Here is an 87172-nt window from a genome sequence, read left to right as displayed (position 1 = left end):
GTCTGGCGGCCATAGCGGTGTGGCACCACCTGAATCCTTTCCGAACTCAGAAGTGAAACACACCAGCGCCGATGGTAGTGTGGGGTCTCCCCATGCGAGAGTAGGTCACCGCCAGACTATTAATAAAACAGCCCTCAGCTTACGCTGGGGGCTTTTTTTATGTCCGTCACAAAATACCTCACTTCAGCATCACGCTATTATAACTTTTGCTTATATCTAAGGTTTTTCCAGACTGAACCAAATCACTGATCTCCTGCTATATTCATTGTATAACCACAGGGGGAGAGCAGTATGAAACGTTTTAATGCGATAACACTTGCGTTGGCAAGTTCATTCTTCATAGCGCCAATTGCGTCTGCGCAACAAGGCTCTGAAGCTGAGAGTGTGGAAGAAGTCATTCAGGTGGTGGGTTCCCGATTGTCCATGCGCACAGCGACAGATGGTTCGGCGCCGGTAGATATTATTAGTGGCGAAGATTTAGCTGCAACAGGTATTACGGAAACAGCAAAGGCGCTTCAATACGCCGTACCAAGTTTCAATTACCCTTCATCATCTGTTACTGATGGTACGGACGCCGTTCGACCAGCTTCATTAAGAGGGCTGTCACCTGATCATACGCTGGTACTTATTAACGGTAAGCGACGCCATAGCTCAGCTTTGGTGCATCTAAACGGCACGACCGGACGCGGCAGTTCGAATGTAGACTTAAATGCGATTCCTATTGCGGCAATTAAGCGCATTGAGGTTTTAAGAGACGGAGCGGCAGCCCTTTATGGTTCTGATGCCATAGCGGGTGTGATTAATATCGTATTAAAAGACAATGACAGTGGCGGCAGTGCAAACTTTCAGGCCGGCCAGACGCATAAAGGCGATGGTGAGCAATGGAAACTGTCTGCAAGCTCCGGCTTTTCTATAGGCGATGACGGCGCTTTTACGTTATCAGGAGAGCTGCACCATAAGAACAGAACAAATCGAGCTGGCAATGATCCGCGTCAACAATACCCTGAACTGCCAAGCGGTGGGCTTGATCCCCGCGAAGAGACTTTTGATAGACAAAGCTTTCACGTCGGTGATGCGGAATATGAAAATGCAGCCTTGTTTGCCAATCTTGACATCGGCATAGGTGACGGAAGCTTTTACGCTTTTGGTGGTATTAGCGATCGCACGTCAGAGTCTGGCGCCTTCTACCGTCGTGCATTACAAAGCAATACATTAACCGAAATTTATCCTGACGGATTCTTGCCAATTTTAGCTCCCGACGTAAATGACTATTCTGCTTATGCCGGATACGAATGGGCTGCAGGCGAGTGGACACTAGATTTCAGCGGTGGTTATGGTTTCAGCAAGTTCCAGTACAACGTTGAAAACTCTTTGAACGCGTCTTTGGGCCCAGACTTAACACCAACGTCGTTTGAGGCCGGAACACTGGAAAACAGTGAAACGAACCTGACATTTGATGCTCAGCGCTTCATTCCTTTTGCCAATAACTCCGAGCTTTCTCTTGCTATGGGTATTAGCTACCGTGAGAATTCTTATGAAGTCATTGCCGGCGATGAAGCCTCTTACATCAATGGTGGTTACCAGGATCGCCCAGGCGGAAGTCAGGGCTTCACAGGGTTCACGCCTGAGTCGGCGGTTGATGAATCGCGTGATAACCTTGGTGTATATGTAGAAGCTGAAAATCAACTCACTACTGACTTTATGTGGGGTGCAGCAATTCGTCATGAAGATTACTCCGACTTTGGTAACAACACGAGTTGGAAGCTTTCCGGAAGATACGATTTGACGGACAGAGTTGCGGTTCGTGGCGCCATTAATACAGGTTTCCGGGCACCGAGTGTTCAGCAACTTTACTTTACTAATATTTCTACGCTGTTTGTTGATCGTGGTGATGGCCTGGAGCCAGAGCAGTCAGGAACATTCAATAACATTAGCCCGGTGACTCAGGCGCTAGGAATTGGCGACTTGCAACCTGAGGAATCTGAAAGCGTGAGTCTGGGAATGGTCTGGAACGGTTATGATGGTCTTGCTATTACCGTCGATGCGTTCCAAATAGAAATTGAAGATCGCATTATTCTGTCAGGCGATGTTTCACCGGTTGATTCACCTGCGGTTGAAGAAGCATTAGCGACCACATCTGCTGAAAACGCCCGGTTCTTTTTGAATGCTGTTGATACAACGACTAAGGGTCTGGATATTGTTGCCAGTAAAACTTTTGGTGTCGGTGCTTATGGCGATCTGAAAGCACAGTTGGCGTATGGTTATAATAATACGGAAATAGACTCTATTAACTTACCACAATTGCTGGATGGTCTGGACGACGTTCTGTTTGATAGTGATGAGCAAATTAGAATGACCCGATCGACACCTGATCATTCAGGATCAATAGGTTTAACTCATACGAAAGGGAAGTGGACCAGTAATGTACAGTTTAGTTACTTTGGGAATTACTCTATAGGTTACACGAGTGGAACTGAAACCTACGGCCCAAATTGGATAACAGACGTTACTGTTAATTATCAATGGAACGATGCGCTAGCCCTAAGGGTAGGAGCTCAGAACCTATTCAGTGAGTACCCTGATGAACGTGCAGAGGGCAATCAGTTTAATGGTATTTTTAAATACCCATTAACCAACTCGCCTATTGGTTTTAACGGTGGGTATTTTTACTCAGAAGTTGAGTATAAGTTCTAGCTTCTTGATAAAAACGAATATTAGTAAAAACCGCCAAATAGTGGCGGTTTTTTTATACCCGCTCTCCAAGTATATTTTTAACTAATTGAAAACATTAAATTAAATAGTTGGCATGGTAGTTGTAACTGTATCAATAAATCTTTTTAAATCGTTCGTTACTGAGGTCATGGTCATGTCAAATCGAAGCTTTGGTTGGTTATTGGTTCTATCTATTGTTGGGCTGCTATTTTTTGCAGAGGAAATATTTTCTGTTTTTGGAATGGCAATTGGATCTGTAATTGAAATATCGGTTTCATTATTGGTGAGCTTATTTTTTGTTGGTCTGGTGTTTTTTATCGTTGCAACCGTATTTGGTAGCGTGCTTCTGGGTATTGGAGCAGCACTTGTTGCGCTGTTACTCAGTGGCATAGGCTTATTCTGGCCTCTTATACTTTGCGTTTTGGTTCTTTACTTTATTTTTCGTAAACCAAAGGTTTCTAGAACAGGCTAATCACGTGTACTATAAGCCCTTAGTTACATTAAGAGGCTAAGGCAATGCTAAAAATAATCGCAGCCGCGGCGTGCTGTCTACCTGTTCTGGCTTTTGCAGATTCTTTAACGGTTACCGATGCATGGGCTCGTGCCAGCATTCCGGGAACTGAAAACGGAGCCGCTTATGCAACTTTTAAAAACGCAGGGAATGAAACCGTAAAAATAACTCACATCAGCTCGGATGTTAGCCGCGTGGCAGAAATACACCGGCATGTTATGTCTGCTGATGTGATGAAAATGGAAGCGGTCGAATCCCTATCTCTTGATCCTAATGAAGTTATCAAGTTCCAGCCTGGTGGTTACCACTTTATGTTGTTTGGACTTAATGCGCCTTTAAAAGCAGAAGAGCGCTTTTCTCTGACGTTAAATTTTGAATCAGGCTCAAGCCAAGAAATAGAAATTTTAGTTAAATAACCAAAGCTTCAAATTTTATAGGAATGGATATGTACAAAAGAACCTTAGTGTTGGCAGTTGCATTAGCAGCTCCGGGTAGTGTATTAGCTGACACCGTTTTCGGTGTTTATGCCGGTGGTCAAATTTGGAATGCTGACAACGAAGGGCAATATGCCGTTGGTTCTAATTTGATAGAACCTAATTTCGAAAATGATAATCACAGCAGCTATTACATTGCACTTGAGCATCCAGTCCCATTAATTCCTAATATAAAAATCAGAGAAAACTCTATAGAAGTTAATGGTGGTTACGGAGAAAACGACTTTAGTCATAGAGATTACATTTTATACTACGAAATTTTCGATAATGATTTAGTGTCTTTCGATATTGGTATAAACGCAATGGACTTTGACGGTACTTTGCGGACCGAAATAAGTAATACCTTTGGTCGTCAGGATTTTTCTGTTGTCGTGCCAACAGCCTACGTTGCAGCAAGAGTGGGGGTGCCCGCTACCGACTGGACGTTCTTTGCTGATGCCAGTGCGCTTAGCGTGAAAGACAGTAAAGTTCAGGATGCTCAAATTGGTGTGGAATATCGTTTGGTAGAAAATTTAGCGGTCGATATAAATCTTAATGCGGGCTACCGTCATTCAGTTGTTGAACTGGATGATGTTGATGAAATTTATTCAGATGTCACCTTTAAAGGTCCATTTTTTGGGGTAGAAGTACATTTTTAATCGATTAATTAGACTATTCTAAGCTTGCAGGCCATCCGTTATATAAGCTAGATTGTTATATGTTTGTAATTTCTTATTAATGGATGGCCTCGGATGGTCAGTAGTCAAGACGAACCTCTATTTCTTCACGATGATGACGAAATAATTCAGTCGGAATACAGTAAAGGTTTTTGGAAAATCCTGATTGTCGATGATGATCAGGAAATTCATGCAGTGACTAAGATGGCTTTAGCCGATGTTGTTATTTGTGGCCGCCAGCTTGAGTTCCATCATGCTTACAGTGGAAATGAAGCGCTGGACCGCTTAGTCGAGCATGATGACATTGCGATGGTGCTGCTTGATGTCGTCATGGAAACCGATAACGCTGGCTTGAAAGTGGCACAAGCCATTAGAGAGCAACTTGGCAATGATGAGATTCGGATTGTTTTGCGTACTGGTCAACCGGGTTATGCACCGGAAGAAAGTGTCGTAAAGAATTATGATATTAATGATTACAAAACTAAAACGGAATTAACCCGAAGCCGGTTATTAACGACTGTATTTTCCGCTGTCCGTTCCTATCAGCAACTCTGCACAATTAATGAAAACCGCCGTGGTTTGAGAAAAATTATTCATTCAGCGTCAAACCTGATGGAAAAGCATTCCATTGTGAATTTTTCTGAAGGTGTTGTTACGCAAATTGCGTCTTTGCTGGGATTGAGTGCAGAAGGCATTGTCGGTGCCAGAGCCCCCCATAAAGATAACGAAATTTTAGTGTTAGGAGCCGCAGGACACTTTGCAGATAGTATTAATAAGAGCTTATCAACGCTGAACTCAAGCGAAATTGAGAAAAGCGTCAGGCAGTGTCTGAATGAACAACGTCATATTCATACTGAGGATGCTACCGTTTTCTTCATTGATGGACAGGTGCATCAAGCCGCAGCCTATATAGAAACAAAAAACATTGTAGCGGAATACGATCAAGAGTTACTGGAAGTCTTCCTCGCTAATATCGCTGTTGGCTTTGAAAATGCCAACTTGTTTGAAGAGTTACAAACTGCCGCGTACCTTGATCCGCTAACGGGTATTCCTAATCGGGCTGAGTTTACAAGAAGCCTTCAGGCTTTGTCGGAGAAACCCGACAAAGATAAAATGGTCGCAGTTATCGATATTGACCACTTTTCTGACGTAAATGATGGCTTGGGCCAGGATGTAGGAAATTTGCTTCTTCGCTCAGTAGCTTTACGCCTTACTGATCAACTCGGCAGTAATGTATTCGTTTCCCGTATTGCCGCCGATGTATTTGGTATTTTTGGTCCGACAGATATTGTCACACCTAACGCTTTTAATGAGCTTTTTTCTTTACCTTTTAGAGCTGGCGAGCATTACATCCCACTGCGCGTTACCTGTGGCTTTGCATCGGGAGCTAACCCGGAAAGAGTTAATGGCAAAGGGCTATTGAAGCAAGTTTATATCGCCTTAAAAAATGCGAAGAATAACTCTTTTGACCGTTATAACTACTACCAACCCTCGATGGAGCAAGATACCCAACGCAGGCTTCATCTGGTACGCCGATTACGTGCGGATTTTGCTAACAGAAAACTGGAAGTTTGGTATCAGCCCCAGGTGGAGTTAACAACCCAAAAAGTCATAGGGGTGGAAGCGCTATTACGCTGGCCTCAAAGTGACGGCTCGTTTATTTCGCCGGCTGAGTTTATTCCTCTTGCTGAATATTCTGGGCTTATTGTAGAAATTGGCTCCTGGGTTATTGAAGAGGCTTGCCGGCAAATTAATGCATTTGATGAAATTGGTCTGCCACAGTTAAGAGTTGCTGTTAACGTATCGGTACCTCAGTTTCGTAAACGCGACTTCCCAGAGCTTGTTGAAAAACAAATTGAACAATGGGGAATTAATCCGGAACGAATTGAATTAGAAATTACTGAAAGTATCGTTATGGAAGATCCTGATCTGGTAGCTGATATTTTAAGACGATTAAAGCAGCAAGGTATAAAAGTTGCCATTGACGACTTCGGCGTTGGCTTTTCGTCGCTAAGCTACCTTCAGAAACTGCCGCTTGACCGAATTAAGATAGATAAAACCTTTGTAAACAACTCCGATCAGGCGAGTGGACAAATCATCATCGAAACTATTGTCGATATGGCCGGTCGTTTGGGCTTGAATGTTTTAGCTGAAGGAATTGAAGAACAGAGTCAGCTCGATTACTTTTTAGGATTAGAATGCGCCGAGGGGCAAGGTTATTTCTTTGCCAAACCTATGCCCGCGGATCAATTAATAAGCTTGCTGCAAAAGCAAATGAGTTACTCTTAGTTGTAAACTTCAACGCTATCGGCATCCATTTGATAGCCGACAACAGCAAGATCACCTTCTTTGCGTTCAACCTTTATGGTGCCTTCTATCCAGACGGCATCATAAGTGTTCTCATACGGAACACCTTCTTCATACTCAACATGGATAATTTGATTGGGAGGTGGTGGTGGCACATGAATGCAGGCACCAAAATAAGGAACCAACAGAAACTCAGTGACCTTATCAGCATCCCCTTCTAGTTGAACAACATACCCGGGAATACGGACTTTCTTTCCGTTAAGTGACTCGACTACCGGGGCGTCCAGGTTAGTCTGCCGATCTTCTTCAGGGTTAGCATCATAATATGATTGAGGCTTAACCGGAGGCGGTGTAAAACCTTCGGGAATTAAATCTTTCCAGCCAATTTTTTCCGCAGCCGCAAATGCGGGAAAAGTTAGCATTAATAATACAACCGCTAATAACTTCTTCATATTTTCACCGTAAGTCCGTCTGCAAGAGATTGGCGATAAGCTCGCCAGGCCGGAATTAAACTTAACATAAAGCCGACAATAATCACGAGTGCCATACGCCACCATTCACTAGCGCCAGGCCAGGTGGTGCTGAGTATTAGTCCTGTCTGAGACTGAATAACGCCGGCTAATGACCACTGCAGACCATATAGCAGAAGTAAGCCGGAAAAAGCACCAACTACAGTTAATAGCAGAGCCTCACTGAGCAACAGGCCGAATATGGTTCCAGGACCAGCTCCAACTGCTCTTAGGACAGCCATTTCGCGTCGGCGTTCCCTTAAGCTGGCCAACATAATTGTCAGCATGCCCAATAAACCTATGAGTACAACCATTGCCGATATTGCTGTTAAAGCCTGCTCAAAGACTCGCAGCGTTTTCCATAGCTCCTGCAAGGTCATACCCGGTAAAAGAGCGGTTAAGGGCTCTTTCTCATAAGTATTTATCTGACGCTGCAAGCGCAAAGCCAGTGGTTTTGCCTTTAAGCCAAGCAGGGCCGCGCTGATGCTGTCTGCCGGGGCTTCATTGTGATGATCGTGACCAGAATGCTCATGCTCACCGCTGTGAATCATTTCAAGGCTGTGTAATGTAACGAACACAGCCTGATCAACCGGAGTTCCTGTTCGTTGCAGGACACCAGTGACAGTAAGCGGATGCTGGTCATGTTCGCTGAAGCTAATGCCACCGCTGCCATGAGCAATAATAATGTCGTCACCCATGGTTTTAGAGAGCTTCTCGGCGGCATCGGCTCCTAGTACGACTTCTTCATCTGAAGCAAAAGCACTACCTTGAGAAAACTCCAGAGCCTGCTTGTTGCCGTACTTAAAATACTCAAAGTAGGCATTGGTTGTTGCGACAACGGGCAGGCCCTGAACGCTGTCACCTAATGACATGGGTATTGCCCAACTGACTTCGGGGCGTTCACGAATATCTTCAAAGCTTTCCCAGCTCATATTGTTGGTCATGCTGCCAATGTGGAAGACTGAAGACAGTAGTAATTGTGTCTGTCCGGTTCGGGCGCCAATTATTAAGTCAGTGCCAGAAACCGTATTAGCAAAATGACTTTGCACCTGTTCGCGAACCCGTTCTACAGCTAGCAGTAAGGTAACGCTGACGGCAATAGCGATAACAGTCAGCAGAACACTCGCTCGTCTGTTCATTAAGCTTTTTATGGCCAGGCGGATCATGGTTGAGCTCCTGCCTGATTGAGCTCATTAAGCTCAACATGCTTATCAAAGTAGGATGACAATGCAGCGTCATGAGTGACAAAAATAACTGTGGTGTTATTTTGGCTACTGAGCTCAAGCAACAATTGAATAAACGTATCCCGATGCTCGGCATCGAGTGCTGAGGTTGGTTCATCCGCTATAAGAAGCTTAGGAGCACCCAACAAGGCGCGTGCCGCGGCAACACGTTGCTGCTGACCAACACTCAGAGTATGAGCCGGTTGCTCAATTTGTGCGGAATTTAACCCTAAGCGCTGCAGCATCTCATTTGCTGTCGCTTCAGCAGAGCTGCCTTGTTCTGCGATACGTTGCCGCCTTTTTTTGGAAAATTGACAGGCGAGCAGCGCATTATCTAGAGCCGATAAATAGGGCAGCAAATTGAATTGCTGAAAAATATAGCCAATGTTGTCGGCACGATAACGGTCACGCTGTCTGCCGGACAAATTGGAAAAAGCGGTTTCAAATAGATTTAAAGAGCCACTTTGTGGGGTATTAATGCCGGCCAACAGCGATAGCAGTGTTGATTTACCACTACCGCTGGGGCCGCGCAGCAGCACCGTCTCACCTTGTTTTATCTGCCAGGCAGGAATATCCAGGGTGGGCTGTTGTCCAGACCATGAAAAGAGTAACTTTTCTATGCTGACAGCATGCATTATGTCGGTGCTATAGTTCACTCTAAATTAAGATTTTTTTGCGCGCTCAAAAGAAGACACAATTTCTTCTTTTGCGGCAGCTGCGTCAGCCCAACCGTCAACTTTAACCCACTTGCCTTTTTCAAGCTCTTTGTAACGCTCAAAGAAGTGAGTAATTTGTGCTTTGAGTAGCTCTGGCAAGTCATCAATGTCGTTGATGTGGTCGTATTCTTTGGTCAGTTTACTCACCGGAACAGCAATGACTTTTGCGTCTTCACCAGACTCGTCCGTCATTTTCAATACGCCAACTGGACGGCATTTGATGACAGAACCTGCCTGCAGAGGGTATGGAGTAGGCACTAACACATCAACCGGGTCGCCATCTAATGACAAGGTTTCGTTAACGAAACCGTAGTTCGCCGGATAGAACATGGGTGTCGACATAAAGCGGTCAACCCAAAGTGTACCAGTGTCTTTATCGACTTCGTATTTGATCGGGTCAGCGTTTGCCGGGATCTCGATAATAACGTTAACTTCTTCAGGCATATTGGCGCCTGCGGTGACGTTTCCTAAGCTCATAGTACTTCCTGCTGTATGTATAAAATAAAAGTTACTGCGCGATTATAACGGTTGGACCTTTTCACGCAATATCGATATCAGTCTAATAAGGTTTTGGGTGCTTACTGTGGTACTCCATACACATATCCACTTCGTTTGCGGACCCCATAACCACGGATACCCGTTGGTGAATATGTTCCGGCACAATCTCCATTAAACGACGATAACCGTCAGTCGCTTTACCGCCGGCTTTTTCAACCAGCATAGACATTGGCGCAACTTCATATAAAAGGCGCAGTTTAAAAGGTTTGTCGGGGTTACGGGCATCCCAGGGGTAAGTGAACAATCCGCCGCGTGAAATCACACGGTGTACGTCGGAGACCATAGCGGCGTTCCAGCGCATATTAAAATTCTTGCCGCGAGGACCTTCTTCACCGTCGAGTAAATCAGTAATATAGGCGCGAATAGGGTCGGCCCAGTGACGGCGGTTCGACATATTAATCGCGAACTCTTTGGTGTCTTTCGGAATTTCTGCTTTTTCGTGGGTCAATAAAAACTCACCAACGGTTTGATCCAGAGTGTAAATGCGCACTGCTTTGCCTGTGGTCATAACCAACATGGTCGCCGGTCCATACAAAACATAGCCTGCTGCTACCTGAGCTTTGCCGGGCTGCAAAAACATGTTCTCGCTGGTTTCTTCGCCTTCGGGCTTGCGCAGAATAGAAAAAATGGTACCAACACCACCATTTATATCGATGTTAGAACTGCCATCCAACGGGTCAAAGGCAACCAAATAATGTCCTGAATTTGGGCTTTCGACAATGGAGTCTTCTTCTTCAGAAGCAATGGCATGTACGTTAGGTGATTCCAGCAACAGAGTTTTTAACAGCTGATTTGCAACAACATCGAGTTTTTTCTGTGTCTCGCCCTGAATGTTTTCATCCAGTGTTGAGCCTAATACACCGGCTAATGCGCCCTGGTGCAGACGGAAAGAGATTTCCTTGGCCGCAATTTGAATGGTGTTAATAACAGAGATAAGCGACTCGCTGGTTTGATCCGCTCTCAGTGTTGGTAATAAACGTTTCATGAAAGTTCCTGCAGCTCTGGTTGTTGGATGCTTACAAATGTATGTTCAGAGAGCGCAAATGATACCTTATTTTTTGGTAAAAATCCTGCTTGTCAGCGACGACGGTGGTACACTTTCGATATTTTTTAAACGAACGGGTTTGGATAACGCATGCACATTCATATCGTCGGGATTTGCGGTACTTTCATGGGGGGCGTCGCCGCTATAGCGCAGCAATTGGGACACCGTGTTACCGGGTCTGACGCTCAAGTCTATCCGCCAATGAGTACGCAACTGGAAAACCTCGGCATTGAATTAATGCAGGGGTATTCGCAGAACAACTTAAAGCCGCGCCCCGATATGGTGATTATTGGTAACGCGCTAAGCCGCGGTAACGATGAAGTAGAAGCAGTCCTACGCGAGCGCATTCCCTACGTTTCTGGCGCGCAGTGGCTGCACGATAATGTGTTGACTCAACGCTGGGTGCTGGCGGTTGCCGGCACCCATGGAAAAACGACGACAGCCAGTATGCTGAGCTGGATTTTACAAGATAGCGGTTTTGAACCCGGTTTTATGATTGGTGGCGTACCGGGCAATTTCCCTGTGAGTGCACGCCTAACCGATTCCAACTTTTTTGTCATTGAAGCGGATGAGTACGATACGGCCTTCTTCGATAAGCGTTCTAAATTTGTGCATTACGCTCCGGATACTTTGATTCTGAATAACCTTGAGTTCGATCATGCGGATATCTTCCCTGACTTAGCTTCTATTCAGCGACAATTTGCGCATTTACTGCGGGTGGTTCCCGATACCGGACAGGTGATTTTACCCAGCGATGATGCCGCTCTGGAAGCGGTCATTGAGCAAGGTTGCTGGAGCCCGGTCGTACGTGTCGGAGAGCAAGGCGAATGGCAGGCTAAACTGCTTAAAGCTGATGGGACTGAGTTTGAAGTACATTATCAGGGCAAGTGTATCGCACGGGTTAATTGGAACATCCTGGGGACCCATAATGTAAATAACGCCATGATGGCTATTATTGCTGCAGCTCATGTTGGTATTAAAGCAGAGCAAAGCGCACAGGCTCTTACCTTATTTAAAAGCCCGAAACGGCGCATGGAGTTATTGGGTGAATACGGCGGTATAAAGGTTTTTGATGATTTTGCCCATCACCCCAGTGCAATCAAAACAACCGTATCTGGCTTGCGACAGCATCAACCAAAGAGCCGCATTATTGCCGTACTGGAGCCCAGATCAAATACCATGAAAATGGGGGTTCACAGCGATACTCTGGCTGATTCGTTAGCCGATGCCGACGACATATTTGTACTGCAGCCAGAAGGGCTGAAGTGGCGCTTAGCTGAAAAAATGCCGAATGCTCATGTGTTTGAATCTACAGATGATTTGCTGGCAGGGTTGTTGACCGAAGCGCAAGCGGGGGACTCTGTACTGATTATGAGTAACGGCAGTTTCGATGGCTTGCATCAACGTTTTCTTAAAGCGCTGCAAGAACTGGATGACACAGGAGCCTAGTCATGAAAAACGACAATAGAATCACTGTTGCGATAACCGGTGCCTCGGGTGCCCCTTATGCCCTGCGTTTGCTACAATGCCTGCTTGATCAAGATCAACAGGTACTGTTGTTGATCTCAAGTGCCGCGCGAGTAGTGCTGGCCACAGAGCAGAATATGCAAATTCCGGCAGCCCCTGAGAAAGCAGCGGCTATGCTGTGTGAGCACTTTTCGGTAGATGCTGAAAAGCTCAAAGTCTACGGCAAAGAAGAGTGGTTTTCGCCGGTCGCATCTGGTTCAGCGGCGCCTGCTAAAATGGTGGTTTGTCCCTGTTCAACCAGTACTTTGTCAGCCATTGCCCATGGCAGTAGCAATACGCTGATCGAGCGAGCTGCCGATGTCGTAATGAAAGAGCGCGGGCAACTTATTTTGGTGCCGAGAGAGTCGCCGCTTTCAACTATTCATTTACAGAATATGCTGCAACTCAGTCAGCAGGGCGTGACCATAATGCCGGCAGCGCCTGGCTTTTATCATCAACCCGAAAGTATTGATGATTTAATTGATTTTATGGTGGCCAGAATTTTAGACCACCTGGGCCTTGAGCAGCGTTTAGTTAGCCGCTGGGGCTATGGAAAGGAGTCATAAAGAGGTTTATGAAAGCTTTAGAAATTGAAGACTTACGCAAAACATACCGCGGTGGCTTTGAAGCCCTGAAAGGTATTAATTTGGTGGTCGAAGAGGGCGATTTCTATGCTCTGCTAGGTCCTAATGGTGCTGGCAAGTCGACCACTATTGGTATTATTTCGTCGCTGGTTAATAAGACGTCAGGCAAGGTAAAGGTATTTGGTTATGACCTGGATACACAACTTACTGACTTAAAACGTCAAATTGGCCTGGTACCTCAGGAGTTTAACTTCAACCAATTTGAAACAGTGCATCAGATAGTGGTGAATCAAGCGGGCTATTACGGTGTGCCTCGTTCGCTAGCGAAAGAACGCTCAGAGAAATACCTTAAACAACTTGGGTTGTGGGATAAGCGTAATGAACCATCGCGGTCGCTTTCCGGTGGTATGAAGCGACGCCTTATGATTGCCCGGGCGTTATTGCATGAGCCGAAACTGTTGATTCTTGATGAGCCGACAGCGGGTGTCGATATTGAGCTTAGACGTTCAATGTGGGATTACCTGACAAAAATAAATCAACAAGGCATTACCATCATTTTGACCACGCATTATTTAGAAGAGGCGGAAACTCTGTGTCGTAATATAGGCATCATTGATAGTGGTCGTATTATTGAAGACACCTCAATGAAGCGTTTGCTGGCGCAGTTAAGTCGGGAGACCTTTGTGCTGGACCTGGCCCCTGGCCATAACGGCGCTGAGATTAAAGACTTCAACCATCTCTGGAAAGACGAACATACGTTAGAAGTTGAGGTAGATAAGGATGCCGGACTGAATGCGGTATTCGAGCAGCTTTCAGCACAAAAGGTAAAAGTCTTATCGATGCGTAATAAAGCGAACCGTTTAGAGGAGCTGTTTGTGTCTATGGTAGAACAAGGGCGTCAGCAGGAGGCCGCGAAATGAGTCATTCCGCCGCTAACTTTATCGCGTTAAAAACCATCTGGATTAAAGAGTGCACCCGTTTTCTCCGTATTTGGATACAAACTCTGGTACCGCCTGCTATCACTATGACTCTGTATTTTGTCATTTTCGGTAGCATTGTGGGTGAACGAATTGGTGACATGAGTGGCGTGGGTTATATGGAGTTTATTGTGCCCGGGCTTATCATGATGTCAGTCATTACTAACTCCTATTCTAATGTTGCATCGTCATTCTTTAGTGCTAAATTTCAGCGCAACATTGAAGAAATGCTGGTGTCGCCGGTACCTACTGCCGTTATTATTGCCGGTTATGTCGGTGGTGGTATGGCAAGGGCGATGATTGTTGCCGTTATTGTCACCTGCGTATCCTTCTTATTTGCCGATATCCAGATTGCCCATATTGGTTATGTCATCTTAACCGTGGTCTTAACCTCGACCTTATTCTGTCTGGGCGGACTAATTAATGCGGTTTACGGTAAGACTTTTGACGATATTTCTATTGTGCCAACGTTCGTTTTAACGCCTCTTACCTATTTAGGCGGGGTGTTTTACTCAGTCAGCTTGTTACCTGAGTTTTGGCAAAAGGTTTCTATGGCAAACCCTGTTCTTTATATGGTTAACGGTTTTCGTTACGGCTTTTTAGGACAGTCTGATGTAAGCATTGGCCTGGCTATAGGAGTCTTAGTTGGTTTTAATATTCTGTTTTTCGCGGCGGCTTATTATATTCTGGATAAAGGCATAGGAATTCGCTCCTGATGCAGCAGGCAAGACCAGTTACGACGAATCAAAACGGGCCGCACGAAGATACCGAAGCGGTGGTTCGTCGTCATTTGCAAAGCGAGTTTCTGAAGCCGATTCAGGAGCATAACCAGCAGGCGTTTGATGAAATTAACGCACAAGTTGAAAGCTGGGGCGGGCCAATTATTCTCGACTCCTGCTGTGGTGTTGGAGAAAGCACCGCGAAACTGGCAGAGCTTAATCCTCACGCAATGGTTATTGGTGTCGATAAATCGGCGCACCGGGTAGAACGGCACAGTCACTACCAGAGCGGCGAGAATGGTCAGCGCTACTGGGTTGTGCGGGCTGACTTGAATGACTTCTGGCGACTGGCTAACCAGGCAAATTGGCAGCCACAGCAGCATTGCATTTTATATCCCAACCCCTGGCCTAAATCTGCTCACTTATCGCGTCGCTGGCACGGTAGTCCAGTATGGAAAGACGTTGTTGCGCTGGGTGGTCAACTGCAGATGCGTTCAAACTGGAGCCTATACTTGCTTGAAGTGGCTCAGGCCCTTAAGGTGAGCGGATACCATGCCGATATTTCGTTATTGGCAGACAACGCAGACCCGATAACACCGTTTGAACGTAAATATAAAAACAGCGGCCAGGCGTTATGGCAACTGCATGCGAACCTATCTAAGGAGTCTTGATTGAGCCCCAAAAATGACATAGCGGAAGTCAGCCAGGAATCTCTGTATCGTATATTTACCATACCAGAGGCACCGGACTCGACGCTGGGTAAAATCGAAAAGCACCTTTCAGAAAACCTGATGGGGTTTCTGGGTGAGCACATTGTCGCCCGTGAGAAGCCGTTGCAGGAAATTGAAAGGGACTTCGATAAATCACAGATCCCGGAAGAGCCTCAGTTTGTTTCTGACCATACCGAGTTTCTGCTGGATAAGTTGGTTGCACATTCTGTGCATACAGCATCGCCTCGCTTTATTGGTCACATGACATCGGCCCTGCCGTATTTCCTTTTGCCATTGGCCAAACTGATGGTCGGGCTCAATCAGAACCTGGTAAAAATTGAAACCTCCAAGGCCTTTACGCCTTTAGAGCGTAACGTTATCGGCATGCTGCATCATTTGGTGTATCAACAGGATGCACCGTTCTATAACCGCTGGATGCACAGTGCTCAGCATTCTTTGGGGGCGTTTTGTTCGGGTGGAACCATCGCCAATATGACGGCGCTTTGGGTAGCCCGTAACCGCTTATTGCAGGCTGACGGTGACTTTGCCGGTATTGCAGCCGATGGCCTGGCTGCCGGTCTTCAGCATTATGGCTACTCTAAGCTAACGGTGGTGGTGTCTGAGCGAGGGCACTATTCGCTGAGCAAAGCAGCTGATGTACTGGGTATTGGTCGTAAGAATTTAGTCTCAGTGGCGACAGACAGTGATAACCGCATTCGTATAGATGAGTTGCGAAAGACCTGTGAACAGATTGCAAAAGAGGGCGGCAAGGTGCTGGCGCTGGTTGGTGTTGCAGGTACAACGGAAACGGGGCACATTGATCCGCTGGACGATATGGCAACAGTTGCGGAAGAAGTGGATGCTCACTTTCATGTTGATGCTGCCTGGGGCGGGGCAACGTTATTGTCTGAACAGCATCGTCCATTACTGGCGGGTATTGAACGGGCCGACAGTGTCACTATTGATGCTCACAAACAAATGTATGTGCCTATGGGTGCGGGTTTGGTGTTGTTTAAGAATCCGTCTTTGGTCAAATCTATAGAACACCATGCGGAATACATTATTCGTCAGGGCTCTAAGGATTTGGGTTCGCATTCAATGGAAGGTTCGCGAGCGGGTATGGCCATGATGGTATTTTCGGCTATGCACGTTATTGGGCGCCGGGGTTATGAATTACTGATTAATAACAGCATTGATAAAGCGCGTTACTTCTCAAAGCTCATTGCAGAGCAGGACGATTTTGAAGTGATTACAGAGCCGGAGCTTTGTATTTTAACGTACCGTTTTGTTCCGGCTAAAGTGAAAGCGGCTCTGGAAAAAGCAACGCCTGAGCAGTTGGCGCGGCTGACTCCTCATTTGAATGCCCTGACCCGCTATATTCAAAAACGTCAGCGGGAAAGTGGCCAATCTTTTGTGTCGCGTACAAAGCTAACGCCAGGCCAATATCATCATGAGCCAACCGTGGTGTTTCGTGTGGTGCTGGCTAACCCATTAACAACGGATGAAATGCTGCAGGAAGTTTTGAATGAGCAGCGTCAAATTGCCTCAAAAGCGACCAGTTTGCGGGGCGCACTGCATACCGAAATGCGTGAACTCGGTATGCTTACCTAGCGCTGGTGTTGGAAACCCTTAGGTTGTCAATCAGGCGCGTTTTCCCCATAAAGGCGGCTGCCAGGATCACCCACTCAGGGTCTTCTGCTGTCGCTTCCTGCAAGTCTTTTGCATTACGAATACTGAAGTAGTCAGGTACAAAGCCTGCTTGACTTAAATCTTCTTCGGCTGCTTTTTCCAGTTCAGAAAAGTTAGTGCTTACACCCAGTTCAACTTTGGTCTTTTGAAGAGTCCGGTAAAGTGCGGCCGCTTGTTGCTTCTGTTCAGGCGATAAATAACCGTTGCGCGAGCTCATCGCTAAGCCACTGGTTTCGCGCTGAGTTGGTGCGCCCAGAACTTCAACGGGTAAGCTTAAGTCCTGTGTCATTAAACGAATGACCTGTAACTGCTGATAGTCTTTTTCGCCAAATACGGCTAACTGCGGCTGTACCATATTAAAGAGTTTGCAGACAATGGTCGCAACTCCGGTGAAATGCCCAGGCCGACTGGCTCCGCATAAAATGTCACTAATACCCGGCACTTCAATACGGGTCTGTTTGTCCAGGCCTCTGGGGTAAACGTCACTGACCTGTGGCGTAAATACGGCAGAAACACCAAGGGCATCCAATGCCTGGCAGTCGGCTTCTAAAGTGCGCGGATAGCTGTCGAGATCTTCGTTTGCTCCAAATTGCATAGGGTTCACAAAAATACTAACGACAACGTTATCGCAACGCTCCAGCGCTGTTTTTACCAGATGCAGGTGTCCATCGTGTAAATTACCCATGGTCGGTACCAGAGCAACTTCTGATTGTTGCTGGCGCCACTTCCGAAGCTCAGCCAGTGACTTTAGTACCCTCATTTATAGCTGTGCTCTGAAGTTGGGAATTCGCCTGACCGTACCTGCTCTGCAAATGAGCGAAAGGCATCGGCAAGAGAGCCGCCCTGGCCTAAGAAGTCTTTAGCGAACTTAGGCAAATAGTCGCTGTTCATGCCCAGCATATCGTGCATAACCAGAATTTGTCCGTCGGTATCGGCACCTGCGCCAATACCAATGGTTGGAATGGATAGCTGCTCTGTAATGCGCTTACCAAGTGAAGCCGGAACGCACTCCAGAACAAGCAACTGAGCCCCCGCTTTTTCAAGCAATAGTGCCTGATTGAGCGTGTCGTCAGCTTGCTGTTGCTCTTTACCCTGCACTTTATAGCCACCCAGAACATTCACCGACTGTGGCAATAGTCCCAGATGTGCGCAGACGGGAATGCCGCGAGTTTTTAAGCCTTCAATGGTCTCGACTAACCACTGTCCGCCTTCTAACTTAACCATATTTGCGCCGGCCTGCATTAAGCGGCCGGCAACCTCGTAGGCTTGCTCGGGGGTGCTGTAAGTCATGAAAGGCATATCGGCTATAACAAAGGCGTCGCTGGCGCCACGACGAACGCACTGCGTATGGTAGACCATATCGTCGGTGGTAACCGGTACAGTTGAATCCCGGCCCTGTACGACATTACCCAGGGAGTCACCGACCAGAATAAAGTCCACGCCCTGTTCGGTCATAAGTTTGGCAAAGCTTGAATCGTATGCAGTCAGGGAGCTTATTTTGGTCCCTTCTTTTTTCATTTTCTGTAACGTTGCAATGCTGGTTTTGGTTGTTGCCATAACGCACCTTCAGCAGTATTAGATTATTATGTCAGACGAACAGATTATCACGTCTAAGCCGTCTTCGGTAAGTGCCTCTGCCTGTTGCTTAACGGTATTTCCGTTCGGAAGAATCCTGTCCGGCGCTATTTCGGCTAAAGGGAAAAGAACAAAGTTACGTTCGTATAAGCCTGGGTGGGGCACTTTCAATTGCTCGGAATGATGCTGTTGCTCACCAAACAGAAGCAAATCAAGATCCAGCGTGCGTTCTCCCCAATGTCTCACTCGTTTGCGACCAAATGCATCTTCAATATCGTGTAAGGCCTGAAGAAGTTCGGCTGCTGTTAATTCTGTCGCCACCGAGCAAACGGCATTAACGTAGTCTGGCTGATCCTGAGGGCCCATTGGCTTGCTACCGTAAAGAGACGAGTAAGCTAATAACTGCCAGCGCGAGTCCTCGTTCAGAGCCTGTAATGCCGACAGAAGGTTGTCTGTCGGCTGGCCCAGATTACTCCCTAGTGCAATAAAGGCCTTATGTGGCGTCATTGCCTTTATTTTCCTGAGGTTTACGGCGCGGTCCACGGCGTCTGCGTGGTTTGCGGCGGCCGCTTCCGGGACCTGGCTTTGAAGCTTTTAGTTGAGCCGGGTTGTCCTGTGCTTTGCTCCAGTGGGCCGCAAGTTCAGACAGTTTTTTGTCACCGCTTTCGGCAAATGAACGCAGTAAAAGAAAGTCGTAAGCAGCACGGAAGCGCTTGTGCTCCAGCACCTTCATGGCACGAACGCCTTTAGTTACATTCAGCCGGCGCTGTAACTGCCAGATATCTCGCGCTGGCAGGCTAAAACGCTTAGGCAGTGATACGCGCTGTGACTGTCTGTGAATAACGTCAGCCGCTGCAACATTGAGGGCATCCATTGGCGGCAGACCGCCTTCGTTTTCAAGTTGTTCACGACGAGCCTGCAGCGGCCACCATAAGAGCACCGCAATTAAATATGCGGGCGTTACGCGCTGCTCTTCGGCAATACGCTTGTCGGTGTCTCTAAAGGCTTTCAGCATCATTTGGTAAGGTGCGGCCTGCTCATCGGCTAAATAATCTTTCAGCATTGGGAAGAGCTGTTGGAACAGGCCAAACTCTACCATCATAAGAAAGTTTGCTTCCGCCTTACCCGACATGAACATCTTCAGAAATTCGTCAAATAAACGAGCCGGAGGAATGTTAATCAACAAGGGGGCAAGCTCTTTTAGCGGACCGCTGACCGAGTTATCCATCTGCATATTGAGCTTGGTGGCAAAGCGCACCGCACGAAGCATTCGTACCGGGTCTTCCCGGTAACGTACTTCCGGGTCGCCAATCATGCGTAATATACCGGCATTAATGTCACTAACGCCGTTAGCAAAATCGTAAATTGCGAAATCGGCAATATTGTAATAGAGCGCGTTGGCAGTAAAATCACGACGTTCCGCGTCTTCTTCTATAGTGCCGTAAACGTTGTCGCGCACCAACTGACCGTGCTCATCTTGATCTGCTGTCCGGTTCTTTTTATTTTCTTCCTGGGGGCTGTCGCCATGATGGCCGCGAAAAGTTGCAACTTCTATGACCTCACGCCCGAACACCACATGAGCCAGACGAAACCGACGCCCAATTAAGCGACAGTTGCGAAACAAAGACTTTATCTGCTCAGGTGTGGCATTAGTGGTAACGTCAAAATCTTTTGGCTCCAGGCCGAGCAGAATGTCGCGGATACAGCCGCCAACAAGATAGGCTTCAAAACCGCTGTTGTGCAGGCGGTAAAGAACCTTTATGGCGTTCTTACTGATATCGTTACGAGATACGGGGTGTTTATCCCTGGAGATAACTTGTAATTTGGGTAAACGGCTGGAGTCCTGCTCCGCCGCTTTACTGGAAAAGGCGCGCTTTGCCAGTGCTTTAATTCGCTTAATAATGGTGGTTCTCCCTTACCATTTTTTTATTCAGAGTTAGTAGCTGTTTGGATATTGTACCGTTAACAACCCAGGATATGCCACTTTTTGCGCCAACTTTGCAGCGCCTCCTGCAAAATGTCGTTCACTGAGCCTGTATGCAACTCTGGCTCAAGCTGAATCCCCAAATAGTCGAGCGCCGTCAGCAGGTTATTGCTGGCATAGCGTGAATCGATTGAGGGCGCATGATTTTGCTTACTCAGCTTCAGACCCTTGTCATTAGTTACCAGAGGCAAATGCATCATTCTGGGTTGCTTACCGGTAAAGTACTGCCATAAAGTGAGCTGCCAATAGCTGGGTGTGATTAAGTCACTCCCCCTGACAATGTCGGTAACCCCTTGCTCAATATCATCAACCACAACGGCCAGCTGGTAAGCATACAAACCGTCCCGACGTTTCAACACGAAATCTTCGCTAACAGAAGGCGAGTGGTCAGAAAGTAAGCCTTGGGCTCGGTCATTAAACTCAGTTATGGGGGCGTTATTTACAAAGCGCAGAGCATAAGGCGGTGTACGTGGTTGACGGTTTCGGCAGTATCCGTCGTAATGGTCATTACGAGCCCGAATAGCCTGGCGACTGCAGTCACACTGGTAGAGAAGTTCAGCTTTTTGTAACTGATCTAACTGAGATTGATAAGTTGAGTCACGCTGGCTTTGGTACAAAACGGAGCCGTCCCATTCTAAACCATGGGACTCCAGCTGCGTTAAAATGGTATCGGCCGCTCCGGGAATCGCTCTTGGTTTATCGACATCTTCGATACGAACCAACCATTCTCCCTGGTGGGCTTTGGCATCTAAGTAACTACCAACGGCAGCAACTAATGAACCCAGATGCAAAGGCCCTGAAGGTGTCGGCGCAAAACGGCCACGATACATGAGCCGTTAGGCTCCGGTCATTTGTTTCTCTTTGATTTCAGCCAGCGTCTTACAGTCAACACATTGGTCAGCTGTAGGGCGAGCTTCTAAACGGCGAATACCAATTTCAATGCCGCAAGAGTCGCAAAAGCCAAAGTCGTCTTCTTCAATTTTCTGTAACGTTTTTTCAATCTTCTTGATCAATTTACGTTCGCGGTCACGAGTACGTAACTCGATACTGAATTCTTCTTCCTGAGCAGCACGGTCTACCGGATCAGGAAAGTTCGCCGCTTCATCTTTCATGTGATGCACGGTGCGATCAACTTCCTGACGTAATTGACGACGCCATTCTTCCAGAATACGACGAAAATGCGAGCGCTGCGCATCGTTCATGTATTCTTCGCCCTGTTTCTCCTGATACGGCTCTAAGCCGGCCATCGCCAGGATGCCATGGGTTTTCTTATCCTTGCCTTGAGGCATCATGGATCTCCTACATTCTCTATTAAAGAGTGCTTTAAAAGCGTGCGTTTAAAAAAAGGACGCTACGTATACCAGAAAGGATTGGTATTGGCAACGTTATTAGCATCAATTTTATTGCTTAAAATCCCCACTGTGCTGAGTTTCAAAGGGTTACGGGAACTGGTCTCTCCAGTTTAATTTCCTGTGGCGTGATAACACATTTCACGGCGTAGAACTCGACGCCTTCAGACTCTGCTTGTTTACAGAGTTCAGCGTACTTAGGATCAATATGTTTTGCTGGTGTAACCGATTCGATTCCCTGGTGCATCACCATATAAAGTTGTATGGCGCGATGACCGTCTCTGGTCATTTGCATGAGTTCATTGAGGTGTTTGTGAGCCCTTTGGCTAACGGCGTCCGGGAAGTAACCGCACTTATCATCGGCTAAGGTGACGCTTTTCACTTCAATAAAACATTCCTGGCGGTTTGCATCTATTCCCCACCAGTCGATACGACTTTTTTCCCTGCCATAGCGCAGTTCGGGCTTCAGCTCCTGCCACTGACTAAGTTCAGGCACAAGGTTCGCCTGCAATAATTCGCCGGCCATACGATTGGCGTGTTGCGTATTGACCACAATCATCTCGGCTTTGCTGTTTTGAGCCAGTTCCCAGGTGAGTGAGTATTTACGTTTAGGGTTTTCGGAAACACTACACCAGGCTTTAAAGCCTGGCTGGGCACAACCCGTCATAGCACCAGTGTTAGGACAATGCGCTGTGATGATATCACCCTGACCAAAATCGATGTCAGCCAGAAAGCGCTTGTACCTTTTTTGCAAAACTCCCTGGCGCAGGGGCTTGTTAAATTGCATCAGAGGCCTCATAACTCTAAAGTATAAACAGACAGCAAATTATCGGGAGAGGTACAGAATGTCCAGCGCACTCGCAATCTATTTAACTCAGGAAGCCCCCGCAAGTTATTGGAACCCAAAATCGAATTTAGTGTTTGGTGAAAACAAAGCACAAATCGTCTTAGTTGATGATGAAGCTGAAAACTTGCGACGTATCCAGAAAGCAGGCCGGACTCTGGACAATACCGGAGCCGTTACCATTGAAGCTGCCGGCGGTGACTGGAACCTGGAGCGTCAGTGGGCGTTGTCACAAGGTTTCACCTCAACTTTGTCAACCAATCAGGTTATCTGGAATAAAACCGATGAGCCCGCTGCAAAAGAGCTTAATGCCATGCGTGAAGCGACTCGCTTCAGTCGCGAACTGACCAATTTGTCAGCCGAAGAAATTTACCCTGAAAGCTTAGCGAAGCGGGTAACCGATCACTTTAAAGCCTTGGCACCGGATGCAGTCAGTGCGGAATTTATAAAAGGTGAAGCACTGAAAGATGCCGGCTGGATGGGAATTTACACGGTAGGTCGTGCCAGTCAGCACGCACCGGGGTTACTGGTGTTGGATTACAACCCAACCGGTGATGACAACGCGCCGGTTGAAACAGCTCTTATTGGTAAAGGTATTACCTACGACAGTGGTGGTTACAGCATTAAGCCCAGCGAAGGCATGTTGTCTATGAAGTGCGACATGGGTGGCGCCGCCACAGTATCCGGCGCATTGTCACTGGCAATACGTCGCGGCCTGAATAAGCGCGTGAAGCTGCTGCTCTGCTGCGCTGAAAACATGATTGATGGCCGTGCTTACAAGTTGGGCGACATTATTCGCTATAAAAACGGCCTGACCGTTGAAGTTGTGAATACCGATGCAGAAGGTCGACTGGTGCTGGCCGATGGCTTACAAGCAGCAGGGGAGTTTGGTGCGAAGCAGATCATTGATGCAGCAACTCTGACCGGCGCTGCGCAAATGGCGGTCGGTAATGAGTACAATGCGTTATTTAGTGTAGATGAGCCTGCTGCCACTAAAGCTCTGGCCAACGCCGATAAAGAAAACGAGCTGTTGTGGCGTTTGCCTCTGGCTCCGTGGCACAGTGAAAACTGCCCGTCGCCTTTTGCTGATACGGCAAACAGCCGTCCACAAAAAGGTGGTGGTGCCGGTGGTGCAAGTAACGCTGCAGGCTTTTTACTGCGTTTTGCCCCGAACAAAGGCAAGGGTTGGCTGCACTTTGACTTAGCGGGTGCTTACCAAAAATCGGCGACCTCTATGTGGGCGACAGGTGCAACCGCTGCCGGTGTGCGTACCATAGCAGCAACCGTACAAGGTGATTAATTTGGCATGACCTTGCCAATTGAAAGCGTACTGCCGGAGCTGGCAAAAGCCTTTCCGGCAGCACGTGTCGTTATTGAGGCACCGCCCGGTGCCGGTAAATCCACACAACTTCCGCTATTTCTGTTGCAGCAGGGTGTTGCCGATGACGGTCTTATTGTCATGCTGCAGCCCCGGCGTGTTGCTGCGCTGAATATTGCTCATTATTTGGCTAAGCAGTTGGGCGAGTCGGTGGGGGAGCAGGTCGGTTATACGGTGCGCGGCGACAGCAAGCGCAGTAAGGCAACTCAGTTACTTATTATTACCGAAGGCGTGTTGGTGCGGTGGTTACAGGATGACCCTGAACTTAGCGGCATTGGCACTCTGATTTTCGATGAATTTCACGAACGCAATTTGCACAGTGACTTGAGCCTGGCGCTGGTTATTGATGCCCTGCCACTGCGTCCGGACTTAAACCTGCTGATTATGTCAGCCACCTTACCGGCAGAAAGTCTTAAGGTCTGGTTAGAAAACTACTGCGATAAAGTTCAGGTTCTGCGCAGCGAAGGCCGCAGTTATCCGGTTGAATACCATTACCGTCCTCCGTCTCATGTCACCCAGTGGCTGACTGAATTGCCCAAAGTGGTTGTTGAGGCCTTTGCTGTCGCTGAAAAAGGCGTTTTGGTGTTCTTGCCCGGTGTCTATGAAATACAAAAAGTGGCAGGCGAACTAAGCCAACGACTCCGGCCGGCAACACTCATTTTACCCCTGCATGGCCGTATCCCGCTGCAGCAACAGCGGCAGGTATTAAAGGCGACGGACGAGAAGCGCATTATTCTGGCAACCAATATTGCTGAAACCAGCTTAACGCTGGATGGTATTGATGTGGTTGTTGACAGTGGCCGCGAGCGTCGGGCTCAATATCTGCCTCAGTACGGTTTAAGTCAGTTGGTGACTCAACGTATTGCCAAAGCATCGGCGACACAACGTGCTGGCCGTGCGGGGCGTCAGCAGGCAGGGCAATGTTTTCGTTTGTGGTCGCGCTCCGATGAGCATGGTTTTGCAGAGTACGCCCCGCCGGATGTCGCGACACAGGATTTATCGGCCTTAATGCTGGACGTTCTGCGCTGGGGCTCTCAGGTGAAGCAGCTGGCCTGGTTTTCTCAGCCTGAACCGGGACATTGCGCTGCAGCTATCGACTTTTTAACCAGTACTGGCCTATTGGAGCATGGGCAGTTAACGAGCAAAGCCCGGCAACTGGAACTCGGTGGCTCAGATCCCAGAGTCTTACTTGTGGCTAGTGCCGCGAAACAGTTGTCTGAAAAACAGCAGGCGGCTATGGCCTGCATTCTGGCAACCATTGAAGAGCCTCAAAGCAGTATTAAATCGGTTGATTTGGCGGAGCGAACCCGGGCGCATTTCCAGCAGCGTAATCAGTTTGCTTTGTGGCAGCAGCGCTGGCGCTATTGGCTTAATTACTTTGGGATAACGGATTGGTCCGGGAGTCATGACAAGATTGGTGATGACGGGCTTAGCGAAGCATTACTGCAGGGTTATCCCGATCGGTTGGCAAAGTTTGATGCCACCCGAGGTGACTTTCAACTAGCCTGTGGCGGACGGGTCACTGGCGACAGTAGCCGCCTTAAACAACCGTCCTGGGCCGTTATTTTTGACGTGACCTTCAATGAGCAAAGTAACTTGGGGCGCAGTCGCTGCCTGTTACCGGTTGATGACATCATGCCACTTTTAAAAAAGGCAGGGATTGCACCGCAAGTTAGCCAGACAAGCGAGTGGTTCGGTGAAAAGCAACAGCTGCGGCAGATAACTCGTGAAAAGTTAGGCGCTATAGTGCTGAGCGAGAAAGTCAGTAATGCCCCTGTAAATGACGAGCAAAGGGCTCAAGCTTTCTGTTTGTGGCTGCGAGAGAATGGCCTGGACAGGCTGAACTGGAGCAGGCGGTCACAGCAGCTACAGCGACGAATACACTGGCTACAACAAGTTGGTGGAGAACTGCTCTCTTATGACATGACGACAGAGGGCTTACTGAGCACCCTGGAGCAATGGGCTGTACCTTACTGGACGAGCGTTCGGTCTTTGAAACAGCTGCAACAGTGGGACCCTTATGAGGCTTTATGCTATTTTCTCGACTACTCAGAACTGCAACGTCTGAATTCGGCTTGTCCTGAATGGTGGCACACTCCGACAGAACGTAAAGTGTTTATAAATTATCTGGACGACACCCCCCGGGTTGAGGTCAAATTGCAGGAAATGTTTGGTGTTTCTGAGTCACCCAAAATTATCGATAATCGACAAGTTGTAACCGTTGATCTTCTTTCGCCGGCTGGCCGGTTGTTGCAGCGCACCAATGACCTTTCCAGCTTTTGGCAGAACGCTTACGCCGATGTGCGTAAAGAAATGCGTGGGCGTTACCCTAAGCACCCATGGCCTGAAGACCCATTGAATGCAACCGCAACGTTTAAAACCAAAAGGCAGCAGCAGTGATTAAAAGTCGGTGGTTTCAATACCTGTTATGGACAAGTTTTAAGATAGGGCTGGTACTTATCGCTGTAATTGGTCTTTATGCGATTTACCTCGATGCCAGCTTATCCCGTCATTTTAGTAATGAGCGCTATCAGGCACCGGCATTGGTTTATGCTGGTGAGGTGACACTAGAAAAAAATCACCCTATGCGGTTACAAAGGTTAGTCGATATTCTGGAGCGGGTGGGTTACCAGCGTAACAGCAACACTGAACAATCGGGGTATTATTCGGTCGGCGAAAGCAATGTCATGGTGCACCGTCGGCCTTTTGATTTTTCTGACGGGCCGCAAATGGCTCAACGAGTGCAGGTAAACTTCCGGGGCGAGCGCATTGAGTCGTTGAAAAGCTGGCCTAGTGGTCGGGAGTTAGAAAGCTTACGACTGGAACCTGAGTTGATAGGGCGTATTAGCACGTTGAGTAAAGAAGACCGTTTGTTAGTTGGTCTGGAGGTGGTTCCTAACTTACTCATTGAAACTTTGCTGAAAGTTGAAGACCAGGAGTTTTATCATCACCAGGGAGTGTCCCCCTGGTCTATTCTGCGGGCACTGGTTGCTAACCTTAAAGCAGGCAGAACGGTACAGGGCGGCTCAACGCTTACTCAGCAACTGGTTAAGAATATCTATCTGACCAGAGAACAAACACTGTGGCGTAAGTTTCATGAAGCCATGATGTCGCTGGTGATTGATTACCGCTTTGATAAAAACACAATTTTAGAGACCTATCTGAACGAGGTTTATTTTGGTCAGGATGGCAGCAACGCCATTCATGGCATTGGACTTGCCAGTCAATTTTATTTTGGTAAACAGGTTCAGGAGCTTAGTCCGAGCGAGATTGCGTTAATGGTGGGGATGATAAAGGGACCTTCCTATTACGACCCCAGGCGCTTCCCTGAGCGCGCTCGCGAGCGCCGTGACACGGTGCTTAAGGTCATGTTTGAGAATGACTTAGTCGGTAAAGACAACTTTGTTGCTGCTGTTGAACAAAAGCTCGATGTTAAAGAGAGTCGACGTTTGGTCGAGCACCCATACCCACATTATATGGATCTGGTGCGGCGTGAAATGAAACGCATTGTTTTACCGGAAGACTGGCAGGACACCGGATTAAAGATCTTTACTCACCTTCAGGTAGACACCCAAAACGCAGTGCAACGTTCCTTGGCAAAAAAGCTGATGGCAGATGGCGAGGATGAGAAATTAGAAGGCGCTATGGTGGTAGCTGACTATCGTCGTGGGACGGTTACTGCGCTGGCCGGGGGACGTTTGAGTCAGGCAATAGGTTATAACCGCGCGTTGTTAGCCTTAAGGCCCATTGGCTCCTTAATGAAACCAGTTATTTATGCTGCAGCTATGCAGGACTCCAACATAGGTTTAAATACGCCGGTGGCTGACGAGCCTGTTACCCTGTCCGATAAGAACGGCAAAGAATGGCAGCCGCTAAATTATGATGAAGAATTTAGTGGCAGCTTACTGCTTTATGATGCGCTTGTTCAGTCGCGGAACTTGCCCGCGGTCAGGGTTGGTATGGAAGTGGGTATAGACCAGTTAGTGCGGTACTTACGTGAGTTAGGCGTGACAACACCGTTACAGGCCTACCCATCATTGACGCTGGGCTCTGCTTCGCTATCTCCCATGGCGGTCGCGCGAATATACAGCGCGTTAATGAACGATGGCCATTACCAGCCTTTAACAGCGGTCTCCTCAATTACCACTCATCAGGGAGAGGTCTTATACCGTCGTCAGACACCTGAACAGAAGAAGGTATTTGACCAAAGCGTTTCCTATTTGACGCGTTATGGCTTGCACGGCGTGGTCGCTGAAGGCACCGCCAGCCGGCTTCAAAGTGCACTGGCCGGACAGATTGTTGGTGGCAAAACAGGCACCACGAATGACTACCGTGACAGTTGGTTTGTGGCTGTTGATGGAGAGCAAGTTGTGACTGTCTGGTTAGGGCGGGACGATAACCAACCCGTTGGTTTAACGGGAAGCAGCGGAGCACTGAAAGTTGCCGCCGACTTCTATGGGTATCTGCCTCCGTTGAGCATGGCGCTGGACGTACCCGAACCTTTGCTTATGCAGAATTTTCACCCAACTACGGGACAGAGAATTCCGGAGGATTGTAATAATGGTCGTAAATTACCGGCAGAGGAAGTCAGACTCCCCGAGGATATTACCTGTGACGGTAATATCCGCGAGAAAAACTGGTGGGAACGTTTGTTCGGTGGCTAATCAGCTGATACTAAAGCAATTTAGCGAAAGCTTTTTCAGCGGCATCCAGGGTCTGCTGAATATCTTCTTCACTGTGTGCCGCAGACATAAAGCCGCCTTCGAAGGCTGACGGTGCCAAATACACTCCTTGCTCTAACATGGCGTGATAGAAAGTTTTGAAGTGTTCCATGTTGCACTGGGTAGCCTGAGCAAAGGTTGTGACTTCAGGTTCTTCGGTAAAGAAGAAACCAAACATGGAGCCGGCACGGCTGGTGGTCATTGGAACTCCGGCACGGTCAGCACGTTCCTGTAGTCCGTTGAGTAAAGTGTCAACTCGCTGATAAAGCTGGTCGTATAACCCTGGTGTTGATAATTGTTGTAAAGCCGCTAAGCCTGCAGCCATAGCAACAGGGTTACCCGATAACGTACCGGCCTGATAAACAGGGCCGACCGGGGCAATGTAGTCCATCACTTCCTTTTTGCCGCCAAAGGCACCAACCGGCATACCGCCGCCAATAACTTTACCCAAAGTAGTCAGGTCAGGCTTTATGTTGTAACGCTCCTGGGCCCCGCCAGGTGCTACACGGAAACCGGTCATAACTTCGTCAAAAATTAATACCGAACCGTGATCGTCGCAAATGCTGCGTAAACCTTCCAGAAAGCCTTCAACCGGAGGAATGCAGTTCATGTTTCCGGCGACAGGTTCAACAATAATACAGGCAATTTCGTCACCCATTTCAGCAAAAACTTTTTTCACTGATTCAATATCGTTGTAATTCACAGTTAGGGTGTGTTTGGCAAGGTCTTCCGGGATGCCGGGCGAATTAGGTACACCCAGAGTCAAAGCACCTGAACCGGCTTTAACCAGCAATGAATCAGCGTGACCATGGTAGTTACCTTCAAACTTCAGAATTTTATCCCGGCCGGTATAGCCTCGGGCCAGGCGAATAGCGGTCATGGTTGCTTCTGTACCAGAATTCACCATACGCACTTTTTCAATTGAAGGCACAATTTTGCGGATAGTTTCCGCCATAGTGATTTCAACTTCTGTCGGCGTTCCGAAGCTTAAGCCTCGCTTGGCCGCTTGCAGAGTCGCCTCTAAAACTGCCGGATGGTTGTGGCCCAGAATCATAGGTCCCCAGGAGCCAACGTAGTCTATGTAACGTTTGCCGTCAGCATCGAACATATAAGCGCCTTCAGCGCGCTCAAAGAAGATGGGTGTACCACCAACGCCATTAAAAGCCCGAACCGGCGAGTTAACGCCGCCAGGAATACTGATTTGTGCTTGAGTGTATAATTCTTCTGAGCGACTCATGTCGTAACTACCTCTTTACTGTTGGCTTTTCTCGCTGTACCAGTTGACCTCACATTGGTGTTTATCAACTTGATCAACGACCCCAAGTGTTAATGCAAACAGAGCCATACGAATTAATACGCCGTTGTCTGCCTGGCGGAAAATAGCCAGGTTGGGGTTTTGGTTTAAGTCATTATCCAGTTCATTTGCCTCGGCGCGGGAATCTCGCGGCAGAGGGTGCATGATGACGGTGTTGGGTTTGTAGTGCTTAGTATATATATCCTGGTTTAAACGAAACTTACCGCGATACTGATCAGCGTCTTCCGGGCTGGCAAAACGCTCTTGCTGAATGCGAGTCTGATAGACAATATCAGCGTCGACAATACCGTCGACCTTTTCTGTGACAGTGACACGGTGACCTGCGTTTTCCAGCGTATCTAATACGGAGCCCGGCATAGAAAGTTCACGTGGAGAAATTAAAGTGAACTTAATATTTTTGTACATGGATAGCAGCGTCGACAGCGAGTGAACTGTACGTCCGTATTTTAAATCGCCAATCATGCAAATGTGCATGTTATCAATGCTTTGTTGATGATATGCCAGCTCTTTTTGAATGGTGTAAAGATCCAGTAGTGCCTGCGTGGGGTGCTCGTTTGCTCCGTCACCGCCGTTAATGACAGGCACCCGGCTGCCTTCGGCAAACTCTCTCACTGAGCCAGACTTTGGGTGGCGCATAGCAATAACGTCACTGTAACTGCTTAGCACACGGGCGGTGTCGTAAAGCGACTCACCTTTGGCTATGGCAGAACTTTCCATTCCGGTGGTTTCGCGTACTTCGCCCCCTAGCAGGTTGAACGCAGTACCAAAACTGACCCGGGTACGGGTAGATGGTTCAAAGAACAGGTTGCCGAGAATAGCGCCGTCGAGAACGCGGGTGCGTGTTTTGCGCCTTGCATAAGGTTGCATCTTGTCAGCAACGGAGAAAATATAATCAATACTGTCGCGATCGAACTGGTTTACAGAAAGAATATTGGAGCCGGTGAAATTCATCTTTAGGTGCGCCTCTGCCGCAGAATGTCACTGGGCGCACACTATAGCAAATCATGTGGCACAAGAGAATCTAATAAGGCTTAACCACGGCCAAAATTATGATCGCGAACAGCGCCAGTACCGGGAGCTCGTTAAAAACACGATAAAATCGATGGCTACGGCGGTTATTACCGGTTTTAAAGTCTTTAAGCAGCTTAAAGCAGTAGCCGTGATAGATATAAAGCAACAGTACCAACACCAGCTTAGTGTGCATCCAGCCACTGGCGGCAAACCAGGCCGAACCATAAGCAAAAATCAGCACAACGCCGAAAATGAGGGTAAGAATAGCGAAAGGCGTGACAAAATACAGCAGTCGCCTTTCCATGACGCAGAGCTGCTCGTCGACAGCTGGTTTTGCATTCATTGCGTGATAAACAAACAAGCGTGGCAAATAAAAAATGCCAGCGAACCAGGCAACCATAAAGGCAATGTGCAGGGCTTTAACCCATAGTATCCACGTCATGAGAGCTCTCTCTGTAAGGCTTTACGGACTATTTCCCAGGTGACAATTCCACAAGGTTGTCCGTCATCTGTTTCATAAACAAATACGGCGCCTCGTCTTTGCTGGCCTATTTCATCATAAACTTCAGCCAAAGTAGAGGTTACCCGAATTCCTTTAATTGGGGTATAGCTCAGGCTTGGGCTGTCACCGGCATTGATATCATAGGATACGAGTCGGTAAAGGGCCTGGTTCTCTTCATCGACCGACATTACGATAACGGTTTTTGCCTGTGCTGATTCTAATGCGTCAACCAGTTCATTTTGAGTCGGTTCAAGCAGGAGTTTAAAGTCGGTTTCCATAACATTTTCAACCCCCGTTTTTTGCAGAGCAACATGCACTGGCGCAAGTTGATAGGGCAAGTTCTGAAGGTCAAGTTGGGCAATAAAAATCGACTTGGATTTGAGTAACTGGCTGGATATCAGGTAAGCGGGCACAATAACCAGCATAGCCGGAATAATAATCTCAACGCTACGGGACAATTCAACGATAGCCAGAAGAGCAGCCATGGGGGCATGAATACAGGCTGCCAAAATGCCTGCCATACCCAACAAGATGAAGCTGTCAAAAGAGAGATCCTGCTGAATACCGAGACCATTGACAGCCCCTACGAATACTGCCGCAATAATAGCGCCTATTCCAAATACAGCACCGATTAACCCACCAGGTATGCCCATACCTAATGCAATCGCAGAAGCAAAGAGTTTGGCAATCAGTAAGGTGACCAGTAATGACATTTGACCTTGATGATTCAGCACCTGCTCAATGGCGGTAAGCCCCGGGCCTAAACTGGTGGGTATAATGACAGCAAGCATGGCGGTGATAAGCCCGGCAAATAATAAACGGGTAAACAACGACATGTCCTTGACCGTTTCCATGACATCCAGCATCAGTTTTTTAAACATTACGCCGACTAATCCAAGAACGACACCAAGCAATACGACCCAGGGCAGTTGCGTGGTCGGAATATCCTGTGCAGACAAAACGGCTAATTCGGAGGCAACACCAAAAATCTCTTCAGTTATCAGCGAGCCGGCAACCGCCGAGAGCATAACCGGGATGAAAACATGAACCTTATATTCCCGCAGAACCACTTCCATAACCAGAATCATAGCGGCCAAAGGGGTATTGAAGGATGCAGCTATTGCAGCTGCAATACCACAGGCCGCCAGGGTGCGAACGGCATTTTTTGGTGCATCAAAATGAAAGCCCAGCCAGGTTGCAGCCGCAGCGCCTAAATGAACGGCGGGACCTTCTCGGCCAACACTAAATCCCGCAACCAGTGCAATAATACCGCCGAAGAACTGATTCACCGTGCTGCGCCAGGGCAGCATACCGTAATGCTGCTTCATGCGGTGAATAACGTAAGGTATGCCCATTCGAACATGCTTTGACCCTGAAAGCCTGAACAGAATATAAATCATGACAGCCGCAACAACCGGGAGTAAAAAGCGGTAAGTAGTTGGTAAAGGCTGTTGCCAATAACTGTCATTACCGACAAGATAGGCGCCTTGCTCTATAGCGAACCGAAAACCGGCAATCATGAGTGCTGCCAGAATACCGCCGGCCAGGCCCATTAAACAAATTGCGATAGTCGTAGAGGGCGTCGCCAGTTGTTTTCGCAGTTGTTGCCGGAGTACGGAGCTAGTGGCCATTTGAAATACGATCCTTACCTTAAACCGTGGGATGACGCTTGCATATTTATCAATAACATATCAGCATAAACGCTTGATGGAAATGAGCTGGAAGTTATGAAGCCCTATTTTAACCTGAAATACTGGCAACAGCGCTGGGGAGCCTTCCCGGTATTTTTAGTAATGATCCTGGCTGCCGTTCTGGTCGTCTACCTGGCGTATTTGGCTGGTGTATGGCACGCACAGGCGTTAAAGGAAGAAGTTGCAGAACAGGAAGAGCAGTTAGATCAGCTGTATCAACGACTAGAGCAAATGGAATATCAGAGACATGTGCTGCAGGTTGAATTGGACATTGAACGTTCAGCGAACCAAAGCCTGCAGGACGAGCTGTCCGCACTGCAAAACGATAATTATGGGCTGCGACGCGACTTAGCTTTCTATCAGAAAATTATGGCGCCGGAGTTGCAGGAAAGCGGGGTTACTATTGACTCGCTGACTGTCACCGCGAACCGTTCTGAGAATCACTTTCACTTCTCTCTCGCGTTATTGCAGATAGAACAACGCCGTAATTTCGTTCAGGGTAATGTGACAGTCGAGCTTATAGGTCGCATCGACGGAGAAAAAAAGCGTTACGACTTATTAGATCTGGCGAACATTGGCGACGACGACCGCAGCTTTTCAATGCGCTACTTTTCGCTGTATGAGGGAGACTTTTTTATGCCGGAGGGCCTGGCCCCTGAGCGGGTTGAAGTTAGGGTTCGGTTAACCAAAGGTGGCAAAGGAACCCTGGACAGAGCTTTTTTCTGGAAAGAAATTAGCCGTAATGAAACAACCCCTGGTGTGCGGAGCGATGGCGATACTTGACCAAAATACTCAGGTAAGAGAAAATAGCCGTAGAGTTCAACGAAGGTAGAGAAATCATGAGCAGTGCAGCAGAACAGGCGATGCCGATTGAGTTTACTGAGCAAGCGGCAAGCAAAGTGGGTAAGCTGATTGCTGAAGAAGAAAACCCAAATTTGAAGTTGCGTGTTTACGTAACCGGAGGCGGATGCTCTGGCTTCCAGTACGGTTTTACCTTTGATGAAAAGAAAAACCCGGGTGACATGGAAATAGAGAAAAATGGCGTTACGCTATTGGTTGACCCTATGAGTTTACAATATCTGATGGGCGGTGTGGTCAGTTACGAAGAAGGGCTGCAGGGCTCTCGCTTTTTCGTTGACAACCCCAATGCAACCACGACCTGCGGTTGTGGGTCCAGCTTTTCGATTTAACGCCTGCCCCAATAGACTTGAGCGGCTGAAAGTTTGCGCTTTTTCCGCTAGAATAACCTCACAATTTTTTGTGAGGTTTTTTTATGGGCGCGTACGCAGAACACATCAAGACAGTTTGTAGCCGCTTTGATAAAGCGTTAGAGGACAATCAATTTGAATCCGTATTGGTTTACTCGGGGCAACCCCGGGTTGATTTTCTTGATGATAATGCGCCGCCTTATCGGGTAAACCCTTTATTCAAGTATTGGGTACCGGTTACAGAAAGCCCTAAAAGTGCGATCTTTTATCGCAAAGGCAGTCAGCGTCCTACTGTGTACTTATTTCAGGCACGTGACTTCTGGCACGCTCCGGTTAACGTTCCGGAAGAAGAGTGGCAGCAGTATGTCGATTTAAAAATTATCGACGACTTAAGCATGCTGACCGAAGATTTAGGCAGTGACCTGGAACAGGCAGCCTTTATTGGAGAAGACTTTGCTCAACCAGTCAGTGACTGGAAAGTAAAAGCTCGTAACCCACAGGCACTGATTGATCACCTGCATTTCCACCGCTCGATAAAAACCGAGTGGGAAGTGGAAAATCTGCGCGAAGCCAACCGTTTAGCAGCAAAAGCTCATGTTGCAGCCAAAGAAGCATTTTTTGCGGGTAAAAGTGAGCTGGAAATACACCATGCCTACTTGGGGGCTATCGACTTTCGCGAGTCACAAGTGCCGTATAACAGCATTGTTGCTCTGAACAGCCACTCAGCAATTTTGCACTATGATGTTTACGACACGGTCCCGCCTAAGCAAATTCGCTCGTTCTTGATTGATGCTGGCGCACGATATCGCGGTTATTGCTCTGATATAACCCGTTCTTACGCTTATGAAGAAGGTTTCTACGCAGACTTAGTTGAAGCCATGGATAAGGCTCAGCAGGAGCTATTAAGCGAAATTAAGCCAGGCGTGAATTATTACGACCTGCATGTGTCAATGCATTTGAAAGTTGCGCAAATTTTAAGTGACTTTGAGTTTATTAAAGGTGATGCACAAAGCATTTACGACAAAGGTTACACCAGCGCCTTTATGCCGCACGGACTGGGCCACTTTATTGGTTTACAGGTGCACGATGTTGGTGGCTTCCTGAAAGACGATAAAGGTGACAGCTACGAGCGTAGCGAACGTCATCCATTCTTGCGTTTACTGCGCGACATTGAAGTGGGTCAGGTCTTTACTATTGAGCCGGGCTTATACGTGGTCGATCAGTTGCTGGAAGAGCACAAAGACAGTGCTGATATCAACTGGGATAAGGTGGATGAATTGCGTCCATACGGCGGTGTGCGTATTGAAGACAGTATCGTGGTTGGAGCCGATAGTAATGAGAATCTGACCCGCGATGCGTTTAAAGAATTGGGCGCTGAATAATACGTCTATTGATGTAGAACTTTAGAACCTAAAACAACCGGGTGGCTGGCTCCTGTAACTTCAGGTTGGTTACCCGGTTTTTTATGCTCATAGCACCAGCCTAGCCAGGCAAAGGCCATGGCTTCAACCCATTGCGGATCCACTCCCAGGTTCTCCGTGGTATTGCATTTAGCCGGCGTCAGTAGCTCTGCAAAGCGCTCCATGAGTAACGGGTTGTTCGTGCCGCCGCCGCAAAAATAAACCGCGTCGGGTTGTTGTGGTAGTGTTTTCAGAGCATCTTTGACCGTTATAGCCGTAAGTTCAACTAAGGTGCGCTGAACATTTTGAAAAGAAAGCTGCTTTTTCTCTAATAGGGGCTTAAGCCAGTCTAAGTTGAACTCTTCCCGACCCGTGCTTTTTGGGGCAGGTTTTGAAAAGAAGGGGTGCTGAAGTAACTGTTCTAACAGTGGAGTCTGAACCTCACCTGCGCGAGCAAACTGTGCGTCTTTGTCGAAACTTTCATTCGGGTAATGCTGCTGAACCCATTGGTCCAGCAAGGTATTGGCAGGGCCTGTATCAAAGCCGAGCACCTGGCCTTCTGGACCTAACCAGGTGACATTGGCTATACCGCCTAAATTAATGACAGCAATACTTTGCTTCTGATGCGCAAATACTTGCTTGTGAAAAGCCGGAACCAGTGGAGCTCCCTGACCACCGGCGGCGATGTCTTTGCGCCGGAAATCATAAATGACATCGATACCTGTGCTAACTGCCAAGCGGGCCGGGTCGCCAATCTGGCAGGTATAAGGGATTTTAAAGTTGGGTTTATGGCGTACCGTTTGACCGTGACTGGCAATTGCGGTGATGCTTTCGGGTGTAAGCCGTGCCTTCACTAAAAGCGCTTTAACGGCTTGAGTGCAGTGTTCAGAAAACGCGACGTCCAGAGCTGCCAGCTCATCGGCTATCCAATTGTCGGTATGACTTATTTTAAGTAAACGAGAGCGGAGGTTTTGGGGTATTGCCAGAGAGTAGCAGGCTTCCAGTTTAACCTGACCTTGAGCGTTTATCTGGACTAATGCCGCGTCAACAGCATCCATACTGGTGCCCGACATGAGTCCGATAAAACGCTGAGGCATTATCGCATCGCCAAATAAACGCGCTTGTTGTCGTTGAGTATTGCCATCACCTGATCCGCATGCTGGCGGAAAGACGGAAGTTCTGACTCAGCCAATGACTTGGCTTTGGGCAGCTCAACGGTACGCGGATTACGGTGCACGCCGTCGACAAGAAATTCATAGTGTAAATGAGCGCCGGTAACTCGACCTGTTGCTCCGACACGTCCAATGACCTGACCCTGCTTAACTCTGTCGCCATTTCTTACGTGTTTGCGACTAAGGTGCAGGTATTTGGTAACGTAGCGCTCACCGTGTTGAACAAAAATATAATTCCCGTTTAACGAGGTATAACCTGCAGCTACAACTTTTCCATCGCCGGAAGACATCACCGGTGTTCCTGTCGAAGCTGCGTAATCAATGCCATTATGCGGTCGTACTCTACCGGTAACCGGGTGTAAGCGTCGAGGGTTAAAGCTCGAGCTGATATAGGTGAAGTTTACCGGCGAGCGCAAGAAAGTTTTGCGCATGGCACGTCCATTCGGTGTGTAATATTGACCGTTGTCGTGCAAAATCGCCTGGAAGTTTTCATCCCGGTTAACAAATTCTGCGGCTAAAATTTTGCCGTAACCGACAAATTCGCCGTCGACATAGTGAGTTTCGTAAAGCACGCTAAACTCATCGTTCTTGCGTAAATCTAAAGCAAAGTCGATATCCCAACCAAAGATATTAGCAATGCGCATAATTTGATTGTCAGTCAGTCCTGAATCTATGCCTGCGTTCCAGAAGCTTGAATCAATAACGGCGTGAGTAAACTCGGTACGAATCTCGACTTCTTTGGTTTCTACCTCTGCTACAAAGTTGTCGCTTTGACGAGTAATGATGAGAGTCTCGGTATCATTGATTTGATGTGCCAGCTGAACCAGCTCGCCTTCACCGTCAGTTGCGAAGCGCAATAAGTCGCCCGGGTGAACTTTACGCAAGTACTTAGCTTCGTCACCCGACTCGGTAACGCGATACAGCTGTTGAGCGCTAAAGCCCACTTTACTGAATATTTTGGCCAGGCTGTCGCCGGACTTAACTTGATAAGTTTGCCAGGTAAGCTCGGAGCTCTCAGAATTTTCATTCGAGTTTGATTGCTCAAACGCCAGCTCCAATTGGTAGCGTTTGCCTGGCATTAACTGTTCCGCTGGCGTACTGTTCTTAGAAGCAGTTGCCGGTTCTGACGGAATGATCAGTAATAGCAGGAGAGCAACGCTGATCGCACTGATCAGAATTTTATGAGAATGCGGAAGTTGCAGGAACATCCGCTGAATTTGGGTGACAGATTTCAATGTCATATTTTAGCGCACTTCACTTTCTTTATTGTGATTATCCAGTAAACATTTGTCAGCAAACACGGGGTTTACCGCACCTGTTTACGACCACGGAATAACCTTATGGTTTCGAGGATAATACGAAAAAAAGAAGAATACCAGATTATTAAGCTTAAAACAGTGTTAATAATCGCGTAAAATGGCTGGTTTATCAGTTTTTACAGTTGGAGATGAGGATGAAAACCGAAGTGGCGGAAGCTATTGCCGAGATTACTCGCGGTGCCGAAGAAGTTTTACTCGAGCAGGAACTGGCTGAGAAATTAGCGAGTGGTAAGCCACTAATAGTGAAAGCTGGCTTTGATCCAACTGCCCCGGATCTGCACTTAGGCCACACGGTCTTAATTAACAAATTGAGAGTGTTTCAGGACTTTGGTCACAAAGTTGTGTTCCTGATAGGGGACTTTACCGGCATGATAGGCGATCCCACAGGCAAAAATGTCACCCGAAAGCCGCTGACCACTGAACAGGTTATTGCAAACGCTGAAACTTATAAAGAACAGGTTTTTAAGATTCTGGACCCCGCTAAAACGGAAATTCGCTTCAACTCTGAGTGGATGTCGAAAATGGGGGCTGCCGATATGATTAAGCTAGCTGCCCGTCAGACGGTCGCGCGTATGTTAGAACGTGATGACTTTAAAAAGCGTTACCAGAACAATCAGTCTATTGCGATTCATGAGTTTCTGTACCCGTTAGTACAAGGTTGGGACTCTGTTGAGCTAAAGGCGGATGTTGAGCTTGGCGGTACCGATCAGCGTTTTAACCTGCTAATGGGGCGCGAGCTGCAAAAAGAAGAAGGGCAGCGTCCACAAACTGTCATTATGACGCCGTTACTGGAAGGCCTCGATGGCGTTCAGAAAATGTCGAAGTCATTAAACAACTATATTGGCATTACCGAATCCGCTAATGACATGTTTGGTAAAATTATGTCGGTATCTGATGAGCTTATGTGGCGTTACTTCCAGCTGCTCAGCTTCCGCTCCATAACGGAAATTGATGAATTGAAGGCAGCGGTAGCCGACGGTAAAAACCCACGCGATGTCAAAGTACTGTTAGCAAAAGAAATTATTGCACGCTTCCATTCTGAAGAAGACGCAGAGAAAGCGGAACAGGATTTTATTCAGCGCTTCCAAAAGAATGCATTACCGGATGATATTCCGGAAAAGACGGTGCAAGTTGGAACCGAGGGAATGGCGATAGGTAATGTGCTAAAGGAAGCCGGTTTAGTTCAGTCAACCTCTGAAGCGTTGCGGATGATAAAGCAAAATGCCGTTAAAGTAGATGGTGAAAAGTTCAGTGATGCGCGTTATGTGTGCACTGAGAAGGACTCAGGGGTCTATCAGGTAGGCAAGCGCCGCTTCGCAAAACTTAACTTAACGGCTTAACCGTTCAAGGTTTCAGACAATAAAAAAGGTGCCAGTTGGCACCTTTTTTTGTTTCCGTGCTTTTAGACTCTAAAGCTCTTGATTGAGTCCTGCAGCTCATCGGCCAGTTTCGCTACTTCGTTAGACGCCTGAGCGGTTTGTTTCGAACCAGAAGCGGTTTGTTCTGCAATAGAAACAATAGCTTCAAGACGTTCGCTGATATCGTGTGCGGTACTGCTCTGTTCTTTCGCAGCGTTCGCAATATGGTTACTGCTGTCCGAGGCCTGGTGGACTGACTCAGTGATTGACTGCAGTGCCTGAGCGGCTTCATCCGACTGTTGAACACTGAGTTCGGCTTGTTCGCGGCCCTTATTCATTACACTAACAGCGCGTTGAGAGTCGTTCTGCAAGCTTTCAATCATATCCTGAATTTCTTCGGTCGACTCCTGAGTACGGCTGGCCAGGGTACGAACTTCATCGGCAACAACAGCGAAGCCACGACCTTGTTCACCAGCCCGAGCAGCCTCAATAGCAGCGTTCAGGGCAAGCAAGTTGGTCTGATCCGCAATACCGCGAATAACATCTAAAATACCGCCAATGTTTTTGCTGTTCTCTGATAACTGATCGATAACCTCGGAGGCACTCTGAATTTCGCGAGCCAGGCCTTCGATAGTGGTACGGTTTTTATCTGAAATTTCCCGTACGCGCTTGGCTTCGTCATCGGAGTGCTGAATTTCCTGAAGAGCCTGATCAGCGCCATCAGCCATTTCACTCGCTGTATTATTCATTTCTTGGGTGGCTGTTGCCACTTGCTCTATTTGACGGCGCTGCTCATCAATCGCGTTCGTTGTTTCGTCAGAGACATTAGAGGACTCTTCCGCCGCTGTCGCTAATTGAGTCGCGCGGTTAGCGATACCTTCAATAAGTTTACGCAAATTGCCGGTCAGCTTGTTCGTGTTTGATGCCAGTTCACCAAACTCATCCTGAGCGTTGTAGTCGACTCGCTCAGTCAGGTTACCGTCGGCCATAATATTCAGCATATGGTTAACACGAGACAATGGCTGACTGATACTGCGTACGGTATACCAGGAAATTAAAATGGCCAGTGCAATTGAAACAACCGTAATAATGCTGTTTATCCAGCTGCTGGTTGAAATTGAATCTGTCACAGAAACTCGTGTGTCTTCAGCAATGCCACGAACCGCATTCTGCAACTCATCAGTTTCTGTCATTAACTTGTTCAACTGGGTTTGTGAACTATTCAGTGAGTTTTCCGCGTCTACGCGAAGTTGTTGACGGCGAATGACATTTGCGGGATAGGAACCATTACCCTGCAGACTGTCGATGGCATTACGAACGGTCGTGATAGCGTCACTAACCATTGTCTCAGTTCTGCCGGTTGCCTCGTTCTCTAAAACTTCTAAGCGGGGGCGGATACTGTCAATATTAATATCGATTTCACTGCGAATAACTTCGGCACTGTCTAGTTTGTTGGCTTTGTTTAAGTCGTACATCAAAGTGATAAGGCTCGACAGCGAGGACTCAACATTACTGGCTTCGCGTGAAATAACTTCGTTGTTAGACATATCCATGGTGTCTAGCAGCATTATAGCAGCGTCATCGATATTGAATGCAATTTCATCCAACTGAGAAGCTGTTGTGGTTTGAAGTTCCAGGTATTCGCGTTGCTGATTGAATAAGCGGTCGATTAAGTCGACATACTTCTGAGAGTCCTTTTCAATAGCATCAATTCTGTCGCCTTGACCGGCGCCCTGAATTAATCGGTTGAGTTCGTTTAACGAAGAAAAAAGCGAACTACGGGATGCTTCAAATTCTTTTCTGTGAGCATCGACCTCGCCAACTTTTTCATCATAGAAAGTTTCTAATTGCACGCTGCCCAATTCAAGAATATCCACTTTGACGGCAGCTACTTCATTGAGCGCGGGCACGGCCTGGTCGTTGAGATTATCAACCGATGAGCCAATGCTGTTGATATTAAACAACGAGCTTAAGCTAATGATGAGTAACAGCAATGTAATGATGGCAAAACCACCAATGACTCGCATGGCAACAGTAATTTTCATGAAACTTTCCTCAGCACTGCATGATTATTATCACTTCCCGGACAAAGCCGGTTGATGAAAGAATGTCTTACTTTCAACGTTATATAACGTCATATGCTGACCCCAGACACAGCCAGTATCGAGCGCTATTACATCTTGACGTCGGGTCTCACCCATTAACGCAGCCCAGTGTCCAAATATTACGCGATTATCGGATTCAGGCCAAAAGTTAAACCACGGCTTAAACGAATCCTGCGATGAACTTTGATACGGATTATCTTTTTTAGAAAATTCGAGTTCACCATCCGGGCTGCAGTAACGCATTCTGGTAAATGCGTTCACTATAAAACGGTATCGGTCGAATTCTTGCAGACTTGAGTCCCATTTTTCAGGAGTGTTGCCAAATAGTTCGCGCATGAAGCTCTCAAATTGAGTGCTGACAAGAACATTTTCGACTTCGTTAGCGTATTGAGCTGCTTCTTCCAGCTTCCACCAAGGGTAAATTCCTGCATGGGCTATAACCGTTTCATGACTTTTTAGCTGCTGCAGCAAGGGCTGCTGACGCAGCCAGTCTAGCCAACGGAAACGTTCGCTATCAGCAAGTAAGGTGTCGAGTTTATCCTTCGGGTTTGGCTTGCGGTAGCCGAGTAATACGGCCATTAAGTTTAAGTCGTGGTTGCCCAATACAGTATGCACTGAACGGCTGTTTTGATAGAAGAACCTGAGTGCATCACGAGAGTCCGGACCGCGCGCAACAATATCCCCAACGCACCATAGAGTATCGTTTTCTGGGTTAAAACTGACTTTGGTTAGCAGAGCTTCAAGTTCGCGGAAGCAGCCTTGAATATCTCCAACAATGTAATGGCTCATAGTTAATGAATAATATTAGGAATAGCCAACCGGAATGAGGGAATCGGTGTTTTAAACTGCTCGCCCTGGGCATCTATCATCAAATAATGACCTTCCATAGTACCAATAGGTGTTGCCAGGACCGTACCGCTCGTATAGCTAAAAGACTCTCCTGCCTCAAGCTTCGGTTGTTGACCGACAACACCGTCACCAGCTACCCGGGTTATTTTACTGTCTGCATCAGTAATTCGCCATTCACGGGCAAGCAATTGTACCAACTGACTGGATTCATTGGTTATGGTTATCGTATAAGAAAACACGTACTGGCCGGCATCAGGGTTCGACTGCGCCGCTAAATATTGCGTTTTTACATCAATTTCAATTTTACTGACTGTCATTCTTTTCCGCTTGTTCTGTGAGCCAGTCCGATATTCTGCAGTAGTCATCCACCGATAACGTCTCTGGTCTGGCGCCAGGATTAATGCCAAGCGCTTCGAGTTGCTCTGCAGGAACCAGCTGTTTTAAGTTGTTACGTATTGTTTTACGGCGTTGATTGAATGCTGTCAAACATAAGCTGTGTAGCTGAGCTTTGTCTTTCACCGGGTGGGGGCTGTCTTTGTATGGCTCTAAACGAACGACGGAAGACTCAACTTTAGGTGGCGGTGTAAAGGCTGACGGTGGAACCGAAACTACAGGTGTTACTCTGCAGGCTTGTTGTACGCCGACGCTAATTCGACCATAGCTTTTTGAGCCTGGTTCTGCAGCCAGACGATCCACAACCTCTTTTTGCAGCATAAAGTGCATGTCCTGTATGTGCTCTGCAAATTTTAGCAGGTGGAAAATCAAAGGCGTCGAAATATTGTAAGGTAAATTACCGAATACTCTTGCCTGCGCTTTCTCTGCAAACTGGCTAAAGTCGATGCTTAATGCATCTCCCTGTATTACTTCGAGTTTCGCACTTAAAAAAGGGTGGTGCTGAAGACGCTCAACCAGGTCTCGGTCAATTTCAATGACCTTCAGATGGCCGGCGCGATCCACTGTGGGTTCGGTTAACGCTGCTAGCCCCGGACCAATTTCAATGAGGTTTTCACCAGCTTGAGGGTTAATGGCATCAACTATCTGTTCAATAATGTGCTCATCGTTCAGAAAGTTCTGACCAAACCGCTTCCGTGCACGGTGCCCCAGATGGGTTTTGCTCCCGCCTGAGTGTTTACTCCCATTTTGGTTTTTACTCATAGTACGCTGCTCTTGCCATATCGATAGCGGTTTTCATTGCCAGTCGACAACTACCGTCATTTATTTTACCTGTTCCAGCCAGTTCAAGGGCTGTACCGTGGTCCACAGAGGTTCGTATATAAGGTAGACCCAGAGTGATATTTACCGCTTGACCGAAGCCCTTATATTTTAGCACGGGGAGCCCCTGGTCATGATACATAGCAACTACTGCACTGGCGTCTTCCAGGTATTTGGGCTGAAAGATAGTGTCCGCCGGGTAGGGGCCATGTAGGTTCATACCCTGTTGCTTCAGATGCTCTATGACTGGAGATATAGTCTCAATCTCTTCACGGCCCAAGTGTCCGGACTCTCCGGCATGAGGGTTTAAACCACAAACCAGAATTTTGGGGTAGGACTCACCAAATTTCTTGCTCAGGTCGTTATGCAGAATCGTTAAAATGTTGGTCAGGCGCTCTTTGGTCACTGCTTTTGCAACATAGGCTAAAGGGATATGAGTCGTTACCAAAGCAACGCGTAAGCCTTCGGTGGCCAGCATCATCACAACATCATTGCAGTTGGCTTCGTGGGCTAAAAACTCTGTGTGTCCCGAGAAAGCAACGCCTGCCTGGTTAATCACGCCTTTATGCACCGGACCTGTGACGATTGCATCGAACTCGCCTGCAAGGTTGCCATCGGAGGCTCGCTTTAAACAGTCCACTACGTAATGACCGTTAGATACAGATAGCTGACCGGCAGTGACTTCTTCGCATACAGGGATGTGCTCAACCCATAAATGGCCAGGCTGGTGTTCTGGCACGTCCTCACCTTTACGATAGCGATGCAAAGTAATGGGCAGGTTGAGTTGCTCAGCGCGCTGTTTTAATAAGTTTTTGTCGGCACAGACAATCACAGCAGCCGGCCAGGGCTGCTGTGCAATTTTTATAATCAGATCCGGGCCTATACCTGCCGGCTCACCCGGTGTAAAAACTAGTGTCGGTAGACTCACTCGGCAACTCTTCTGACATAGGCCTGATCACGTTTTTCCTGTAGCCAGTTATCTAACTCTTCGCGGAACTTCCGACTGAAAAGCATTTGATAAGCTCGTTCTTGTTTACTTTCTTCAGTGGCGTCCTGAGTTCTGCGTTCAGTAACTTCCACGATGTGCCAGCCAAACTGAGTACGGAAAGGCTCGCTTATGGTGTTTGCTTCAATGGTTTCAACTTTTTGCTTGAATTCTGGTGCATATTTGTCAGGGCGTGCCCAGCCTAAATCACCGCCGCGTGAAGCTGAGCCTGGATCCGCTGAGTGCTCTCGGGCAAGTTCGGCAAAAGTTTTTTCGCCATTGGCAATTTGCTCACGATAGTTGTTGAGCATTTCTTTCGCTTTATTGTCCGACAAGATAACTGATGGTTTTACTAAAATATGTCGAGCTTTGACTTCCTGGACTTCTACCGTTTGTTCGCCACGTTTGTCCTGAACTTTTAGAATGTGAAAGCCAATACCGCTACGAATAGGACCAACAACTTCACCAACGGGTTTTCCGTCGACGGCTTCAGCAAATAGTGTCGGCATACTGTTCGCTGTCATCCAGCCCATATCACCACCTTCTAAAGCAGCAGAGCCTGATGAAGAACGTACCGCCAGGTCAGAAAAGTCCCGCCCTTTTTCAAGAAGGCTTAAAACGGCATCAGCACGTTCTTTGGCTTTTTCAAGTTCAGCTTGCGAAGCATCGGAATCCGCGGCGATTAATATTTGAGCCAAGCGGTATTCTTCCTGAACTTCCTGATTATTATCAATGAGTTTTACCAGGTTATTTATTTCCTGAGGCGTAATTGCAACTCGTTGTCGCACGGCAGCTCTCTGAACTTGCTGAATAACAATTTCATTACGGACATTTTCCCGGTACGAAGCCCAGGTCATGCCATTATTGACCATCTCTTCGCGCAGCTCAGCAACAGTGATGTTTTGATTGTTGGCGATGTCGCTAATGGCTTGCTCAAGTTGACCGTCATCGACTTCTATGCCCATGCGGTCAGCCATCTGAAGCTGAATTTCCTGTAATATTAAGCGTTCAATTGCCTGAGTTTCCAAAACCTCATCGGAAGGGGCATTACCATTATTAAAGTTTTGACTGTTTTTTACTTGCCGAACCAGATGATCAATTTGGCTTTGCAGAACCACGCCTTCGTCAACAATAACGACGACACGATCCAGAATCTGTTGAGCCTGAACGCTATTATTCAGCAAAAGGGACGATGCTATCAGCACTGCTGCTGAACAAAACATTGCAATTTTTTTCATTATACCTACCACTAGTTACTGAGATAAAAAGGACGGCGGTAGCCGTACGTACTTTTCTCAAGCATGTTAATTAGACCACTGTTATCAGAAGCTAATCCACTGATAATAAATTGTATACTAATGCCGTTGTCAAACTGTGTGTCGCCGTTTATCTGGTTCGCACTAAATGCTGGCTCGAGATCACGGTTTATACGTCGGTAAGCACTAACTCGTAATGCCCAGCAACAACTGCTGTATTGGACGCCCACCATAGCATCATTTAAACGGTCATGTGTGAGATCGTAAAAGACATTTGCAGCTACTTGCCAACGTGAACTAGCCGACCAAACTGCTTGTGTTCCAACCTGCTCTATATCGTTATTCAAAATATTTGTTGCTGTGCGGTGACTCACTTGTACCAGGTTCGAATTGTCTTTGCGAAACTCTATCGCGGTCTGACTCTTACGGGTGCTGTTAAGTTCCGTATCGTACTGAATTGAGCTGCGCAACGACCAGTTCTCATCAACCGCCCAGTTTATGTCAGCCACCCACTCACTGTTACTGGAAGTCGTGGTTTCTTCATTAGCGGCGAATAGCTGCGTGCGACTGTCTTCAATGTTGTATATTTGACCAAGACTGGCGCGTAGCATTTCACGTTCATTCTGAGTGAACAAGCTGCTACTGATTCCGTAAGTTACCTGGTTGGCCTCTGCTATACGGTCCAGACCTGAAAACCGACGGCTACGGAATAGACCATGATAGTCGTCCTGTAACAGCGAAGTGTCGTAAATACCGATGTCTTGTTGGTTTTCATAGGGCACGTAAAGGTATTGAATTTGCGGCGATAACGTTTGACGGTATTGATCATTGCCAATTTCAACAGACCTTTCCAGGTGCATACGAGCTCTGACCCGCGCTCTTGGCAACGTCCGTGTGACACTTTCCGCAATTGCACTGTCCGGACTTTCCTGCCAGTAGCGTGTATAAAGATAAGACAGCTCCGCTTCGGTATCGAAGGCCGGCTTTTCATAACGATATCTTAGGCTCGGTTCAATATGGGCGCGGGTAGCGTATTCGCGTGATTGGTCCTGATTCTGAAAATAAGTCAGTTCGTTATAAATACCTGCACTGAAACCATGAAGAGTCTTTGCGCTATAGTCCACGCTCAATTGCGGAAGTGTCCGGTAGGGGCTTCGGTAATCACCTATCAGCTCATAGTCTTCAGTCCGCAGTTGAGCGGTCCAGTTATCGTTATCGTAGTCCAGCTGTGCGACACGGTATAAATGAGTATCGGCTCTGCCAGCGAAGTCACTGCCAAAGTCGTTTAAATAATTGTCGTCGCTAATTTCGGTGGCATCCAGGTAAAAGCTTAGGTCCGGATTAATCTGCGCTGCATGCTGAACATGCCAAAGGTAACGCTTTTTATTTTCGATGCGGGTATCGTCATTACCTAAATACTCTAAATTGAATTGTCCGGCATTTTGCCCAAATAGATAGCGATACTCGCTTTTCAACATAGTGCCGCGTTCGGACATATAGACTGGCGCTATAGTGGCATCCATATTGGGTGCAATATTAAAGTAATAAGGGATTTCTACTTCAAAGCCACTGTTAGATGATGAGTCAAAAGTAGGGTAAAGCAGCCCGGTCTTTCTCGCGTCACTTATAGGAAAGTTAAAGTAAGGCAAATAAAGAATGGGCACGTCGAATAGCTCGAAACGGGCATGCCAGGCTTCCCCGAAATCACTGGTTTCATTAATTTGAATACGCTGCGCGCGTAATTGCCAGGCTGGTGAATCTCCGGGGCAAGTGGTAAAGCTTGAGTCCTGCAATAGCACCTCTTGTCGAGATAAAGACAGACGTTCAGCATGACCCCGGGCATTATGATCCTGCAGACGATAATCGCTATTATAAAGCTCTGCTCTGTCTTCATTCAGGTCGAGAAATAAAGAATCGCCTGTGACGTTAAGGTAGCCGTCACTAAAGGTAATACCGTCAGAGGCAATAATTTCTCCTTTTTGCTGGTCGACTGTCGCTTTTGATGTGGATAGCCATTGCCCATCACGGTGAATAATAACGTTACCGGTAAAGTACGCCTTCTCATCTGCAAAAATTTCGGCGCTGCGCGATTCAACGCCAATAGTGCCTGCTTCAGTTTGCTGCAGTTGCACTGAACCAATTACATTTTCTGCGGGCCGGGAAGCCTCACAAGCCATGCCTTGTTGCACGTTTTGATTTTGTAAAGCCGCTAGCGCATCGCCAGTAAACGACAGTAGCATCAGCGGAGTAATAAACCTTAGCAGCAATTGAATCTTCCGTTCGTTGTTATTAAATGCATTTATTCTGTTTTGCAGCGCGAGGGTATAATAAAGCAATTTTGTTTGTTTCGCTATTTGGTACACTGCTAGTTTTAAGGCTTTGCGACAAAATTTGGTGGAGGATAATTTGGAAGACAAACGAGAAGTGGCTCTGCAGGCTTGGTGCGAAGCCCAGACCGGGGTTCCCCAGCCGACTTTAGAGGTTGTATCCGGCGATGCCAGTTTCCGTCGTTATTTTCGGGCAACTAACGGAAAAGAAAGCCTGATAGCGGTTGACTGTCCACCGGGAAAGGAACCTATGGAACCTTTTTTGGCGGTTGCACAAGCGTACGCTGATGCTGGCGTTACTGTGCCTGAAATTATCGCAGCAGATACCGAGCAAGGTTTTATGTTGCAGTCAGATTTCGGTCAGATTTTGTTGCTCAGTAAGCTGCACCCTCGTAATGCCCGGCAGTATTACCAGCAAGCTTTAGCGGCTTTGCCGAATATTATGTCAGTACGCAGTACCGAGTTAGGTGAATTGCCTGCGTTCGACACGGCTTTGCTCAAACGCGAGTTGTCGTTGTTTAAAGACTGGCTGCTCCAGACTCACTTAAACCTTAACTGGAATAATGAAGACCAGGAAATTTGGCAGCAATTCAGCCAGCAACTTATTGATAATGCACTGGAACAGCCTCAGGTTGGGGTGCACAGAGATTACCACTCACGTAATTTAATGCTGTTGGATGACGACAGCATTGGGGTTATTGATTTTCAGGATGCGGTGCTGGGACCGGTCACCTACGATGCGGTATCGCTGTTACGAGACTGCTATATTGAGTGGCCCGATGAATGGGTGGCTGAACTGGGTGAGGGCTTGCGGCAAAGGCTCGTTCAGTCAAACCATTTGGCAGCTCAGATCGAGCCTGAACAATGGCAGCATTGGTTCGACTGGATGGGCTTACAGCGTCATACTAAGGCCGCTGGTATCTTCGCCCGCCTGGCTCATCGTGACCACAAGCCGGGCTACTTGCAAGACGTGCCCAGAACTTTAGGTTATTTACAGCGAGTAAGCGCTAACTATTCACAGTTGTCAGATTACAACCAATGGCTGGAAAAACGCGTCATACCGGCCTGGAAGGAAGCAAAGTGAGAGCAATGATCTTAGCCGCTGGCCGAGGCAGTCGCATGCGGCCGTTAACCGATAATCAGCCTAAACCTTTACTACCCATAGCGGGTAAACCGTTGTTGGCTTATCACTTAGAAAAGCTGGCGCAGGCCCGCGTGAATGAGGTTGTTATTAATCATGCCTGGCACGGGGAGCAAATTGAGAGCTTTGTTGGTGACGGCAGTCGGTGGGGGTTACAGGTATCTTTTTCCGCAGAACCGGAAGGTGGGTTGGAAACTGCCGGTGGTATTATTAAAGCCTTGCCCCTATTAGGTGACGAACCTTTCTGGGTCATTAACGGAGATATTTGGACCGACTGGGACTACCGTGAGCTGCCGACTCAACTGGAAACGGAACAGTTGGCGCATTTGATCATGGTTAAAAATCCTGCTCATCATCCTGAGGGCGACTTTGCTTTAGAAAATGGCCTGTTGGTTAATGACGGAAGTGAGCGCAAGACGTTTTCCGGTATTGGCTTATACCGAAAAGAGCTGCTGGAACCATACCCTCAGGGCAAGCAGCCACTTAAAACCTTCTTTGACCGGGCAATAAATCAAAGCAGGTTAGCAGCAAGCTATTGGGAAGGGCACTGGACCGACGTAGGGACCCCTGAGCGGCTGCATCAACTTAACCAGCAGTTGGAGAAATAACATGGTTTGGGGAAAAGTAGTAGGAGCCTTGGCGGGTTTTGCATTTATGAAATGGCCGGGCGCTATTTTAGGCGTTCTGATTGGCCATTGGTTTGATCGGGGAATGGCTCAGGACTTTTCCCAAAAAGGCGCCTGGGGACGCTTTTTATACGGTGCAGAGAAGGCTGCCGGGGATGCCAACTTCATTTACACCTTGTTTGCTGTAATGGGTCATGTTGCCAAGGCAAAAGGAAAAGTAACAACCAATGACATTGCGCAGGCGCAGGAGCTTATGCGGCGCCTGAACTTAAGTTCTGATGCAACCCGTGAAGCGCAGGAAGCGTTCAGAGAAGGTAAAGAACCGACATTTCCTTTGCAGCAGGTCATGAAAGATTTTAGTGCGTCCTTTTACGGCAACCGGGATGTCTTGCAGCTTTTCATGGAGCAGTTAATTGGTCTGGCATTGAATGACGGAATTCTGGAAAAGTCAGAGCATGAAGTGCTGGTTAACGTTGCTAAGTCTCTGGGCTTTACGCGCTTTCAGTTAGACCAATGGTTAATGATGGAAAAAGCGGCTTTTCGTTTTCATCAGCATCGCCGTCAGCAGCATCAACAACAGCGTAAAACCACCAGTCAGGATGAAATTAACAACGCCTATGAAGTGCTTGGCGTGACCGCCCAGAACAGTAACGCTGAAATTAAAAAAGCTTATCGTAAACTTATGGCCCGACATCATCCGGACAAGCTGGCATCGAAAGGCCTACCTGAAGAAGTCATGAAGCAGGCTCAGCAACGGGCGCAGGATATTCAGGCGGCTTATGAAAAAATCAAAGAAAAGCGGGATATTCGTTAAAAGATTGCTGCTAAAAGCCGTGAAACTCAAGCCAGCCTTTTATGGTTGAGATTAACTCACGCTGCCCGGCATTCCCTGAGTTGATAAGTTGTCGCTGCCGGTAAGCCGGGTGCTGATATTTACTCGCCAGCTTTTTGCGCAGTTGCCAGTGCTTGCTTATCCATTGATTACTCTCAGCACTGCGAATATCCAGAACCGGCAGTTGTGACTGACTAATACGGTCGGCAAGAGCGCGGTTATACTGAAATTGCGGAACATAAGCATTAATCAGGACGATAGCATCCGGCATTATCGACGGATCACTTTCTAACAGTCGCAAAGTAATATCCGCTGTAATACCTTCAACCACCCACACTGAGAAGCCCGGCCGGCTTAAGGTCTCGTCCAGAAGCAGTGTCATGCGTTGTTGCAAGGCGCCAACCAGAGGCTCGAAGACCTCTTCATCAGCTGCTTCAGGAAAGTGTGTGGCACTGGCGGGGGTCTGCAGATTGTCCGTGCGTATGTCATTTTCCGGCGGAGTGAGCGCCCAGGTGGTCCAGCCAAAATCCGGTGCGTTTTCATACACCGGGCGAATATAAAAAGACTGCAATGGATGATAGTGCCAGTCGGGTATAAGCACGATTTGACCGCGCTCAAAAGCCTGTAGGTATTCTTTCTTTAAAACCAAATAGCGTTGGTCGTCATTACCGGACAACCAGTGTAGCTGGTCTTGCGGTAAATAACGTTGTAAGTCGTCCTGGCTGACTGCGGGACTGATACACAGTGCCGCGAGTAGCAATAATGAATAACGCTTCATGCAGCTTATATCGGCCACAGCGGCGTCAGCTTGAGTGCAAAGTGTTAAAACGGAACCGGGCTATGAAAGGCTATAGGTTGTTCAGTTTGTGGGTGTGTTACGCAAAGGTTCTCAGCGTGCAGCAATAAGCGTTCAGCGGCAGAAAACGCCTCACTGTGCGCATAGAATTTATCGCCTAATATCGGGCAGCCAATGGCCTGCATATGAACTCTAAGCTGGTGCGAGCGGCCAGTGTATGGGGTCAGTTCAACACGACTACACTTGCCGTCAAATTCACTCACCCGGTAGAAGGTCGTACTTGGTTTGCCGGTGAAAAAATCCATATGCTGGCGCGGGCGATTCGGCCAGTCGCAGGAAAGCGGGAGCTCAACTTCGCCCTGTGAAGCAGGTAGTTCCCCCCATACCTTGGCAATGTATTTTTTGTGGGTTGTGCGGTCCTGAAATTGTTTGTTCAGGTGGCTTTGTGCAGCTTTGGTTTTTGCCAGTAACAAGATACCGGAGGTGGCCATATCCAACCGATGAACCACTCTAATTTCCGGGTGTACCCGCTGCACTCGAGTATAAGTAGAATCTTTATGCTCTGGCCGCTTGCCCGGAACACTCAATAGTCCGCTGGGTTTATCAACCACCAACAACTGAGCGTCTTCATAAATAACTTGAAGAAATGGCGTTGTTGGTGGCTCATAGTGAAGCAGCGTCATTAATGGTTGTTCACCAAAATGCGAACAGCCTGTAGCGACAACTGCGGACTTTCCAGTGCCGCTGTAATCTGCTCTTCGCGCCAGTTTATAGCTTCTATTTCACTGCTGCGTACCGACGGGTTTTTCTTCTGCAAGTCGAGCAGTCGTTGGCGTTCATGTTGCAGTGCCGCTGTAGCCTCTTGTCTTACCTGCTCCAGTTGCTCTTGCTGCCATTTGCGTGCTTGTTGTTGGCCTGACTGGATAAGCTTTTGCGCTGCATCTCTTAGCTGGCGCAATACCTGACGGGCGGTTTTCTTATCAATGAAGTTAGACTGCTGATCCAGTAGCTCGCGCGATACTTTGGCAGAGAGCTCCTGACCCTGACCGTTAAACAGAAGCCGCAGGCTTTGCAGTGGGCAAAACTCCTGTAGGGCCGCGGCTTTAGGCGCAGGAACTATGCTGGCAAAGTCTAATTCAAGGAACCAGCTGCCCGCCGGAATTGCCGGGTTTTTTAACTCGGCCACACAAGTGCTGCCAAAGTCATCAGCAGTCAGCAACTCGAGCGCCGCTTGTACCATCGGGTGATCCCAGCTCAGAAAGTCGGTATCTTCAAAGTTCAGCGCGGTAATCCTGTCAAAGGTTATGGTAATACCGTCGTCAGGCAAACCAGGCAGACTGCCAACACGCATGTGTTCTCCCGGGCGAATAAACCAGCGTTCCTCATCCAGAACTTCGTTATTAACACCAAAACGGTCAAAGAAGGCAATCATGAAATCGGCGAGCGTATCGGTATCGCTGTCGCTATGAATTTGCTCTATGATTTTTTCTGCGGTTTCCGGGCGACAAGCATTGAGTGCCTGCAGCTTGTCCTGACCTTCCCTGTTGTGCTCCAGCCAGGTTTTGTGCAGCTCTTTTGTCTGCTCTAATAGTTCAGAACTTAAAGGCTGCTGTTCAGTAATAGCCTGCTCAATTTCAGCGCCGAAAGCGTCGTACAGTTTACGGCCTATCGCATTACACTGAGTGAAGGCATTCATTCCCTGCTCGTACCATGGCAGCAATATAGCTTCGGCAGAGCCTCTACAATAAGGCAGGTAAATATCAATGTCCTGCTGCTGGCCAATACGGTCTAAACGACCAATACGCTGTTCCAGCAAGTCGGGGTTGGCTGGTAAGTCGAATAAGATCAGTTGATGCACGAACTGAAAATTGCGGCCTTCACTGCCAATTTCTGAGCACAGTAGGATAGGGCTGCCATCTTCTTCGCTCGCAAAAAAGGCGGCGGAACGGTCTCGTTCGGTCAGCGTCATTCCTTCATGAAAGGTGGCCGCGTGCACACCTGCGAGTACGCGCAGAGCTTCAGACAAATCCAGCACTTGCTCCGCAGTTTTACAGATTAGCAGCGCTTTTTCTGAGCGGTTTTGCTTAATGTGCTCCAATAACCAGTCAATACGCGGATCTTCCATCCACCAGGGCATGTCTTCATCGGGTTCGCACTCATCCAGTTCTACCGGATGAAAATGACGCTCAGGGAAGCCGCCGATATCGGCCCGACGGTTACGAAACATGACGCGCCCTGTGCCGTGTTTATCGAGCAAGTCATCAAGTTCGGCCGGGTCAGTCACTGACTCCGCCTGTTCCGCTAACTCTTTGTAGTGCGCCTGTTCTTGCTGAAAACTGGCGAAATCGGAGAACCTGTCCGGGTCCAGCAACTGTAATCGCTGGAAATGTCCCTCAGCACCTTCTTGTTCTGGTGTTGCCGTTAGCAGCAGCAAACTGGGCACAGCTTCGCAAAGGTCTTTTACGGCGCTGAATTCAGGAGCATCCGGTTGCAGGTGGTGGGCTTCATCAATAATCAGCAGATCAAATTCCGCATCGAGTAAGGCCTCATTCCAGCGCGACTCATGCATAAACCGACTACTGATAATAATGTGTTGTTCGGTCAGAAAAGGATTTTCACTGTCGGCTTCCGCTTGCTCACAACGTTCATCATCAAACAGGGTAAAGTTCAGTGCAAAGCGGCGACGTAGCTCCACTAACCATTGGTGCATAAGAGACTCAGGCACAACAATGAGTGCGCGTTGAGAGCGTCCGGTGGTTAGTCGACGCTTAATGATCATGCCGGCTTCAATGGTTTTTCCTAAGCCCACTTCGTCGGCCAAAAGCACGCGTGGGTGATAGCGATCAGCGACCGTCTTAGCAATATACAGCTGATGCGGCAGCAAATGGGTACGAACGCCTAATAAGCCGGCCACCTCGCTTGCCTGGTGATGCGCCAAATGTTCACCAGCCTCACAGCGCAATTGATACATATCGAGTCGGTCGGCCTGACCAGCAAGCAAACGAGTTAATGCCGGATTACTGTCAACTTGATGCGAGAGTTGAGTTTCAGGAACAACAACTGACTCCTGGTTGTCATCACGCAGTCCGTGGTAAGTCACAATACCCTGTGATTCAGTCAGCTCCTGAATAGTGAAGCTCCAGCCGTCGGCGTGCTTACCTTGCTGTTGAACTTGCAACTGATATCGAGCCAGAGGCGCATCCTGAGCAGAGTACAGTCGCACTTCACCGGAGGCAGGGAACATCACGGTTAAGTGACGACCTTCGGCCTGAGTTATCATACCCAGCCCTAATTCGGTTTCAGTTTCACTGAGGTAACGTTGTCCAACTCTAAACTCGCTCACTACACACTCCCGCATGCCATTTTCTAAGGCCGCAATGGTACTTAATTCAGTCACCAATTCCGAGGAAAAATTTATTTCTGTAACCGTTATGTCATGAATTTTAGGCTAAGCTGTAAGAAAAGAATAATCACAGCAAAGGTATGCGCTAATGACTAAACACACCGGCAAGTTCTTTATCCTGGATACCAATATTCTTCTGCACGACCCGCTAGCCTTCCTCAATTTCGATGAACACAACGTTATTATTCCCATGGTGGTTCTGGAGGAACTCGACAAAATCAAAGATCGGAATAAGGACGTCAGCCGGGAAGCCCGGGTGGCTATTCGCTCTTTAGAAGAAGTGTTAAAAGAAGCAACACCAGAGGAAATTGTTGCTGGAGTGCCCTTAAGCAGAATGCATGGTGAGCATACCGCGAACGGAACCTTGGCTATTTTCCCGGATTATCAGCTTGAGCAAACCGAGTCGGTACTTTCGTTAGCGGAAAATGACCACCGGATTATTCAGGCCGCTCTGGAAATTCAGCGCGAGCGAGCCCCCGCGGGTGTGGTGCTGGTAACCAAAGACATCAATATGCGTCTGAAAGCCAAAGGCGCGGGCATGAAATTTGTTGAAGATTATCGTACCGACCAGCTTATTGATGACATTCGATTGTTGACCAAAGGCTTCTATAAATTTGAAGGGGATTTCTGGTCGCAGGTAGGTGAAGTGAAAACTCAACAGGAAGGTCGCGATGCGTATCACACTGTAAGCCGGGACTTACTGCCGCAAATTTTTGCCAATGAATACATTATTGACTCAACAGACAGCTTTGCTGCCCGGGTAGAGGAGTACGACAACCAAACCGTTACTTTAATGGACTTGAGCGTCGAGCGCATGATGTCTTACGGCGCCTGGGGTGTTCACCCTAAGAACATCTATCAGGCCATGGCGTTGCATGCATTGCTTGATACCAGCATGGATATGGTCATTCTGACTGGTCCTGCTGGCAGTGGTAAGACTTTCCTGGCTTTGTCAGCGGCCTTGCAAATGGTGGTAGAGCAGGGAATTTATGAGAAAGTTATCGTGACCCGCAATACCCCGGAAATTGCCGAGTCAATTGGCTATTTGCCGGGCACGGAAGAGGAAAAAATGGCGCCCTGGTTATCGGCAATAACAGATTCCCTGGAGGCTTTGCATAAACACGATGAGAGTATGGAGTCGAGCCTGAACTATATTATGAAAAAAGCCAATATTCAGTTTAAGTCACTCAACTTTATGCGCGGACGCAGCATACAGAACGCTATAGTCATTCTGGATGAAGCGCAGAACTTAACGGCGTCTCAGTTGAAAACCCTAATAACGCGTTGTGGTGAAAATACTAAGCTGGTGGTATCGGGTAATTTGGCACAAATTGACAGTTATTACTTAACGGCTGTGACTTCAGGTTTAACTTATATTGTTGAGCGCTTTAAAGACTACCCCGGTAGTGCAACAGTTAACTTGAATGGGGTGGTGCGCAGTCCGTTAGCTAAGTTCGCAGAAGAGCATCTTTAATCAGTTAATGGGCACAACCGTGTATTGCTCAGTGTTGACCTGAAACTCGGTTTCTCCTCCAACCTGGCCCAGAGGCATTGCCGCCGGGCCAGTAACATCTACTAGTATGTAATTCACGCCATTGTGTTTCACGCTAATGTCATCGCTTCTGCTACTAATAGATATACCGAAAACCGCATGGTTGGGCAGGTAAATGATTGCCATTTTTGGGGTCTCAATAATTTCTTTAATTACCGAGCTCATTAACGTGACTTTGCTGTCGCAGTCGCCCTGATTATAGTAGAGCAGCTGGTTAGGGGGTACGAAGCCATCTCCACGGCTATCAAGCTTACTGCTCAAGTCGTTATAAGGGATCTGCTGAATAAAGCTGGCGATGTAATTGATGTAATTGCGCTGTGTGTTGTTACCTAGCTGCTCTCCAATAGCTTGTATTAACGGGCGTAATACAGCCGTCATTTCGCTGGCAATAGCGGGGTGGTCGGGAATAATGCCCTGTTCACCCGGAGGCAGAGTGAGCTGACGATAAAAGTTGGCTTCTAAATAATCATTCCAGCGTTCATTGTAGTATTCGCGTAAAAGCCTTTTGTATTCAGTCAGCTGTGCTTGTTTTTCCTGAGTTCTGCTATTGGCGGTGACCAGCTCTACTGACTGTTGACGGGGTGTAAGGCGAGCCTGAATACCCTGCCATTGTTGCTGCCGGATGTAGCGATTCAACTGGTGAGTAAGCTCGCGTTGACTGCGCTCCAGATTAAATCCGCGATAACGCTTTAAAGGTTGCAGGAACTCTCTTTTATCGACCTGGAAGTCAAAGGATTGCTGACTGTCGTTAAAGTCACGCCATTGATAAGAAAAGGTTAACTGGCCGTCTTGGGTTTCGTTAAGGTTAAAAAAGTTTTGGCCATTTGCTGTTAGAGGAAGAGTAAAGAGTAACCAGATAACAGCACAGATTTTATGTGTCACTCTGATTACTCCTGTTGCCCCTTAAAACTTCATTTCAGTAATAGGGCTGTCTTCGAATTTAAGGTCTACTTGATACTCAATGCCGCCGGCGCGAACGAAAAAATAAGTCTTTTCTTTCTTAAAGACTTCTTGCAGGGAAACAAGCCTTAAGCCTGGGCGACGCTCAGCAGGTAAGTCTGTAAATTCAACTGAACCTCGCGAAACCAGTATGTTTTGGTAACGAGGACCAGTAATTAAAAGCAGTTTCTTATTTTCGTCTTTCAGTAGAATGGTATTACCCGTTACTGAATAGGGTTCTTCATTACCAAACAAAGCCAGCTCCTGTCGTGTCAACTTATTACTGACGACACTATAACGAATTATCGGTTTTTGGCAAATAACCGTTCAGAAAATCTTCAACAATTATTAACGCCGCTTGACTGTCGACAAGTCCTTTTTCCAATTTTCGAAAGCCGCCTTCGGCAAACAGGCTTTCGCGTGCGGCGGTTGAAGTCAGTCTTTCGTCCTGAAAAGTGACAGGTAAGCCGAAACGCCCATGAAGTCGGTTACCAAACTTTTTGGCCCGCTGCGTCAAGGGTTGTTCGGTGCCGTCCATATTCAGAGGCAGGCCAACGACCAGTTGCTCTGGTTGCCATTCGGCAAACAGCTTTTCAATAAGCTGCCAGTCGGGTATACCTTCCTTTGCTTTTAGCGCGGTTAATGGCGAAGCTGTTGCGGTAACGGTTTGACCAACCGCAACACCAATGCTTTTGGTACCAAAGTCAAAGCCAATAACTGTACTCATGCGTGGCCGACATCCGGTCCCAGTTGCCACACATCAAAACCAAGCTGCTCTGTGGCTTTTTGCCAGCGCTCACTTGCTGGTGTATTAAATAACAGCTCAGGGTCTGCCGGAATCGCTAACCAGGAATTCTCACCCAGTTCTTCCTCTAACTGCCCGGCTTCCCAGCCTGCGTAACCCAGGGTCAGTAAAAACTGAGGCGGGGCCGCTGATGAACCTAAGGCTTCCAGAATATCCCGAGAGGTGGTCACCATGATGTCATCGCTCAGCTTCTGACTGGCACGCCAGTTATCCTGAGGCGGGTGAATCACAAAGCCCCGTTCACGACCCACGGGACCACCCTGGTAGACATTACCCTGCAAGTGCTGGTTATTTTCCGGGTAAACAATTTCCAGTTTATCCAGCAGCGAGGTAACGCTTAAATCTGCAGGCTGATTAATTACCAGCCCCATCGCACCTTCTTCATTATGCTCACAGATATAGGTGACGGTCCGTTTAAACATCGGATCGTTCAGCATAGGTGTTGCTATCAAAAAGTGATTCTGCAAATTGTTCATCGATTCACCGACTCCTTAACGATAATCTCTAACAAGGATATGGGGGCGTCTCATAGAAATTCAATTCAGCTTCTCTTCAATTGCCTGAAAGACCATTTCTGCAATATTGATGTCGTAGGCGTTTTCAATTTCACGCATACAGGTTGGGCTGGTGACATTAATTTCGGTAATGCGGTCGCCAATCACGTCCAGCCCAACGATAATGAGCCCTCGTTTTTTCAGTTCAGGTGCGACCTTACGAGCCAGAGCCCAGTCACTGTCGGATAAAGGTTGAGCCCGTCCGCTGCCCCCGGCGGCAAGGTTTCCGCGAGTTTCCCCGGCGCTGGGAATTCGCGCTAAAGAGTAAGGTACAGGTTCGCCATTTATGATCAGAATACGTTTGTCGCCGTCTTTAATTTCAGGCAGGTACTTTTGCACCATGGCGTAGCGCTGACCTTTTTCGGTCAGGGTTTCAATAATAACGCCCAGGTTACTGCCGTCTGCCCCTACTTTAAATATCGAAGCTCCGCCCATGCCATCCAGCGGTTTTAAAATCACATCACCGTGCTTTTTATGAAAAGCTTTAATTACGTCAGCCCGGGAACTGACCAATGTGTCGGCGATGGAGTCGGCAAACCAGGAGGTAAAGAGCTTCTCGTTGCAGTCACGCAGGCTCTGCGGTTTATTCAACACCAGGCTACCGCGTTGCTCGGCCAGTTCCAGAATTTGTGTCGCGTATAAGAACTCGCTGTCAAAGGGCGGATCTTTACGCATCATAATGACATCAAAATCTTCAAGCGGGCGGTACTGGCTGTCACTTAAATTGTAAAAGTCGCTTTTTTGATCCTGAACACGAACTTCCCGAGCAAAGGCCATTGGTTGACCGTTATCAATAACTAAGTCGCCCATTTCCAGATAAAAACATTGATAGCCGCGAGCCTGCGCTTCCAGCAGTAAGCGGAAACTGGTGTCTTTTTCGGTTTTTACAGCGGCGATTGGGTCCATCACCATAGCTAACTTTTTCATGTAAACTCCTTTAACCTAAGTCGCCAAACTGATATTGCACGGTGGTCAGCGCTGATAGCGCGGCGGTTTCTGTTCTTAATACACGAGGACCTAAACGCATTGGATTAAACCCTTGCTGTTCAGCAGCACTGACTTCATCGTCAGTAAACCCACCTTCGGGCCCAATGAGCAATTGTATCCCCTTTTCGGCGTGTTGAAACGATGAAAGCGGTTTTGTCGCAGTCGGGTCTAAAGTCAGACGAAGCCCGGCAAATGTGCTTTCAATAAAGTCGCTGAATTGCTGGGCTGGTTTAACCTCAGGAACCACACTGCGACCACATTGTTCACAAGCTGAGCGTACAATTTTTTGCCACTGCTGCTGCTTTTTCTCCAGCCTGTCACCACTGAGTTTAACGCCGCAACGTTCACTGAACAGCGGCGTAATTTCGGTAACGCCCAGTTCGACTGACTTTTGCAGAACAAAGTCCATGCGGTCACCGCGTGAAATGACCTGAGCAAGATGCACGCTGACAGGCGACTCTGAATCATTTACCTTGCTGCCGGTTGCAAGAAAATACGCAGACTTTTTTTGAACCGAGGTTATGGTCGCCTCGTAGTCTTGTCCGTCACCGTTAAATAAAGCAATGTTATCACCTACGTTCAAGCGCAATACTTTGATCAGGTGCTGGAATGCATCCGAGCTCAGTTCGGTTTCAGTTTGTAAATTTATAGAGGCGGGGTGATAAATCCGCGGTACTCGCATGTCGTCAGCCTTATTCGGACTTTTAGACGTCCAGAAGTAGAAAAAAACAGAGTGATCGGTTACATTATGCAACCAGTATTGAGTGATTTCATCAAAATAAAGGAATAGTGGGCATATGTCACGTCACCTGTTTACCTCAGAGTCAGTGTCCGAAGGGCATCCGGACAAAATTGCCGACCAGATATCCGATGCGGTTTTAGACGCAATTTTAGCAAAAGACCCGAAAGCCCGTGTTGCCTGTGAAACCTATGTAAAAACCGGTATGGTGCTGGTTGGCGGCGAAATCTCAACAAATGCCTGGGTGGATGTTGAAGACCTGGCCCGCGAGACCGTCAAAGATATCGGTTACCGACATTCTGATATGGGTTTTGACGGCGCATCGTGTGCGGTATTGAACGCCATTGGTAAACAAAGTGGCGATATCAACCAGGGTGTTGATCGCGCTCATCCCGAAGAGCAGGGCGCTGGTGATCAGGGCCTGATGTTCGGCTATGCTTCTAATGAAACCTCTGTTTTAATGCCTGCGCCAATTACTTATGCGCACCGCGTTATGCAGCGTCAGTCGGAAGTGCGTAACAATGGCACCCTTGACTGGCTGCGTCCTGACGCCAAAAGCCAGCTAACCTTCGTTTACGAGAACGGCAAGCCGGTCGCTATTGATACCGTGGTTCTGTCAACTCAACACCGAGAAGACATTACTCAGGAAACGCTGCGCGAAGCGGTTATGGAAGAAATCATTAAACCTGTATTGCCGGAGCAGTGGATTTCCAAAGATACGCAATTCCATATTAACCCAACCGGACGTTTCGTTGTTGGTGGGCCTATGGGCGACTGCGGTTTGACGGGTCGTAAGATCATTGTCGATACCTATGGCGGTATGGCGCGTCACGGTGGTGGTGCTTTCTCAGGTAAAGACCCGTCAAAAGTTGACCGTAGTGCGGCTTATGCGGCGCGTTATGTTGCTAAGAACCTGGTTGCAGCCGGTTTAGCAGAGCGTTGCGAACTGCAAATTTCTTACGCTATTGGTGTTGCTGAACCAACCTCTATTAGCATTGATACCTTCGGAACGTCTAAGCACTCAGAAGAGCAGTTAATTGCGCTGGTGCGCCGTCATTTTGACTTACGTCCTTACGGATTAATCAAAATGCTTGACCTGGAACGCCCAATTTATAAGCAGACAGCGGCATACGGGCACTTTGGCCGTGATAACCTGCCGTGGGAGCAAACGGACAAAGCCGCCGATTTACAGGCTGATATTTAAACAAAATTTTGCCTATAAATTTGCTTGTACCCCCTGAAATGTGGAGAATACGCGCATCGCAAGTTGCTCTTCATCTTCCAGGGGGTTTTTCATGTCAGATCGTCAATATCTCGCCAATGCTATCCGCGCGCTTAGTATGGATGCAGTTCAAAAAGCTAAGTCCGGCCACCCGGGAGCGCCCATGGGTATGGCAGATATCGCCGAAGTGCTATGGCGTGACTACCTGAAACATAACCCTAATAACCCGAGCTGGGCTGACCGCGACCGTTTTGTTTTATCAAACGGGCACGGCTCAATGCTGATCTACTCGCTGTTACACCTCTCATGTTATGACCTGAGTATTGATGATTTAAAGCAATTCCGTCAGTTAGACTCAAAAACCCCGGGTCACCCTGAATATGGTTATACCCCTGGTGTGGAAACTACCACCGGGCCGTTGGGGCAAGGGCTTGCAAATGCGGTAGGTATGGCACTGGCCGAGAAAGTATTAGCCGCGCAGTTTAATCGTGAAAACCACGAAATTGTTGACCACCACACCTACACTTTCCTGGGTGATGGCTGTTTAATGGAAGGCATCTCTCACGAAGCTTGTTCACTGGCGGGTACCTTAGGCTTAGGTAAGCTCATCGCGTTTTACGATGACAACGGCATTTCCATTGATGGCGAAGTTGAAGGCTGGTTTACCGACGATACTGCGAAGCGCTTTGAGTCTTATGGCTGGCACGTAGTCAATAAAGTCGACGGACACGACTCAGCAGCCATCACCCGGGCTATTGATGAAGCCCGTGCTAACGAAGATAAACCGACTCTGATCATTTGCAAAACGGTGATTGGCTATGGCGCACCGAACAAACAAGGCTCTGAAAGCTGCCACGGTGCACCTTTGGGCGATGACGAGATTGCAGCAGCGCGCAAACAGTTGAACTGGCCACACGAAGCCTTTGAAGTGCCGGCCGATGTTTACCAAAAATGGTCTGCGGTCGATAAAGGCGCAGCGGTTGAGTCTTCGTGGAACAAACGCTGGGTGGCTTATGAACAAGAACACCCGCAACTGGCAAAAGAATTGAAGCGCCGTTTGAATGGAGAGCTTCCGGAAAACTTCGAAAACACGGTACACAACTATGCTAAGCAACTGCAAAGTAGCCCAGAAGCTATAGCTACGCGCAAGGCGTCTTTGAATGTACTGAATGAGTTTGGTCCTAAATTACCTGAACTGTTAGGTGGCTCGGCTGACCTGGCCGGCTCCAATCTAACCTTATGGAAGGACGCAAAAGGCATTACGGCGGATGACGCCAGTGGCAACTACGTGTTTTATGGCGTTCGTGAGTTTGGTATGTCTGCCATTATGAACGGCGTAACCCTGCATGGCGGGTTTAAAGCCTATGGCGCAACCTTCCTGATGTTTATGGAGTACGCCCGCAATGCTGTGCGTATGTCAGCGCTTATGAAACAGCCCAGCATCTTTGTTTATACCCACGACTCTATTGGTTTGGGTGAAGACGGGCCGACTCACCAGGCGGTAGAGCAGCTGGCTAATTTACGACAAACCCCTAATTTGCAGTGCTGGCGCCCGTGTGACCCGGTTGAAACCGCCGTTGCCTGGGGTGCGGCAATACAAAGCAGCAAAACGCCTACTGCGCTGGTTTTCAGCCGTCAGGGCATGCAACAGCAGGAGCGCAATGAAGATCAGCTCACTAATATTGCCCGTGGTGGTTATGTGCTGAAAGACTGCGACGGTGAGCCCGAAGTCATCTTAATAGCTACTGGCTCTGAAGTTGATTTAGCGGTTGAAGCTTATGAGCAACTTTCAGAACAAGGTCATAAGGTACGTGTTGTTTCTATGCCATCGACCAACGTGTTTGATATTCAGGATTCTGAGTACAAAGAGTCTGTGCTGCCATCAAAGGTTACTCGTCGCGTTGCAATTGAAGCCGGTATTGCGGACTTCTGGTACAAGTACATTGGCCTTAACGGCGAAATAGTCGGCATGACCACCTTTGGTGAATCTGCTCCGGCCGGCGACTTATATAAACACTTTGGTATTACCGCAGAAAATACTGTGGCTGCCGCTAAACGTTTGCTGGGAGCATAAATGAGCAAACCGGCTCGTATTGCAATTAATGGTTTTGGCCGAATTGGCCGCAGCTTTTTGCGTGCTTTGTATGAAAATGGCTATCGCGACAGCGTGCAGGTGGTTCTGATTAACGAACCTGCAGCGTCGGAAGCAATAGCTCATTTACTGAAATACGACTCAAGCCACGGCCGGTTTGGAGAAAAAGTGACGCACTCTGGTGACACTTTAACAGTCGCTGGTGACGCCATTGCTTTAACGCATCAAACCGAGATTGAAGCTGTTGACTGGCGCGCTAATGACGTTGACTTTGTGGTTGATTGTACCGGGGTATTTGGCAGCCAGGCTGACGGCCAGCTTTACCTGCAGCAAGGGGTGAAGCGGGTACTGTACTCTCATCCCGGCAAACCGGATGTTGATTTCACTGCAATTTATGGCGTGAATGAAAAAGAGTTAACGGTCGAGCATAAAGTGGTGTCTAACGGCTCCTGCACAACTAACTGTATTGTGCCGGTGATAAAAGTGCTGGATGACACCTTTGGTATTGATTCAGGTGCTATTACTACCATTCATTCCGCGATGCACGACCAACAGGTTATTGATGCCTACCACCCTGATTTAAGGCGTACCCGTGCCGCCGGGCGTTCTATTATTCCGGTGGATACGCGGCTGGCGCGAGGCATTGAACGTATACTGCCGCATTTAGAAGGGCGTTTTGAGGCTATTGCGGTGCGAGTGCCTACCACAAACGTCACCGCCATGGACTTAAGTGTTACGTTAAACAGTGATGCCACAATAGAGCAGATAAACCATGTGCTGCGTGAGCAAAGTGAGCATCAACTGGCGGGTATACTGGACTATACTGAAGAACCTTTAGTTTCAATAGATTTTAACCATGATCCACATTCTTCGATTGTCGATGGCACGCAAACCCGGGTCAGCCACAAGCGGCTGGTTAAGTTGTTGTGCTGGTGTGATAACGAGTGGGGCTTCGCTAATCGTTTGCTGGATACAGCAAAGACGATGGCTGAACAAATAGAACACTAAGTTTAGAGAGGATACCGCATGTCTGTCATTGCTATGACTGATTTGGATTTAAGTAATAAACGCGTACTTATCCGGGAAGATTTAAACGTTCCGGTAAAAAATGGCAAAGTTACCTCCGATGCGCGTTTAAAAGCGGCAATGCCAAGTATTCAACAAGCGTTAAAGGCTGGCGCTAAAGTTATGGTGATGTCTCACCTTGGTCGCCCGACCGAAGGTGAGTATGACGAGCAGTTCTCTATGCAGCCGGTTGTTGATTACCTAAAAGAGGCACTGGATTGCCCTGTCCGCCTGTGTAAAGACTACCTGGATGGTGTTGAAGTTAGTGCCGGGGAGCTGGTAGTTTTTGAAAACGTTCGCTTTAATGTGGGCGAAAAGAAAAATGACGACGAGCTTGCCAAAAAGTTAGCCGGCTTGTGTGATGTTTATGTGATGGATGCTTTTGGCACCGCGCACCGGGCTCAGGCATCTACTCATGGTGTCGCTAAATATGCGCCAGTCGCCTGTGCCGGACCTCTGCTGGCTGGTGAACTAGAAGCTTTAGGCAAAGCACTGGAAAACCCTAAGCGGCCATTAGTGGCCATTGTTGGTGGTTCAAAGGTTTCGACCAAACTCACGGTACTGGAGTCATTGTCCGGCGTTGTTGACCAGTTAATTGTGGGCGGCGGTATTGCGAACACTTTTGTTGCGGCTGCAGGCCATAAGGTTGGTAAGTCATTATACGAAGCCGATTTAACCGACGAAGCTACCCGTTTAATGGCGCAGGCGAAAGCCAAAGGCGGTGACATTCCATTACCCGTTGATGTGGTGACAGGTAAGGAATTCAGCGCAGAAGCAACAGCTGAAACTAAAGCCGTTAACGCCGTTGCAGATGACGACATGATTTTTGATATTGGCCCGGAAACAGCACAGCAGCTAGCCGCTATGCTGAAAAATGCAGGCACCATAGTCTGGAACGGGCCAGTGGGTGTTTTTGAATTTGAGCAGTTTGGGCATGGTACAAAAACCATCGCCGAAGCCATTGCACAAAGTGACGCGTTTTCAATTGCAGGCGGTGGCGACACCCTGGCGGCAATTGATCAATACGCTATCGCTGATAAGATAAGCTATATTTCAACAGGTGGCGGAGCGTTCCTGGAATTCCTGGAAGGTAAAACATTACCAGCCGTTGCGATTTTACAAGAACGGGCTAAAGACGCCTGAACATAAGTTTTAAATAAGGAGTATTTTTATGGCCCTGGTGTCATTACGACAGTTACTTGACCATGCTGCAGAGCATGACTACGGTGTCCCGGCGTTTAACGTCAATAACCTCGAGCAGATGCGTGCAATTATGCAGGCTGCTGATGCAACCGACAGCCCGGTTATCGTGCAGGCTTCTGCTGGCGCTCGTAAATACGCCGGTGCTCCTTTCCTGCGCCACTTAATTCAGGCCGCTGTTGAAGAATGGCCACATATTCCTGTGGTTGTGCATCAGGACCATGGTACCTCTCCGGCGGTATGTCAGCGTTCTATTCAACTGGGTTTTAGCTCTGTGATGATGGACGGTTCTTTGCTGGAAGACGGAAAAACACCAGCAGAGTACGACTACAACGTAAAAGTTACCAAGCAAACTGTTGAAATGGCGCACGCCTGTGGCGTTTCTGTTGAAGGTGAGCTGGGTTGTCTTGGTTCACTGGAAACTGGTGAAGCGGGTGAAGAAGACGGTGTTGGTGCCGAGGGTAAACTGTCGCATGAACAACTGCTGACAGACCCTGAAGAAGCGGCTGAATTTGTTAAAGCTACAAATGTGGATGCACTGGCTATTGCTTGTGGTACGTCACATGGTGCCTACAAATTCACTCGTCCACCAACTGGTGATATTTTGGCCATTGATCGCATTAAAGAGATTCATCGTCGCATTCCGGGTACACACTTGGTTATGCATGGTTCATCATCTGTACCGCAAGAGTGGCTGAAAATTATTAATGAATTTGGTGGCGAAATTCCGGAAACTTACGGTGTGCCGGTAGAGCAAATTCAGGAAGGTATTAAGCACGGTGTTCGCAAAGTAAACATTGATACCGATTTACGCTTGGCTTCAACCGGTGCTATTCGCCGGCACTTGGCGGAAAACCCGTCAAACTTTGACCCGCGTAAATTCTTTGCGGCAGCGACAACGGCAATGGAAGATATTTGCCGTGCACGCTATGAAGCCTTTGGTTGTGCTGGTATGGCGAGTAAAATTAAGCCAATTAACTTAGAATCAATGTTTCAGCGCTATGAAAATGGCGAATTAGACGCCATTGTTAAGTAACGAAGTACTTTATAAAAGACACAAATAACGAGGTTAGTGTGCGATTTTCTTTATTATTCGCTAGTTTGTTTTTACCTGTTGTAGCGAGTGCTCAAACATTTATGTTTGACGATGCTGATGACATTGATACAGAAACGGTTGAAGAGTGGGAGGCGAGTGCAGAGTTTGGCTTGCTTTACACTTCTGGTAATACCGAAACAGAAAGCCTGAAAGGTAAATTTAATGCATCGCGCGATATTCAAAATTGGCGCCATAAAGGTGTCTTTGATTATTACACCGCCGAACAGGAAGATCAGGAAACTGGTGAGAGTGTAGAAACTGCAGACCGGATGTTCGTATCCGCTCAGAGTAACTACAAGTTTGATCCTGATAGCCGCGACTCGCTGTTTGTTTTCGGTTCTTATGAAGAAGATGAGTTTAGTGGCTTTGAATATCAGGCAACCGTAGCAACCGGTTACGGTGCTCGCTATCGCTACGACGAAGACATCTATGCCGACTATGAAATTGGTCCTGGTTATTCACGAACCAAACCGGTTCAGGTTGAAGGTGAACCACCAGTGGAGTCTGATGGCTCTATGATTTTGCGTCTGGCTGGCGGTTTGAACTGGAAAATCAGTGAAAACTCGCGCTTTAACGCATTGTTGTCATCGGAGATTGGTGAAGACAATACCAAGAGCAAAGCTGAACTCTCTGTATCTGCTAACATTAATAGCTCTCTGGCTATGAAGTTTTCGGTTGGTGCAAATCACAACTCTCAGGTTGCTGATGAAAGCATCGAAAAACTGGATACAGAAACCGCTGTGACTTTAGTTTACTCTTTCTAAAGTTTTTAGCTGTTATTTAAAGGCCGCACTTCATAATGAAGCGCGGCTTTTTTTCATTAAGCTGTCATAAAACCGTCTTAAACTGACGCAGTATCCTCAACTGGGCTGGTTTATGCGCGTTTCAACTTTTAGTCGTGTCTCTTCCTTTTCTTTGCTAGGTCTGTCGCTCTTATTTTTGTCAGTGCTGATTTGGGCTAGTAATCAGTTACAGCAATTTGAACAGCAACAGAATGTTTATTCATCTATAAAAGAAAAGTTAATGGTTGAGGTGGTAACTGAGCTCAGTGGTTATTTGCAATCTGGCAATGCGCTTTTATTGAATGAGGCAGAGACATCAGTTAATGAGGTTAATGCTCAGCTCGACACACTGGATTTAGCATCTATTTCGGTTATGCAGGAGCAACTGGATATAATCCGAAGTCGAATTTCTGAAGATTACCGAGCCATAGGCAAATTGTCTGGTCAGGAGTCTGCCTTGTTAGTTAATGCAGAGCGGTCATTATTTAACGAGTTATCACGCTTATTTGATTACGTACAAAAAGGCAGTAGCAATAATGCGGCAGCTGCAGAACGTTACCAAAGTATCGGCAGTGACTTAGTGTTATTAATTGCTGACCTGGTGCATACGCGGGAACGTTTATCGAGCGGTGAGGCGGAAGAGCAGACGCTTAACCAGGTACTTAATGCCATACAAAAAGAAATAGGGCGATTGCAACAGCTACCCAAACTGGGTGTAAAAGAAGAACTTCCCGACCAGTCAATGATGCTGGTGGCAAGGGAGGCGAAAGAGTTGGGTCCGAAGATCGTCGCGGAAATGAATAGCTTGATTAAGCGTTACCCGCAGGAGCTGTCTTCAACGTTAGAGCTGATTCAATCACGCCGGAAAGCTTTTGCTTCAATATCGGATGATATCGCCAATATTCAATCCTTAGCAGTAGAAGTAGAACAAGAGCTTTTACAGCACCAGCAAGCTAACTTGATGCAGATAAAACTGCTGCTCATGGCATTAGTCGCTGTGCTATTAGTATTTTCAGTACTGAATTTTGTGTTATTAAAACGTATGGTTCTGACGCCTTTAAGAAGCTTGCGTGATGCGATGGAAACTTTGCTGGTCAAGCAAGAGCTTAATTATTTGCCCAATGCTGATCGCGATACTGAGATGGCTGAAATTGCGCAATTTTTTAACGGCATACTGAAGCAGACCCAACGTCGCGATGAAGAAAAATCTGAGCAAATGACGGTAGTCAATGAAGCACTAAAGCGAGTCATACAGGAGTTACAGCAAATTGTTCAGTCATCTGCCAGTACACAGACCTCAGCGTCTACGACTATCGATGGGATAGCCGAGCTAAGCAAGTTAACCGAAGAATTAAATCAGTGTACCAACACGCTGGAAAAGAATGCGCTGGATACGCAAGACTCAATGAAGCTGAGCCGTCAGCATACTCTTAAGTTAAGAGATGCCTCAGAACGTAATGAAAAGGCAATAAAAGCTGCAGAGCAGTCGGCTGCGGAGCTCGATATTTCGGTCAAAGAGGTTAAAGACGCGCTATCAATTATTTCGAGTATAGCTGACCAGACTAACTTACTGGCATTGAATGCAGCTATTGAAGCTGCCAGAGCGGGAGAACAAGGCCGTGGCTTTGCTGTGGTTGCTGATGAAGTTAGGCAATTAGCGCAAAAAACTCAGTCCTCACTTGGGGGAATAAAGGACTCTTTAAGTCAATTAACTGAAGCGTCGTTGTCGATTGAAGATGGCTATCGGGAAATTGCTGAGGCCAGTGCATCTCAGCAACAATTCGTGGAGCATTTAGTGAAAACGTCAAATGCGGTGTCTGCTCAGGCTGAGGCTTCGACAGAAGAAGCGAAAAAATCTTTCAGGCTAGCAGAGCAACAAACAGAAAAGGTAGACGGATTTTCAAGTCAGTTAAAGTTTTTGGTGGATGAAATGGATAATGCTTACCAGCTATTAAGGCAAGTAGAGGTTCAAGTTGATACTCAAAGAACCGAAATAGAACGGGCGTTCAATTCATGAGTAATTAATTAAATCTTACGGTTCCTTTTATCTTTAGATTTCGCTAACATTCGCCGCAGCTAACATCGGCTGAAAAAAATCGGATAATGTTATGTCAGTGAACTCATTTCTTGGCGTATTTGCGAAGTCGCCAATCAAACCGATGATTGAGCACATGGATGAAGTGCACCGCTGCGCCTATGCGTTGAAAGATTTCTTTAAAGCGGTTTATTCAAAGGACTGGCAGAGTGCAGAAGTCGCTCGCGCAACCATCGTAAAACACGAATCCACCGCGGATGACATGAAGCGTAAAATCCGCCTGAACCTTCCCAGTGGCTTATTTATGCCTGTAGAACGAGCTGACTTACTTGAGCTTGTTTCACAGCAGGACAAAATTGCTAATAAAGCCAAAGACATCTCCGGTCTGGTTACGGGACGTGAATTGAGCATTCCTGAGTCATTAGTTAAAGACTTTGATGCGTATTTAAGTCGTTGCCTGGATGCTACAGACAAGGCTCGTGAAACCATTGGTGAATTTGACGACTTGCTGGAGACGGGCTTTAAAGGCCGCGAACGTGATCTTGTCGACAATTTCATTGCCGAGCTTGACGCAATTGAAGCCGATACTGATCAACTTCAAATTAAACTACGTCAGGACTTGCGTGGAATTGAGCTCGAAATGAACCCGGTAGATGTGATGTTCTTATATCGTATTCTGGATTGGGTGGGCGACTTGGCTGACTTGGCCGAGCGAGTCGGTGCACGTTTCGAACTGATGCTAGCACGCGTTTAAGCGGAGTCTGATTTATGGATATTATTTCTAGCTACAGCCTCCTGCTTATCGGGATGGCAGCGGTTTTTGGTTTCTTCATGGCCTGGGGTATTGGCGCAAATGACGTCGCAAATGCCATGGGTACGTCGGTTGGTTCCAAGGCGCTAACAATAAAACAGGCAATTCTTATTGCTATGGTTTTTGAGTTTGCCGGTGCTTACCTGGCAGGTGGAGAAGTCACTTCAACCATCCGCAAAGGCATTATTGACTCGGGCTACTTCGTTGATCAACCCGAACTACTTGTATTTGGTATGATTTCAGCGCTATTAGCCGCCGGATTTTGGTTGCTGATAGCTTCCTACCTTGGCTGGCCGGTATCAACGACTCACTCCATTATTGGTGCCATTGTTGGCTTCTCTGCCGTTGGCGTTAGTATGGAGTCGGTTCAGTGGATGAAAGTGGGAGGTGTCGTTGGAAGCTGGGTTGTCACCCCCGCCATATCCGGGTTTATTGCCTATCTCATATTTATGAGTGCACAAAAGCTCATTTTTGACCGCTCTAATCCTTTAGCAATGGCTAAGCGCTATGTGCCTTACTATATGGGGTTAGCCGGCTTCGTACTGTCGTTGGTCACCATCAAAAAAGGCCTTAAGCACGTTGGACTGAACCTTGGTAGCATTGAAGGTTATTTATGGGCTCTGGGTATTGCTGTATTGGTCTTTGCTATTGGCAAAATGGCCATTGGTCGTCTTAAGTTTAACCCTTCAGACGACAAAGACATGCACTACACCAATGTGGAAAAAGTCTTTGCGATATTAATGGTGGTAACCGCCTGTGCTATGGCTTTTGCTCACGGTTCAAACGACGTTGCTAACGCTATCGGCCCACTGGCCGCTGTGGTGAGCGTGGTTACCAGCGGTGGTGATATTGGCAGTACGGCAAAGCTAGCCTGGTGGGTACTGCCTTTAGGCGCTGTAGGTATTGTGGCTGGTCTTGCTATGTTGGGTAAACGCGTTATTGCCACCATTGGTAATGGCATTACGCATTTAACCCCAAGTCGCGGTTTTGCGGCGGAACTTGCCGCTGCTTCAACCGTGGTTCTGGCGTCAGGTACCGGGTTGCCAATATCAACCACACAAACGCTGGTTGGTGCAGTATTGGGTGTTGGTATGGCGCGTGGTATCGCGGCCCTGAATCTTGGTGTTGTTCGCAATATCGTTATTTCATGGGTTGTTACCTTGCCGGCAGGTGCCATTATGTCCATCATCTTCTTCTACATTCTGAAAGCAATTTTCGGTGTAGCTTAAGCTTGCGATAAACGGACAGCCTGTAACAGTGACAGGCTGTCCACTTTCCAGTAAAATCCGCGCTTCATTACATCTCGCAATTGCAGCACGGACATGTCAGATACCAATCATTCTTCTTTAAAAGTCAGTGACTTTTCATTCGAACTACCCGATGAGCTTATAGCCCGCTATCCGCAGGAGCAGCGCAGTGCAAGCCGGCTATTGTCGGTGAATGCGAATGAAAACAGCATTGCTCACAAACAGTTCAGGAATATCGTTGATGAGTTAAACGCGGGTGATTTACTGGTGTTTAACGATACTCGGGTTATTCCGGCCCGGTTACTGGGTGAAAAAGTCTCTGGCGGTAAAGTAGAGGTGTTAGTTGAACGTTTGCTGGACGACCATCGTGTACTGGCTCATGTTCGCGCTAATCGTGCGCCAAAGGCAGGTGCTGAGCTGCTGTTAGAAGGCCACGTAAAAGTCACTATGCTGGCCCGGCATGATGCGCTTTTTGAACTGAAATTTGAACACGAAGAAACGGTACTGGAACTGCTGGAACAATACGGGCACATGCCATTGCCGCCTTATATCGACCGGCCCGATGAAAGCTCTGACAAAGAGCGCTACCAAACCGTTTATAACCGCGAACCCGGTGCCGTTGCAGCACCTACCGCAGGCCTGCACTTTGACGACGAAATTTTGCAGCAGTTGCGGGATAAAGGCGTGAACTTTGCCTATGTCACCCTGCATGTAGGCGCCGGAACCTTTCAGCCAGTGCGTGTTGAAGACATTAACGACCATGTAATGCACAGCGAATACGCCAAAGTCAGTGCCGAAACCTGTCATGCTATTAAGCAAGCTAAAGCTTCGGGCGGCCGGGTGGTGGCGGTTGGTACTACCTCTGTTCGCTCGCTGGAGTCAGCTGCTCAGGCTTCAGCGTCAGAAGACATTGAACCGTTTTTTGATGACACCGATATTTTTATCTTTCCGGGGTATGAATTTAAAGTTGTCGACAGTTTGATAACCAACTTTCATTTACCTGAGTCCACGCTCATTATGCTGGTGTCAGCATTTGCGGGTCGTGATTTGATTATGAAGGCTTATAATGAAGCCATTAAAGAGCGCTATCGATTCTTTAGCTACGGCGATGCCATGCTGTTACAGCGCTAAATTTAATACACTGAAGTGAATACTTATGACAATGAAATTTGAATTAGATAAAACCAGTGGTCGCGCGCGTCGCGGACGTATGGTGTTTGAACGCGGAACCGTAGAAACGCCGGCATTTATGCCTGTTGGGACTTTAGGTACGGTAAAAGGCATGACACCAGAGGAAGTGAAAGAAACCGGCGCACAAATTTGCCTGGGCAATACCTTTCATTTAATGCTGCGTCCGGGGACACAAATTATCCAGCAGCACGGTGACCTGCACGACTTCATGAACTGGGACAAGCCTATTTTGACCGACTCAGGTGGCTTTCAGGTTTTTAGTCTGGGTGAGCTCCGTAAAATTACCGAAGAGGGCGTGACTTTCCGCTCGCCAATTAACGGTGAGAAAATTCTGTTAACGCCTGAAAAGTCTATGCAGGTTCAGCGTGAGCTGGGCTCCGATATTGTCATGATATTTGATGAATGCACACCGTTCCCTGCGACGCAGGCAGAAGCCCGCAGTTCAATGGAGCTTTCGCTGCGTTGGGCCGAACGTTCTAAGCAGGAGCACGGCGACAACAAGGCCGCGCTTTTCGGCATTATTCAGGGCGGCATGTACGAAGAGTTGCGTGATATTTCTCTGAAAGGCCTGACCGATATCGGGTTCGATGGCTATGCTATTGGTGGCTTGTCGGTTGGCGAGCCTAAAGAAGACATGATGCGCATTTTAGAGCACACTGCACCGCAAATGCCTGAGCAAAAACCTCGCTACTTAATGGGTGTGGGTAAACCAGAAGACTTAGTTGAAGCGGTGCGTCGTGGTATCGATATGTTCGACTGTGTTATGCCAACCCGTAATGCGCGTAACGGCCATTTGTTTATTAGCTCGGGCGTGGTAAAAATTCGTAACGCTGTGCACCGCACAGATACCTCACCGTTAGACGAAAACTGTGACTGCTACACTTGTAAAAACTATTCCCGTGCGTATCTGCATCATTTGGATCGCACTAACGAGATGCTGGGCTCGCGCCTGAACACCATCCATAACTTACGCTTTTATCAAAAAGTGATGAGTGACATGCGTGACGCTTTAGATGCGGGAACCTTTGATGAGTTCGTAGAAGAGTTCTATCGATTAAGAGATCAGTCAGTACCACCACTGGACTGATACTGACTTATTTGACGGTGTAATTTTTGGTAGCGATCGACATTCGGTTGACTGTTGATCGCTGCTTTAGCGGATTGCGATGCCGAGTCCGCCCACTGCTTTACCAGGTGAGGCTGTTCACTATTAAGCTTGGCTAAGCCTAAATACATTCTGGCTCTCAAATAAAAAGCTCCCGGTTTATCTTCATAATGTTCAGGTTCACCCAATTCATTAACAGCGTTAAGTAACATAGTGGTGATTTGGGCCTGACTAAAAATACGCTCCGAGTTTAAGATGAAGTTTGCGCGCTCAACATGATATTGAAGCTTGTCAGGGTTATTACTGACAGCGTCGTCAAAGTGCGTCAAAGCTAGCTCAGCCTGTTCTGTTGCCTGCTGAATATAACCATCGTTAACTAAGTGTATGGAATAATGTGCAAAAACAACTGCGTGCGCATACTGATTTTTGTCGGTTGAATAATTTTTAAAAAGAAAGGCATTGGTTGGTTCGCGCAAAAACGCGAACATAACCAGTACGATAATCAGAGCGGCAGCATTGGCGGCACCAAGTTTCAAGAAACGTTGCTTCAATTTATAACGATGGAACCAGGTGTTCAGAGCCTTTTGAAAATCTCGACAGTTGCGAAAATTGGAATTCGGCTCCAGCGAAAGTGCACGTTTTATAATTTCTCCCAGCCCCGATGGAAGCCGGTTGCGCTGTACGACTGAATTTTGAAAAAATGGTTCGGGCTTCATTCCCGTTAACAAAAACAGCAGCAACGCACTTAACTGATAAATATCTCGTTGAATGGTTAGTGGAGAGCTTGGAGCGGCAATGCTTAAGTCAACTAATGCAACGTTATTGTGGTATTCCTTGGCAGCCTCCGCCGATGAGCGGATCATAATATTATGAGGATGAATGTCGTTGTGTGCGTAACCAGCTTCGTGCATACGGCAAACCGCATCCACTAAAGAGCTCGTAACACTTATAGCTTCGTTAGTCGACATACTGGCCTTAGCTTTACTAAGGGGCTCACCATCAATGTACTCTAAGACCATAAACAATGACGATGAGGAAACGTCAGGCTCACCAATGTCGAACACCCGGCACAATGCAGGGTGGTTAACGCTGGATAAAAGGCGCGCTTCATTGACTAATCTATGGCGACTGACAATAGACGGGGAGCGCGCAAACTTAATTGCGACCTCACGTTTTAAGCGCTGGTCGTAAGCTTTGTAGACCAGACCACTGCCACCATGCCCCAATAACTTTATGCACTGGTATCGTGCCGGTATTGGATAAGGAAATGTTTTGTCCGGATGTGCTTCAGCCAAATTCGTATCCTTACTGGTTAAGCTCAAATCCAGTCTAACTATGACTATGATCAAACAACAGGTTTTGAGTGGCTAGTCATCATTAACTTTGGGGTTGACGTCAATTGACATCAATTAAAAATAATCGAGCCAGTGCTTAAAAAGTAGCAGATATAAGCTATGATGAGCTTCATAAAAAAATAATAAAGCAGGGGTTAGCACTGATGCAGGAAGACAGTGATGTTTTAGCAAACAGTGGATTCAGGCAATTTGTTGAAGTCCAGATTAAGAACAATGACAGCTATACGCGTTTGAATATGACGCTAGTGGGGCAGCAACATCCAGACTACCTTATTCTGGAACTGTCCCGGCAGTACTGTTGGCAGGATACTTTACCGCTTTTGGTTGCTGATAAAACCATTGGATTAAAGACCGTCTCTCCAAATGGCGAACAGATAACAGGCGTTGTCGATGTGCTTCATATGACACAATACCCACAAAAGCTGTTGTTTGTCAGCTATCCAAGACAGGCTGACGTACAAGTGTTACGTTCGTCTCCACGAATAGCGGTAAACTGCGACGCGACACTGCAATTCAATCTGAATAATAAATTTGGCGATCCTCTGCCTGGTAAGGTGGTTGATATTTCAGATAAGGGAATAGCTTTTAACTACCGCGGAACGTCCCCTGTTAATGCAGCTGAAATGAACCAGCTGAAGGCTGAAGTGAAGGTTAAAACCACCCCGCAGGCAGTCGTTTTTTCGGAGCTTTTGGTGAGAAGCGTTAAGTCTGTCGGTCCACAGCTTTGGCAATTAGGGCTGGCGTATAAAGAAAAACCAAATAATTTACAGGATTTAGTCAGTACACTCTTACTCGATTCCACGCCAGTCCGCGAGCTGCTTAGCGATAATGACTCTGGTTGGGATGCATCGGATAACACTTTACAAGGCGATTCTGAGTCGGTACAATTCAGCACCAATTGAACCCGTAGTGGTTAATTTTTAACCGAAACAGATAATTTATCCGAGGTGATTTTTTAATGCCAGTCGTTAAAGTGAAAGAAAACGAGCCGTTTGACGTAGCTTTGCGTCGCTTTAAGCGCTCTTGTGAAAAAGCAGGTGTTCTGTCTGAAGTCCGTCGTCGCGAGCACTACGAAAAGCCGACTTCAGAGCGTAAGCGCAAGAAAGCTGCTGCGGTAAAGCGTCACGCGAAAAAACTGTCTCGTGAAAACGCTCGTCGTACTCGTCTTTACTAAGACATTACTTACGACAATTTGAGTGTTCACTTTTTCGTAAAGTGCTGAAAGCCGTGACTGTATTGTCGCGGCTTTCGTGTTTCTGCTACTTTATTGTTTTCCAAATTCACGCTTTTAAAATTTTAATATTGAGACAATATGGCAGGCTTGATCCCCAAAAGCTTTATTCATGATTTGCTTGAACGAGCAGACATTGTCGAGATAGTAGATAGCCGCGTGCCGCTGAAAAAAGCCGGCAAAAACCATCAGGCCTGTTGCCCTTTTCATAACGAGAAGACCCCCTCATTTACGGTTAGCCAGGACAAGCAGTTTTACCATTGCTTTGGTTGTGGCCAGCATGGCAATGCCATTGATTTTCTGATGGAGTTCGACGGCTTAAACTTTCCTGATGCAGTGGAAGAGCTGGCGGGAATCATGGGGGTTGAAGTGCCGCGCGAACAGGCGGAAAACCCTGAGCTGGCTCAAAAGAAACAACAGCAAGTGCGGGACGATGCCGAGCTGATGAGCAAAACAGCCCGCTTTTTTCAGCATCAGCTGAAACACCATGAAAACTCTGAACGGGTTATTGATTACCTAAAAGGTCGCGGTTTAAGCGGTGAAACGGTAAAGCGTTTTCAAATTGGCTATGCGCCGGACGCCTGGGACAGCTTGCTGAGTACGTTTGGTAGTTCAGCGCCGCAAAGGCAACAGTTATTAGAGTTAAAGCTCATTAATCGTAATGAAAAAGGGCGGCATTACGACTTTTTCCGTGACCGGGTCATGTTTCCTATTCATGACAGACGCGGTCGGGTTGTTGGTTTTGGCGGGCGGATTATTGATGGCGACGGACCTAAATACCTGAACTCGCCGGAAACGCGCTTATTTCATAAAGGCAGTGAACTCTACGGATACTGGCATATGCAACAGGCGGTGCGTAAGCCTGAACAGGTCTGCATTGTCGAGGGTTACATGGACGTTGTTGCCCTGTCGCAGGCCGGTATTGATTATGCGGTGGCATCACTTGGAACGGCAACAACAAGTGAACAATTACAGCGTTTATTCCGTACGAGTCCAAGAGTGGTTTGCTGTTATGACGGTGACCGAGCAGGTCGGGACGCAGCCTGGCGTGCATTAGAAAATGCACTACCCTTATTGCGTGACGGACTGGATATGGCGTTCTTGTTTTTACCGGAAGGTGAAGACCCGGACTCTGTCGTTCGGGAACATGGTGCAGAAGCTTTTGAACAGCAATTAAAACGAGCGACACCTTTCACTGAGTATTTCTTTGAGCATTTACAGGCGGATATTGATGTTACTTCTGACGCCGGACGCTCACAATTGCTGAGTATTGCAAAACCATTAATAGAGAAAGTCGCGAGTGACTACTACCGCGATACCCTAATGCAACGGTTGGCAGAGAAACTGCGTCGTGAAACCTCACAACTGGAACGTCATTTTGATAAGCCTCAGCGTCAGTCCCGGCCAAAAGACAGCGTTAAAATGACTCCGTTACGTAAAGCGATAGCTTTGCTGGTTCAATACCCTCAGCTAGCGCAGTCAATTCCGGTTAGAGAGGAACTGCGGGAGTTGCAAGTCAATGGTATCGATTTACTCATAGCGTTGCATAAACAATGCGCAGAACGAGCTATGACGACAGCGCAGGTTTTGGAAGGGTGGCGCGATACCGAGTATTACCAGCCTTTACAGAAGCTGGCTTTATGGCAGCATCAGCTCGACGAAGACAATGTTGAGCAAGAATTTAACGATATATTTATTTATCTTATTGACCAATATGTGGAACAGCGTGCAAACGCACTTTTAAAGAAAGAGCAGAAAGGAGCTTTAACCCGGGGTGAACGTCAAGAATATCAGACGCTCATTCAGTACTTAAGTAAGGCAAGATAGTACATCCCGGTGCGTCTTACGCTAGCTTAAAAGTCAGTATTCTGTTATACTGTTTGGTCATTTTGGATACTCTACATTCACAGTCACAGGTGGAACGTCTGTATGCAGCAGAATCGGCAATCGCAACTTAAGGTCCTTATTGCGAAAGGCAAAGAGCAAGGGTTTTTGACATTTGCTGAAGTCAACGACCATTTACCGCAAGAAATTGTTGATTCCGATCAGGTTGAAGACATTATTCGCATGATCAACGACATGGGGATCCGCGTTTTTGAAAGCGCGCCCGATGCCGATGATCTGATGATGGCAGAAAGTGCTGCTGATGAAGACGCCGCCGAAGAGGCCGCTCAGGCGTTAGCTTCTGTTGACGGTGAAATTGGTCGTACGACTGACCCTGTGCGTATGTATATGCGTGAAATGGGTACGGTTGAACTACTGACCCGCGAAGGCGAAATTGACATTGCTAAGCGCATTGAAGAAGGCATTAACCAGGTTCAGTGTTCTGTTGCTGAGTATCCTGAAGCTATTAACTTCCTGCTTGAGCAATGGGATTCCTACGAAGCCGAAGAACTGCGCTTAACCGACATTATTTCCGGATTCATTGACCCTGACGAAGTAGACGAAGCTCCCGTGGCTGCTACTCACGTTGGTTCTGAACTTCCAACCGAAGAGCTGGAAGATGAAGACGATGATGATGACGATGACGAAGAAGAAACGGATACCGGTATTGACCCGGAATTTGCTCGCAGCAAGTTCAATGCACTTCGCGAACAATACGAAGAAACTCGTCAGGCTATTGCAAAGCATGGTCGTGATGGTGCCGATGCCCGCGTTGAAATTGACAAGCTCAGCGACTTATTCAAACAGTTCCGCTTAGTTCCTAAACAGTTTGACCGCTTGGTTAAAGACATGCGTGCCATGATGCAGCGCGTGCGTGTTCAGGAACGCATTATTATGAAGATAAGCGTTGAACAGGGGCAAATGCCGAAACGCAGCTTCATGAAAGCCTTTGCCAGCCATGAAAATAACCTGGCCTGGGTTGATAAAGAGATAGATTCCGGTGCAGCCTACGCCGATACATTGAAAGAAGTTCGCGGTGAAATAGAACGCTGCGTTAACAAACTGGTTGATGTAGAAAAGGAAACAGGCTTAACCATTGGTAAAGTCAAAGAAATTAACCGTCGTATGTCCATTGGCGAGGCGAAAGCACGCCGTGCGAAGAAAGAGATGGTTGAAGCGAACCTACGTCTGGTTATCTCTATTGCAAAAAAATACACCAACCGTGGCTTGCAGTTCCTGGACTTAATTCAGGAAGGTAACATTGGCCTGATGAAAGCCGTGGATAAATTCGAATATCGCCGTGGTTATAAGTTCTCAACTTATGCTACCTGGTGGATCCGTCAGGCTATTACTCGTTCGATTGCGGATCAGGCTCGTACTATTCGTATTCCGGTCCACATGATAGAGACCATTAATAAGCTTAACCGCATTTCACGCCAAATGTTGCAGGAAATGGGGCGTGAGCCTCTGCCGGAAGAGCTGGCCGAGCGCATGATGATGCCGGAAGACAAAATCCGTAAGGTATTAAAAATTGCGAAAGAGCCAATTTCGATGGAAACCCCAATTGGTGACGACGAAGATTCGCACCTGGGTGACTTTATCGAAGACAATACGCTGGACCTTCCTATTGATTCAGCAACGTCAGAAAGCCTGCGTAACTCGGTTCGTGACGTGCTTGGCGGCTTAACAGCTCGTGAAGCAAAAGTATTGCGTATGCGCTTTGGTATTGATATGAATACAGACCATACTTTAGAAGAAGTTGGTAAGCAGTTTGATGTAACTCGTGAACGAATTCGTCAAATTGAAGCCAAAGCATTAAGAAAGCTTCGCCATCCAAGTCGCTCTGAGCAGCTTAAATCGTTCTTGGATGAGTAAGATATTCTCTGACACAGGAGGCAGCATGGGTAACAACCGTGACAATTGGCCGAAACGTATTATTGACTCTCATTTGCACATTTATGATGACGAGTTTCCGCTAATTGAAAACCAAGGTCATATCCCTGAGCCTTTTTATATTGATGATTATCGGAACTTAGTCCGTGGCATGCCGATAGAAGGCGGTGTCATTGTGTCTGGCTCTTTCCAGGGCTTCGAGCAACGCTATTTAAAAGCGGCGCTGGAAAACCTGGGCGGCAATTTTGTTGGTGTTACACAGTTACCAGGCTCAGTTAGCGATGAAAAAATTCAGCAACTGAATGAGCATGGTATTCGCGGCGTACGCGTTAACTTAAAACGCGGTGTTCATCGTGACATTGAAGGTATTGTCGAGTTTGGTAAGCGTATTTGGGACTTAGCCGGCTGGCATTTAGAAATTTACGTCGATAGCCGTGAGCTCGACGACATGGTACCTACCTTACTTAAGTTGCCTAAACTGAGTGTAGACCACTTAGGTATGGCAAAATCAGGGTTGTCTCAGGTGCGTCGTTTAGCTGAAGGTGGCGTAAAAATTAAAGCCAGTGGCTTTGGTCGTACCGAAGTTAATGTAGAAGACGCCATTAAAACACTGAATAAGACCAACCCGGATGCTTTAATGTTTGGTACTGATTTACCGGGTACGCGCAGTACTCGCTCATTTGAACCCTCTGACATTACCACTATTGTGAATGCACTGGACGACGATGAAGCGGTTGATAAGGTGTTTTACCAGAATGCCCGAAATTTTTACAATCTACCTTAGTAAAAGAGAGTGAGGTAAGTGCAGTCTCTCTCTTCCCACACAAAACATAACCGCTGGCTGGCTATTGCAATGATTGCAGTAGCCGTTGGCGGTTTACTTGTTGCGTTCTGGTTTTCTGCGGGCGAGACATTGCAGCGCAATCAAACCCTAATGGGCAAAGCCTGTAAAAATGCGCAGCTCGCTGTCGACAGTCTTTACCCCGAATCGGAGTCGCCTCAGCAGCAAGTAACTAACCCCGACTTAATGCATCAGGCACTGGCTGAAGCGCTAACTAATGCCGATGGCGTTAAAGGCGGCTTTTGGCATACAGCTCAGGGGTTTATAGGCTTCTCTTTACCGACCAACGGTGGTGACACCACAGACGTTGGTATCAGTAACGACGATGTTCCAATTGTTCGTTCTGCTGTGCAACGTTCTTTAGAGCAGCAAAGAGACATTGTGTCTGTTCAGTCTAACGAGCAGCTTGCAACTGTCGTGGCGGCCTGCCCTGAAAAGAATCACTACAACTTGGGTATTTGGCTGAAAAAGCGTGTCCAGTTTGTACCTCCTAACTTTACTCTTATTGTTAGCGCCCTGTTTGTAGTGCTTGCCGTTATTGGCGGCGTTTTAATTGTGCGCGAGTCTGTCTTTAACCGTAACTGGCACTCAGAGCGAGATCGCATTGTTGCACAGGCCGAAGACAGCTCTCAGGCGGTTTCTGTCACCACCGAAATTCCGGAAATTCAGCCATTGTTAATGCTGTTGTATCAGGCTCGACAGCAAATTCAGTCTAAAGAGCGCGAATTAAGCCAGCAAATGAACAAAGTTATTATGGCTAATCAGAAAACGTTGATTGGTCGTATTGCTCGTTCTATGACAGCGCTTGCAATGACTGAACTTGAAGAAATAAAGCGTAAGTTACCCAAAGCAAACGCCGACGATATTAAAGAAAGGGTGTTGCAGCTGACTGAATTGTTCAGTTCTTTTGAGAGAGTTACCGAAGGTGTCGGTGAAAGCAAGCCAACGTCCATTGATGCCGAAGACTTTCTCCAGGAGCTGTCCGACTACCATGAAAGCACCGGAAATGTTAAAGACATTACGCTTACCGCAATAGCTGAAAAAGGCCTTAAGTTTGAAGCAGAGCCCTTATTACTGCGTTTTGCACTGGATTATCTGATACGGCATATCATAACCTTTGTGCCAGCCAATTCAGAAATTATGCTGCAGGCAACGGCTGAAGAAAACTTTGTGAAAATTGCTATTAGCGATGAAAGTGCCGGTATAGAGAATAAAAACAAACATTTGCTGTTTCATGCCGATGAGCTTGCGCCGACCCAATACGGTATAGGGCTTAAGGTAGTGCGTGATACACTGCGGAACCAGAATGGCGACATCAACTACGAAAAAGTCGACAAAACTTCGCGATTTAACGTGCTGATACCCATGACAAAAGCGTAAAAACTTCGTATAATCTGCGCCGCTTTACAGCTTCCAATCAAAAATGGCCCCTTAGCTCAGTGGTTAGAGCACCCGACTCATAATCGGTTGGTCCCCAGTTCAAATCTGGGAGGGGCCACCACTCATATAATACAAATGCTGATAGTGTTTACTAACAAGTGGTCGTTTAAGTTCGTCTTTGTAGCTTTCTTGTAAGGTGCTAAGTATGGCACGGATAAATAAGCTACTCAGAACTCTAGCTATTTTAAAGTATATATTTGTCTCGAAAGTGTGCTGCAAGTGGAGTGTAGATTCAGGTATCAAACATGGCGAGACAATCAATATGGTGGATTATATTGAGTTCTCTCTGGCATACGGTTTGATTGTCAAGGCTTACAGAGAGTTCAAGCAAACGGTCATTATGTGAAAGACCACTCCTGATTAAATTTAAAAACCAAACTGAACTGAATGTTCGTGGCTCAGCTTGGTTTTTTCAAGAATTACGATGCCTGCTGGTAGATTTCTCCGTTCGCAGTTTCCAGAATTGCGTCCGCAAGCTCACTTAACGGGTCTGTGTCACAATACCTAGCAAGTTGAAACTTAAATCCGTCATCATACGGGTAGTTTGCTCCTTTATAACTCAAATAATCTCGAAGAGCTTTAAGCAGGTAATCCTTGCCTGAAATAGCATAAGAATGGTCGTCGAGCGAAGATATGGCGTCTTTTACCTTCTCAAGGACTTCATTATATTGCTCCAGAGACGTAGCCTCGATTGCTAGGTTCTCTATTTCATTCTTTTGATTCGAGATTTTATCATCACAGGGAATGCTACCCCGTTTTCTCGAAACTTGCCGACAGAGGTTATGGTAAGATCGAGAAACAGTAGGAATTTCAGGGGCTAAACACCAGCTTACAGCGTAACTTTCGAATAATCCAAGTAAGGGAGGAACCACATCCCTTTTAAATGTTGTCCAATCGAGCACTTCCATAGCTTCTTCTTCTAATAGTGTACCCCGTTTATTTTGTAGAAGCTCAGAGCTTGCTTTTTCGCAAAATAAATAGTTCTCTACACAGTACATCCTGTGCTGAAAGAGACGTGGGTGCCTGAACTCGGGGGAACCTGACACTAAACTTAGATCGCCATCAATTATAAAGAGCGCAGGAAAATCGTCTTCATATGATTTACAGAATTCAACGACTTTCTCTCTGCCTTTTAGTGGTATTATTTTCTTTATTTTAATCTGGTCATTAACAGCCCTTTTTAACAGCTTCATGTAGAAAGCCTCGGAGCCTGCATCTTCAACGTATATTTCAATACTTTGCATTGGTCTATAAAGTAGGCCAACACTTCTCTGAGCTGATACTGACCAGGAAGGAATTGAGTACATTTAACTACTCCATTAAGAGTGCAATGGAACAAACATTTCATTTCGCCCACCAATAATTGCTGGTGAATGAGTTGCTAATATTACTTGCAAGTCAGGATTAGCAGCCTGAACTGCCTCTACAAACATATCTTGCCAGGATATATGGAGGGAAAGCTCTGGCTCGTCCACTATAAATATTCCGTCTTTTTGCAAACCAGTGTTTAATACGAGGTGCGCTAACATACAAAGAATTTGTGACTCGCCGGAGGATAGAACCGAAAGGCTTCTATCTTTTTTACCTACCCTAATCCTTGGTCCATCTTCTCTGTTTAAAAATAATTCCTTATTAGTTTCTCTTAAAAAGTTATTCACTAATGTTTCGAACTTATCAAGAGATCTATAAATTTTCTTTTTTCTTTGTTGATAGCTTTGAACAAGATCGAATATTGAGTCTATACGCTTAAGCTGGCCTTGGTTGACGAACCATTCATACATAGCTTCGCGTATTTTAGGATCCATGTTGTCTGAATCCGAAAAAGTGTCTCCGCCTTTATTTTCTAGCTCTTCAGCCAGTAGTGAGATTTTCTCAAAGAATGCCTTATAGTGACCAGAAAATTCGTCGCTTGATATATCCAAACTATCTAAAGTTCTCTCAATTTCTCCTTGCTTACGATTTAATTCGCGAATACTCCGGCTGTCTGGGAAAGCCATCGACTCAATCGGAGTATCGAATGAAAGAGAGTTTTTTATTATTTTGTCTCGCAAATCCTTATCAATCTTGGCTTGGTGATGACGAGTTCTAGAGCATGCTCGAGAGATTATTTCAATTGCGTGGTTTAGATTGTTATAAGACTTAAGGCGACTTTTCCTTCTAAAGCGATCGCTATCCTCATAAGAAATAGAGTAGTCTCGCTCGCGACTTTCAGATTTTATATTTGTTCTCTCTAAAGATAAAAACATTGGATCAGGAAGCTTATGGATTTCAAGTAGAGCTGCATCAATCTCAGCCTCTTCCATTAACATTTTTCTTTTCACCAGCTCCCAGTTGGGAGAGTCTAAATCATCAGGATCCAAACTTGTATGAGTTTTGGATTGTCCATCGACTTTTACAGTGAGTGAAAACTTCTCCTTTTTTTTATCAACAACAATTACATATTCTTTGCCTTCATGGGAAAGCCTTAAATCACAATAGTCGAACTTTATTGTTTTCAACTGCCTTAGATCGGGATCAATTAGCGCTACGATTAACTTAAGAGCGGTTGTTTTTCCACAGCCATTTAACCCTGAAAAGAAGTTGACATCATCTCTAAATGTCACATCAAAATTCAAATATTCATGCACATTCTTAGCTGTAAAATTGAGCAGCCTCATTTATATATCCTTGAAATAAACTTTTGAGAATTGTGAGTCTTCGGTATTTTAAATATAACTCTACATTGACCGCCGCTAAGTGTCTACGCACTGTGCGCTAATGGAGAAGTGTCATCTAGCTACATATATTTGTACTTGATTAATATTTCTGACCGCATATAAGTTCAAATCTGGGAGAGGTCATCATTTTTCTCTAAGATCTGCTCTTTCCAACGTTTTTAACGATCACAAACTATTTTTGTCACCCACTTATGCGACTGCTTAACCACACAGATCTTGATCTATATCGCCTAACTCATCAGCTACGGTTATTCAATAACGAACTAAAAGTAGTACTATGCCAGCTCATTATTGAAAACTAGGTGAGTACAATGTCAGCTGATATAAATAGCCGTTATGGACTAAACCCTGCGCACAGTGAAGTCATAGAGGCAGGCGAGATTATAGCGCCGTGTAACGCTCTGGATATGGGCTGTTCTAATGGCCGTAACGCTTTGTATTTGAGCCAGCTTGGTTTCAACGTGACCGCAGTAGACAATAACTTTGATGCTATCAATATGCTGCGGCAAATTATCAGTGAAGAGGGTATCAACAACATTGAAGCGCGCGTCTATGACATTAATGATGCAGCGTTAAGCGACGACTATGGGTTGATTGCCTGCACGGTAACTTTAATGTTCCTTAATCCCACGCGTATTGATGCAGTTATTGAAGATATGCAATCGCATACCCTACCAGGTGGTTATAACTTAATTGTTTGTGCTATGGATACTAATGAGCACCCATGCCCGGTTCCTTTTCCTTTTACTCTTAAAGCTGGTCAGCTGAGTGATGCCTATGAGGGATGGGAGTTAGTTAAGTACAACGAAGATGTCGGTACTATGCACAATGGCGCGCAACTGCAGTTTGCAACCCTGCTAGCGCGTAAACCGAGTAAATAACGCACACAAAGCTACGGTAGTTTTATTAAGGAGGCATCATGAAACTTCGTCAGAAAGTAGGCTATGTAGGTTTAACGTTAGCCGCCGTTGGTTTGTCTTTAAATACTTTAGCGGCGGATCCTGTCACGCCTAAACTTACAGACAGGCTAAGTCAGTTATTACAACAAGAAATGCGTTCAATTCAATCGGCAATGGCCTCAATTCATGTTTCCATGGTTACGGGTGAGCATGAA

General features: G+C 47.2%; 78 protein-coding genes, 1 tRNA gene and 1 rRNA gene (1 of these 80 running past the window's edge). 43 read left to right on the top strand and 37 right to left on the bottom strand.

Features of this window, described 5'->3' with window-relative positions; all coding sequences use genetic code 11:
* Position 1 precedes the first annotated feature (1 nt).
* The 6 genes from rrf (at position 2) to VBY75_RS11060 (ending at position 6662) form a co-directional block, all read left to right on the top strand.
* Positions 2-117, top strand: a 5S ribosomal RNA gene (gene rrf, locus VBY75_RS11085).
* Between the two features lie 174 nt (positions 118-291).
* Positions 292-2694: a TonB-dependent receptor plug domain-containing protein gene (locus VBY75_RS11080; protein WP_224798146.1), complete on the top strand. Its 2403-nt coding sequence runs from the start codon at positions 292-294 to the stop codon at positions 2692-2694.
* A 172-nt stretch (positions 2695-2866) separates the two neighbouring features.
* Positions 2867-3184, top strand: coding sequence for a hypothetical protein (locus VBY75_RS11075; protein ID WP_054489679.1), 318 nt, complete (start codon positions 2867-2869; stop codon positions 3182-3184).
* A gap of 44 nt (positions 3185-3228) precedes the next feature.
* Positions 3229-3639 (top strand): copper chaperone PCu(A)C, encoded by a 411-nt coding sequence (locus VBY75_RS11070; RefSeq protein WP_224798145.1) that lies wholly within the window; start codon positions 3229-3231, stop codon positions 3637-3639.
* Positions 3640-3668: 29 nt separating this feature from the next.
* Positions 3669-4355, top strand: a complete 687-nt coding sequence (locus tag VBY75_RS11065) for a TIGR04219 family outer membrane beta-barrel protein (RefSeq protein WP_199494271.1) — start codon at positions 3669-3671, stop codon at positions 4353-4355.
* Between the two features lie 93 nt (positions 4356-4448).
* Positions 4449-6662, top strand: a complete 2214-nt coding sequence (locus tag VBY75_RS11060) for an EAL domain-containing protein (protein WP_054489675.1) — start codon at positions 4449-4451, stop codon at positions 6660-6662.
* Here VBY75_RS11060 and VBY75_RS11055 read toward each other — a convergent pair.
* The 5 genes from VBY75_RS11055 to VBY75_RS11035 all read right to left on the bottom strand — a co-directional run bounded on the left by VBY75_RS11055 (position 6659) and on the right by VBY75_RS11035 (position 10671).
* Positions 6659-7132, bottom strand: coding sequence for a DUF3299 domain-containing protein (locus VBY75_RS11055; protein ID WP_054489673.1), 474 nt, complete (start codon positions 7130-7132; stop codon positions 6659-6661). The two genes, VBY75_RS11060 and VBY75_RS11055, sit on opposite strands and share 4 nt — an antisense overlap.
* The gene (locus VBY75_RS11050) at positions 7129-8355 is read right to left on the bottom strand and encodes an ABC transporter permease (RefSeq protein ID WP_416512501.1); all 1227 of its coding nucleotides are present in this window, start codon (positions 8353-8355) and stop codon (positions 7129-7131) included. The genes VBY75_RS11055 and VBY75_RS11050 overlap by 4 nt, the downstream gene beginning before the upstream one ends.
* Positions 8352-9047, bottom strand: coding sequence for an ABC transporter ATP-binding protein (locus tag VBY75_RS11045; RefSeq protein ID WP_222235833.1), 696 nt, complete (start codon positions 9045-9047; stop codon positions 8352-8354). Before VBY75_RS11045 ends, VBY75_RS11050 begins: the two co-directional genes overlap by 4 nt.
* Positions 9048-9074: 27 nt before the next feature.
* Positions 9075-9605, bottom strand: coding sequence for an inorganic diphosphatase (gene ppa / locus VBY75_RS11040; RefSeq protein ID WP_054489667.1), 531 nt, complete (start codon positions 9603-9605; stop codon positions 9075-9077).
* Between the two features lie 82 nt (positions 9606-9687).
* Positions 9688-10671, bottom strand: a complete 984-nt coding sequence (locus VBY75_RS11035) for a class 1 fructose-bisphosphatase (protein WP_054489665.1) — start codon at positions 10669-10671, stop codon at positions 9688-9690.
* 150 nt (positions 10672-10821) lie between these two features.
* Between VBY75_RS11035 and mpl the strand changes: the two genes are divergently transcribed.
* The 6 genes from mpl to panP are packed head-to-tail and all read left to right on the top strand — an operon-like array spanning position 10822 to position 16838.
* Positions 10822-12180: a UDP-N-acetylmuramate:L-alanyl-gamma-D-glutamyl-meso-diaminopimelate ligase gene (gene mpl, locus VBY75_RS11030; protein ID WP_416512498.1), complete on the top strand. Its 1359-nt coding sequence runs from the start codon at positions 10822-10824 to the stop codon at positions 12178-12180.
* A gap of 2 nt (positions 12181-12182) precedes the next feature.
* A complete protein-coding gene (locus VBY75_RS11025) occupies positions 12183-12803 on the top strand; it encodes a flavin prenyltransferase UbiX (protein WP_054489661.1) in 621 nt (206 codons plus the stop codon).
* Positions 12804-12811: 8 nt separating this feature from the next.
* Positions 12812-13741 carry an ABC transporter ATP-binding protein gene (locus VBY75_RS11020; RefSeq protein WP_054489657.1) on the top strand — a complete coding sequence of 310 codons (930 nt, stop codon included), beginning with the start codon at positions 12812-12814 and terminating at the stop codon, positions 13739-13741.
* Positions 13738-14514: an ABC transporter permease gene (locus tag VBY75_RS11015; RefSeq protein ID WP_054489655.1), complete on the top strand. Its 777-nt coding sequence runs from the start codon at positions 13738-13740 to the stop codon at positions 14512-14514. The genes VBY75_RS11020 and VBY75_RS11015 overlap by 4 nt, the downstream gene beginning before the upstream one ends.
* The gene (trmB, locus tag VBY75_RS11010) at positions 14514-15188 is read left to right on the top strand and encodes a tRNA (guanine(46)-N(7))-methyltransferase TrmB (protein WP_271331662.1); all 675 of its coding nucleotides are present in this window, start codon (positions 14514-14516) and stop codon (positions 15186-15188) included. The genes VBY75_RS11015 and trmB overlap by 1 nt, the downstream gene beginning before the upstream one ends.
* On the top strand, positions 15189-16838 hold the full coding sequence (panP, locus tag VBY75_RS11005) for a pyridoxal-dependent aspartate 1-decarboxylase PanP (RefSeq protein ID WP_054489651.1): 1650 nt from the start codon (positions 15189-15191) through the stop codon (positions 16836-16838).
* Here the strand turns inward: panP and panC are convergent.
* From panC to sfsA, 7 genes are all read right to left on the bottom strand, one after another.
* Positions 16831-17676, bottom strand: coding sequence for a pantoate--beta-alanine ligase (gene panC / locus VBY75_RS11000; protein ID WP_416512494.1), 846 nt, complete (start codon positions 17674-17676; stop codon positions 16831-16833). The genes panP and panC overlap by 8 nt on opposite strands.
* Positions 17673-18473 carry a 3-methyl-2-oxobutanoate hydroxymethyltransferase gene (gene panB / locus VBY75_RS10995; protein ID WP_054489648.1) on the bottom strand — a complete coding sequence of 267 codons (801 nt, stop codon included), beginning with the start codon at positions 18471-18473 and terminating at the stop codon, positions 17673-17675. Before panB ends, panC begins: the two co-directional genes overlap by 4 nt.
* 18 nt (positions 18474-18491) lie before the next feature.
* Entirely contained in the window at positions 18492-18998 is a 507-nt protein-coding gene (gene folK, locus VBY75_RS10990) for a 2-amino-4-hydroxy-6-hydroxymethyldihydropteridine diphosphokinase (RefSeq protein WP_199494280.1), read from the bottom strand.
* Complete coding sequence (gene pcnB / locus VBY75_RS10985) at positions 18985-20304, bottom strand: polynucleotide adenylyltransferase PcnB (RefSeq protein ID WP_054489643.1); 1320 nt, start codon at positions 20302-20304, stop codon at positions 18985-18987. Before pcnB ends, folK begins: the two co-directional genes overlap by 14 nt.
* Before the next feature lie 149 nt (positions 20305-20453).
* A complete protein-coding gene (gene gluQRS / locus VBY75_RS10980) occupies positions 20454-21305 on the bottom strand; it encodes a tRNA glutamyl-Q(34) synthetase GluQRS (RefSeq protein ID WP_271331664.1) in 852 nt (283 codons plus the stop codon).
* 6 nt (positions 21306-21311) lie between these two features.
* Positions 21312-21764, bottom strand: coding sequence for an RNA polymerase-binding protein DksA (gene dksA, locus VBY75_RS10975; protein WP_054489640.1), 453 nt, complete (start codon positions 21762-21764; stop codon positions 21312-21314).
* Between the two features lie 142 nt (positions 21765-21906).
* Entirely contained in the window at positions 21907-22611 is a 705-nt protein-coding gene (sfsA, locus tag VBY75_RS10970; protein WP_199494282.1) for a DNA/RNA nuclease SfsA, read from the bottom strand.
* A gap of 58 nt (positions 22612-22669) precedes the next feature.
* On the opposite strand from sfsA, the gene pepB reads away from it, so the two are divergent.
* The 3 genes from pepB to mrcB are packed head-to-tail and all read left to right on the top strand — an operon-like array spanning position 22670 to position 28710.
* Positions 22670-23968: an aminopeptidase PepB gene (pepB, locus tag VBY75_RS10965; protein ID WP_199494283.1), complete on the top strand. Its 1299-nt coding sequence runs from the start codon at positions 22670-22672 to the stop codon at positions 23966-23968.
* A 6-nt stretch (positions 23969-23974) separates the two neighbouring features.
* Entirely contained in the window at positions 23975-26446 is a 2472-nt protein-coding gene (gene hrpB, locus VBY75_RS10960) for an ATP-dependent helicase HrpB (protein ID WP_416512490.1), read from the top strand.
* Positions 26443-28710, top strand: a complete 2268-nt coding sequence (mrcB, locus tag VBY75_RS10955) for a penicillin-binding protein 1B (RefSeq protein ID WP_416512488.1) — start codon at positions 26443-26445, stop codon at positions 28708-28710. The genes hrpB and mrcB overlap by 4 nt, the downstream gene beginning before the upstream one ends.
* A 10-nt stretch (positions 28711-28720) precedes the next feature.
* Here mrcB and hemL read toward each other — a convergent pair whose 3' ends face one another.
* The 4 genes from hemL to VBY75_RS10935 all read right to left on the bottom strand — a co-directional run bounded on the left by hemL (position 28721) and on the right by VBY75_RS10935 (position 33226).
* Entirely contained in the window at positions 28721-30004 is a 1284-nt protein-coding gene (gene hemL, locus VBY75_RS10950; RefSeq protein WP_416512486.1) for a glutamate-1-semialdehyde 2,1-aminomutase, read from the bottom strand.
* Between the two features lie 15 nt (positions 30005-30019).
* Entirely contained in the window at positions 30020-31033 is a 1014-nt protein-coding gene (locus VBY75_RS10945) for an aspartate carbamoyltransferase (RefSeq protein ID WP_054489632.1), read from the bottom strand.
* A gap of 70 nt (positions 31034-31103) precedes the next feature.
* Complete coding sequence (gene hemJ, locus VBY75_RS10940; RefSeq protein WP_222235821.1) at positions 31104-31535, bottom strand: protoporphyrinogen oxidase HemJ; 432 nt, start codon at positions 31533-31535, stop codon at positions 31104-31106.
* Positions 31532-33226, bottom strand: a complete 1695-nt coding sequence (locus VBY75_RS10935) for a chloride channel protein (RefSeq protein WP_199494288.1) — start codon at positions 33224-33226, stop codon at positions 31532-31534. The genes hemJ and VBY75_RS10935 overlap by 4 nt, the downstream gene beginning before the upstream one ends.
* A 96-nt stretch (positions 33227-33322) precedes the next feature.
* Between VBY75_RS10935 and VBY75_RS10930 the strand changes: the two genes are divergently transcribed.
* The 3 genes from VBY75_RS10930 to pepQ all read left to right on the top strand — a co-directional run bounded on the left by VBY75_RS10930 (position 33323) and on the right by pepQ (position 35876).
* A complete protein-coding gene (locus tag VBY75_RS10930) occupies positions 33323-34069 on the top strand; it encodes a DUF6776 family protein (protein WP_054489626.1) in 747 nt (248 codons plus the stop codon).
* Between the two features lie 56 nt (positions 34070-34125).
* Positions 34126-34476 (top strand): iron-sulfur cluster insertion protein ErpA, encoded by a 351-nt coding sequence (gene erpA, locus VBY75_RS10925; protein WP_054489624.1) that lies wholly within the window; start codon positions 34126-34128, stop codon positions 34474-34476.
* An 83-nt stretch (positions 34477-34559) separates the two neighbouring features.
* Positions 34560-35876 carry a Xaa-Pro dipeptidase gene (pepQ, locus tag VBY75_RS10920; protein ID WP_416512483.1) on the top strand — a complete coding sequence of 439 codons (1317 nt, stop codon included), beginning with the start codon at positions 34560-34562 and terminating at the stop codon, positions 35874-35876.
* Between the two features lie 5 nt (positions 35877-35881).
* Here pepQ and VBY75_RS10915 read toward each other — a convergent pair whose 3' ends face one another.
* Together VBY75_RS10915 and VBY75_RS10910 are read right to left on the bottom strand one after the other, a co-directional pair.
* Positions 35882-36991, bottom strand: a complete 1110-nt coding sequence (locus VBY75_RS10915; protein WP_416512481.1) for an anhydro-N-acetylmuramic acid kinase — start codon at positions 36989-36991, stop codon at positions 35882-35884.
* The gene (locus tag VBY75_RS10910) at positions 36991-38307 is read right to left on the bottom strand and encodes an OapA family protein (protein ID WP_054489618.1); all 1317 of its coding nucleotides are present in this window, start codon (positions 38305-38307) and stop codon (positions 36991-36993) included. Before VBY75_RS10910 ends, VBY75_RS10915 begins: the two co-directional genes overlap by 1 nt.
* 212 nt (positions 38308-38519) lie before the next feature.
* Between VBY75_RS10910 and tyrS the strand changes: the two genes are divergently transcribed.
* Complete coding sequence (gene tyrS, locus VBY75_RS10905) at positions 38520-39725, top strand: tyrosine--tRNA ligase (protein ID WP_199494291.1); 1206 nt, start codon at positions 38520-38522, stop codon at positions 39723-39725.
* 62 nt (positions 39726-39787) lie between these two features.
* Here the strand turns inward: tyrS and VBY75_RS10900 are convergent, their stop codons facing one another.
* Genes VBY75_RS10900 through VBY75_RS10870 form a run of 7 tightly spaced genes read right to left on the bottom strand, consistent with a single transcriptional unit; the run spans position 39788 to position 48417 of the window.
* Positions 39788-41788: a methyl-accepting chemotaxis protein gene (locus VBY75_RS10900; protein WP_054489614.1), complete on the bottom strand. Its 2001-nt coding sequence runs from the start codon at positions 41786-41788 to the stop codon at positions 39788-39790.
* Between the two features lie 30 nt (positions 41789-41818).
* The gene (locus tag VBY75_RS10895) at positions 41819-42637 is read right to left on the bottom strand and encodes a symmetrical bis(5'-nucleosyl)-tetraphosphatase (protein ID WP_054489612.1); all 819 of its coding nucleotides are present in this window, start codon (positions 42635-42637) and stop codon (positions 41819-41821) included.
* A 2-nt stretch (positions 42638-42639) separates the two neighbouring features.
* On the bottom strand, positions 42640-43014 hold the full coding sequence (apaG, locus tag VBY75_RS10890) for a Co2+/Mg2+ efflux protein ApaG (RefSeq protein ID WP_054489610.1): 375 nt from the start codon (positions 43012-43014) through the stop codon (positions 42640-42642).
* Positions 43001-43852: a 16S rRNA (adenine(1518)-N(6)/adenine(1519)-N(6))-dimethyltransferase RsmA gene (gene rsmA, locus VBY75_RS10885; protein ID WP_054489609.1), complete on the bottom strand. Its 852-nt coding sequence runs from the start codon at positions 43850-43852 to the stop codon at positions 43001-43003. The genes apaG and rsmA overlap by 14 nt, the downstream gene beginning before the upstream one ends.
* Complete coding sequence (gene pdxA, locus VBY75_RS10880; protein WP_054489607.1) at positions 43845-44837, bottom strand: 4-hydroxythreonine-4-phosphate dehydrogenase PdxA; 993 nt, start codon at positions 44835-44837, stop codon at positions 43845-43847. Before pdxA ends, rsmA begins: the two co-directional genes overlap by 8 nt.
* The gene (gene surA / locus VBY75_RS10875) at positions 44834-46132 is read right to left on the bottom strand and encodes a peptidylprolyl isomerase SurA (protein ID WP_199494293.1); all 1299 of its coding nucleotides are present in this window, start codon (positions 46130-46132) and stop codon (positions 44834-44836) included. The genes pdxA and surA overlap by 4 nt, the downstream gene beginning before the upstream one ends.
* Before the next feature lie 11 nt (positions 46133-46143).
* The gene (locus VBY75_RS10870) at positions 46144-48417 is read right to left on the bottom strand and encodes an LPS-assembly protein LptD (protein ID WP_199494294.1); all 2274 of its coding nucleotides are present in this window, start codon (positions 48415-48417) and stop codon (positions 46144-46146) included.
* Positions 48418-48556: 139 nt separating this feature from the next.
* Between VBY75_RS10870 and VBY75_RS10865 the strand changes: the two genes are divergently transcribed.
* The 3 genes from VBY75_RS10865 to djlA are packed head-to-tail and all read left to right on the top strand — an operon-like array spanning position 48557 to position 51058.
* Positions 48557-49561 carry an aminoglycoside phosphotransferase family protein gene (locus VBY75_RS10865; protein ID WP_416512475.1) on the top strand — a complete coding sequence of 335 codons (1005 nt, stop codon included), beginning with the start codon at positions 48557-48559 and terminating at the stop codon, positions 49559-49561.
* On the top strand, positions 49558-50226 hold the full coding sequence (murU, locus tag VBY75_RS10860; RefSeq protein WP_416512473.1) for an N-acetylmuramate alpha-1-phosphate uridylyltransferase MurU: 669 nt from the start codon (positions 49558-49560) through the stop codon (positions 50224-50226). The genes VBY75_RS10865 and murU overlap by 4 nt, the downstream gene beginning before the upstream one ends.
* Before the next feature lies 1 nt (position 50227).
* Positions 50228-51058 (top strand): co-chaperone DjlA, encoded by an 831-nt coding sequence (gene djlA, locus VBY75_RS10855; protein ID WP_416512471.1) that lies wholly within the window; start codon positions 50228-50230, stop codon positions 51056-51058.
* Between the two features lie 10 nt (positions 51059-51068).
* Here djlA and VBY75_RS10850 read toward each other — a convergent pair whose 3' ends face one another.
* From VBY75_RS10850 to rapA, 3 genes are read right to left on the bottom strand one after another with little or no spacing between them, the layout of a single operon-like run.
* A complete protein-coding gene (locus VBY75_RS10850; protein WP_234972470.1) occupies positions 51069-51872 on the bottom strand; it encodes a DUF3530 family protein in 804 nt (267 codons plus the stop codon).
* A 26-nt stretch (positions 51873-51898) separates the two neighbouring features.
* On the bottom strand, positions 51899-52555 hold the full coding sequence (locus tag VBY75_RS10845; protein WP_278358419.1) for an RluA family pseudouridine synthase: 657 nt from the start codon (positions 52553-52555) through the stop codon (positions 51899-51901).
* The gene (rapA, locus tag VBY75_RS10840; RefSeq protein ID WP_416512469.1) at positions 52555-55215 is read right to left on the bottom strand and encodes an RNA polymerase-associated protein RapA; all 2661 of its coding nucleotides are present in this window, start codon (positions 55213-55215) and stop codon (positions 52555-52557) included. The genes VBY75_RS10845 and rapA overlap by 1 nt, the downstream gene beginning before the upstream one ends.
* Before the next feature lie 148 nt (positions 55216-55363).
* Between rapA and VBY75_RS10835 the strand changes: the two genes are divergently transcribed.
* Positions 55364-56749 carry a PhoH family protein gene (locus VBY75_RS10835; RefSeq protein WP_273022532.1) on the top strand — a complete coding sequence of 462 codons (1386 nt, stop codon included), beginning with the start codon at positions 55364-55366 and terminating at the stop codon, positions 56747-56749.
* Here VBY75_RS10835 and VBY75_RS10830 read toward each other — a convergent pair whose 3' ends face one another.
* Genes VBY75_RS10830 through VBY75_RS10805 form a run of 6 tightly spaced genes read right to left on the bottom strand, consistent with a single transcriptional unit; the run spans position 56750 to position 60794 of the window.
* Entirely contained in the window at positions 56750-57709 is a 960-nt protein-coding gene (locus VBY75_RS10830; protein ID WP_054489589.1) for a hypothetical protein, read from the bottom strand.
* A gap of 21 nt (positions 57710-57730) precedes the next feature.
* Entirely contained in the window at positions 57731-58021 is a 291-nt protein-coding gene (locus tag VBY75_RS10825) for a hypothetical protein (RefSeq protein WP_054489587.1), read from the bottom strand.
* A 37-nt stretch (positions 58022-58058) separates the two neighbouring features.
* A complete protein-coding gene (gene ruvX, locus VBY75_RS10820; protein WP_054489585.1) occupies positions 58059-58493 on the bottom strand; it encodes a Holliday junction resolvase RuvX in 435 nt (144 codons plus the stop codon).
* Positions 58490-59047, bottom strand: coding sequence for a YqgE/AlgH family protein (locus VBY75_RS10815; protein ID WP_054489583.1), 558 nt, complete (start codon positions 59045-59047; stop codon positions 58490-58492). Before VBY75_RS10815 ends, ruvX begins: the two co-directional genes overlap by 4 nt.
* 60 nt (positions 59048-59107) lie before the next feature.
* On the bottom strand, positions 59108-60052 hold the full coding sequence (gene gshB / locus VBY75_RS10810; RefSeq protein ID WP_416512465.1) for a glutathione synthase: 945 nt from the start codon (positions 60050-60052) through the stop codon (positions 59108-59110).
* 10 nt (positions 60053-60062) lie between these two features.
* Positions 60063-60794, bottom strand: coding sequence for a 16S rRNA (uracil(1498)-N(3))-methyltransferase (locus VBY75_RS10805; RefSeq protein WP_199494302.1), 732 nt, complete (start codon positions 60792-60794; stop codon positions 60063-60065).
* A 115-nt stretch (positions 60795-60909) separates the two neighbouring features.
* Here VBY75_RS10805 and metK point away from each other — a divergent pair, with 115 nt between their 5' ends.
* From metK to tgt, 11 genes are all read left to right on the top strand, one after another.
* Positions 60910-62055 carry a methionine adenosyltransferase gene (gene metK, locus VBY75_RS10800; RefSeq protein WP_054489579.1) on the top strand — a complete coding sequence of 382 codons (1146 nt, stop codon included), beginning with the start codon at positions 60910-60912 and terminating at the stop codon, positions 62053-62055.
* Positions 62056-62146: 91 nt separating this feature from the next.
* Positions 62147-64147: a transketolase gene (gene tkt / locus VBY75_RS10795; protein ID WP_416512462.1), complete on the top strand. Its 2001-nt coding sequence runs from the start codon at positions 62147-62149 to the stop codon at positions 64145-64147.
* The gene (epd, locus tag VBY75_RS10790) at positions 64148-65173 is read left to right on the top strand and encodes an erythrose-4-phosphate dehydrogenase (RefSeq protein ID WP_416512460.1); all 1026 of its coding nucleotides are present in this window, start codon (positions 64148-64150) and stop codon (positions 65171-65173) included.
* Positions 65174-65191: 18 nt separating this feature from the next.
* The gene (locus VBY75_RS10785) at positions 65192-66373 is read left to right on the top strand and encodes a phosphoglycerate kinase (protein WP_222235809.1); all 1182 of its coding nucleotides are present in this window, start codon (positions 65192-65194) and stop codon (positions 66371-66373) included.
* 28 nt (positions 66374-66401) lie between these two features.
* Positions 66402-67466 (top strand): class II fructose-bisphosphate aldolase, encoded by a 1065-nt coding sequence (fba, locus tag VBY75_RS10780; protein ID WP_054489570.1) that lies wholly within the window; start codon positions 66402-66404, stop codon positions 67464-67466.
* Between the two features lie 38 nt (positions 67467-67504).
* Positions 67505-68290 (top strand): DUF481 domain-containing protein, encoded by a 786-nt coding sequence (locus VBY75_RS10775; RefSeq protein ID WP_074930807.1) that lies wholly within the window; start codon positions 67505-67507, stop codon positions 68288-68290.
* Positions 68291-68471: 181 nt separating this feature from the next.
* The gene (locus tag VBY75_RS10770; RefSeq protein ID WP_271331813.1) at positions 68472-70325 is read left to right on the top strand and encodes a methyl-accepting chemotaxis protein; all 1854 of its coding nucleotides are present in this window, start codon (positions 68472-68474) and stop codon (positions 70323-70325) included.
* Positions 70326-70416: 91 nt separating this feature from the next.
* Entirely contained in the window at positions 70417-71097 is a 681-nt protein-coding gene (locus VBY75_RS10765; RefSeq protein WP_054489568.1) for a TIGR00153 family protein, read from the top strand.
* A gap of 14 nt (positions 71098-71111) precedes the next feature.
* The gene (locus VBY75_RS10760) at positions 71112-72383 is read left to right on the top strand and encodes an inorganic phosphate transporter (RefSeq protein WP_416512457.1); all 1272 of its coding nucleotides are present in this window, start codon (positions 71112-71114) and stop codon (positions 72381-72383) included.
* 93 nt (positions 72384-72476) lie between these two features.
* Positions 72477-73532 carry a tRNA preQ1(34) S-adenosylmethionine ribosyltransferase-isomerase QueA gene (queA, locus tag VBY75_RS10755; RefSeq protein ID WP_199494306.1) on the top strand — a complete coding sequence of 352 codons (1056 nt, stop codon included), beginning with the start codon at positions 72477-72479 and terminating at the stop codon, positions 73530-73532.
* A gap of 31 nt (positions 73533-73563) precedes the next feature.
* Positions 73564-74679: a tRNA guanosine(34) transglycosylase Tgt gene (gene tgt / locus VBY75_RS10750; RefSeq protein WP_222237022.1), complete on the top strand. Its 1116-nt coding sequence runs from the start codon at positions 73564-73566 to the stop codon at positions 74677-74679.
* On the opposite strand, the gene VBY75_RS10745 is transcribed toward tgt, so the two are convergent.
* Entirely contained in the window at positions 74655-75992 is a 1338-nt protein-coding gene (locus tag VBY75_RS10745; RefSeq protein WP_416512454.1) for a serine/threonine protein kinase, read from the bottom strand. The genes tgt and VBY75_RS10745 overlap by 25 nt on opposite strands.
* Positions 75993-76195: 203 nt before the next feature.
* On the opposite strand from VBY75_RS10745, the gene VBY75_RS10740 reads away from it, so the two are divergent.
* The 7 genes from VBY75_RS10740 to VBY75_RS10710 all read left to right on the top strand — a co-directional run bounded on the left by VBY75_RS10740 (position 76196) and on the right by VBY75_RS10710 (position 83402).
* Positions 76196-76954: a glycosyltransferase gene (locus VBY75_RS10740; RefSeq protein ID WP_222235806.1), complete on the top strand. Its 759-nt coding sequence runs from the start codon at positions 76196-76198 to the stop codon at positions 76952-76954.
* A 56-nt stretch (positions 76955-77010) separates the two neighbouring features.
* On the top strand, positions 77011-77226 hold the full coding sequence (gene rpsU / locus VBY75_RS10735) for a 30S ribosomal protein S21 (protein WP_054489551.1): 216 nt from the start codon (positions 77011-77013) through the stop codon (positions 77224-77226).
* Positions 77227-77364: 138 nt separating this feature from the next.
* Positions 77365-79110 (top strand): DNA primase, encoded by a 1746-nt coding sequence (gene dnaG / locus VBY75_RS10730; RefSeq protein WP_222235805.1) that lies wholly within the window; start codon positions 77365-77367, stop codon positions 79108-79110.
* Positions 79111-79212: 102 nt separating this feature from the next.
* Positions 79213-81042 carry an RNA polymerase sigma factor RpoD gene (gene rpoD, locus VBY75_RS10725; RefSeq protein ID WP_416512452.1) on the top strand — a complete coding sequence of 610 codons (1830 nt, stop codon included), beginning with the start codon at positions 79213-79215 and terminating at the stop codon, positions 81040-81042.
* 25 nt (positions 81043-81067) lie between these two features.
* The gene (locus VBY75_RS10720) at positions 81068-81844 is read left to right on the top strand and encodes an amidohydrolase family protein (protein WP_054489545.1); all 777 of its coding nucleotides are present in this window, start codon (positions 81068-81070) and stop codon (positions 81842-81844) included.
* 18 nt (positions 81845-81862) lie between these two features.
* A complete protein-coding gene (locus VBY75_RS10715; RefSeq protein ID WP_416512449.1) occupies positions 81863-83281 on the top strand; it encodes a sensor histidine kinase in 1419 nt (472 codons plus the stop codon).
* 45 nt (positions 83282-83326) lie between these two features.
* A tRNA-Ile gene (locus VBY75_RS10710) sits at positions 83327-83402 on the top strand.
* Between the two features lie 358 nt (positions 83403-83760).
* Here VBY75_RS10710 and VBY75_RS10705 read toward each other — a convergent pair.
* On the bottom strand, positions 83761-84648 hold the full coding sequence (locus VBY75_RS10705; RefSeq protein WP_416512447.1) for a DUF4435 domain-containing protein: 888 nt from the start codon (positions 84646-84648) through the stop codon (positions 83761-83763).
* A 12-nt stretch (positions 84649-84660) separates the two neighbouring features.
* Positions 84661-85998, bottom strand: coding sequence for an AAA family ATPase (locus VBY75_RS10700; protein WP_416512445.1), 1338 nt, complete (start codon positions 85996-85998; stop codon positions 84661-84663).
* Between the two features lie 371 nt (positions 85999-86369).
* Between VBY75_RS10700 and tehB the strand changes: the two genes are divergently transcribed.
* Both tehB and VBY75_RS10690 read left to right on the top strand, forming a co-directional pair.
* Positions 86370-86939, top strand: coding sequence for a tellurite resistance methyltransferase TehB (tehB, locus tag VBY75_RS10695; RefSeq protein WP_416512443.1), 570 nt, complete (start codon positions 86370-86372; stop codon positions 86937-86939).
* Positions 86940-86977: 38 nt separating this feature from the next.
* On the top strand, positions 86978-87172 hold the 5' portion of the coding sequence (locus VBY75_RS10690) for a cytochrome c (RefSeq protein ID WP_199494312.1). 273 nt of this gene lie beyond the right edge of the window; the window shows 195 of its 468 coding nt (coding positions 1-195); its start codon is at positions 86978-86980; its stop codon lies off the right edge, out of view.

Origin of the sequence: Idiomarina sp. HB (genome assembly GCF_048059115.1) — a bacterium.
In the GTDB taxonomy this organism is placed as follows: Bacteria; Pseudomonadota; Gammaproteobacteria; order Enterobacterales; family Alteromonadaceae; genus Idiomarina; species Idiomarina abyssalis.
Note: the sequence above shows the minus strand (reverse complement) of the source record. Positions and strands in the feature narration are given on the sequence as shown.

What these genes read in the sequence shown, in the direction of transcription:
- VBY75_RS10930 (WP_054489626.1), top strand. Translation starts at nt 33,323, where the DNA reads ATGAAGCCCTATTTTAACCTGAAATACTGGCAACAGCGCTGGGGAGCC.
- rsmA (WP_054489609.1), bottom strand. Translation starts at nt 43,852, where the DNA reads ATGAGTAAAAACCAAAATGGGAGTAAACACTCAGGCGGGAGCAAAACC.
- VBY75_RS10720 (WP_054489545.1), top strand. Translation starts at nt 81,068, where the DNA reads ATGGGTAACAACCGTGACAATTGGCCGAAACGTATTATTGACTCTCAT.
- metK (WP_054489579.1), top strand. Translation starts at nt 60,910, where the DNA reads ATGTCACGTCACCTGTTTACCTCAGAGTCAGTGTCCGAAGGGCATCCG.
- VBY75_RS10900 (WP_054489614.1), bottom strand. Translation starts at nt 41,788, where the DNA reads ATGAAAATTACTGTTGCCATGCGAGTCATTGGTGGTTTTGCCATCATT.
- VBY75_RS10910 (WP_054489618.1), bottom strand. Translation starts at nt 38,307, where the DNA reads ATGACATTGAAATCTGTCACCCAAATTCAGCGGATGTTCCTGCAACTT.
- VBY75_RS10835 (WP_273022532.1), top strand. Translation starts at nt 55,364, where the DNA reads ATGACTAAACACACCGGCAAGTTCTTTATCCTGGATACCAATATTCTT.
- erpA (WP_054489624.1), top strand. Translation starts at nt 34,126, where the DNA reads ATGAGCAGTGCAGCAGAACAGGCGATGCCGATTGAGTTTACTGAGCAA.
- panC (WP_416512494.1), bottom strand. Translation starts at nt 17,676, where the DNA reads ATGAGGGTACTAAAGTCACTGGCTGAGCTTCGGAAGTGGCGCCAGCAA.
- epd (WP_416512460.1), top strand. Translation starts at nt 64,148, where the DNA reads ATGAGCAAACCGGCTCGTATTGCAATTAATGGTTTTGGCCGAATTGGC.
- VBY75_RS10700 (WP_416512445.1), bottom strand. Translation starts at nt 85,998, where the DNA reads ATGAGGCTGCTCAATTTTACAGCTAAGAATGTGCATGAATATTTGAAT.
- VBY75_RS10705 (WP_416512447.1), bottom strand. Translation starts at nt 84,648, where the DNA reads ATGTACTCAATTCCTTCCTGGTCAGTATCAGCTCAGAGAAGTGTTGGC.
- VBY75_RS10935 (WP_199494288.1), bottom strand. Translation starts at nt 33,226, where the DNA reads ATGGCCACTAGCTCCGTACTCCGGCAACAACTGCGAAAACAACTGGCG.
- queA (WP_199494306.1), top strand. Translation starts at nt 72,477, where the DNA reads ATGTCAGATACCAATCATTCTTCTTTAAAAGTCAGTGACTTTTCATTC.
- VBY75_RS10945 (WP_054489632.1), bottom strand. Translation starts at nt 31,033, where the DNA reads ATGAATTTCACCGGCTCCAATATTCTTTCTGTAAACCAGTTCGATCGC.
- VBY75_RS10765 (WP_054489568.1), top strand. Translation starts at nt 70,417, where the DNA reads ATGTCAGTGAACTCATTTCTTGGCGTATTTGCGAAGTCGCCAATCAAA.
- VBY75_RS11035 (WP_054489665.1), bottom strand. Translation starts at nt 10,671, where the DNA reads ATGAAACGTTTATTACCAACACTGAGAGCGGATCAAACCAGCGAGTCG.
- VBY75_RS11080 (WP_224798146.1), top strand. Translation starts at nt 292, where the DNA reads ATGAAACGTTTTAATGCGATAACACTTGCGTTGGCAAGTTCATTCTTC.
- VBY75_RS11060 (WP_054489675.1), top strand. Translation starts at nt 4,449, where the DNA reads ATGGTCAGTAGTCAAGACGAACCTCTATTTCTTCACGATGATGACGAA.
- rpsU (WP_054489551.1), top strand. Translation starts at nt 77,011, where the DNA reads ATGCCAGTCGTTAAAGTGAAAGAAAACGAGCCGTTTGACGTAGCTTTG.
- VBY75_RS10805 (WP_199494302.1), bottom strand. Translation starts at nt 60,794, where the DNA reads ATGCGAGTACCGCGGATTTATCACCCCGCCTCTATAAATTTACAAACT.
- apaG (WP_054489610.1), bottom strand. Translation starts at nt 43,014, where the DNA reads ATGACAGTCAGTAAAATTGAAATTGATGTAAAAACGCAATATTTAGCG.
- tyrS (WP_199494291.1), top strand. Translation starts at nt 38,520, where the DNA reads ATGAAAACCGAAGTGGCGGAAGCTATTGCCGAGATTACTCGCGGTGCC.
- VBY75_RS11070 (WP_224798145.1), top strand. Translation starts at nt 3,229, where the DNA reads ATGCTAAAAATAATCGCAGCCGCGGCGTGCTGTCTACCTGTTCTGGCT.
- rpoD (WP_416512452.1), top strand. Translation starts at nt 79,213, where the DNA reads ATGCAGCAGAATCGGCAATCGCAACTTAAGGTCCTTATTGCGAAAGGC.
- gshB (WP_416512465.1), bottom strand. Translation starts at nt 60,052, where the DNA reads ATGAAAAAGTTAGCTATGGTGATGGACCCAATCGCCGCTGTAAAAACC.
- hemL (WP_416512486.1), bottom strand. Translation starts at nt 30,004, where the DNA reads ATGAGTCGCTCAGAAGAATTATACACTCAAGCACAAATCAGTATTCCT.
- fba (WP_054489570.1), top strand. Translation starts at nt 66,402, where the DNA reads ATGGCCCTGGTGTCATTACGACAGTTACTTGACCATGCTGCAGAGCAT.
- VBY75_RS11065 (WP_199494271.1), top strand. Translation starts at nt 3,669, where the DNA reads ATGTACAAAAGAACCTTAGTGTTGGCAGTTGCATTAGCAGCTCCGGGT.
- gluQRS (WP_271331664.1), bottom strand. Translation starts at nt 21,305, where the DNA reads ATGTATCGTGGCCGTTTTGCGCCGACACCTTCAGGGCCTTTGCATCTG.
- VBY75_RS11025 (WP_054489661.1), top strand. Translation starts at nt 12,183, where the DNA reads ATGAAAAACGACAATAGAATCACTGTTGCGATAACCGGTGCCTCGGGT.
- VBY75_RS10845 (WP_278358419.1), bottom strand. Translation starts at nt 52,555, where the DNA reads ATGACGCTGCTTCACTATGAGCCACCAACAACGCCATTTCTTCAAGTT.
- sfsA (WP_199494282.1), bottom strand. Translation starts at nt 22,611, where the DNA reads ATGCAATTTAACAAGCCCCTGCGCCAGGGAGTTTTGCAAAAAAGGTAC.
- VBY75_RS10760 (WP_416512457.1), top strand. Translation starts at nt 71,112, where the DNA reads ATGGATATTATTTCTAGCTACAGCCTCCTGCTTATCGGGATGGCAGCG.
- VBY75_RS10915 (WP_416512481.1), bottom strand. Translation starts at nt 36,991, where the DNA reads ATGCCTCAGCGTTTTATCGGACTCATGTCGGGCACCAGTATGGATGCT.
- folK (WP_199494280.1), bottom strand. Translation starts at nt 18,998, where the DNA reads ATGACGCCACATAAGGCCTTTATTGCACTAGGGAGTAATCTGGGCCAG.
- tkt (WP_416512462.1), top strand. Translation starts at nt 62,147, where the DNA reads ATGTCAGATCGTCAATATCTCGCCAATGCTATCCGCGCGCTTAGTATG.
- VBY75_RS11020 (WP_054489657.1), top strand. Translation starts at nt 12,812, where the DNA reads ATGAAAGCTTTAGAAATTGAAGACTTACGCAAAACATACCGCGGTGGC.
- VBY75_RS11050 (WP_416512501.1), bottom strand. Translation starts at nt 8,355, where the DNA reads ATGATCCGCCTGGCCATAAAAAGCTTAATGAACAGACGAGCGAGTGTT.
- trmB (WP_271331662.1), top strand. Translation starts at nt 14,514, where the DNA reads ATGCAGCAGGCAAGACCAGTTACGACGAATCAAAACGGGCCGCACGAA.
- VBY75_RS11075 (WP_054489679.1), top strand. Translation starts at nt 2,867, where the DNA reads ATGTCAAATCGAAGCTTTGGTTGGTTATTGGTTCTATCTATTGTTGGG.
- pepB (WP_199494283.1), top strand. Translation starts at nt 22,670, where the DNA reads ATGTCCAGCGCACTCGCAATCTATTTAACTCAGGAAGCCCCCGCAAGT.
- VBY75_RS10740 (WP_222235806.1), top strand. Translation starts at nt 76,196, where the DNA reads ATGCAGGAAGACAGTGATGTTTTAGCAAACAGTGGATTCAGGCAATTT.
- panB (WP_054489648.1), bottom strand. Translation starts at nt 18,473, where the DNA reads ATGGCAACAACCAAAACCAGCATTGCAACGTTACAGAAAATGAAAAAA.
- hemJ (WP_222235821.1), bottom strand. Translation starts at nt 31,535, where the DNA reads ATGACGTGGATACTATGGGTTAAAGCCCTGCACATTGCCTTTATGGTT.
- tgt (WP_222237022.1), top strand. Translation starts at nt 73,564, where the DNA reads ATGAAATTTGAATTAGATAAAACCAGTGGTCGCGCGCGTCGCGGACGT.
- dnaG (WP_222235805.1), top strand. Translation starts at nt 77,365, where the DNA reads ATGGCAGGCTTGATCCCCAAAAGCTTTATTCATGATTTGCTTGAACGA.
- pepQ (WP_416512483.1), top strand. Translation starts at nt 34,560, where the DNA reads ATGGGCGCGTACGCAGAACACATCAAGACAGTTTGTAGCCGCTTTGAT.
- tehB (WP_416512443.1), top strand. Translation starts at nt 86,370, where the DNA reads ATGTCAGCTGATATAAATAGCCGTTATGGACTAAACCCTGCGCACAGT.
- ppa (WP_054489667.1), bottom strand. Translation starts at nt 9,605, where the DNA reads ATGAGCTTAGGAAACGTCACCGCAGGCGCCAATATGCCTGAAGAAGTT.
- djlA (WP_416512471.1), top strand. Translation starts at nt 50,228, where the DNA reads ATGGTTTGGGGAAAAGTAGTAGGAGCCTTGGCGGGTTTTGCATTTATG.
- hrpB (WP_416512490.1), top strand. Translation starts at nt 23,975, where the DNA reads ATGACCTTGCCAATTGAAAGCGTACTGCCGGAGCTGGCAAAAGCCTTT.
- dksA (WP_054489640.1), bottom strand. Translation starts at nt 21,764, where the DNA reads ATGCCTCAAGGCAAGGATAAGAAAACCCATGGCATCCTGGCGATGGCC.
- VBY75_RS10785 (WP_222235809.1), top strand. Translation starts at nt 65,192, where the DNA reads ATGTCTGTCATTGCTATGACTGATTTGGATTTAAGTAATAAACGCGTA.
- mpl (WP_416512498.1), top strand. Translation starts at nt 10,822, where the DNA reads ATGCACATTCATATCGTCGGGATTTGCGGTACTTTCATGGGGGGCGTC.
- VBY75_RS11045 (WP_222235833.1), bottom strand. Translation starts at nt 9,047, where the DNA reads ATGCATGCTGTCAGCATAGAAAAGTTACTCTTTTCATGGTCTGGACAA.
- VBY75_RS11015 (WP_054489655.1), top strand. Translation starts at nt 13,738, where the DNA reads ATGAGTCATTCCGCCGCTAACTTTATCGCGTTAAAAACCATCTGGATT.
- VBY75_RS11055 (WP_054489673.1), bottom strand. Translation starts at nt 7,132, where the DNA reads ATGAAGAAGTTATTAGCGGTTGTATTATTAATGCTAACTTTTCCCGCA.
- VBY75_RS10895 (WP_054489612.1), bottom strand. Translation starts at nt 42,637, where the DNA reads ATGAGCCATTACATTGTTGGAGATATTCAAGGCTGCTTCCGCGAACTT.
- ruvX (WP_054489585.1), bottom strand. Translation starts at nt 58,493, where the DNA reads ATGAGTACAGTTATTGGCTTTGACTTTGGTACCAAAAGCATTGGTGTT.
- surA (WP_199494293.1), bottom strand. Translation starts at nt 46,132, where the DNA reads ATGAAAAAAATTGCAATGTTTTGTTCAGCAGCAGTGCTGATAGCATCG.
- VBY75_RS10815 (WP_054489583.1), bottom strand. Translation starts at nt 59,047, where the DNA reads ATGAACAATTTGCAGAATCACTTTTTGATAGCAACACCTATGCTGAAC.